Here is an 83,950-nt window from a genome sequence, read left to right on the forward strand (position 1 = left end):
TCTTGGCGAGATTGGCGGACTCTGCAACCTCCCTGGCCTGCCGCAGTTCGCTTTCAAGCCGCTTCTGCTCCGTGATGTCATGCTTGATTGCGACGTAATTGGCAATTTCGCCGAATTCGTCCTTGATCGGCGCCACTGTGGCGTACTCGTAATAGATGCTGCCATCCTTGCGGCGATTGACGAACTCACCCTCCCAGCTTTCTCCGGCTGCCAAGGATGCCCACAAGGCAACGAAGGTCTCGTTCGGCGTGAGCTTCGATTGCAATATCCGCGGGTTTTGCCCAATGACCTCCTCGGGCAGGAAGCCCGTGGCGGTGGTGAAGTGCGAATTGACATAGACGATGGCGGGTTCCAGCGTTGTGATGACGATGCTGCTGGGACTTTGCTCGACCGCCATCGACAGTTGGCGAATGGTGCGCTCACGGTCGCGCAACGCCGTGGTATCTTCGAAGACACCGACATAGTTGGACACGCTTCCAGCGGCATCGCGAATGCTCGATATCGTGAGCCACTCCATCAATTCGCTGCCATCCTTGCGCCGGTTAATAACTTCCCCCTGCCAAACGCCGGTCGAGTCGATCTTCCGCCACATGTCGGCAAAGAAATCCCCCGAATGTCGCCCCGAGGACAGAAAGCGCGGCGTTTCGCCGAGGATATCCGCCTCGGCGTAACCCGTAATGGCGGTGAATGAAGGATTAACGGCAAGAGTCCGCTTTCTCGCGTCGGTCACCAGAATGCCGTCATGACTATGGGCGAAGACGCTTGCCGCCAGGCGTTGCGCCTCCAGCAAGCCGGCTTCGCGAACGAAGTGCGCGCGCAGACGGAAGGTGAGCAGGCCGGTGATCAGCAACGTGGCCACGAGCGCGAATCCCACCAACAGAAGGCGTGCAGCCGCCTCCTGCTTCCATTGAACCAGGGCCGTCTCGCGATCGACATGCGCCACCACGAGGAATGGATGGCTACGCAAAGCCCGATAGACGGTCAGGGCAGGCCTGCCACGAACATCATCATCCGGAATTTCGCCGATCTCCAGATCGCGCGCCTGATTGAGCAACTTTTCATCGTCGATCCGGCTGCCCACATGCTGACCATCCAAAGTCGACAGCGTCAAAACGCCTTGATAGTCGAAGAGCATGAAATGCCGCAGGCCGGAATCGACGTGTCGGCCAATGTGATTCAGGAAATAGTCCGGATTGATGGCCGCGATGGCCATCAATCCGGGGGAACCGGGCAGATGCCGCACCGCCGGCAGAAAATAACTGGCGCGCGCGCCGACTGGTTTCGCCGGAGAGGTCACCCTGCTGGAAGAAAAATCCCGCCCTTCGCGCGGGACCCCAAAGCGCGTCACGCCCCTTCCCTCGTCGGCAACCAGCGGCAGATAGGCAGACAAATCCACCTGCACCCCGACATTTCCGGCCGACGAACTTGCCAATATGCGGCCATCGGCGCCGGCGATGGAAAGGGAGCGCAAAGCGGGCATCTGGCGCTGGATGCTTTGCAGAAGGCCGCCGTGATTCTTCGCGTTGCCGAGTCGTGGGTCGGCGAGCAATTCCGGCAGGTTGGTCAACATCAGATCGACCAGGAAAAGATTTTGCGACACATGATCCTCGAAACCGCGTACTTGCAGGGATGCCTGCCGCAGATGCCCTTTCAGCACCTCTTCGCGCATGTCACGCAGCCCCGACAGGGTGCCGGCCACCACGACTACGGCCAGCAACGCCTGCAGGATGAACAGCAAGGAGAGATAGCGCTGGCGTGCCGGTTGAATCACATCGCGCGCCGCCAAGGAGGACATCGTGGACCGTCGGCTAGTCGAGAACGACTATCGGATCGAGCTTGTGGCGTTTCGCCGCGGCCAGCAGGCGGCCATCCTTTTTTGTATCCGCCACGAACCGCTCCATGCGGGCGTGCCATGTGTCGTCACCCCGTTGCATGGCGTAGGCGTAAGGCGTGACGTGGTAAGTGCTGTTGGGCGCGATCAGCCGCGCCCAATCCGTGGTTTCGAGCATGCGCCGGCTGAACGGATAATCCGTCATGAAAGCATCCGCTCGCCCGGATTGCACCTCCTGCTCGCGTGCATGGGGGGTCTCGACCACGAGCAATTCGGCCGCTTTGAGTTTCTGCCGCATCACGGGTTCATGCAGGGTTCCTTTCGCCACGACCACGAGGCTGCCCGGCTGGTCTATATCGTTCCAGGACTGGATGCGACGGTTGCTGCGCGTCGTTATCGCATAGATGTCGCTAGCCAGATGCGGCCGCGTGAAACGAAGTTTTTCGAGCCGCTGCGGATTGATCCCGATGGCAAACATGGCGACGTCACATTTGTCGCCGGTCAGGTCCTCGATCAGCCGCGCAAAGGAGCTATCGATAAATCGCACCGCCACGCCCAGATCGCTGGCGAGTGCCTCGGCCATGTCGATATCGATGCCTGACAGCGTTTGTGTTTTCGGATTCCGAAATGAAATCCCGTAGTAGTCGGGCCAAACGCATACCCTCAGTTGCTTCGCGGCAAGAATACGGCCGAGCCGTCGCTCATCGGCATATCCCTGAGTAGATAACACCGCCAACAGCGCCGCAAACAACCATGCCCTTGTCACAACATTCCTCCCATTGTTTTATAGCCAACGCACGCGAACTAACTTCACCCGCCAGCCTTGAACCGCGATTATATGGGCAGGACCCGCGATGCGGCCGCGCACCAGCACCTGCTCGCGAGGCGCACCGCGACACGATGAACCGGCAAGGCGGGCTTCGGGTGGCAAGCTCGCCGTATGACCAGCGCCGACTCTTACCCGGCGAGCTCCGTCCGACCCCGAAAATAATCCAGCGCCTCGGCATTGGCCAGCGCCTCAACGTTCTTCACCGGCAGCCCGTGTACGACGTTGCGCACGGCGAGTTCGACGATCTTGCCGCTTTTGGTGCGCGGGATGTCGGCGACCTGGAGGATTTTCGCCGGCACGTGGCGCGGCGTGGCGTTGTCGCGGATCACCTGTTTGATGCGCTTTTCCAGCACCTCGTCAAGGTTCAGTTCCTCGCGCAGCTTGACGAACAGCACCACGCGCACGTCGCCGGCATTGCCTGGCGGCCAGTCCTGGCCGATGACGATGGACTCGACCACCTCGGCCAGCTTCTCCACCTGGCGATAGATCTCGGCGGTTCCGATGCGCACGCCGCCGGGGTTCAAGGTGGCGTCCGAACGACCGTGGATGATGAAGCCGCCGTGCGCAGTGATCTCGGCGAAGTCACCGTGGCACCAGACCCGGTCAAACCGGTCGAAGTAGGCGGCCCGGTACTTGGCGCCATCGTCGTCATTCCAGAAGCCGATGGGCATCACCGGGAAGCTTCGGGTACACACCAGTTCGCCCTTTTCGCCACGCACCGGCCTCCCCGCGTCGTCGAAGACATCCACCGCCATGCCCAGTCCGGCGCACTGAATCTCGCCGCGATACACGGGGCCGATCGGGTTGCCGCCGACAAAGCAGGAAATGATGTCCGTGCCGCCGGAAATCGAAGCCAGTTGGAGATCCGCCTTGACATTGGCGTACACATAATCGAAGCCTTCGGGCACCAGCGGACTGCCCGTCGAGAACATCGTCCGCAGCGCGGAAAGGTCGTGCGTGCGGCGGGGTTGCAAGTCGATCTTGGCGATGGCGTCGATGAACTTGGCGGAGGTGCCGAAGTGGGTCATGCCTTCGGCATCGGCGTAATCGAAGAGGATGCCGCCGCGTCCGAGGAAGGGCGACCCGTCGTACAGCAGCAGGGTGGCGCCGGAAGCAAGGCCCGTCGCCAGCCAGTTCCACATCATCCAGCCGCAGGTGGTGAAATAGAACAGCCGGTCGCCCGGCTTCACGTCGCCTTGCAACTGGTGCTCCTTGAGGTGCTGCAACAGCGCCCCGCCCGCGCAATGCACGATGCATTTTGGCACGCCGGTGGTGCCCGAGGAATACATGATGTAAAGCGGGTGGTCAAAGGGCAGGCGCTCGAATTTCACCTTGTGCTGCGCAAGGAAGGGCGCGAGAAACGCCGCGAGCGTCACGCCCTTGCGGATACCGGCCATACCCTCGCCATCCCCGGTGCCCCCGGCATAGGGCACCACCACGACGCGCTCGAGCGAGGGCAGGCGCGCCGCGATTTCGCGCAGCTTGCCGAGGCAATCGATCAGCTTGCCGTTGTACCAGTAGCCATCACAGGCGACGAGCAGCTTGGGTTCGATCTGGCCAAAGCGGTCGACCACGCCCTGAACGCCGAAATCCGGCGATGCCGAGGAAAAGATGGCACCGATCGAGGCCGCCGCCAGCATGAAGACCACGGTTGCCGGAATGTTGGGCAGATAGGCGGCGACCCGGTCGCCCTTGACCACGCCCATGGCGCGCAGAGCTGCGGCGGTCTGAGCCACGGCCCGATGAAGTTCGGCGCGACTGACCCGGCCCTTAACCTTGTCCTCGCCCCAGAACACCATTGCCTCGGCATTGCCCGGCCGGCACAGCAGATTCTCGGCAAAATTCAGCCGGGCCTGGGGAAACCACCTGGCACCGGGCATCTTCTCGCCATCGACAAGCACCGCGTTGCCCATGTCGCCAATCACATCGCCGAACTCCCAGACCGATGTCCACAATTCCTCCGGATGGACTATCGACCAGGCATGCAGGGTGGCATAGTCGGCGCTGGCGAGACGGCGATTCCAGCGCTTTTCGGCCGCCTTGGCGAATGCGGTGAGTCGGCTGGCGGCGACGCGCTGTTTCGAGGGCTGCCAAAGCGGCATGGTGACATTGGTCATGGCGACGTTTCCGGAAAGGTTACAGGCAGCTGGCCCGCATGGCGTCGGGCAGCGGGATGGACTTGCCGCTGGCGGGATTGATCCACACCAGCTTGGCCGCGCCTTCGGCATAAATCTTCTCCTCGCCGACCAGGCGCATCTCGTAATAGGTCGGCACGCTGCTGCGTCCGGGATGGCCGACGAACATGCGGCAGTCGATGATGCCGGGATAGGTGAAGGGAACCACGAAGGTGCAACTGGCATTGACGATTACCGGGCCTTCGGTCTGCGTCACAGCGGTATCGAAGCCGAAGCTCTCCAGCCATTCGATGCGGGTCTGTTCCATGTAACGGAAATAGACGGTGTTGTTCACATGCCCCATGGCGTCCTGGTCGCCCCAGCGTATCGGCATCCGGTTGCTGTAGGCGAGCTTGCGATGGTGCTCCATGAGCGGCAAGTCCTGAGTGTTATAGAAGAGTTCAAGATTATAATCGTGCGATCAAATCAATCGATCGAGGTCAGCATGCAGCGCGAATCCATGGAGTTCGATGTCGTCGTCGTCGGTGGCGGTCCCGCCGGACTCTCTGCCGCGATACGGCTCAAGCAAATCGATCCCGGAATCAACGTCTGCCTGATCGAGAAGGGTTCCGAAATCGGCGCCCACATCCTGTCGGGCGCCGTCATGGACCCGCGCGCGATCACGGAGCTGATTCCCGACTGGCAGGCGCAGGGCGCGCCACTCGACACGGCGGTGACCCGCGACCGCTTCGCCTTCCTTACCCGGCACGGCTTCGTCGATCTGCCGGTGATGCTCCTGCCCGGCTGCTTTGCGAACCACGGCAACTACATCATCAGCCTGGGCCAGCTCTGCCGCTGGCTCGGCGCCCAGGCCGAGGCGCTAGGCGTCGAGGTCTATCCCGGCTTTGCCGGCGCGGAAGTGCTTTACGACGACCAGGGCGCCGTACGAGGCGTCGCCACCGGCGACATGGGCCTCACCCGCGAGGGAGAGCCCGGCCCCAACCACCAGCCCGGCATGGAACTCCTGGCCAAGTACACCCTGTTCGCCGAAGGCTGCCGCGGGCATCTGGGCAAGCAGGTCGAGGCGAAGTTCAATCTGCGCGCCGATTCCGATCCGCAAACCTATGCCCTGGGCGTCAAGGAACTCTGGGAAGTCGATCCCGAGCACTTCGAAAAGGGCCTGGTGATGCACACCTTCGGCTGGCCGATGAAGTCCGACACCTATGGTGGCGGCTTCATCTACCACTACGGCGAGAACCTGGTCTCGGTCGGCCTGGTAACCGGCCTCGGCTACAAGAACCCGCATCTGTCGCCCTTCGAGGAAATGCAGCGCGTGAAGACCCACCCGCAGATCGCCCCGCTGTTCAAGGGCGGCAAGCGGCTGGCCTACGGCGCCCGTGCGCTTGCCGCCGGCGGCCTGCAGTCCCTGCCCAAGCTCGACTTCCCCGGCGGCGCCCTGATCGGCGACGATGCCGGCATGCTGGTCGCCTCGCGCATCAAGGGTAGCCATGCCGCGATCAAGAGCGGCATGCTGGCCGCAGAAGCCGCCGCCGCGGCACTTGCCGGCGGTCGTGCCAACGATACGCTGGCCGAATATCCGGAAGCCTTCCGTGCCTCCTGGCTCTACGAAGAACTCCATACCGCGAGGAACTTCAAGCCCTGGATGGCCAAGGGCCTGTGGACCGGCACGCTGATGTTCGGCATCGACCAGGTGCTCTTGCGCGGCAAGGCGCCGTGGACCCTGCACAACACGGCCGACCACCTGAAGCTGAAACCCGCCGCCGAATGCGAGCCAATTGCCTACGACAAACCCGACGGGGTGCTGACCTTCGACCGGCTCTCCTCGGTCTTCCTGTCGAACACCAACCACGAGGAAGACCAGCCCTGCCACTTGCAGTTGAAGGACGGGGCGGTGCCGATCGCCACCAATCTGGCGCTCTATGACGCGCCCGAGCAGCGCTACTGCCCGGCGGGCGTTTATGAGATCGTGCGCGCCGAGGATGGCAGCAACCCTCGCCTGCAGATCAATGCCCAGAATTGTGTGCACTGCAAAACCTGCGACATCAAGGATCCGACGCAGAACATCAACTGGGTGGTGCCGCAGGGCGGCGAAGGTCCGATCTACACGCAGATGTAGTCACCGCGAAAAGTCGGCGCTGGCGGGACGGCGAATCAGGGTGTCGCCAGGCCTTTCGGCAGCATTTTTCGCAGACTTTCGACCAGCGCCGAAACCCGCGACCGCTGTTCAGATTCCAGCCGCACCACCGCCGGTCCCCTCACCGCCTCGACCAGTACCACCCCTGCGCACGGCAGGCGATAGCTATCGCCTGCCACGAGGAACAGGTCAGCCGCGGCGCCGGATGTGATCCAGACGATGCCGGCTTCGACATGCAGTTCCCATTGCCGCACGGCATGGAGTCGTAGCGGCCGGTCGGGTTGCAGCAGCAGGGTTTCGCGGGTGGGCATGGCGTTCTCCGTGGCGGATGTGGCCATGCTAGGCAGTGCCAGGCATCCGGTACAGATGCACGACAATGAATTTGTAACCGTGACAGTTCCGGTTCTCTGCCACTGTACTGATCGATAATGCGCGCTACTGTGCGGGTCATCCCGCCGCTGCCGGCGTCACAATCCCGCCACGATGCTTTACGAAAACCTCGCCAACGAATTCGCCACCCTGATCGGCAACGGCCAGATCCGGCCGGGCGACCGCCTGCCCTCCGTGCGCCATCTGGCAAAGCAGCGCTCGCTGTCGATCTCGACCGTGGTGCAGGCGTTGCGCACGCTGGAAAGTCGCGGCATGGTCGAGGCGCGGCCGCAGTCAGGCTATTACGTGCGCCGACGGCCGGCGCGCATTGCCGATGCGACGACGCTGGCCGGAGCGCCAGCGCCTGCGCCGGTGGAGGTTGGAGTCAGCCGTCGCCTGGTGCAGGTGCTGCGCGCCAACGATGCGCCGGGAATGGTGCGCCTCGGGTCGGCCCTGCCGGCGCCCGAGTTGCTGCTGGCGCCGCGCCTAAGCCGACTCTACGCCAGCATTGCCCGCCGCCAGCCGCAACTGCTGGCGAGCAGCAGCCACAGCGGCCTTTCCGAAGCGCCCCTGCTGCGTTCGATCACGCGGCGCGCGCTGGAATGGGGCTGCCCGCTCGCGGACGAAGAACTGGTGGCGACCAACTCCTGCACCGAAGCAATGATGCTCTGCCTGCGCGCCGTGACCAAACCCGGCGACACGGTGGCGGTGGAATCGCCGACCTATTACGTGATGCTGCAGTTGCTGGAAGCCATGGGCCTGCGCGCGCTGGAGATTCCCACCCACCCGGTAACGGGTGTCTCGGTGGAGGCCCTTGAACTGGCGACGCGGAAGCCCGCGGCAGAAGACGGTGTCAGTGCCTGCCTGCTGATCCCCAACGGCGGCAACCCGCTGGGCAGCGTGATGCCGGATGCGGCCAAGCAGCAGCTGGCGACGCTGCTGGCGGCGCGCAACGTCGCGCTGATCGAGGACGACATCTACGGCGACATCTGCTTCACCGGCGCGCGACCGCGGCCGATCCACGCCTTCGACACGAGCGGCAACACCATGCTGTGCACCTCGTTCTCGAAGACCGTCAGCCCAGGCCTGCGCGTCGGCTTCGTCGCCGCCGGGCGGCGCGCGGCGGACATCGTGCTGCAGAAGACCTTGACCTCCGGCAAGACCAATGCGCTGACCCAGCACGTGATCGCCGGACTGATGGATTCGCGCGGCTTCGACGTGCATCTGCGCACGCTGCGGCGGCGCTTCGCCGAGCAGGTCGCACGCACGCGCGACGCGGTGGCGCGCCACTTCCCGGCGGAAACCCGGATCAGCGATCCGCAGGGCGGCTTCGTCCTGTGGCTGGAACTGCCGCCCGGGGTGGATTGCACGGCGCTGCACGCCCACGCCGCGAAGGAAGGCATCGCCTTCGTGCCGGGCGAGATGTTTTCCGCCGGCGGCCTATACCGCAACTGCCTGCGCCTGGCTTGCGGCCAGCCCTGGAGCGGAACGCTGGAGGACGGGATAAGGCGGCTGGGGCGGCTGGCGGCGGGATAGCATAAATACGAAGGCTCGGTGGAGGCTCGCCGGCTCTATCGACGTCAAGCGCAACGGCCGTAACCAAGAGTCGGCGCTGGCGAGACGGCAAAAAAAACGGGAAGCCGCCGCTTCCCGTTCCTTTTTTCGGCGGCAATGCTCAGAACATCGCCTCGTCCAGCGCCAGCGCGCTGGCGCCGCCCTGCACCACTTGCGAAGCGAGGCCGGCCGCCGCTGCCATCACGTGGTCCGCGTAGAAATGTGCCGTGGCAATCTTTGCCGGAAAGAACGGATCGGCGTCGCCGCCGGCGATCTTCGCCTGAGCCACGAGTGCGGCGCGGGCCATCATCCAGCCTCCGGAAACCACGCCCATCAGGCGCAGGAAGGGCACCGCCCCGGCCGCCACCGCACGCACGTCCTTGCCGTAGTTGGCGACGACGTAGTCCGCCGCCTGCGAGAGTGCCGCGATGCCGCGCTCCAGTGCAGTGCCGATCGCGACGAATTGCGCGCCCGGTTGCTGTGCCAGCAGGCCGCGCGTCTGTTGCATCATGCCGATCACCGCCTTGACGGTGGCACCGCCTTCGCGCGCGATCTTGCGTCCCATCAGGTCATTGGCCTGGATGCCGGTGGTGCCTTCGTAGATCGTGGTGATGCGGGCGTCGCGCATGAACTGGGCGGCGCCGGTCTCCTCGACGAAACCCATGCCGCCATGCACCTGCACGCCAAGATAGGAAAGTTCGTTGCCGCTCTCGGTACTCCAGCCCTTGACCACCGGAATCATCAGATCGACGTAGGCCTGGTTGTGCGCCCGCTCCGCGGCATCGGGATGGCGCGCGGCGGCGTCGTGGGCGGCAGCGACCGAGTAGGCCAGCGCGCGCATGGCTTCGGCATTCGAGCGCATCAGCATCAGCATGCGGCGGATGTCCGGGTGCTTGATGATGGCCACGCCACTCGCCGAGCCCTCGATGGCGCGGCCCTGCACCCGGTCGCGGGCATAGGCCACCGCGTGCTGGTAGGCGCGCTCGGTGATGGCGAGGCCTTCCAGGCCGACCGCGAAACGCGCCGCGTTCATCATGACGAACATGTACTTGAGGCCTTCGTTCTCCTTGCCCACCAGCGTGCCGACGGCGCCGCCGTTGTCGCCGTGGACCATGACGCAGGTCGGGCTGGCGTGGATGCCGAGCTTGTGTTCGATCGAAACGCAGTAGGCGTCATTGCGTGCACCCAGGGAGCCATCGGCATTCACCATGAACTTGGGCACCACGAACAGCGAAATGCCCTTGACGCCTTCCGGCGCGCCCGGCGTGCGGGCCAGCACCAGGTGGATGGTGTTCTCCGCCATGTCGTGGTCGCCGTAGGTGATGAAGATCTTGTTGCCGAAGATGCGGTACGTGCCGTCGCCCTGCGGCTCGGCGCGCGAGCGGATCGCGGCGAGGTCGGAGCCGGCCTGCGGCTCGGTGATGTTCATGGTGCCGGTCCACTTGCCCGAGATCATGTTGGGCAGGTACATGGCTTTCTGCGCATCCGTGCCGGCCAGTTCCAGCGCCTCGATGGCGCCAAGCGTCAACAGCGGGCACAGCGAGAAGGACATGTTGGATGACTTCCACATTTCCTGTACCGCTGCCGAGACCACCTTGGGCAGGCCCTGGCCGCCATGTTCGGGATTGCCGCCCAGCGCGTTCCAGCCGTTGTCGACGAACTGGGCATAGGCTTCCTTGAATCCCTTGGGCATGGTGACCGCCTTGTCGGCCCACTTCGCGCCCTCCTGGTCGCCGCTGTAGTTGAGCGGCGCCAGCACACCACCGGTGAACTTGGCCGATTCGTCGAGGATGGCTTCCACCACGTCGGTGGTGGCTTCCTCGTAACCTGGCAAGGCGGCGACCTTGTCCAGGCCGGCCAGTTCGGTCAGCACGAACATCATGTCCTTCAGCGGGGCGACGTAGGAACTCATGGGCTTGCTCCAGTATCAGTAAACTGCAATTGATCGCCAGCGCACCCTGTTTGGTTCGAGCGCAGCGAGCCGATTGATAGCCTCCCCGCGAGGGGAGGATGGGAGGGGCGGGCCCATTTGCCAGCTTGGAGCCCAGCGGTGGTGGGAAATTTCATCATGATGGATGACTTGCCGGAGCCGCCAGCATCAATGAGAAAGATAGTGGCGGTCGTCGAAGCTGCCGACCCAGTGCGGGGCATAGACCACCATCAGCGTGATCAGGGCGCCGTTGAGCCAGGCTTCGGCAAAGCCGAGCAGGAAATAGTAGGGCAGGTAATCGCCTAGCAAAGTCGGCGCCGGATACACGGCAGCGAGCCACAGCATTGCGCTGGCGAGCAGGCCGGTTGCCATCACGGTCGCCGCGGCGCCGAAAAAGGCCGTGACGAAGACGAACACGAAGAAATTGCCGGGCAGCCAGCGCCGGACTCCGCGCCGGATCGCATCGGCCAGCAGCACCGGGAACACCGCCAGTACCAGCGCATTCAGGCCGTAGGCCAGCCAGCCTGCGCGCCCCAGCAGTTCGCCGTTGAGTGTGACGCCCGCCAGCACCAGCGAGAGGCCGATGATGGCCAGCTGGCGGCCGAACATCAGCGTGAACATCGTCGCGCCCAGCAGGTGCAGGTTGAGGCCCGGCTGGACGCCGGCCTTCATGCTCCAGGCCAGGACCAGCAACACCACGGTGCCGAGCCAGACATTGAGCTGGCCCGAATCGGCCAGACGGCGCCAGGGCGCGGTGGCGATGCACCACAGCCAAACGACCACCAGCGGAAACCAGGCCCCGAGCGCCCAGGCTTGCGGAAACAGGGCGTCGGGGAAGTTCATGCGACTGACACCTCAGAGCGCAGCGACCAGTTCCGGCACCACGGTGAACAAGTCGGCGACCAGGCCGTAATCCGCCACCTGGAAGATCGGCGCGTCCGCATCCTTGTTGATCGCCACGATCACCTTGGAATCCTTCATGCCGGCCAGGTGCTGGATCGCGCCCGAAATGCCGATGGCGATGTAGAGCTGCGGCGCGACGATCTTGCCGGTCTGGCCGACCTGGTAGTCGTTGGGCACGAAGCCGGCATCCACCGCCGCGCGCGATGCGCCCATCGCCGCGCCGAGCTTGTCCGCCAGCGGCTCCAGCACCTTGTGGTAGTTCTCGCCGCTGCCCATGCCGCGCCCGCCCGAGACGATGATCTTGGCCGCGCCGAGCTCGGGTCGCGCCGACTTGGTCAGTTCGCGGCCCAGCAGTTTCGACTGGCCCAGATCGGCGCCAGCTGGCAGCGCCTCGACTGTGGCACTTCCGCCCGAATTCGCCGCGGCATCGAAACCCGTGGTGCGCACCGTGATGACCTTGGTCGCATCACTCGACTTCACGGTGGCCAGCGCGTTGCCGGCATAGATCGGACGGACAAAGGTATCGGCGTCGACCACGCTGATGATTTCGGAGATCTGCGCCACGTCGAGCAAGGCCGCCACGCGCGGCAGGGTGTTCTTGCCGTTGCTGGTGGCCGGCGCCAGGATGTGGCTGTAGCCGGACGCATTGGCAACGATCAGCGCGGCGAGGTTCTCCGCGGTCTGGTCGCCATAGTGGGCGGCATCGGCGACGCGCACCTTGGCGACGCCGGCGACTTTCGCCGCCTGCTCGGCCGCGGCGCCGCAGCCATTGCCGGCAACGAGGATGTGAATCTCGCCACCGATCTTGGCGGCGGCGGTGACGGCATTGAGGGTGGCGCCCTTGAGGCTGGCGTTGTCGTGTTCTGCTATGACGAGGAGGCTCATGCGATCACCTTGGCTTCGTTCTTGAGTTTGTCGACCAGTTGCGCGATGTCGGCAACCTTGATGCCGGCACTGCGCTTGGGAGGCTCCGTGACGGTCACGGTGGCCAGCCGCGGCGCGACGTCCACACCGAGGTCGGCCGGCTTGACCACTTCCAGCGGCTTTTTCTTCGCCTTCATGATGTTCGGCAGCGTCGCGTAGCGCGGCTCGTTGAGGCGCAGGTCGGTCGTGACGATGGCCGGCAGGCTGATCGCTATGGTTTCCAGGCCGCCATCGACTTCGCGCGTCACGGTGGCCTTATCACCATCGATCACCACCTTGGAAGCGAAGGTGGCCTGCGACCAGCCCAGCAGCGCGGCCAGCATCTGGCCGGTCTGGTTGGCGTCGTCGTCGATCGCCTGCTTGCCGAGGATGATCAGTTGTGGCGCTTCCTTCCTGGCCACCGCCGCCAGCAGCTTGGCGACCGCCAAGGGCTGCAGTTCGACGTCGGTCTCTACCAGGATCGAGCGGTCGGCGCCGATGGCCATCGCGGTGCGCAGGGTTTCCTGGCAGGCGGTGACGCCGCAGGAGACGGCGATGACCTCGGTCGCCTTGCCGGCTTCCTTGAGCCGCATCGCCTCTTCCACGGCGATTTCGTCGAAGGGATTCATCGACATTTTCACATTCGCCAGATCGACACCAGTGCCGTCTGCCTTGACGCGAACCTTGACGTTGTAGTCAATCACGCGCTTGACCGGGACGAGGATTTTCAAGCGGGTCTCCTTATCTATGTCTGATTCAAAAATGCATTGTAGCGGCTATTCGCCGGGCGATTTCCCATACGCTACGGTATGGAATATGAGATACTACCGCAGAGCAAATCAAATTTCAATACCCTACCGTATGGAAAACAAGCCGGCCAAGACCCCGCGCACCGCGCTGGACCGCGACGCCTGGATCAAGGGCGCAATCGCCATTCTCGCCGAGCACGGCCCCGAGCGCCTGCGCGTGGAAGTCCTGGCCAAGCGCCTGGGCGTGACCAAGGGCAGCTTCTACTGGCATTTCAAGGACCGCCGCGACCTGCAGGATGCCGTGCTCGACCTGTGGAAGGACGGCCGCATCCGCGACATCCGCAAGCAGACCCAGGCCCAGCCCGGCGGCGAGGCCGCCGCCCTGCTCCATACCATCGAGGTCTACGCCTCGGCGCGCAACCGCAAGGGCATCGCCATCGAAGCCGCCGTGCGCGACTGGGCGCGACGCGATCCGCAGGCCGCGGCCGTCGTCGAAGAAGTCGACGCGGAACGCCTGGCCTGCGCCTGCCGGCTGTTCCTCGCCCGCGGCATCAAGGAAGAAGAAGCCCGGGCGCGCAGCCTGATGCTCTATGCCTACGTCTTCGGCGTCAGCCTGATGCGCTGCGGCGGATTCACCAACGACATCGAATCGTTGAAAGCCTGGATCGCGGAGCGGATTGCGCGCTGAGTGCGGCACGCGTGGCTCAATTGTCGGCGCTGACGGGACGGCCCACAAAATTCACCCATAGATCGCATGGACTCTTTTCGGGGGGGATTGGGATCGGAATGTCCTAACCGGCCCACATATATGGACTCCCCCGAAAAGCAAGCAGATTGATCGATAGTGGTGGCCAAGCGGAAGCGCATGCAGTCGTGTATCCGGCATCTGGAGTGGACTCGGAATGGTCCGTGCCGACATGGAATCTGCGCACGTGGTGCCAATCGCTACAAGCGGCAGGCGTAAAGCTGCCGGCAGGGTTATCGGCCTGATGACGTGAGGGTGCGACCCGTATAGCCATGATGGGCGATCAATCTCAAAGCAAGCGCGGGAAGGGAACTGCCAGGGCAGACTTGTCCACGGCGGCGGCCGCGCAGCCCCTTCTATGGCGGAGCGGACGACGCGGTGGGCAAGTCGGGTTCATCGTGCGGGCCTTATGCGGCGATGGCGAATTCGGACCGGTTCAAGGTGTGCGCCAGGCGCTTGGACGAGGCATAGGGCTCCCCATCGCGCAAGGTCGCATAGCAAATGCGCGCCAGCTTGTTCGCCACCGCGCAGGCCGCCTTGTTGTGGTTCGCCCGGGCCTGCACCGCCAGCCCCCAGGAACGCAAGCCATCCAGGGTTTTGCCCGCTTGGCGCGCCACGCTAGCCGCGCGCAGCACCGCACGCGCCCCGTGGGTGAGCAGCATGCGCAAATAGCGATCGCCCTTCTTCGAGATCCGACCCAGGACCCGGCTGCCGCCGGAACTGAACTCGCGCGGCGTCAGGCCGAACCAGCTGGCGAAATGCCGGGCATCCTTGAAGTGGCTGACCGATCCCCCCGTGGCAGCCACCATCGCCGTGGCCGTCAAGAGGCCGATGCCGGGAATCGACAACAGGGTCGTGCAGGCCGGGCTGTGTTTTGCCAGTTCGGCCAGCTCGCGTTCCAGTTGGGTAATCCGCAATTCCAGCAGGCGGATTTCCTCCACCAGGAAATTCATGGCACGGTGGATCATGGCCGGAATCGGGGTCTGCGGATCGGCCAGGGTGCGGCTGATCGCCTCGATGCCGGTGCGCGCGCCTTGTGGTATCGCCAGACCGAATTCACGACAGAAGCCGCTCAGAGCATTGATGCGCGAGGTACGCGCCCCCATCCACAGCGAGCGGGTCCGGTGCAATCCCTGCATGGCTTGCTGTTCGACCGACTTGACGCGCACGGGAATGATCTCGGCACAACGGGCGGCTTCGAGCAGTGCCATCGCATCGGCGGCATCGGTCTTGTTGCGCTTCACGTAGGCGCGCACGTAGCTGGCTGGCAGCAGCTTGACCTGGATGCCCAGGCCATTGAGCAAGCGGCCCCAGTGATGGGCGGACCCGCAGGCCTCCATGATGACCAGCGTGACATCGCGATTCTGGAACCAGCGCTCGAACTGGCTGCGGGTCAGGCGGTGCGATTCGATCACGCGCCATTCGCCGTCCGCGACGGCCAACTGGAAAACGCTTTTTGCAAGATCCACGGCAACGGTAGTAGCATTCATTTTGGATTCCTCCTTGGAGTTGCACGGTGCTGACACCCACGACCAATGAGCTTCAGCCGCGCATACAGTGCGCCAACAAAAGGGGGGAGTCCATCCCATCACCAAAGCGGAACTAGATTCAGCCTCCAGTTTAGAATAATTTATTAACTTGACTAAATTTATACACTGCACTAAATTAATACTATCCACTTCATGGCACTAAATTCATGTCTGATCTTGCAAATGCACCGCCCCCGAATCCGTTCCGACCAGGCAATGGCCAAAAGCCTGTTTATCTGGCAGGCCGCGACAAGGAACAACAGCAGTTCGAATCGATGGTGCTCGATTCGACCGTCGCACAAAACCTGATCGTCACCGGTCTTCGAGGCGTAGGCAAGACCGTACTACTGGAGGAGTTGAAGCCAATCGCACAAAGGCGCGACTGGCTGTGGACTGGAAATGACCTGTCGGAATCGGCGAGCCTCACTGAGGATCGAATCGCTCGGCGCATCGTTGTCGACCTTTCAACGTTGGTTGCTCCGATGTTTGTGAGGAAAAACACAATTCACAAGCCAGGTTTTACGGCAACGGGCGAAGTGACAGAGACAAATGTCGGCTTTGACGATTTTTGGAACCTGTACGAAAAGACTCCCGGGCTTGTTGATGACAAATTGAAGGCAGTACTGACGGAGGCAAGGCGACTGCTTGAACAAACCAATGTACGAGGCGTGATATTTGCGTACGACGAAGCACAGAATCTCTCAGATCATGCGGTTGCCAAGGAGTATCCGCTGTCAATACTCCTTGACGTCTTCGCGTATTTTCAGCGCCATCGCTCCAAGTGCAACTTCATGCTAGTGCTTACGGGCCTCCCAACGCTTTACCCGAAACTTAATGAAGCCAGAACCTACTCGGAGCGAATGTTCCACACGATGTACCTGAATCGGCTCGATCAAGACGACGCGCGCGCCGCAATCGTTAAGCCGATTGAGCTCACCAAGAGCACTCTGCGCTTCTCCAAGGAAACAATCGAGAGAATTCTCAAGAACTCGAACGGGTATCCGTATTTCATACAATTCATCTGCAAAGAGGTTTTCGATGCATGGATTGCGAAGATGACCTACGGTGAAGTTCCTTCGGTGAACATGCAGTCGATCGTAGCCAAGCTCGACCAAGACTTTTTTTCTCCGCGTTGGTCAAGAGCCACCGATCGTCAGCAGGACTTCATGAAGGTCGTGGCTACGCTCGAAAACAGCGACGAAGAGTTCTCTGTTCAGGAAATCGTCGGGGTGTCAAGGGTTCTGCTGAAAAAAGGCTTCACACCTAGTCACGCCACTCAGATTCTTCAGGCTCTGGCGGAAAAGGGCTTGATGTACAAAAGCAGACGCGGAGGCTACTGCTTTGCGGTTCCTCTTCTAAGCCGCTTTATTAAGCGCCAAGTCTGGAACCCAGAAGCGTTGAAAAACCAAAATTCCGATGGTGACGACGCCCTTTAATGCCTATGCCTGCTTGTTCCGGCTGGGTCGCCTATGCCACATCGACGACAGCTGACACCCGTAACTGCCAAGACACGGGTAGCCGATCACGAGTAACAGACACTTTGCCGACTTCGCCGCGCAGGGATTCACGTAGCTGGGTCGGCCAATAATCCGCCGTCACTCCCGCGCCAGCGCTTGCAATCGGGCGCCCAAAAAATGAAAACGGCTGCCGCGCCGAACCCGGCGCGGCAGCCGCTTGTCGGCGTCACATCCGCTCGAAGATCCCCGCCGCGCCCATGCCGGTGCCGACGCACATGGTGACCATGCCGTACTTCAGATTGCGCCGGCGCAGCGCGTGCACCGTGGTCGCGGCGCGGATCGCGCCGGTGGCGCCGAGCGGATGGCCCAAAGCGATGGCGCCGCCCAGCGGATTGACCTTGGCCGGATCGAGGCCCAGGTCGCCTATCACCGCCAACGCCTGCGCGGCGAAGGCCTCGTTGAGTTCGATCCAGTCGAGCTGGTCCTGGGTGATGCCGGCTGCCTTGCAGGCCACCGGGATTGCTTCCTTGGGGCCGATGCCCATGATTTCGGGCGGCACGCCGCGCACGGCGAAGGACACGAAGCGCGCCAGCGGCGTCAGGTTGAACTGCTTGAGGATTTTCTCGCTGACCAGAATCAGCGCACCGGCGCCGTCGGAGGTCTGCGAACTGTTGCCGGCCGTGACCGAACCCTTGGCGGCGAACACCGGCTTCAGCTTGGCCAGCGCGGCGAGGTTGGAATCCGCACGCGCGCCTTCGTCGCGATTGACGCTGCGCTTCTTAAGCTCGACCTCGCCCGAGGACAGGTTCGGCACGCGTTCGACGATCTCAACTGCGGTCGTCTCAGCATCGAACTCGCCCGCCTGTTGGCCGGCAATGGCCTTCTGGTGGGATGCGAGCGCGAACTCGTCCTGCGCTTCGCGCGTCACCTTCCACTGGCTGGCGACCTTCTCGGCGGTGAGGCCCATGCCGTAGGCCATGCCGACATTCTCGTCGGCAAACACGTTCATGTTGATCGAGGGATGGAAGCCGCCCATCGGCACCATGGACATCGATTCGGCGCCACCGGCGATCATGACGTCGGCCTGGCCGACGCGGATGCGGTCGGCGGCCATCGCCACGGCGGTGATGCCCGAGGCGCAAAAGCGATTGACGGTGACGCCGCCCACGGTATTGGGCAGGCCGGCCAGCAGCACGGCATTACGTGCCATGTTGAGGCCGGATTCGCCCTCGGGGAAGGAGCAGCCGACAATGGCGTCCTCGATCAGCTTCGGATCGAGGCCCGGAACCTGGTTCATGGCCGAGCGGATCGCCGCGACCAGCAGGTCGTCGGGGCGGACGTTGCGGAACATGCCGCGCGGCGCCTTGCCGATCGGGGTACGGGTGGCGGCAACGATGTAGGCGTCTTGAAGTTGCTTTGTCATTTCGATTCTCCTCAGTTCCGAACCGGCTTGCCGGTCTGCATCATGCCCATGATGCGTTCCTGGGTCTTGGGATGGTTCAGAAGTTCCATGAAGGCCTTGCGCTCGAGGTCGAGCAGCCACTGCTCGCTGACCAGGCTGCCCGGATCGACGTCGCCGCCGGACACAATGCTGGCGATCATCTGCCCCAGCTTGAAGTCGTGGGCGGAGATGAAGCCGCCGTCGCGCATGTTGACCAGTTGCATCATGATGGTGCCGATGGCATAGCGGCCGGCGACGGGAACCAGTTTTTGCAGCGGCGGACGGTAGCCGGCATCGAACATCGCCCGCGCTTCCACCTTGGCCACATGCAGCAGCTCGTAGGGGTTGAAGACGATCACGTCATCGGGTTTCAGGTACCCCATCTGCCGTGCCTCCAGCGCCGACTTTGATACCGAGGCCATGGCGGCATTGGTGAAGTAGGTCTTGAGGAACTGCAGCAGGTCGTTGCCCCTGGCGTCGGCCGCCGCGCGCAATGCCGCTTCCTTGAGTCCGCCGCCGGCCGGGATCAGGCCGACGCCGACTTCCACGAGGCCAATGTAGGACTCGATCGAGGCGACGCGTCGCGCAGCGTGCAGCGCCAGTTCGCAGCCGCCGCCCAGCGCCAGGCCGGCCACCGCGGCGACCACCGGCACATTGGCGTGCTTCATGCGCTGGAAGCAGGCCTGCAACTTGGCGACTTCCGGCTCGATGGCCTTGACGCCGCCCGACATGAACAGCGGCAGCATGGCCTGCAGGTCGGCGCCAGCGGAGAAGGCACCGCCTTCGGCGGCATCCGCGCCCCAGATCACCAGGCCCTTGTAGTTGGCTTCGGCCTCGGCGATGGCCTTCGACAGGCCGTCGATGACGCCGGCGCCGATGGCATGCATCTTGGTCTTGATCGAGAAGACCAGCACCTCATCACCCTGGTGCCAGATGCGCACCGACTCGTCCTCGAACACCGTGGTGCCGGCCTTGCTGCCGTCGGCCGCGCCCTCGCCTTCGACCTTCGCGCGAAAAGGCTGGCGGGCATAGACCGCGAGCGCGGAACGCGGCACATTGGCCCGGCGGACCGGAGACCAGGAGCCGTCGGCGGCGTGCACTCCGGTACGACCGTCGAACACCCAGGCGGGCAACGGTGCGGCACAGAGCGCCTTGCCGGCATCGATGTCGTCCTTGACCCAGGTCGCGACCTGCTGCCAGCCCGCGGCTTGCCAGGTTTCGAAGGGGCCCAGCTTCTGGCCGAAGCCCCAGCGCATGGCGAAATCGATGTCGCGCGCGTTGTCGGCAATGGCTTCCAGATGCACGGCGATGTAGTGGAAGGCGTCGCGGAAGATGGCCCAGAGGAATTGCGCCTGCGGGTGGGTCGAGTCGCGCAGGGCCTTCATGCGCTTGGCCGGGTCCTTTTCCTTGAGGATGCGCACCACCAGGTCGTCGGCCTTGCCGCCGCCGGCCACGTACTGGCCCGTGGCGAAATCCAGGCGCTGTACTTCGCGGCCAACCTTCTTGTAGAAGCCGGCGCCGGATTTCTGCCCCAGCGCTCCGGCCGTGACCAGTTTGGTAAGGACTTCAGGCGTCTGGTAGATGGCGGCGAAAGGATCATCGGGCAGCGTGTCCTGCATGGTCTTGATGACGTGACCCATGGTGTCGAGACCCACCACGTCGGCAGTGCGGAAGGTGCCGGACTTGGCGCGGCCGAGCTTGGCGCCGGTGAGGTCGTCGACCACATCGCACGACAGGCCATATTTCTGCGCCTCGTGCATGGTCGCCATCATGCTGAAGACGCCGACGCGGTTGGCGATGAAGTTGGGCGTGTCCTTGGCCCGCACCACGCCCTTGCCCAGCGTGGTGACGAGGAAGCCTTCGAGCTGGTTCAGGATCTCGGGCTTGGTCGTTGCGGTCGGGATCAGTTCGACCAGATGCATGTAGCGCGGCGGGTTGAAGAAATGCACGCCGCAGAAACGTGCTTTGAGTTCCGCATCGAAGCCATCGGACAGCGCGGTGATCGACAGTCCCGAGGTGTTCGAGGCGAAGATCGCACCCGGCGCGATGAAGGGGGCAACCTTCTTGTAGAGGTCGTGCTTCCAGTCCATGCGTTCGGCGATCGCCTCGATGATCAGGTCGCAGCCCTTGAGCAGTTCGAGGTTGTCGTCGTAGTTGGCGACCTCGATGCAGGACGCGTCGTCCTTGTTGCCCAGCGGCGCCGGGCTGAGTTTTTTGAGGCCTTCGATGGCTTTCAACACGATGCCGTTCTTGGGACCTTCCTTAGCCGGCAGGTCGAACAGCACCACGGGGACTTTGGCATTGACGCAGTGGGCCGCAATCTGCGCACCCATCACGCCGGCGCCGAGGACGGCGACTTTCCTGACGATAAAATTGCTCATGTTGGTCCTTTGTTATTGAGTCGGCAACACTCTACTTGAACGTTCGCCCTGAGCTTGTCTTTCCGATCGTCCTGAGCCCGTCGAAGGAAGGGCAAGCGGGGCTTCGACAAGCTCAGCCCGAACGGGCTTAAGGCTAACTCATGCCTGATCACTAAAACAGTTCGGCTTCGAGATCGAGCAGCGGCTTGGCGCCGGAACGCGCCTGGCGGATCAGCATGGCAGTCTCGGGCAGCAGACGGGCAAAGTAGAAACGCGCGGTGGCGAGCTTGGCCTTGTAGAACCCATCACCGGAATCCAGCTTCTCCAGCGCGATCTTCGCCATGCGGGCAAAGAAGTAACTGTAAACCAGATGGCCGACCACGCGCAGGTAGGGCACGGCAGCGGCGCCGACTTCGTCCTGGTTCTGCATCGCCTTCATGCCGATTTCCATGGTCAGCTTGGTCACCTTGTCGCCCAGGTCGGCCAGCGGCGTGACGAACTCGTTCATCGCCTCGTCGGTACCGTTTTCCTCGACGAAGGCCTGCACCAGGGCGCCGAACTTCTTCAGCCTGGTGCCGTTGTCCATCAGGATCTTGCGCCCCAGCAGATCGAGCGACTGGATGGTGTTGGTGCCTTCGTAGATCATGTTGATGCGGGCATCGCGCACGTATTGCTCGACGCCGGTGCCGGTGATGAAGCCGGAGCCGCCATGCACCTGCATGGCTTCCGAGGTGGCGATCCAGCCGTTGTCGGTCATGAAGGCCTTGACGATAGGGGTCAGCAGCGTCACCAGGTCGGCCGCATCCTTGCGCACCGACTCGTCGGGATGGCTCAGTTCGCGGTCGATCATCATTGCGATGAAGGACGAAAACGCACGCCCGCCCTCGGCATAGGCCCTGGCGGTGAGCAGCATGCGACGCACGTCCGGATGCACGATGATCGGGTCGGCCGCCTGCTCGGGCGCCTTGGGGCCGGAGAGGCTGCGCATCTGCAGCCTTTCCCTGGCATAGACCAGGGCGTTCTGGTAGGCCACTTCGGTCAGCCCCAGGCCCTGCATGCCGACGCCGAGCCGCGCTGCGTTCATCATGACGAACATGGCGTTGAGGCCCTTGTTCGGCTGGCCGATGATCCAACCGGTAGCGCCATCCAGGTTCATCTGGCAGGTGGAACTGCCGTGGATGCCCATTTTATCTTCGAGCGCGCCGCAGGTGATCGCGTTGCGCGCACCGAGGCTGCCGTCGGCATTCGGGATGAATTTCGGCACCACGAAGAGCGATATGCCCTTGGTACCGGCCGGCGCGTCGGGCAGGCGGGCCAGCACCAGGTGGATGATGTTTTCCGCCATGTCATGCTCACCCGCGGAAATGAAGATCTTGCCGCCTGTGATCTTGTAGCTGCCATCGGCCTGGGGCAGGGCCCTTGAGCGCAACAGGCCAAGGTCGGTGCCGCAGTGCGGCTCGGTCAGGCACATGGTGCCGGTCCATTGCCCGGAAACGAGTTTGGGCAGGTATAGCGTCTTCTGCTCCGGCGTGCCGTGCTCGTGCAGACACTCGTAGGCGCCGTGCGACAGGCCCGGATACATGTACCAGGCCTGATTCGACGAGTTGAGCATCTCCGACAAGGAGTTGTAGACCACGATCGGCAGGCCCTGTCCGCCATACTCCGGATCGCAGGTCAGTGACGGCCAACCCGCCTCGACGAACTGGCGATAGGCTTCCTTGAAGCCGGCCGGCGTGGTGACGGTGTGGGTTGCCGTATCGAGCCGGCAGCCTTCGCGATCGCCGACGGCATTCAGCGGGAACAGCACCTTGGAGCTGAACCTGGCGCCCTCTTCCAGGATGTGGTTGATGGTGTCGGTATCGACCTCGGCGTGTGCCGGAAGAGCCTTGAGTTCGCTGGAGACATCGAGCAGTTCGTGCAAAACGAAGTGCATGTCGCGCAAGGGCGCGTTGTATTGACCCATGGGGTCCTCCTTTATCTTGTTGACCAGCCGCGGCCGCCCCTAGCGAACAGCCGTTTCAAACAAACGTTTTAATAATAACGCGGTTTGCCTGATGGGAGTAGTTGCCCGGCTCTAAATTCAGCGCAGGAAGTTGCGGCTGATCTCGCGGAACAGGTCGGAATCGGCCTTGCGCAGCCATTCGAAGGCCACCATCTCGCGGCTGACGATGCTTGCTCCGGCCTGGCGCATGCGCGCCAGTGCCAGCGCCTTGTCCGAATCGTGGCGCGAACCGACGGCTTCCTCGACGACAAAGACCTGGCGCCCGCTCGCCAGCAGTTCCATGACGGTCTGCAGGACGCAGACATGGGTTTCCATGCCGCAGACGACCAGTTGCGGATGCTTGCCGGCGGCAGAGAATCCGTGGCAACCGCCGGCCACCGCCGAGAAATGCAGCTTGCCGGCGATGCAGGCTTCGGGAAGTTCGGCTGCGACCAGAGGATGGGTCGGACCCAGGCCTTGCGGGTATTGCTCGCAGGCCAGCACCGGGATCTCCATGCGACGCGCGACACGGATCAGCCAGACCACCTGGTCGAGCAGCGCCTGCCAGCCGGAAATCGCCGGTACCAGTCGGCCCTGGACATCCACCACCAAGAGCGCGGATTGCTTCGCATCGATCAGCATGACTCCTCCCAGGCGGTGATGAACTCTTTCCAATGCGGCAGCCCCGTCGCGGCCAGTGACGACTTGACCAGAGCGAGTTCGGCCTCGTGCTCCGCCTTGCTGAGCAGGCCGCGCATCATCTGGAAACGCAGGAATACCAGGAAGGTATTGACCACGTCGGTCTCGCAGTAGTCGCGAATCTCGGCGACGCGCCCCTCCAGCCAGGCGCCCCAGACCGCCGAACCGTCCATGCCGAGCTTGCCCGGCAGGCCCATCAGGCGCGCCAGTTGGTCGAGGGGAGCGCTGCCGCGCGGCTGGTACATCGCCAGCAGGTCCATCAGGTCGGTATGCCGCATGTGGTAGCGGCTGATGTAATTGTTCCACTTGAAATCGCGCGAGTCGCGATAGTCGCCCTCGCCCATGTCCCAGTACCGTGGCGCGGTGACGCCGTGGATCAGCCCGCGGTAATGCAGCACCGGCAGGTCGAAGCCGCCGCCATTCCAGGACACCAGTTGCGGGGTGAACTTCTCCACGCCGTCGAAGAAGCGCTGGATGATTTCGCCCTCGCCCGACTTCGGCTCGGCCAGCGACCAGACGCGAAAACCGTCATCACTGCGCAAGGCGCAGGAGATGACGACCACCCGCTGCAGGTGCAGGGGCAGGAAGTCGCTGCCATTCTTTGCCCGCTGGCGCTGGAAGGCGAACTCGGCCACCTCGGCATCGGAAAGCGCCGCCGGCAGTTCGTGCAGCCTACGCAGGCCGGCGATGTCCGGAATGGTCTCGATGTCGAAGACGAGAACGGGGGTCATGGGCTGGGTTCCGCGGAAAGTCGGCGCTGGCGATACGGCAATTCTATAATCGCGCCCATGTCAGGTGAGGAAAAAGACGAGGACAGCCGCCAGGGCATCCAGTCGATCGAGGTTGGCGTACCCCTGTTGCGGGTGCTGGCCGACCATGGCGCGCCGATGATGCTGCGTGACCTCGCCATCGCCGCCGGCATGCCCGCCGCCAAGGCGCACCGCTACCTGGTGAGCCTGGTGCGCACCGGGCTGGTGATACAGGACAGCCTCTCTGGTCGCTACGACCTCGGCCACTTCGCGCTGGAACTTGGCCTGGCCTGCATTGCGCGGCTCGATCCGGTGCGCATGGCGAACCCGGTGCTCGACGCACTGGGCGAGGAAATCGGCGAAACCGTGGCGTTGGCGGTGTGGGGCAACATGGGCCCGACCATCGTGCGCTGGGTCGATTCGCGGCGCCCGGTTTCCGTCAACCTGCGTACCGGCGCGGTGATGCCGCTGCTGCATTCGGCGATCGGCCTCTGCTTCGTCAGCTTCTTCGATTCGCCGCTGCTGTCGCGCCGGATCGACGAGGAACTCCAGATCAACGCCCGCGGCGACGATCCCCGCGCGCCGATCACGCGCGCCGAACTCGACGCGCTGGTCGCCGAATGCCGCCAGCATGGCCTGTCGCGCGCGGTCGGTTCGGTGATACCGGGCATCAACGCCTTCTGCGCCCCGGTGTTCGACCACGAGGGCAAGATGGTGCTGGCCATCACCGGCCTCGGCCCGGCCGGCATCTTCCCGCCCGGCTGGAGCAGCCCGATGGCCAGGGCGATCCGCAAGGCCGCGCAAGCCATCTCGCGCCAGCTTGGCTGGCGCGGCGATCAGGCGGGAGCCGCTATCCGCCGCATGCAATCGCGCAACGGTCCGCCATCGGCGTTGAAGTAGCGGTCGCGGCAGGCGGAATACGGCGCGTTCCGCTCCAGCGCGGCAAAATCCAGACGGTAGCCGGCAGCGGCGGCCAGAGCCGTGCAGAAGTACCGCAGGCTGCGGCTGTTGCCGTCGCGAAAGGCATGTACCGCGTACATGCGATAGTAATAATCGGCGAGGCGGTCGGCGAAGGCTTCGATTCCCAGCCCACGCAGGAACGCCTCGCCTTCCAGGTCGGCATGTATCCGCCGAACCGCATCGGAGATCTCCGCCGCCGGCGCGAAATCCTGGCCCTGCTTCTCGGTATCGACCGTGCGCACCTGCCCCGCCCAGGCGAAAATGTCCTGGAACAGAACGCGATGAATCGCGCACAGGTGGCCCAGGTCGAAACTGCCGGCAGGCGTCCCGGGCGCCAGTTGCTCCCCGCGCAGGCCGGCCACGACCTCGACCACGCGATCGAGCACGGCCATGCTGCGTATGCCGAAAAGATTGATCAGGACCGGCGTGCCGGGATAGACGTAGGGCCTGGCCGGATCGGGAGCTGGATAGTCGATGATGGCCTCAGCGCTTGCCTGCCGGTACGGTGGTCAAGCCGAGGCTCTTCCACACCTGCATGCCGCCGCGATACCACTTGAGCTTGTGCGCCGGGTAGCCCAGCGCCAGCAACTGCCTGATATTGGTCGGCGACTGGCCGCACCATGGCCCGTTGCAGTAGAACACCAGCGTCCTGGCATTCTCGAAGTTCCACAGCAGGCCGGTGCGACCGGCGCCGAACTGCAGGGTCAGGATTTCGGCGATCGACTCGGCATCCGCCTGCGCCGGATGCAGGCGCGTCCACGGCAAATGGATCGCGCCGGGAATGATGCCGGAGCGCAGCAGCCAGTCGGCGTCGCGCGAATCGACCACCAGGACGCGGTCATCACGTCGCGTGATGCGTCGCAGGTATTCCAACAGTTCGAGCTCGCCGATGGTCTCCACCCCCGGCGCCAGGTGCATCGGCTGCACGCAGTAGGGTGGACAGGGCCGCGAGGTCATGGCGAAATCGGGGTCGATCTGGTTGAGATTGTCAGGCTCGCGCCGAATGCGCACGAGGCGCCCTTCGTGCATCACGTCGAGCCAGGGCTGCTCGGCCGTGATGCCAACCGGCTGGTCGGCCCGAACCCCACCGGCTAGCAGCAGGAACGCCGCGACAGCGGCGGCAAGCGAGCTGGCCAGGCGCGCCCGGTTTCCACGCGCTGGCATCGCAACAGCCTGGCAATCGATACGCCGCATTCCTGCCCTCCGGTGGACAATCCATCGGCCAGCCATCCGGGGCGAGGGGCCATGCCCGTGCGCCAGATGGCAAACCGCATCTTCTGCCAGCTTAGCGGCCAAAAATCCCCTTCAGCAGTTCCAGCGGCTTTTCCAGTTTCAACTCGCCCGACGATTCGTCCGAAGTCTGGCGCCGTTGGCCGTGAGCCTCCCCCTGTTCCCTGGCGCTGCCGGAACGACCTGGCCGGCCCTCCTCGGACATGCCGAGGATGCCATTGGTGACCGACTTGACGCGCAACTTTACCGCCCACACCGGTTCCCATTTGGCCTTCGGATCCTTGGGGCGCGGCGGATGGGCCAGGTTCAGTTCGTCGCCGTAGGCGATCACGCGCAGCATGCCGCCGTTTTCGCCAAAAATTCCCTTGGGTACCGCGCAAGTCGTCGTCTGTGGCGTCAGCAGTACCTTCTCCTTCAGCCAGCGATCCACCGCGGCATTGGTCTGGTAGTCCATGAGGCCGAAACCCGTATCCGCCAGTTCGCTGGACGTCCACATCACCATGTCTTCCTTTTCATTGCTGCCCATCGCCGAGACGAAGTAGGCGCGCGCGGTGGCGATCGCATTCCACTTCAGCTCCGTCGCGCCGTCCCTCGCCGCCTGATCCAGCTTGATCGGCGGCATCAGATCCTGGGCCGCGGGGATATTGAAGCGAAACGCCGCGGGGATGCCCTTGCCGGAAAACGCGTGCTCGCCCTGCAGCGAAGCCGTCTCCGGCACCATGCGGCTGTCGTCGGGATTCGGCCATGACGGGCGTCCGATCGCGCTGTGCGCGCCACGCTGCGTGGCGCTGCGGGCGACGAAGAACTTGCCGAAATCGGCTGGCGCCGCGGTCGCCATGTCGAGCACCCTTGGCTGTCCGGCACGCACCGACGGTCCGCAACCCCAGTACAATAGCATGCGCCCCTTGGGCCGCTCGGGGTCTTCCTGCTTGATATCTTCGTCGTCGCGCACCGGCGCCGGAGGGGCATTCTTCGGCGTGCGGAGCTCCAGTCCCGGTCTCAGAAACCCTTCCGGCACCGCCTGCTGCGCGGTATCCAGGTTCGGGTTGGCCCGAGCGCGCACGGTGACATCGACCCAGCGGCCGGCGCTCATGGCGCGGGTGTTGCCGAAGCTGTTGCCGCCTCCGGCTCCCTTCCCCCCGAACATGCCGCCCAGCCCTCCCATGGCGGACATGCCGCCCATCGGCATGCCCATTCCGGAAAAGGTGGCAACATCGATCCAGGCTTGGGCTTCGGGTGGCGCCACCTGCTGGGCAGCGGCGGCTGTCGGGACGGCGAGCAGCAGCGGAAGAAACGTGGTGGCGATGGCGGTTGATCTGCTGCGCGTTGGACTCAAGATAATCCCTCCTTATGTCGGCGGGATGATACTCCTCCATCCCGGGGAGCGCCCGGTCCAAATGTGCCGCGGTACCCCTTGGGAATGTTACCCTTGACCAAGTTCAAGGATCCAGCCATGCGCCGCACCACGCCATTGTTGCTGTTGCTATTCCTCCTCGGCCTGCTGCAGGGCTGCAGCGCGGTGCGCTTCGGCTACGGCCACGCCGACAGCCTGGCGCGCTGGTGGATCGACCAGTATGTCGACCTGTCGCCGGAACAGGACAGCCTGGTGCAGGAACGCCTGCCCCGCTTTTTTGCCTGGCATCGCAAGACGCAATTGCCGGACTATGTCGCGGTGCTTCGCCAGGGGCAACAGTTCATCGCCGGCCAGCCGACGCTGGCCGATGCACGCGCCCTCGACGAAAGCATCGTGCGCCGGGTTCGCACGGCAGCGGACCAGGCCATACCGGACGTCGCGGATCTGCTGGCAAGCCTCGGACCTTCCCAGATCGATCGGATCGCCGCACGCTACGCGGAAAAGAACCTCGAATATGCGAAAGAAGCCGGGTTGTCCGACGGCGAGGCGGCGCAGCGCAAGGCGCGCCAGAAGCGGATACTGGAACGGGCCGAATACTGGTTCGGTGACGTGAACGGCGATCAGCGCGCGTCATTGCAGCGGATGATCGACGCCCAGGAAAGCGGCGCCCAGTTCCGCTACGAGGAAAGGCTGCGGCGCCAGCGTGAATTGCTCGACCTGGCGCGCCAGGTGCAGCGCGAAAAACCCACTCGCGAGCGCGTGATCCAGTTGCTGCGCGACTATGCGGCGCGTTTCGACCTGCCGCCCGATGCGGCTCGTCGTACGCGGGCGCTGGCCCTGCGCCGCGCGGCGGCCGAACTGACCGTTGCCGTCCTTGCCATGACCACGCCGGCGCAGCGCGCCCATGCCCGGCAGAAGCTGGATGACCTGATCGGCGACTTCACGCAACTGTCGCAGGAAGCTTCCTAGCCGCAGCGGCGCCGGGCGAGGCCGGAAGGTACTACTACTTCGCCGGCGTGATGCTGGCTTCTTCGATCAGCAACGGGTAGGAATAGCCGGAGCCAAAGTCGCGATTCACCACCACGACGCCGGAAACCGCGACCTGGTCGCCGACATTGGCGGTCTGCTTGCTGGTGACGACCAGGTTGTTGGTACCCTTGGCGGCATCCCCCGTACCGTCCTGGACGTGCACGAAGTTGCGACCCATGATGCCGTTGTTGACCTTGACCACCTTGCCCTGTGCACTGATGGTCTTGCCGGCAAGTCCAGCCTTGTTCTGGTTCAGCGCGGCAACAGTCTCGGCGACGGCATTGAACGACACCAGACCCAGGCTGCCGACCAGGGCAGCGACCACGACGGAAAAAATCCTCATCAAAAGCTCCTGAATAGGGTTGCTGGCCGGCAGGAACCGGCCAGCCGCCAGCATACCCGCTGCGTGGCGCTCCGGTGCGATCGTAAGGCCTGGGTCGGCCTGGACGTCCGCCTTCTGCCTTGCCGGTGTTCGCCGACATGGCCCGCGCCACGGACCGGCAAAAAGGCCTCATCAACCATCCTGATCGCCCCATCAATCTCCGTGTCATGACTGCCATCAATGACCGGGACGACCAGTATCATTGCAGGGAGCCGGAATGGTTCGGTCGGACCAGGCCTGGTCCAGCCATGACGACCGCATGGCTTGCATGCCGCGGGCACTCGGACCAGACAGGATTCCGGTTGCCTGAAACTGACGGAATTGCCGCGATTTCACTGCCGGAGGAAAAGACAAGAATGCCAAACGAACACGCGCGCCTGCATCTGCCGAACCAGGCCATGGCACTGGTTCTTGCGGGAGGGCGCGGCAGCCGGCTCATGCAATTGACGGACAGGCGTTCCAAGCCTGCGGTCTATTTCGGCGGCAAGTTCCGCATCGTCGATTTTGCGCTGTCGAACTGCCTCAACTCGGGCATCCGCCGCATCGGCGTGGTCACCCAGTACGAGTCGCACAGCCTGCTGCGCCACATCCAGCGCGGCTGGAGCTTCCTCAAATCGGAAATGAACGAGTTCATCGAGTTGATGCCCGCGCAACAGCGCATCGCCGGCGAGTCGTGGTACCGCGGTACCGCCGATGCGGTGTTCCAGAACATCCACATCCTGCAGGGGCACGACCCGGAGTATGTTGTTGTCCTTGCCGGCGACCATGTCTACAAGATGGACTACGCAAGCATGCTGTCCCATCACGTCGAAAGCGGAGCCGGTTGCACCGTGGCTTGCATCGAGGTTCCGGTAGCCGACGCGCGCGGTTTCGGCGTCATGGAAGTCGATGAAGCGGGCCGCATCGTTGCCTTCGTCGAGAAGCCGGCCGTGCCGCCGACGCTGCCCGGCCGGCCGGAGCGCTCACTCGCCAGCATGGGAATCTACGTCTTCGACGCGGCCTACCTCTACGAACAACTGCGACTGGACATGGCCGACCCGGACTCCAGCCACGATTTCGGCAAGGACATCATCCCCAGGGTCGTGCAGCAGGGCAACGCCGTGGCGCAAGCGTTCGACGACAGTTGCGTCGGTTCCCGCCCAGGCAGGGAACCCTACTGGCGCGACGTCGGCACGCTCGATGCCTACTGGGCAGCCAACATCGACCTCACCGCCGTCGATCCCGAACTCAACCTCTACGATACTGCCTGGCCGGTGTGGACCTACCAGCAGCAATTGCCGCCCGCGAAATTCGTGCACAACGAACCCGGTCGCCGTGGTGGCGCCACCGAGTCGACCGTTTCGGGAGGTTGCCTTATCTCGGGCGAACTCAACCGTACGCTGCTGTTCTCGAACTGCCGCGTGCACTCTTACGCGAAGGTGGAGTGGTCGGTGCTGCTGCCCGATGTCGAGGTCGGGCCCCATGCGCGCCTCACCCGCGCCGTCGTCGATCACGGCTGCAAGATTCCTGCCGGACTGGTCGTCGGCGAGGACGCTGAAGATGATGCGCGGCGCTTCCACCGCAGCGACAGCGGCATCACGCTGGTCACCAGCGAGATGATCGCGCGCCTGCCCCACGCCTGACGCCAGGCTTGCCACGGGATCTGCCGCCGATTCCCGCGCCGCGCCCATGACCCCACAAACCACCAATCTGTCGCGGCCGCCGCGGTTCGTTCATTCTCGGCTTTGTGCCGCACGGGAAACTGTTGATCGAGGGCTTTCATGGACCAAACCCATCACTTTGCCAACCGCCTCAAGCCGCTGAAGACCGGCCGACTGTCCGGCGAACTCTTCGAACTGCCGCCGCTGGGCATGGACCAGGGAGCACTCGCCGACGACATCCGCCGCTACTTCGGCAACTTCCTCGGCCGCGACAAGTACTGCCGCTCCACGCATTACCCCTACCAGGCGCTGGTCCTGGCGCTGCGCGAACGACTCATGGAGCGCTGGAAGCGCACCCGCCACGCCTATGAGGAAGCCGGGGCCCGACATGCCTATTATTTGTCGCTGGAGTTCCTGATGGGACGCACGCTCAACAACGCGCTGCTCAACCTTGGCCTGGAAGACACCGCCGCCGCGGTGCTGCAGCGGCTGGGCCTGCACCTGGAAGAAATGCTCGACAACGAGAACGACGCAGGCCTGGGCAATGGCGGCCTCGGCCGGCTGGCCGCCTGCTTTCTCGATAGCTGCGCCACCTTGCAACTGCCGGTGATGGGTTACGGCATTCGCTACGAGTACGGCATGTTCCGCCAGCGCATCGAGAACTGTCGCCAGGCCGAGGAGCCCGACCATTGGCTGCGCGACGGCAATCCCTGGGAACTGGAGCGGCCCGAGCACACGCGCCGCGTCCAGTACTACGGGCGCACCGAGTTCTTCCGCGATGCCGGGGGTTTGCTGCGTGCGCGCTGGGTCGACAGCCACGACGTGCTGGCCGTGCCCTTCGATACGCCGATTCCCGGCTACCGCAACGACACCGTTAACACGCTCCGGCTCTGGAGCGCGGCGGCCACGGACGAGTTCGACCTTGGCGAATTCAACGCCGGCTCCTACCCCGAGTCGGTGTCTGCCAAGAACGCCGCCGAAAACATCACCATGGTGCTCTACCCCAACGACGCCAGCGAGAACGGCAAGGAGCTGCGACTGCGGCAGCAGTATTTCCTCGCCTCGGCCAGCCTGCAGGATGTGCTCGATCGCTGGGAAATGCACCACGGGCTCGACTTCAGCCAGTTTGCGGCGAAGAACTGCTTCCAGCTCAACGACACCCACCCGAGCTGCGCGGTACCCGAACTGATGCGCCTGCTGATCGACGAGTATGGCCTGGGCTGGGACCCGGCCTGGGAGATCACCCGCAATACCATGGCCTACACCAACCACACGCTATTGCCGGAGGCACTGGAAAAATGGCCGGTGCGCCTGTTCGCCCAACTCTTGCCGCGGCTGATGGACATCATCCACGAGATCAACGCCGGCTTTCTCGCCGAGGTTTCGCGACGCTGGCCCGGCGACAACGCGCGCCTGGCGCGCATGTCCCTGATCGAGGAAGGCGCCGAACCGCAAATCCGCATGGCCTACCTGGCGATCGTCGGCAGCTTCTCGGTCAACGGTGTCGCCGCCCTGCATTCGCAATTGCTGCAGACAGGCCTGTTCCGCGACTTCAGCGAGTTGTGGCCGCAGAAGTTCAACAACAAGACCAACGGCGTCACCCAGCGCCGCTGGCTGGCCGCCGCGAACCCGGCGCTGGCGAAATTGCTCGACCAGACCATAGGCGGGGGATGGATCACCCGACTCGACGAGCTCAGGGGCCTGATGGCGCACGTCGACGATCCCGGGTTCCGCCGCCGCTGGCAGGATGTCAAGCGCGCCAACAAGAAGCGCCTCGCGGACCTGGTACGACGCGACTGCGGCATCAGCTTCGACGAGGACGCCCTGTTCGACGTACAGGTCAAGCGCATCCACGAATACAAGCGCCAACTGCTCAATATCCTGCACGTCATACACCTCTACGCCCGTCTCAAGAGCGGCGACGATCGGGACTGGACGCCGCGCTGCGTGCTGATCGGCGGCAAGGCGGCGCCGGGCTACTTCATGGCGAAGCGGATCATCACCCTGGCCTGCATGGTGGCGGAAACGGTCAATAGCGACGACCACATCGGCGGCCGCCTCAAGGTGGCATTCCTGCCGAATTACCGCGTCTCGGCAATGGAACTGATCGCGCCGGGCACCGACCTGTCTGAACAGATCTCCACCGCCGGCAAGGAGGCCTCCGGCACCGGCAACATGAAATTCATGATGAACGGGGCGATCACCATCGGCACCCTGGACGGCGCGAACATCGAGATTCGCGAAGAAGTCGGCGACGACGGCTTCTTCCTCTTCGGCATGACGGCCGAGGAAGTGGAGCATCGCCGCCGCGACTATGACCCCGCTGCCGAAATCGCCGCCGATGCCGACCTGGCACGGGTGATGGCACTGCTCGAATCCGGCCATTTCAACCGCTTCGAGCCGGGACTGTTCGATCCGATCATCGACGCCATCCGCAGTCCCGCCGATCCATGGCTGGTGGCAGCGGACTTTCGCTCCTTCGTCGCCGCGCAGGAGCGGGTCGCCGCCGCCTACCGCGACAGCGAACGATGGACCCGCATGAGCATCCTGAACACCGCCGCCAGCGGCAAGTTTTCCACAGATCGCACCATGGCCCAGTACAACGAACATATCTGGCGGCTGACCGCGGTGGCGCCGAAACAGCCGGTCGCGCGGGCGACAGGCAGCGTTCACACCGACAAGCCATCGGCCGAGGAAGACCACGCATGAATGCACTGGAAAAACTGAATCGCCGTTTCGGCATCGCCGACCAACTGGGATTCGAGGAACTGCCGGGCGGCCTGCTGGCGGCGCGCATCGATACCGCCTTCGCCAGCGCGAGCATCGCGCTGCAGGGCGCCCATGTAATCAGCTATCAGGCCAAGTGCCACGCGCCCCTGATCTGGTTGAGCCCGCAGGCCAAGTTCGCGCCGGGCAAGTCGATCCGCGGCGGCGTGCCCGTCTGCTGGCCCTGGTTCGGGGCGCACGCCACCGATGCCCGGTTTCCCGGCCATGGTTTCGCGCGCACCGCGCCCTGGCAGTTGCTGGATGCCCGCGTACTGCCCGACGGGCGCCTGCGCCTGGAATTCGAACTGATCCAGAGCGACGCGACGCGCGCGCAATGGCCCTGCGCGTCGACGGTACGCAATAGCGTCACCGTCGGCCAGGAACTGGAAGTGGAACTCGCGACGACCAATACCGGATCGACCTCCTTCCAGCTCGGCCAGGCCCTGCACACCTACCTGGTCGTGGGCGACATCCGCCGCATCGACATCGCGGGCCTCGACGGCTGCGAGTTCATCGACAAGGTCGGTGGGGCCGCTCGCAGGTGGCAGCAGGGGCCGGTAGGCTTCACCCAGGAGACTGATCGGATCTACCTGGCGACCCGCGGCTGCTGCGCCATCAGGGATCCGGCGCTGGAACGCTCGATCCTGATCACCAGCACCGGCAGTCGTTCGACCGTGGTCTGGAACCCATGGATCGAGAAGGCCGAGAAGTTGGGCGACTTCGGGCCGGACGGTTACCTGGGCATGGTCTGCGTCGAAACCGCCAATGCGGCCGAGGACGTCATCACCCTGGCGCCGGGCGCAACCCACCGCATGACGGCACAGTACCGTTCGCTCACGACGGGGTGATTCGGGGATCGCCGCGACCATGGCGAAACAACGGCGGGTAGCCGAAACCCTGCGGCATCCCGAAGCCGGTCAAGCCGGAACCTGACGCGCAAGATCCCGAGTGCCACCCGCGGTAAAAGAAACACGCGGCGGCCTCTGTGTGCCTGCAACTCAGGGGATGCCAACGCGCCCGCGTGAGGCTTTCAACTTGCCGCGCGCGGTCTTGCTGTCGACCCGGCGCTTCTGCGAATTCCACGTCGGGCGGGTGGCACGGCGGACAGGTGGAAGGAATGCCGCCGCCGCGATCAGCTCGCGCAAGCGTTCCATGGCGGCGAAGCTGTTGCGCTCCAGGCTGCGGAATTGCTGGGCCTTGATCACCACCACGCCCTCGGCGCTGATGCGCTGGTCCTTCGCCTGAAGCAGGCGTGCCTTGATGTCTTCCGGGAGCGAGGAAGCATGGATGTCGAAGCGCAGGTGAACCGCATTCGAAACCTTGTTGACGTTCTGCCCGCCCGCACCCTGGGCGCGGATCGCGCTGATCTCGACCTCGTCCTCGCGCAGCAGGATGTCGCTCTTGTCGGCACCCATTTCCCGGTTCAGGCCTTCGGCTTGGCCGCGGGACCGACACCCAGCGCCTGCCAGCCCTCAAGACCCAGCGCACGCATGGTTTCGATGTTGCGCAGGTAGATCCCGGACGCGTCCGGAAACGCCGCCGTGGCGCGCGCCAGGCTGGCTTCGCGGATCAGGTGCAGGGTCGGATAGGGCGCGCGGTTGGTGTGGTTGGCGATGTCGTCCGCGTCGGCATCGGCGAACACGTAGTCGGGATGGAAGCTGGCCACCTGCAGGATGCCGACCAGGCCGTGGCTGCGCAGCACGACTTCGACCAGGTCGAGGAAATCGATGAAGTCGTCGAAATCGGTGAGGGCTGACGGCGTCATGAGCAGGGTCATGTCGACCTCGTCGGGCGCCACATCGACCAGGAACTTCAACTCGCTTTCCAGCGCATCGAGCAGTTCGTCCGTGGTCTGCGCCGGGCTGACCACGAAGCGCACCAGTTCCTTGACGTGCACGCTCTTGGCGAAGGGGCACAGGTTGAGGCCGATCACGGCCCGCTCCAGCCACTTGCGGGTCACGGCAATGATCCCGGCGTCGCTGGCAACCGACATCGCGTTCATGGGCGGCGGAATTCCAGAAGTCGGCGCTGGTGACACGGCGTTCAGCCGCCGCGGTCGGACAGCAGATGCACCTTCACCTTCTTGCCCTTGACGGTACCGGCCGAGAGCCTGCGCAGGGCGTCCTGCCCGATGTTGCGCGCGACCGCCACGTAGGTGGTCGTGTCGGTGACCTTGATCTTGCCGATCTGTTCCTTGGCAAACCCGGCCTCGCCGGTCAGCGCCCCCAGCACGTCGCCGGGGCGGAGCTTTTCCTTGCGCCCGCCGAGGATCAGCAGCGTGACCATGGGTGGCAGCAGGCGCGCGTTCGACGCCTCCTGCAATTCGCTCATGGCATGCCATTCGACCTCCTGGCCCAGCGTCGTCACGATGTTGCGCACGCGCGCCATCTGGTTGCCACTGACCAGGCTGAAGGCCCAGCCTTCCTGGTCGACGCGCCCGGTGCGGCCGATGCGATGCACATGCACTTCGCTGTCCGGCGTGACATCGACGTTGATCACCGCTTCAAGTTGGTCGATGTCCAGGCCGCGCGCCGCGACGTCGGTCGCGACCAGCACCGAGCAGCTGCGATTGGCGAACTGGATCAGCACCTGGTCGCGCTCGCGCTGTTCCATCTCGCCATGCAGGGCCAGCGCGACGAAGCCTTCGGCACGCAGGACCTGCAGCAGGTCGCGACACTGCTGGCGCGTGTTGCAGAAGGCCAGGGTGCTGACCGGCCGGTAGTGCCGCAGCAACACGCCGACTGCCGCGAGGCGCTGTTCGGGCTCGACTTCATAGAAGCGTTGGCGGATCTTGCCTGCCTCGTGCTGCTCGGCGAGCGTGATCTGCAGCGGATCGCGCAGGAAGGCGCGACTCAGGCTGGCGATGCCTTCGGGATAGGTCGCGGAAAACAGCAGGGTCTGGCGTTCCTTGGGACAGGCCTTGGTGACAAAGGCGATGTCGTCGTAGAAACCCATGTCCAGCATGCGGTCGGCCTCGTCCAGCACCAGCGTGTCGAGCGCGGCGAGGTCCAGGCTTTCGCGCTGCAGGTGGTCCATGATGCGCCCCGGCGTGCCGACCACGACATGGGCGCCGTGTTCCAGGCTGGAGATCTGTGGCCGCATCTGGCTCCCGCCGCACAGGGTGAGAACCTTGATGTTCTCGGCACCGCGCGCCAGGCGGCGGATTTCCTGGCTCACCTGGTCGGCCAGTTCGCGTGTCGGGCACAGCACCAGAGCCTGCACCGCGAAGCGGCGCGGATTGAGCCGGGTCAGCAGCGTCAGCGCAAAGGCCGCCGTCTTGCCGCTGCCGGTCTTGGCCTGGGCGATCAAGTCCTTGCCGGCCAGCGCCGGCGGCAGGCTGGCCGCCTGGATCGGCGTCATCTGCCGGTAGCCGAGTTGTTCGAGGTTGGCGAGCGTTGCAGGGGCCAGCGGCAAGGAAGCGAAGGACGGGGCGGCGGGAACCGCAGGGGCGGGATTCATGCGCAATTGTAAGCGACCATCCGGACCCGCAGGCCGCGGCCTGCCGCAAGCCGCGTCAGCGTTCGTCGAAGGAAAGCACCACGCGCTCGGTCAGGGGATGGGCCTGACAGGCCAGGACGAAGCCGTTGGCGACCTCGGCCTTGTCCAGCGCGAAATTACGTTCCATGCGCACTTCGCCCTCGATCACCTTGCAGCGGCAGGTGCCGCAGACGCCCGAGGTGCAGGAGAACGGCACTTCCATTCCGGCGGCGGACGCCGCGTCGAGGATGCTGGGCTGGTCCTTGCGGAAGTCGATCTCGCGCCGCATGCCGTCGCGGATGATGACCACCTTCGCCTGTTCGGCGTCGCCCGGCTGGGCCTCGTGCACCACCGCACCGACCGGCGCGCCGGCCGGCAGCGCGACGCCGAAGCGTTCGATATGGATCGCCGCTTCCGGCACACCGGCCGCCAGCAGCGCGGCTTCGGCCTCGTCGTTCATCTGGAAGGGACCGCAGACATAGACATGGTCAAGAGTCGGCGCCGGCACCACGGCGGCAAGGAACTCGCCGATCTTGTCGCGGTTCATGATGCCCATGTTGAGCGGCGAATCGGTCGGCTCGTCGGAAAACACGTGCTGCAGCGACAGCCGCGACATGTAGCGGTTCTTCAGGTCTTCGAGTTCTTCCTTGAACATGGTCGAGCGCAGCATGCGGTTGCCATAGATCAGGGTGAAGCGGCTCATCGGTTCGCGCGCCAGCACCGTCTTCATGATCGAGAGTATCGGCGTGATGCCGCTGCCGCCGGCGATGCCGAGGTGGTGGCGCTTCGCCGCCGGCTCGATGGGGACGAAGAAGCGCCCCTGCGGCGCCATGACGCTGATCGTATCGCCGGGGCGCACGCGCTCGTTGATCCAGTTGGAAAAGGCGCCGCCCTTGACCCGGCGCACGCCGACGCGCAGTTCGCCATCATCGACACCGGCGCAGATCGAATACGAGCGGCGCAGGTCCTGGCCGTCGATGTTGGCGCGCAGCGTCAGGTACTGGCCCTGGGTGAAGCCGAAGGTCTCGCGCAGCCCGGGTGGCACGTCGAAACTCAGGATGCTGGCCTCGGCGGTGTCGGGTTCGATGGATTTGACCCGCAGGTCGTGAAAAAGAGTGCTCATATCGGCTTGAAATGTTCGAAGGGCTCGCGGCAGTCAAGGCAGCGGTGCAGGGATTTGCAGGCCGTGGAACCGAAGGCGGAAAGACGTTCGGTGCGCGCGCTGCCGCAACGTGGACAGGGCACGGCGGCAGCGCGGCGGCCGACGATGCGGATGGGCACGGCGCCGTCGGCGGCCACCGGGCCGGGCGGCGCGATGCCGTAGTCGAGCAGCTTGCGACGGCCCTCGGCGCTGATCCAGTCGCTGCTCCAGGCGGGCGCCCGGCGCATGCTCACGCGCGCCGGGCCGAGGCCGGCGGCGGCGATGGCATCGAGCACGCTCTGTTCGATGACCTCGGTGGCCGGGCAACCGCTGTAGGTCGGCGTCAGCACGATCTCCAGGCCGTCTTCATGTTCGATGACTTCGCGCACCAGGCCAAGGTCGACCACCGACAGTGCCGGCACCTCGGGGTCGAGCACCTCGTTCAGCGCCGCCCAGGCGCTGTCGGCACGGGAAGCGGAGGCGACCGTCACCACGCGCCTCCGGGGTAGGCGCGCTGCAAATACTGCATCTCGGCCAGCAGGTAGCCCATGTGCTCGCTGTGCAGGCCGCGCTTGCCGCTGCTGCGGAAAGTCGGCGCTGGCGGCACGGCGAGTTTGGCCTCGCCGAGGACTTCGCCGATCTCTGCCAGCCAGGGCTCCTGCAGTTGCGACCAGGCCGGGCCAAGGCCGGCGGCCGTCGCGGCCGCATCCACCGCATCGTCCTCGAACAGCTCCGGGATGTAGAGCCAGACCTGGGCCAGGGCGGCTTCGCAGCGACGATGTGATTCGTCGGTGCCATCGCCCAGGCGCACCGCCCAGTCGGCGGCATGCTGCTGGTGGTAGCGCGCTTCCTTTAGCGCCTTGCCGGCGATGGCGGCCAGCTCGGCGTCGCTCGAATCGCGCAGCCGCTCCCACATCAGCTTGAGCCAGGTGGACAACACCAGGTTGCGCAGAATCGTGAAGGCGAAATCGCCGCGCGGCAGCTCGGCCAGCGTCGGATTGCGGTAGTCGATCTCGTCGCGCAGGAAGGCGAGCTGGTCTTCGTCGAAACTCTCGCCACTGCGCTGCCCGGCCAACGTCAGCAGGGCGCGCGACTGGCCGATCAGGTCAAGCGCCATGTTGGACAAGGCGATGTCCTCTTCGAGGATGGGCCCGTGGCCGCACCACTCGCCCAGGCGCTGCCCGGAAATCAAGCAGGTGTCGGCCAGGCGCAGCAGATAGCTCAGTTCCGGCGCGGCAGGAATCTTGATCGAGGAAATCATCGGCAGCGCCTCACATGTGGTCTACCGAATCCGGCAGCTTGTAGAAAGTGGGATGGCGATAGACCTTGTCCTCGGCGGGATCGAACAGCATGTCCTTGTCGGACGGATCGCTGGCGACGATCTGGTCGGAGCGCACCACCCAGACGCTGCTGCCTTCCTGGCGCCGCGTATAGACGTCGCGCGCCATCTGCAGCGCCATCTTCGGATCGGCGGCGTGCAGGCTGCCGCAGTGCTTGTGGTCGAGGCCTGCCTTGGTACGGACGAAAACCTCCCACAGCGGCCATTCGTTTTCTGTGCTCATGCTGCCTCCTTCAAATCGAATTTCCGCGCATGGGCCAGCGCCGCCTCGCGCACCCACTCGCCTTCCTCCCAGGCCCTGACCCGCGCCGCCAGTCGTTCGCGATTGCAGGGGCCTTCGCCGCCGACCACGCGCCAGAACTCGGACCAGTCGATGGCGCCGTAGTCCCAGTGCCCGGTTGCCTCGTTCCAGCGCAGGTCCGGGTCGGGGAATGTGACGCCCAATACCTCGGCCTGCTGCATGGCGGCATCGACGAACTTCTGCCGCAGCGTGTCGTTGCTGACGCGCTTGATGCCCCAGCGCATGCCCTGCACCGAATTCGGGCTCTGGTCGTCGGGTGGGCCGAACATCATGAGACAGGGCCACCACCAGCGATTCACCGCCTCCTGCACCATCGCGCGCTGCGCCTCGGTGCCCTCTTTCATCATCACCAGCAGGCTGTCATAGCCCTGGCGCTGGTGAAAACTTTCCTCGCGGCAGATGCGCACCATGGCGCGGGCATACGGCGCAAAAGAGCAGCGGCAGATCGGCACCTGGTTCATGATCGCCGCGCCGTCGACCAGCCAGCCGATGGCGCCGACGTCGGCCCAGGTCAGCGTCGGGTAGTTGAAGATCGAGCTGTACTTGGCCTTGCCCGAATGCAGGGCATCGAGCATCTGGTCGCGGCTGGTGCCCAGGGTCTCGGCCGCGGCGTAAAGATAGAGGCCGTGTCCTCCCTCGTCCTGCACCTTGGCCAGCAGAATGGCCTTGCGCTTGAGCGTCGGCGCGCGGGTGATCCAGTTGCCCTCGGGCAGCATGCCGACGATCTCGGAATGGGCGTGCTGGCTGATCTGGCGCAGCAGGGTCTTGCGGTAGTTCTCGGGCATCCAGTCCTTGGCTTCGATGAACTCGCCGGCATCGATGCGATTGTCGAAGCGTTGCTGCAATTGCGCTTCCTCGGCCGTGCGCAAGGCCGGTTTGTCGCCGCCCTCCTCGCGCAGGGTGTCCATGGCTTGGGTGTACATGGTCCGCTTCCTTTTTTCCGCTGGGTCAATCGGGGATTTAGTGATACATTTTTTAATATATCGTCAAATGATATTGTATCATTTAATACTTGTCAATTCAAGTTTCAACCATTTCGACCGGTCGCAGGATCTTCCTGCCACGGCCAGGTAGTTTCAGGCGAGACACTTCGCGAATATCCGCAAAAAATTCCCACCGACGAATGCTGCGATGTCTTCCTGCCGCAAGCCTGCCTCGCGTATCGCCGCAATCAGCGCCGGCAGCGAAGCGATCGACTCCCATCCATCGACCACCCGCGGCAATCCACCACCGCCGTCGGTCCCGAGTCCGCAATGTTCGATCCCGAAACGCGCCTTCATCAGCACGATTTCCTCGGCCCAGTGCCGCAGCGTGGTCCGCCTGGACTGCTTGCCGGCGTAGGCCAGCGGCCAGGTGCAAATCAGCCCTCCGGTCCTGACGATCATTTCCATCTCCTGCCAGGTCCTCAAGCGGCGGGAAACCGCGCCATCCTCTCCGGGCAGGACCGGACTGGTGTGCGAATCGATGAGGGGCGTGTCACTTGCCGAGACGATGCCCTTCAGCGTAGCCGTCCCGGCGTGCGCGACGTCAATCAACATTCCGAGCTTGTTCATGCGTTCCACGACCGCCAACCCGAACGGCGTCAACGCACCGTCCGCGCCGGAACGCTGATTGAAACCGAGCTCGTTGTCGCGCTCGTGCAACAGCGTCATGAGGCGCACACCGTGCGCGTAAAAAACGTCGAGGTTTTCGAGGCGACCTTCCAGCGCATCTCCGCCTTCGACGGCCATCAGGGCGCATGGCATGCGCCGTTGAACGCCTTGTCGCGGAAGATCGGACGCCTTGCGCACCACGGCGACCCGTCCTTCGCTTTCCAGACGCCGCAGAACCTCCAGCTGGTTCCGCGTATCTCCAAAGGGCATCCCGGTCCGCCCGCGCATGAAGGTCATGTCCCCGACCGCGGAAAACGAACTCAATGCCATGTTCAGGCGCTGCAAGGTCTCGATTGTCGGCGTGGTGCGATCGAAGGATCGGGCGCCGTGCAACTGGTAGGGATGCGCATGCGGATCGGCTATCAGCAGCCCCGCTACGCTGTCGTCGGGAGCGGCGGCAGCCTCCTCTGGCGACATCCCGAAGCACTGCTTGCCGAATGTCGCAGCCATTCCGGCCACGGCGCAACAATCCAGAAATCGCCTGCGTTCCATGCCGCCTCCGCACTGATCCAAGACCCCGCCACCGTATCGCCAGCGCCGACTTTCGGGACTTCGCCAAGCGCAAGGCAAACTCGGCCGGTCACGACCCGCAGGGCACGAACCATGGTAGCCGGAAAACGCAAACCCGGCGTGTCGCCGGGCACTGCCGGCGGCAAACGCCAGCGGATCAGGCGGCAGGCGAGGTGGTCCGTGGCGGCAGGGACGCCACCCGCTCATGGTAGCGCGCACGGTAAAGCAGGCGGCGCTTTTGCGGCGTCTCGGTGAAGCCGGAGCGGTCGTGCAGCACATTGTTGCAGGCCAGGCCCATGCCGGGTTCCAGGCGTCCGTGCAGGGTCCACGGCGTGGGTGTCGCCAGCAGTTTGGCGAGCGCCGCGACGGCAGCCTGCGTCGCCGCGTCGGCGCGCCATTCGATGCTGATGCTGCGCGCCGTGTAGCGCATGTGCAGGAAGCCCTGGGCGTCAACCGAGAACACCGGCCCCGGCTGCGCGGCGCGGGCGACACCAGTGTCATCCATGCGCGGCGGGATGGTCATGGCATCGTCCTGCGACAGGGCGCGGATGAAGTCCGGGTTCTCGTCGCGCAGCAGGATGTAGGCGATCTCGTGGTCGAGCAGCTGATTCTCGCCGCCGCTGGCGGCGCTTTCCACGCAATGCAGGACCATGCCGCGCACGGTGCGCTCGGGGAGGTTGTAGTAGCCGTCGGTGTGCCATTTGATCGGCTTGTCGGTATAGGGAATGAATTCCTTGCGCTCGCCGCGTTCCTCGGCGCCGCGCACCGAAATCGGCGAAATCGCGTCGTCGTCGGTCAGCCAGTGGCTGTCGAGATGGACCAGCCCGAGCTGCCGGCCCAGCCGGCGCGGGATTTCCTTGTCGGCATTGCCGGCGGTAGTGCTGGTGTAGATCGCCATGTTGGCGGTGGCGCAACGTTCCAGCAGCGCGGCGCGCTCGTCCCTCGTCAGCACGCGCGGATCACCGAGCGCGACGACGATGTCCTCGATGCGGCGCGGCGCCGTATCGAGCTTGCGTTCACGCCAGGCGGCATAGGCCGCCGCATCGGCCAGGTCGAAGGGATGGCCCACCCTAGTCGCCCGTCACGCCGTGCCGCGAGCGCCGACTTTTCACGGACTCGGGGTGGAACAAGCCGGCCAGGGTCTTCTGCAGCATGCGGACGGATTCGGGCGATTCGATTTCCATGACTTGGTCCACCGCCCAGAGCCTGTCCTTCTCGGGCAGGGTTTCCTTGACACAGGCGGCAAAGCAACGGCGAAAACCGAAATCCGGGCCGCCCGCATCGAAACCGAAATCGGCGTACTCGTCGCTGCGCCGGTTGTAGGTTTCGAAAAAGCCCTGACCGGCTTGGCCCGGCGGCAGGTCCGGCAGCAGGGCCTCGCGGGCTTCCTCCACCATCTCGGCAAGGCGCCGCACCAGGGCGACGGTGAATTCCGTCCGCTGTTCCGGCGCGAGGTCGTCATGGGCGATGCGGTCGGCGGCCAGCGCAAGAAAGACCAGGTACTCGCAGACGAAGTCGAACCAGCCGCGACCGACCTCGATGTCGTAGTCGGCCTGGCGCATGCGCGCGATGGCCTCCTGCGTCAGCTTCCAGGCCAGCATGGCGACCACGCTGGCGTGTTCGGCCGCGCCGCGCGGCCGGCCGGAGTGGAAGCTGTTGCGGAGGCGTAGCGCCATCGGTTTCCCTGTTCGAGCGTAGCGAGCTAACTTAGCCCCCCCGCCCTGGGAAGGGGGCGAAGGCGGGGTTTCGCGGAGCACTGCTCCGCGCCGCCGTAGCCTGCCGGCTGTGCAAAGCCGGCCGTGGAACGGGGGGTGGGGGCCATCTTTGCTCCCTGAGGGAGGCTATTAGCCCCGCTCCGCGGGGCTAATAGCCTCCCTTGCCGAACGGCTTGGTCAACCCTGCCACCTTCACGCCCTGCTTGGCCGCACCGCCGTCGGGAAACAGTTCGAACATGCGCGCGCTGGAAACGTCGGCGATGACCTCTTCCTCTTCCAGCATCTTCATCATGTTGCGCAGGTTGGGCGTATGGCCGTCTTCCTGGTACTTTCGGCGCAGGAAATTGACAATGGCCCAATGGTCGTCGGTCATCGCGACGCCCTGCTCGGCGGCGATGGCATTTACCGCCTCCTCGCTGAAATCCGGTTCCAGCAGGTAGCCGTCGTCGTCGGTTTCCTTTTCCACTCCGTTGATCACGTATCCCACAAAGATTCTCCTCTGACTAGTCGCCCCTTCCCTCAGAGAAGGAGTCGGGGTATGGGTTGTTGAATGATGCGGTTCTACTTGCGACGCAAGTAGAACTCGTGAATTCCCTTGCCCGTTTCGTGGCTGAACAGCAATTCCGCAGCCCCGGCCCTGGCCCAGGACGCGATGTCGTCGGCCGAACCGGGGCAATCGCTGACCAGTTGCAGTACCTCGCCGGCCTTCATGCCTTCCAGCAGCTTTTTCGCCTGGACAATGGGTCCTGGGCAGGAGACGCCGCGCATGTCCAGCGTGACATGGGGAATCGGCGTTGCTGCCGCGCTGCCCGCACGCTGGATCAGGTAGGCGGTCTTGCCGTCGGCCAGTTTTTTCGATTCGAGGACCTGGTTGCCGGTGTATCTGGCCCAGGCGAAAAGGTCGTCGGCGGTGCCCTGGCAGTCGGATATCAGCTTCAGGACCTGACCCGGCTGCAGGTCGTCGACCAGTTTCTTGGCGCCGAGCAGCGGTGCCGGGCAGGGAAGTCCGCTGGTATCCAGCGTGACGGTGGCGTTGTCGGTCATTGGTGTGTTTTCCTAGGGTTGGCGTGCAACAACTCGCTCGAAGCGACAGGCGATAGCCGAGCAAAGCGAGCTGACCAGTAGCCCCCCGTGAGGGGGGATGGGGTGGGGGGCCTTCAATTTGCTTTTTGTACTTTTCATCTTCTGCGGATGCTGTCCTGCGTCATGAGCATCAGTCTATTCGCCGACGGCGGCGATGGATTTGTGCGGTATGAAGATGCCGCAGCCAAGCAGGCGATGCAGGCCCAGGCCGCTTTCCTGGATCGCCACCGATTCTGCCCGCTTGAGGCTGTGCAGCATCAGGGTGAAGCCATGCACCGGACCGGCGCCGGTATTCAGGTGCCGGGCACGACCGGTCACCGGCGTGCCGCCGATGCCTTGTTCGGCCAGCGCGGCGCGGCACGCGGCGAGGAATTCGATCTCGTCCGCGGTGCCAAAGCTGACGAAATGCGAATACACGACTTCGGTGATGGGCAGCAAGGGGCGCAGGCTGCAACGACCGATACCCAGCGGCACGCCGTCAAGGTCCAGCGTGGTGCCGCAGAGAAGGTCGGCGCTGGCGCGACGGCCATGCGGCAGGCGGATCGCCAGGCGGCTGCGGCGACCGACGAAATGCCGGCCGTCGCCGCGGCCGAGGCCCGACAAGGGCAGGATGCCGGCTCGCGGCTCATCCGCGAGCCAAGGCAAGGCGCGGCGCAAGGCGTCGGCAAGGGCTTCGGCATGGTCGTCGGCCAGTGTCCCGGCATCGAGTTCGAAGACCACGTCGACCATGCTTTGCGAGGCTTCCTCGGGCCAAACGCTCACTCCGCGCCTCCGGTCTTGCCATCCATGCCCGGCTGGACCGCTGCCCAGTCGGATAGTGCCTTGCCCCACTGCGCGGCGGTCACGGGGTCGATGTCGAAGATGGTGAAGCGGCTGCCCTCGCGAATGCGCGTGCGCAGCATCGGCATGCCACCGCCCTGGAAGACGAATTCCTGGAGTTCGATCGCCTGATTGCCGATCGGCACCCGAAATTTGGTAAGTGTTTTGATGTTTTCCACGGTTTTCCTCGGTTCGGGACTATGGCATTCGACGCAGCGGGCAACCATTCCCGGATGGGAGTGCAAGCATATAACCCTTTTGGGTAGGTACGATTACCTGCCGGGAGTATGGTTTGTGCACCGCACACAACCCTATGATTCCACTATCGCGATACCCCCGACAACGAGGAGAGACAGACAATGGCCAAGCCCATGCACCCCACCCCGAACCTGGATCAACTGGAAACCGGGCCCTGGCCCAGTTTCGTCACCGGCCTCAAGCGCCTGGCCAAGGACAAGGATTATGTAGTCGATGTCCTCGGTCACCTCGAGCGCTCCTACCAGACCCGCAAGGGCTACTGGAAGGGCGGCACGGTCGGCGTACGCGGCTATGGTGGCGGCGTCATCCCCCGCTTCACCGAGATCAAGGATGAAGCAGGCCAGCCGGTGTTCAAGGACGCCGCCGAGTTTCACACCCTGCGCATCATGCCGCCCCCCGGCATGCATTACGACACCGCCACGCTGCGCCAGCTTTGCGACATCTGGGACAAGTACGGTTCCGGCCTGATCGCGCTGCACGGCCAGTCGGGCGACATCATGATGCAGGGCTGCACCACCGAGAACGTGCAGAAGGCCTGGGACGAGATCAATGAAATGGGCTTCGACCTCGGCGGCGCCGGCCCGGCCGTGCGCACCTCGATGTCCTGCGTCGGCGCCGCGCGCTGCGAGCAGTCATGCTACGACGAAGCCAAGGCGCACAAGGCCGTCATCAACAGCTTCCTCGACGACATCCATCGCCCCGCCCTGCCCTACAAGTTCAAGTTCAAGTTCTCCGGCTGCGGCAACGACTGCATGAACGCCATCCAGCGTTCCGACATGGCCGTGATCGGCACCTGGCGCGACAACATCCGCACCGATGACGACCTGGGCAGGAAGTGGTTCGCCAAGCATGGCATGAACGAACTGATCAACGACGTCGTCTCGCGCTGCCCGACCAAGGCGCTGCAGATCAAGGACGCCGGCGCCGTGCGCAAGGACGCCCACATCTCGGCCGTCGCGCTCGACGGCAAGCAGTGCCTGGAAATCGACAACAAGGACTGCGTGCGCTGCATGCACTGCATCAACGTCATGACCGGCGCCCTGGCTCCGGGCAAGGACAAGGGCGCCTCGATCCTGGTCGGCGGCAAGAGCCACCTCAAGATCGGCGGCCTGCTGGGCACGCTGGTGGTGCCCTTCATCAAGCTCGACACCGAGGAAGACCGCGAGAAGCTGGTCGAACTGGCGCAGTCCATCATCGACTTCTTCGCCGAGAACGCCCTCGAGCACGAGCGCACCGGCGAGATGATCGAGCGCATCGGCCTGGTGAACTTCCTTGAAGGCATCGGCCTCGATGTCGATCCGCACATGATCAACACGCCGCGCACCAACCCCTATGTCCGTACCGACGGCTGGGACGAGGAAGTGGCGAAGATCGAAGCCAAGAAAAAGGCCGCTGCCTAAGCACCGTCGCAGGCTCCCCCCGGTAATCCCGGCGGGAGCCCGGACGCGTTCAAAACCCTACTAGATATATCGACTTTTCCGGAGACAACTATGGCTGAAGCTCAAGCTCTGCGTAAGGCAGTCGAGTGCGGCGTACCCGACAACGACAAATACATGCACCCGACGCTGCTGAAGAACCGCGGCAACTGGAAGTATCACGATCGTCCCCGTCCCGGCGTGCTGCACCATGTCGCCCATTCCGGCGACCAGGTATGGTCGGTGCGCGCCGGCACCCAGCGCCAGATGGATACCCACACCATCCGCAAGCTGTGCGACATCGCCGAGCAGTTCGGCGAAGGCCACGTGCGCTTCACCATCCGCTCCAACATCGAGTACATCGTCGCCGACCAGGCGAAGGTCGATCCGCTGATCGCCAAGCTGGAAGGCGAAGGCTTCCCCGTCGGCGGCACCGGCAATTCCGTCTCCATGGTCGCGCACACCCAGGGCTGGCTGCACTGCGACATCCCCGGCACCGACGCCTCCGGCGTGGTCAAGTCGATGATGGACGCGCTCTACGACGAGTTCAAGAACGAACAGATGCCCAACCGCGTGCATCTCTCCACCTCCTGCTGCGAGATCAACTGCGGTGGCCAGGCCGACCTCGCCGTGATCGTGCAGCACACCAAGCCGCCCACCATCAACCACGACCTCGTCGCCAACGTCTGCGAGCGCCCCACCGTGGTCGCCCGTTGCCCGGTCGCCGCGATCCGTCCGGCGCTGGTCAATGGCAAGCCCTCGCTGGAAGTCGACGAGAAGAAGTGCATCTGCTGCGGCGCCTGCTATCCCCCCTGCCCGCCCATGCAGATCAACGACCCCGAGCATTCCAAGCTGGCGATCTGGGTCGGCGGCAAGAATTCCAATGCCCGCGGCAAGCCGACGTTCATGAAGATGGTCGCGTCCGGACTGCCCAACAATGCACCCCGCTGGCCCGAAGTCAATGCCGTGGTCGGCAACATCCTGCGCACCTACAAGGCCGACGCCCGTCCCTGGGAGCGCCTCGCCGACTGGATCGACCGCATCGGCTGGCCGCGCTTCTTCGAAAAGACCGGACTGCCCTTCACCAAGTACCTGATTGACGACTGGCGCGGTTCGCGGGCCACCCTCAATTCGTCGAACCACGTCCGTTTCTGACGTTTTCCGGGAAAGTACGCCGATGAAATTCGCTGTTTCCATCAATGAAGGGCCCTACCAGCACCAGGCCAGCGATTCCGCTTACCTGTTCTGCAAGGCCGCCCTGGAGAAGGGCCACGAGATCCGCCGCGTGTTCTTCTACAACGACGGCGTGAACAACGCCTCGTCGCTGACCGAGCCGCCGCAGGACGACCGCAACATCGTCGCCCGCTGGTCCAAGCTCGCCGAGGAACACAAGCTCGACCTCGTGGTCTGTGTCGCCGCCGCCCTGCGCCGCGGCATCCGCGACGAGAACCTGGCGCCGGGCTTCCGCATCTCCGGTCTCGGCCAGTTGGTCGAAGCCGGCATCGAAGCCGATCGCCTCGTGACCTTTGGAGACTGACATGAGCGAAGGAGCCATCAAGAAGTTCATGTTCGTCAATCGCAAGGCGCCCTACGGCACCATCTACGCGCTCGAATCGCTGGAGGTGGTGCTGATCACGGCGGCCTTCGACCAGGACGTCAGCCTCGTCTTCATGGACGACGGCGTATTCCAGTTGAAGAAGGGCCAGCAGACCAAGGGCATCGAGAACAAGAACTTCTCGCCCACCTACCGCGCCCTCGACGGTTACGACATCGAGAAGCTCTACGTCGAAGCCGAAGCCCTGGCCGCCCGCGGCCTCACCGAAGACGACCTGCTGGTCGACGTCACCGTCATGTCGCGCGCCGAACTGGGCAAGCTGATGGACGAGATGGACGTCGTCCTCAGCTTCTAAGGGAGAGATAAAGAATGCTTCACATCGTCAATAAATCGTCCCTCGAACGCAACACGCTGGAATCCTGCCTGCGCGTGGCCAATGGCGGCGCCATCCTGTTGATCGAGGATGCCGTGTATGCCGCGACCCGCGGCAACGAGGCCGAAGGCAAGCTGCGCGACGCCCTGGCTCGCTTCAAGGTCTACGTCCTGGGGCCGGACCTCGACGCGCGCGGCATGGGCGACCGCCTCATGGAAGGCGTATCCACCGTGGATTACGGCGGCTTCGTCGACCTCGTTGCAGAGCACAAGAACTGCCAGTCCTGGCTATAACCGCCAATTTTCCATTACCCCGCAACACACCAAGGAGACACTCATGTCCAGCATCGAAGTCAACGGCAAGTCCTACGAAACCGACGAAGAAGGCTACCTGGTCAACCTCGCCGAATGGAACGAGGACGTCGGCAATTACCTCGCGCAAACCGAGAACGTCGCCATGACCGACCAGCACTGGGAAGTCATCAACTTCCTGCGCGACTATTACAACGAATTCCAGATCGCTCCCGCGGTACGCGTGCTGACCAAGGCCATCGGCAAGAAGCTCGGCCCGGAGAAGGGCACCAGCCAGTACCTGTACGACCTCTTCCCCTACGGCCCCGCCAAGCAGGCTTGCAAGATCGCCGGCCTGCCCAAGCCCACCGGCTGCGTATAAGGAAACCGCGAACGCAATGCGATCGATTGGGGTAGGCGCCGGGTGCGAGTCCTCCTTGCGACTCGGGCGCCGATTTTTCCCCGTCGGCCCCATGCCCGCAAACTTTCGCACATCCACTGACCGATGAATCTTCTCTTCGCAATCCTGTTCTACGCCGCCACGGTGATCCTTGTCGGCGGCATCGCGTACAGGATCTACGAGTACCTGGGCACGCCGGCGCCGCTGAAGATCCCCACCACGCCGGCCCCGACCACCACCGGCGGCGTGGCCTTCCGCATGTTCCGCGAAGTGGTGTTCTTCGAAAGCCTGTTCAAGTCCAACCTGTGGATCTGGGCGCTGGGCTGGCTGTTCCACGTCGGCCTCGCCCTGGTGCTGCTGCGCCACCTGCGCTACTTCACCGAGCCGGTTAACTTCATCATCGCCTTCATCCAACCCTTCGGCATGTATGCCGGCTTCGCCATGGCCGCCGGCCTCGCCGGGCTCTGGGCGCGCCGCTTCCTGGTGGAGCGCATCCGCTACATCTCGACGCCATCCGACCACCTGATGCTGGCCCTGTTGCTCGGGATCGCCGTCACCGGCCTGCTGATGAAATTCGTCATGCATACCGACATCGTCGCCGTGAAGGCCTTCTTTCTCGGCCTGATGGTGTTCGAAATCAATCCGCTGCCGGCGCATCCGGGCCTCTACCTGCACTTGGGCATGGTCGTCCTGCTGATGATCGTGTTCCCGGTCAGCAAGCTGCTGCATGCCCCCGGCGTGTTCTTCTCGCCGACCCGCAACCAGGTCGACAACCCGCGCGAAACCCGCCACCTGGCGCCCTGGGCGGCCAAGTTCGAGGCGAAAAACTGATCATGGCCGACGAAACCACACCCGTCGCCGTAGCGCCAGCGCCGACTCCCGCGCCCGCCAAACCGGCCGAAAAGGCCAAGGTCGTCGCCCCGGCCTATCGCGACTACCCGAACATCCCGGCGCTCAAGATCGACTCGATGGCCGACTCGAATCCCTACGTCGCCGCCGCCGTGCACAACGAATCGGTCGGCTTCCCCGGCACTCTGGTCGAGGGCTGGGAGCAGAAGGCCGTCGCCAAGATGGGCGAACTGCTGGGCAAGTACCGCTCGCTGCGCGTGTACATGGACGCCTGCGTGCATTGCGGCGCCTGCACCGACAAGTGCCACTACTTCATCGGCACCGGCGATCCGAAAAACATGCCGGTGGCGCGCCAGGACCTGATGCGATCGGTGTATCGCCGCTACTACACCCTGCCCGGCAAGCTGTTCCCCAAGCTGGTCGGCGCGCGCGACATGACGAAGGACGTGCTCGACGACTGGTTCCGCTACTACAACCAGTGTTCCGAGTGCCGCCGCTGCTCGGTGTTCTGTCCCTACGGCATCGACACCGCCGAAGTGACGATGGCGGCCAAGGAAATCATGCACAGCGTCGGTCTCGGTCACAAGTATGTGAACGAGATCATCGGCAAGGTACACAAGATCGGCAACAATCTCGGCCTGCCCGGCCCGGCACTGGAAAACACGCTGGAAGGCCTGGAAGAGGACGTGCTCGAAGACACCGGCGCCGCCGTCAAGTATCCCCTCGACCAGAAGGGCGCCGAAGTGCTGCTGGTCACGCCCTCGGCCGACTTCTTCGCCGAACCGCACGTCGACAGCCTGATCGGCTACGGCAAGGTGTTCCACGCCGCCGGCATTTCCTGGACGCTGTCCTCCAAGGCATCGGAGGCCGGCAACTTCGGCATGTTCATCGGCAACTACGAGCAGATGAAGAAGATCGCCATGCGCGTGCGCGAAGCCGCGCTGGAACTCGGCGTCAAGCGCATCGTGGTCGGCGAGTGCGGCCACGCCTGGCGCGTCGCCTATGCCTTCTGGAACACGCTGACCGGCATCGGTGCCGGCGCCGACGATCCGTTTGCGATCCAGCTGCAGAAGCAGCTCGACCCGAACTACAAGCAGCCCTCCCACATCTGCGAAGTCACCTGGGACCTGATCCAGGCCGGGCGGCTCAAATTCAACAAGGAAGCCAACGACCACCGCATCATCACCTTCCACGACTCCTGCAACGTCGCGCGCGGCTCGCGCATGGGCGATTACGCCGGCGGCCAGTTCGACATCCCGCGCAACATCATCCGCGCCGTCGCCAACCACTATGTCGACATGTCGGAAGCCACCACCCGCGAAAAGACCTTCTGCTGCGGTGGCGGCGGCGGCCTGCTGACCGACGAACTGCTCGACCTCCGCGTCAAGGGCGCCCTGCCGCGCATGGAAGCCCTGAACCGCATCGTGCAGGACAACGGCGTCAATTTCATGGCCACCATCTGCGCCATCTGCAAGGCCCAGTTCACCAAGGTTCTGCCCTACTACGGCTTCAAGATGAGCATGGTCGGCGGCGTGCACCAACTGGTCAGTACCGCGATCGTGCTTGACAACGAACAATGACGAACAAGATTTATACGGAGACCCCCTATGTCCGCCACGCCTGACACCACGACCGAAAAACTGAATTTCCGCCGCTACAAGGAAGGCGATACAACGTTCAAGCGCTGGCAGGAACAGATTTTCCAGGCCAGCTACTCCTACAAGTGCCCGACCTATGTCCAGTCGACGCCGCCCTGCCAGGGGTCCTGCCCGTCGGGCGAGGACATTCGCGGCTACCTGAACATCGTGCGCGGAATCGAGAAGCCGCCCGTCGGCGCCGATGGCAAGCCGACCATGACCTGGCAGGAATACGCCTGGCGCCGCCTGACCGAAGCCAACCCGCTGCCGGCCGTGATGGGCCGCGTCTGCCCGGCGCCCTGCGAAACCGGCTGCAACCGCAACCAGGTCGAGGACCATGTCGGCATCAACTCGGTCGAGCATTACCTGGGCGACTGGGCGATCGCCAATAATCTCAAGTTCAAGGCGCCGGAAAAGAAGACCGGCAAGAAAGTCGCCATCATCGGCGGCGGCCCCGCCGGCCTCTCGGCCGCCTACCATCTGTCGCTCAAGGGCCACAGCTGCACCATCTTCGACGAGCACGAATTCCTCGGCGGCATGATGCGCTACGGCATTCCCGGCTACCGCACGCCGCGCGACACGCTCGACGCCGAAATCCAGCGCATCCTCGACCTCGGGGTCGAAGTGCACCTCAAGACCCGCATCGGCACCGATGTAACCCTCGAACAACTGCGTGTCAGCTACGACGCGATCTTCCTCGGCCTCGGCGCCCAAGCCGGCCGTGCCCTGCCGCTGCCCGGCGATCCGGCCGACCACGCCGCGCCGAACGTGGTGACCGCGACCTCCTTCCTCAAGGCCTTCAACGACGGCCGCCTGAAGACCGTAGGCCATCGCGTGGTGGTCGTCGGCGGCGGCGACACATCGATGGACGTCGCCACCGTGGCGCGGCGCCTTGGCCACATCGAGAAGGTCAATCCGACGGACTTCGAAGGCGCCATCGCCGGCCACATGGCCCAGGACGTGGCCGACATTTCCCTGCGCCAGGGAGCCGAGGTGACGCTGACCTCGGTCTACATGACCGCCAGCAAGCCCGAAATCGAGCATGCCCAGGCCGAAGGCATCGCCATCATGGGCGGCTGGATGCCGATCGGCGTGGTCAAGGGACCCGACGGCCGCGCCACCGCGTTGCGCGTCATGCAATGCGAAGCCAAGATGGTCTCCGGCCGCCTCGACATCAAGAAGATCGAAGGCACCGAGAAGGAACTGCCGGCGGACCTGATCGTTTCCGCCATCGGCCAGGCCGTCGATTTCACCGGCATCGAAGAGTTCAACTCGGGCAAGGGCATGGTCGCGGCGGACAAGAACTACCAGGTTTCCGGCAAGCCCGGCGTCTTTGCCGGCGGCGACGTGATCCGCCCGCACCTGCTGACCACCGCCGTGGGCCATGGCGCGATCGCCGCCGACGGCATCGACCAGTTTCTCGCCGGCCAGGAAATGGTGCGCCGGCCCAAGATCGACGTGCATGCCTTCGACCTGATGCGCAAGTACGTCGAGAAGGGCATCCAGTTCGGCGAAGTCAAGGGCGCCGCTCACGGCACCGACAAGAGCAAGGAAGTGGTGCACAACTACGAGAACCGCTCCGAGCGCTACGTGATACCGCATGACCAGTTGTTCCTCGGCCACTTCCAATATACGGCGCGCAACAAGCGCCACATCACGCACCTGAACAAGGACTCGGCGCTGGGCAACTTCGACGAGCGGCTCGACGCGCTGTCCGAGGCCGCGGTAATCGCCGAGGCCAAGCGTTGCATGAGTTGCGGCCAGTGCTTCGAGTGCGACAACTGCGTCGTGTATTGCCCGCAGACCGCCGTGTACAAGGTCAAGAAGACGGAGAGCCTGACCGGCCGCTATGTCGCCACCGACTACGACAAATGCATCGGCTGCCACATTTGCGCCGACGTGTGTCCGACGGGCTACATCCAGATGGGCCTGGGCGAGTGACAGGGATCGGGAATCAGGGATCAGGGATCAGATGATGCGCATTCTCGCCGCCATGGTGCTTGCCATGATCGCCGTGTCGCCGGCGCCGACTTTTGCCGGCGAGGGCGAACGCACGCCCAAGCCGGTGGTAACGATCGAGAATCCCGGCAAGTGCGTGGCACCGGCCGAAGAAATGCGCCGCAACCACATGGAGATGCTCAAGCACCAGCGCGACCGTACCTTGCGCGCCGGCATCCGCGGCGAGCCCGCCTCGCTCAATGCCTGCATCGAATGCCATGCCAGCAAGGCCACCGGCTCGGTGCTGGGCACCGCGGAAGGCGGCAAGGGCCGCAACTTCTGCGAGAGCTGCCACAGCTATGTCGCGGTCAAGCTCGACTGCTTCGAGTGCCACCAGCCCAAAGCCAAATTCAAGGCCGCAGGAGTGAAACCATGACGGCCCCGCAAACCCCAGACCGCAATCCGCGTCGCGCCTTCATCGCCGCTGCCGGCGCCGGCGTTGCCGGCCTCGGCTTCGCCGCCATCGCTCCCGGCCTGCACCTGATGGCCGTCGGCGAAGCCAATGCCGCAACCGAGGCGCGCAAGGCCGGCACGGCTGCCTCGCCTGCCGTGCGCTGGGGCCTGCTGATCGACGCCGGGAAGTGCGCGCCCGGCTGCACCAAGTGCATCGATGCCTGCCACACCGAGAATGGCGTCACCGAAAAGCTGCCCGACCCGCGCCAGAACTCGCAGTGGATCCGCAAGATCGAACTGGTCGACCGGCGCGACGGCCGCAAGACCGAGTTGCCGATGATGTGCCAGCACTGCGCCAACCCGCCCTGCGTTGACGTCTGCCCCACCGGCGCCTCGATGAAGCGTGCCGACGGCATCGTGCTGGTCGACCGCCACACCTGCATCGGCTGCCGCTACTGCATGATGGCCTGCCCCTACAAGGCGCGCTCGCTGGTCCATGTCCCGCTCACCGAGCAGAACCCCGAAGTGCCGCGCGGCCAGGGCTGCGTCGAATCCTGCACGCTTTGCGTGCATCGCGTGGACAAGGGCCAGACCCCGGCCTGCGTCGAATCCTGCCCCGAGGGCGCGATGCTGTTCGGCGACCTCAACGATCCTTCGAGCGCCATCGCCAAACGCATCGCCAGCGTGCCGACCACCCAGGTGCGGGCGGACCTGCGCCTGAACCACGGCGTGCGTTACCAAGGGCTTTGATCATGACTCTCAATCCCCGCCACGAAGAAGGCCTCTTCTATCTGCTGGCCGCCATCGGTGGCCTGGTCTCCGCCATCGGCATCGGCGCCGCGCTCTACATGGAGCACTCGGGCCATGTCGTGACCGGCATGAACAACCAGGTCGTCTGGGGCCTGCCGCACGTCGTCGCGATTTTCCTGATCGTTGCCGCCTCGGGCGTGCTCAACGTCGCCTCGATGGGCTCGGTCTTCGGCCGCAAGCTCTACAAGCCGCGCGCGCCGCTCTCCGGCCTGCTGGCGCTGGCCATGATCAGCGGCGGCCTCGCCGTGATCATGCTCGACCTCGGCCGCGCCGACCGCATCATCGTCGCCGCGACGCACTTCAACCCGACTTCGGTATTCGGCTGGAACGTAATCCTCTACCCCGTTTTCTACGGCGTCGTTGCGGTCTATCTGTGGACCATGATGGAGCGGCGCATGTATCCCTGGATGAAAGTCGCCGGCTACGCAACGTTCATCTGGCGCATCGTGCTGACCACCGGCACCGGCTCCATTTTCGCCTTCCTCGTCGCGCGCCAGGCCTACGGCACCGCGCTGCTGGCGCCAATGTTCATCATCATGTCCTTCTGCTGGGGGCTGGCCGTGTTCCTCGTGGTGCAATCGACCATGTACGCCTGGAACGGCCTGACCCTGCCGCCGCTGGTCCTGCAGCGCATGAAGAACCTGCTCGCCACCTTCGTCGCCGCCGTGCTCTACTTCACCATCGTGCTGCACCTGGTCAATGCCTATTTCGCGAAGAACATTGCCTTCGAATACTTCATCCTGTTCGACAGCGAATTCGCCGGCATGTTCTGGGTCGGCCAGATCCTGCTCGGCACGCTCCTGCCGCTGGCCCTGCTGTTCAATCCAGCCACCGCGTCAAAGGCGCTCTGGGTCAACGTCGCCGCCCTGCTGGTGGTAGTCGGCGCCTGCTTCCACCTCTATGTCTTCATCATCGGCGGCCAGGCCTTCCCGCTCGACATGTTCCCGGGTTACGACGTCAAGAGCAGTTTCATGGACGGCGCGGTGGACCACTACCGCGCCAGCCTGCCGGAACTGCTGCTGTCCCTCGGCGGTCTCGGCATCGCTTTCACCATGACCACCATCGGCGTGCGCATCCTGCATTTCCTGCCGCAGGACGACCTCGCGGAGCTTGAAGCCGCCACCCGCGCGACTGACTGAGTTCGCGCCGGCGCGGCATGCATCGCTTCCTGATTTCGGCCGCCCACAAGTCCTCGGGCAAGACCACCGTCAGCATCGGCCTCGCCGCCGCGCTGAGTTCCGGACGCCACGGCCTGCGGCCGCACTCGGTGCAGCCGTTCAAGAAAGGGCCGGACTACATCGACCCGCTGTGGCTTTCCGTCGCCGCCGGACGTCCCTGCTACAACCTCGATTTTTTCCTTTCCCCTGACGAGGAACTCAAGGCCCAGTTCGCCCGCCACGGCCACGATGCCGAGGTCTGCCTGGTCGAAGGCAACAAGGGGCTCTACGACGGCCTGGACCTGCAGGGCTCGAACAGCAACGCCGCGCTGGCGCGCCTGCTCGACCTGCCGGTGGTGCTGGTGCTCGACGCACGCGGCATGACGCGCGGCATCGCGCCGCTGATCCTCGGCTACCAGGCCTTCGACCGCAACATCCGCATCGCCGGGGTGATCCTCAACCGCCTCGGCGGCCGCCGCCACGAAGCCAAGCTGCGCGCCGTGATCGAGCACTACACCGACGTGCCGGTGATCGGCGCGGTGCAGGAAGACGCCGAGCTGGCCCTGGTCGAGCGCCACCTGGGCCTGATGCCGGTGAACGAAACCGCCGAGGCCGGGCGCCACATCGCCGCCATCGGCGAACGCATCGCCGCCCAGGTCGATCTTTCCCGCCTGCTCGACCTCAGCCGCGGCGAATGGGACCCGGTCCCGCCGCCGGCGACGCCACCGAGTCGCGAACAACCGGTGCGCATCGCCGTCGCGCGCGATGCCGCCTTCGGCTTCTACTATGCCGACGACCTGGAAGCGCTGGCCGCCGCCGGTGCCGAAACCGTGTTCTTCAACACCCTGACCGATGCCCGGCTGCCGCCCTGCGACGGCCTGTTGATCGGCGGCGGCTTTCCGGAGTGCTTCCTCGATCAACTTGAAGCCAACGCCCCGCTGCGCCGGGACATTCGGCGCGCCATCGAAGCCGGGCTGCCGACCTATGCCGAATGCGGCGGCCTGATGTACCTGTCGCGCAGCATCGAATGGAAGGGCAGGCAGGCCGCCATGGTCGGCGCGATCCCGGGCGACATCCAGATGCACCCCAAGCCCGTCGGTCGCGGCTACGTGATCCTCGAAGCCAACGCCAGCCACCCCTGGCGTGACCAGGCCGCGACCCCAGGCCAGGACCCGCCGCCCCTGCACGCCCACGAATTCCACTATTCCAGCATCACCGGCCTGCCGTCCGATACCCGCTATGCCTACACGATGCGGCGCGGCCACGGCGTCGACGGCAGGCATGACGGCATCCTGCTGCACCGCCTGCTCGCCTCCTACACGCACCTGCGTGCCACCAGCGGCTGCGATTGGCCGGCCAAGTTCGTCCAGCACGTCCGCAGTTGCCTCGCCACCGACCGCAAGGAACCCACCCCATGTTCGCCCTGACCCCGCCCGCCGCCGAGCAAATCGTCCGCGCCGCCGCCGACCAACCCGACCCCCAGCCCATGTTGCGGGTGGCCGCCAAACTCGACGAAAGCGATGGCGAACTGGTCTATGGCATGGGATTCGACGAGCAGCGCGAGAACGACCTGGTGGTCGACTGCGGCGGCGTCACCATCCTCATCTCGCCCCCCAGCCAGCCCCTGCTGGCGAACACCACGCTCGACTTCGCCGAGGTCCAGCCCGGCGAGTTCCAGTTCATCTTTCGCGGTGGCTGCGACAATCCCGCGCCGCAGCGCGGTTGCGGAGGTTGCGACGGCGGTTGTTCGTAACGCTCATGGCACCGAGCACCGCCCGCGGAAGATGAAACAGGCAAAAGCCAAAATGAAGGCCCGCCCCTCCCATCCGCTTCGCGGCCCACGGCTGGCTTTGCACAGCCAACCGGCTGCGGCGGCACACCGCATGCGGTGCGAGACCCCGCCTCGCCCCCTCACGGGGAGGCTACTGATTTGTTCGCTGCGCTCGAATATCCGGAGCTCTGTCGGGTATATTTCGCGTCCATGAAACCGACACCCGCACAACCCGGCTGGGTATACCTGGTCGGCGCCGGCCCCGGCGATCCCGAACTGCTGACCCTCAAGGCCGCGCGCCTGATCGGCGAAGCTGACGTCCTGGTCTATGACAACCTTGTCTCAAAGGAAGTTTTGGCGCTGGCACGACCCGATGCGGAACTGATGTACGCCGGCAAGGAACGCGGCAACCACTCGCTGCCGCAGGAACAGATCAACCAGTTGCTGGTACGCCTGGCGAAGACCGGCAAGTGCGTGGTGCGCCTCAAGGGCGGCGATCCGTACATCTTCGGCCGCGGTGGCGAGGAAGTCGAAACCCTGCACGCGGACGGCGTCAATTTCGAAGTGGTACCCGGCATCACGGCGGCGGCCGGTGTCGCCACCTACGCCGGGATTCCACTGACCCATCGCAACCATGCCCAGGCCTGCGTGTTCGTCACCGGCCACCTCAAGGATGGCAGCATGAACCTGGACTGGCCGGGGCTGGCGCGCCGGCGCCAGACCGTGGTCATCTACATGGGCCTCTCGGGGCTTTCGCATCTTTGCGACAAGCTCATGGAGCATGGGCTGCCTGCCGACTGGCCCGCCGCCATCGTCCAGCAGGGCACTCGCCCCAGCCAGCGTACCGTCACCGGCACGCTGGGCTCGCTGCCGCGGCTCGCGGAAACCGCCACCCTGCGTGCGCCGACCTTGATCATCGTCGGCGAGGTCGTCACCCTGCGCGACAAGTTGCGCTGGTTCGAATAGCACCCGCGTCGACTCGCGGCCCGAGCGGCATCCAAGTCCGGCTGCTGATGTAAAATCCCTATTGGCGTCAAGCCTTCCTGTCGCAGCCCGGAGCGGAGCTTGGGGAGTCAATGAAATACACCGATGGCGCCGAAAAGAGCGCTGAATACCTGAGGCAGGCCCTGGCCCTGATGGCGAAGCAGGATGCGGCAATGCATCCGGTCAGCTATGCGGTCTGGTACGACCACGTCGCCGGCCGCAATGCAGCTCTGAGCGCCCGTCTCGACGAGTATTTGAAGGCCGGCAAGGCGCTTGACGAAAAGGCCACGTACGACCTCTATTCCGAGCATGTTGCCGAGATCGACGTGGATCTGGCGCGGCAGATCAGTGCCGGCGTCCAGAAAGTCATGGCCGACGTCACATCGTCGGCCGAGCAGGCGGGCGACCGGGCAGGTCGGTTCGGCGATGCCCTGGGCAAGTGGTGCGATGAGCTGGCACCCGCGGCGGCAGGCCGGAGCCCGGGCGTCAATGCCATTCTCGAACTCACCCGCGACATGCAGGGTTCCATCACCCTGCTGAAGGCGCGCCTCGACGACAGCAGGAGCGAGATCGAGCAATTGCGGCAGGAAGTCATCAAGGTGCGCACCGAAGCACTCACCGACGGCCTCACCGGACTTGCGAACCGGCGCGGCTTCGACATCGAACTGGCCACCTCCCTGGCCGAGGCCGAAACGGGTAGTTCCGGGCCCAGCCTGCTGATCGCCGACATCGACCTGTTCAAACGTATCAACGACAGCTACGGCCACCTGTTCGGCGACAAGGTGCTGAAGGCGGTGGCGCAGATCCTCCGCGACAACGTCAAGGGCAAGGATACGGCGGCGCGTTACGGCGGCGAGGAATTCGTCGTCCTGCTGCCGGACACGCCGCCCGAAGGCGCCCGACGCCTGGCTGAAAGCATCCGCGCCATCGTCGAGCGCTGCCGCATCAAGCGCGCTACCGACAACGGCGCCGTGGCGAACATAACGATATCCATCGGCGTCGCGGGTTTCCGGCCTGGCGAGGCCGCGCACGATCTCGTCGCGCGCGCCGACTCGGCCCTGTACGCGGCGAAATCGGGGGGCCGCAATCGTGTCGCCGTGTCGGCCTCCTAACCGGCGCCCGGAGGACGACCCGACGCGGCGCTGGTGCGCGACAAGCTGAAGTGGTTCCACGAAGAGCACCGAGATCGAAATGCCGAGCGCGCGACCAAGGGCATCCCTGCGTTGCAAGGGTGGCGCCGGCGGGCGATTCATGCTCCGCCAGGAGACTCGCCGCCATCAATCCATGGACTGAAGAAAGTCCCTGGCCTTGTTCAAGATGCCCGCAGGCAATAACTCCCGCCGACTGCCCGGCATCTTGCAGCCGATGATCCGTTCCTCCGGTCACTTGCCCCCCACACCTGCCGTCGATCCGGCTGCAACGCTATCGTCGACGCCGTCTCCGGCCCTGATCAGGTTCGCCGCGCTAATCCTGTTCCTGGGTGGCATGGCGTCGGTCGCGACCACGCTGACCCTTGGCCAGATGCAGCCAGTACGCCTGGCGCTGCAGGCGATGCTCGCCGGTACGGGCCTGCTGGCGATTCTCTGCCTCCACTGGGGCTGGTTGGTCGCCGGCACCTACGCCCTTGTAGTCGGCTGCTGGCTGGTGGTTACCGGACTCGCGACGATTACCGGCGGCGCCACTGCCGCCGCGATCCACGCCTACCCGGCCATCATCATTTTCATAGGCTGGCTGATCGACTGGCGCGCCGCCGTGATCAGTGCGCTCATCACGGCTGTGACGATCTTCGCCTTCGCCGCGGCCGAGAATCTGCACTACCTGCCCCCGGCCTTGCCAACGAGCCCGACCCAGCGAGCGACGATGACGGTGATCATTCTCGCCGTCGCCACCGCCGTGGTCGTTGCCTTGGTTCGGGCTTACCAGCAGCGGGGCGTCGAGAACCTGCGGATCAGCCGTGATCTGGCGCACCGCAGCCATGAACTGGAGCGCAGCCAGACCGAACTGAACAAAGCCCAGTCGGTCGCCAAGGTGGGCAGCTGGATCGCCGACTTCGGCGCGGAGACGATCCAGTTATCGACCGAGGCGCAACGCATTATCGGTTCCGACGCGGACGCGCTGCGCGGCGTGAGGGACTACCTTGCCAGGCTTCATCCCGCGGACAGGGACGCCGCAAAGCTGGCCTGGCAGGCCGCAATGGATGGCGGAGCACTGGACCATGAACATCGCATCGTGGTCGGCGACGAACTGCGCTGGGTGAGACAGAAGGCCGATTTCGAGCGCAACTCCGAAGGCAAGCCCGGTCGCGCCGTCGGCATCATCCAGGACATCACCGACAGGCACGCCGCCGAGTCATCCCTGCGCCTGTCCGAAGAGCGATTTTCCGTGGCTTTTCGTTCCAGCCCGCTGGCCGCCTCGATCGCCCGCGTTGCCGATGGCTGCTTCGTCGAAGCCAACCGCAACTACGAACGCTATTTCGGCTGGAAACGCGAGGAACTGCTGGGCCGCAGCTCGCTGGACGTAGGGCTCTGGGCGAGCAAGGAAGCGCGCAGCGAGTGGCTTGCGATCCTGCTGCGCGACGGCCGCGTGGTTGATTTTGAGACCGTCTGGAGGCACAAGAACGGGGAGCTTCGGCACGTCAGCGTTTCCGCGGAACTTGCCGAAATGGGCAACGAACAGTGCGTTTTGGCCCACGTCAGCGACATCACGGAACGCAGGCGTGCACAGGCCGAACTGGAACAACACCGCCACCATCTCGAGGAACTGGTGTTCTCGCGCACCGCCGAACTCGCCACCGCGCGCGATGCCGCCGAAGCCGCCAACCGCGCCAAGAGCGTGTTCCTGGCCAACATGAGCCACGAACTGCGCACGCCGATGAACGCCATCATGGGCATGACCGATCTCGCGCTGCGCCGTGCGAGCGATCCGCAACAAGCCGACTGGCTGGCGAAGAGCATGGACGCGTCGCGCCACCTGCTCGGCGTGATCAACGACATCCTCGATATCTCGCGCATCGAGGCCGAGCGCATGACGCTCGAAGAAAAGGATTTTTCGCTTTCCGAGGTGATCGCCGAAGCCCTGAGCATTCAGGACGAGGCGGCGCGCGCCAAGGGGCTGCAGCTGGTCAGCGAAATCGCCGCGGAAATTCCACCCAGGCTGTGCGGCGACGCCATGCGCCTGCGCCAGATACTGCTCAACTACCTCGGCAACGCCGTGAAATTCTCCGAGTCCGGCGAGATCGCGGTGCGAGCCCATGTCGTCGAAGGCGACAGCCTCAGCCTGTTGCTGCGCATCGAGGTCGAGGACCGCGGCATCGGCATCAGCGACGAGCAGCAGCTCCGCTTGTTCCACGCCTTCACCCAGGCCGACGACTCGATGACGCGCAAATATGGCGGGACCGGACTCGGCCTGATCATCTCGCGACGCATCGCCCGCCTGATGGGCGGCGATACCGGGGTCGCCAGCCGCGAAGGACGGGGCAGCACCTTCTGGGCGACGATTCGCCTGCGTCAGGCATCCGCGCAAGCGGTGACGGCAGCACCGGCGGACCTCGAGTGCCCACGCGAACGCCTGGCCGCCAATTTTTCGGGCCGCCGGGTGCTGGTCGTGGAGGACGAGCCGGTGAATCGCGAAGTCGCCGTGTATCTGCTGGGGGATGCCGGACTGCAGGCCGAGGTGGCGACCAATGGCCTCGAAGCCGTGGCCATGGCGGGCAGTGGCGCCTACGATCTGATCCTGATGGACATGCAGATGCCGATCATGAACGGACTCGAGGCCACCCGTGCGATCCGGGCTTTGCCCGGCATGCCACCCATCCCCATCATTGCCATGACCGCCAACGCCTTCGACGATGACCGCGAAGCCTGCCTTGCCGCCGGCATGAATGCCCACATCGGCAAGCCCTTCCTGCCGGACGCGTTCTACGCGGAATTGCTGCGTTGGCTGCAGTCCGGCGCCGCCGATACCCCGTAGGGTGTCCTTGCCGCGACTGCGTCGGCACGACCTATCGAATAGCCGTTTCGTCTGCCTTGATTCCGCCACGGTGCGCCGCCCCATGCATGAGGCCACGCGGCAGGAGCTGCAGCTGTGCCGCCTGGGCGTCCTTGACGATGCTTTTTTTCCGAATTTTCCGCGGCAACAAGACTGCGCTGGATAAGCGGTACGCAGCGCGAACCTGCCGAACCCTGGCGGTCAGTAGAGCACCTCGCTCCAGCGTCCGCTCGATTTCAGCGCATTTTCGACGCGCAGCCAGTTGCTGCCCGAACCCGCCAGTTTGATCATCGATTGTTCGATCGCCGGCAACATATTTGACGTGCCGGCGACGAAGACCTTCGTATTCGGCCGCTGCAGGATTTCCCAGACCTCCGCCGCATTCTGTTCCAGGGCCTGACCCATGGCCACCGGCGCATCCAGCGCCGGGCGCGGACTCACCGCCTGGAAGGCCTTGAAGGTGGGTTGGTCGAAGTAATTCGCCAGGTCGCTGTTCTCTTCGTTCATGTAGAGCATTTCCAGCGGACTCTTTGCGCCGTAGAACAGCCGTATCTGGCCCTGCCAGCCGCCGATCTTTTCGTAGATCTGGCGGATCAGGGTGCGGAAGGGCGCGATGCCGGTGCCCATGCCCAGCATCAGTATGTCGGCGGTCTTGTCTTCGGGAATCACGAACGGATAGCCGACCGGGCCGGCGAAGACGATCGCGTCGTCGGGACGCAGGTCGCACAGGTAGTTCGAGGCGATGCCCTTGTATTCCTCGCCGTTGAACTCGTCGATGTAGGAGCAACGGCGCACGCAGATGGCGAACTCGGTGGCATCCTGGCGCTTTTCGAGGTCCATGATCCCGTACAGCCGCGCGTGGCTGCCAGCGCCGAACTGGCCGGGCGCCAGCACGCGGACCAGGTTGCCCAGCGAGGGATCGAAGCCCAGGTCGGTGGTGCGGAACACCATGTGGCGCACCTCCTCGCGCGAGGCCGGCGGCGTGATGCGGCGCGACTCCTTGAGGGTCGCGGAATAGGTCCGTGCAGGAGGCGCGGCGGGGGGCGTTAGTGGCTGCATGAGATGGACTCCTCGATAAGTCAGCGATGTTTCATAGCGGATGCGGCAGGTTCGGCGTCACAGGCGCTGGCGCAGCCGCTGCCGGCGGAACAGCAGCCGCATTTTCCGGGGTCGCGGAAAGGTCCGAGCAGCGGATTGCGCGCGGCGAAGCGGCGGTAGGCGCGGTCGATCAGGATCCCGCCCAGGGCGAGGCTGAAAATGACGGCGATGGCGGTCAGGTAGGTCGTCATCATCCGCCCAGCCCGGCAAAGCCCATGAAGGACAGCGAAAGGATGCCGGCCAGCATCAGCGACAGGGCCGTGCCCTGCGCCAGGTCGGGCACGTTGGACAGCGTCAGGCGCTCGCGCACGCTGGCCATCAGCACCAGCGCCAGGGTGAAGCCTGCGCCGCCGCCGACGGCGAACACCACGGACTGCACAAAGCTGTAGTCGCGGGCCGTCTGGAACAGCGCGACGCCGAGCACGGCGCAGTTGGTGGTGATCAGCGGCAGGTAGATGCCCAGCGCGCGGAACAGCGCCGGGCTGTACTTCTTCAGCACCATCTCGACCAGCTGCACCGCCGAGGCGATGATCACGATGTAGGAAATCAGGCGCAGGAACTCGAGGTGGAAGGCGGTCAGCAGCAGGTTGAGGCCGTAGGCGCAGAGCGAAGCCACCAGCATCACGAAGGTGGTCGCCACGCCCATCGGGAAGGCCGTGTCGAGCTTGCCCGAAACGCCGAGGAAGGGGCACAGGCCGAGGAACATCGCCAGCACGAAGTTATTGGCCAGCAGCGCATTGACGAAGATCTGGAAGGCGGATTCAGACATGCTGGCCGGCCTCCGTCGTGGGTGCCGCGCGACGCAGCTTGCGTCGCTCCAGCCAGGCGAAGAACAGCAGCCAGGCGCCGAGCACGAAGAAGCCGCCGGGCGGCAGCACCATGATCACCCAGGGCTGGAAGCTAGCGCCGAACAGCGTGATGCCGAACAGCGTGCCGGCGCCGAGGATCTCGCGCACCGCGCCCAGCGCGAACAGGCCGACGGCGAAGCCGATGCCCATGCCGGCGGCGTTGAGCATCGCCGGCAGCGGCGGATTCTTCGAGGCGTGCGCCTCGGCGCGGCCGAGGATGATGCAGTTCACCACGATCAGCTGGATGAAGGCGCCCAGCGCATCGTAGAGCGCCAGGCTGATGGCCTGGATCGCGTAATCCACCGCGGTGACGAAGGTGGCGATGATCACGATGTACACCGCGATCCTCACCTCCTTGGGCACCATGCGCCGCAACAGCGACACCAGGCCGCAGGAGCAGACCAGCACGAACATCGTCGCCAGGCCCATCGACAGGGCATTGACGGCCGATACCGATACGGCCAGCACCGGGCACATGCCCAGCACCATGACGAACACCGGGTTCTGGCGCCAGATGCCCTCGGTGAATTCGTCCCAGGTCTTGTATTGAGCGGTATTCATGATTTCGTCGCCAGGGTATCGAGTTTGGGAACCAGGCGCGGCAGCAGCGCCTGCGCCGAATCATTGATGGCCTTGCCCACGGCGCGCGAGGTGATCGTCGCGCCGGCGATGGCATCGATCTGCCAGGGGTCGGTCTTGCTGCCGCGCTTGACGACCTTGACCTCGTTGGCCAGCGCGGAGAGGTCGGCCTTGAGCTTGACGTCGAGCGCCGTGAAGTTGGCGAGGAATTCCCTGTCGGTGATGATCTTGTCGCCGATGCCCGGCGTCTCGCGCATGGCCACCACGCCGATGCCGACCACGCACTGGCAGTCCGGCTGGTAGCCGAACATGATGCGCACGTTGTCGGCATAACCCTTGCCCACGCCCTCGGCGGCAATGCCGGCGAGCTTGCCGGCATCGTCGTAGGCGGCGAAGAACTTCACGGCGCCGGCCGCAATCGCCGTATCCCCAGCGCCGACTCTTGCGATTCCACCCCCGGCCTGGGCGACGAACTCTTCGATCGACTTCGCCTTGGGCAACACCTTGAACACCGCGCGTTCGGTGGCGATGCGTTTGTTGGCCGCCACCGCGTCGTAGGTGCCCTGGTAGGCGCCGACGATGATCAGGCCGCAGATGGCCGAGACCAGGCCGAGGGTACGGATCATTGCGCCGGTCGGTGATTCCGGCACGGCGGCCTCGCCGGCCGCGACCGCGATCGGGATCACCTTCTTGTCGCTGGAGGGTTGATCACTCATTTTTTCGGCTTGTTCGGCAGGAAGCGCTTCTTCGGCGTCACCGCGCTGGCTTCTTCGCGCGAGATGTAGCCGGGGTTCAGCGGATAGGTGGCGCGCTTCTTGACGCGATCGAGCACACCGCGGCCGAAGGGCACCGGCTGGGTGATTTTCTCGATCAGCGGCGAGGCGGCATTGGCGATCAGGATGGCGTACATCACACCTTCCGGCAGGCCGCTGTAGTAACGGATCACCACCGTCAACAAGCCGATCAGCGCGCCATAGACCCACATGCCCTTGGGCGTCACCGGCGAGGTCGCCATGTCGGTCGCCATGTACACCGCGCCGAGGATCAGGCCACCGGAGAAAAGCATGAAGAAGGGATTCGGATAGCGCGCCGGATCGAAGGCGAACAACAGCCAGGCCGTCAGCGCCGCGCTGCCCAGCACCGCCAGCGGGATGCGCCAGTCCATGTAGCGGCGCGAGGCGAGGTAGGCGCCGCAGAGCAGGATCAGCAGCGGCGACGGGCCGACCGCCATGTTGCCGGAGAGTGAAGTCAGCAACTCGTCGGCATTGACCAGTACGCCGTCGAACTTCCATTTCGCCAGCGGCGTCGCTCCGGCCAGCGCGTCGAGGTTCTTGGCCTTGAGCCAGGCAGTGGCGTCGGCCGGGATCATCAGCGGCCAGGCCAGCGTCGACGGGATGAACTCGGTGAAGCGTCCGGGCAGGAAGGATGGCGTGTAAGTCGCTATCGCCGTCGGGAAGGCCGCCTGGACGAAGGCGCGGCCGATCAGCGCCGGATTGAAAACATTGAAGCCGATGCCGCCGAACAGGGCCTTGCCCAGGGCGATGGCGACGATGCCGGCCACCGCGCCCATCCACAGCGGAAAGCCCGGCGGCAATGTCAGCGCCAGCAACAGCCCGGTGATGACTGCCGAGTAGTCGGACAAACGCCCGGCCTGGGTGCCGGTGCGCACGAAAAAGCGCTCGGTAAGCAGGCAGGCGCCGGTCACCACAGCGATCGAGGCCAGCGCCGAGATACCGTACTGGAAGACGTAGAAGGCGCAGATCGGCAGCAGCGAGTAGACCACGTTGCGCATGATGGTCTCGACCGTCTTGGCCGATTGCACGTGCGGCGCGGAGCGGATTTCGATCGGCGCGGAGGTCATTGGCCCACCCCCCAGCCCCCGCCCCACGGGCGGGGGTGACGGCGGTTCGCCGCTGCGCGGCTCCATATCCTTGGCTGCGCCGCCCTTGGGGCGGCCCTGCGGACGGCGCTCATGCCGCTTTCTCCCTGAGGATCTGCTTGGCGACGCGGAACTGCTGTACCAGCGGGATGTTGGACGGGCAGACATAGGTGCAGCAGCCGCACTCGAAGCAGTCACCGAGGTAATACTGCTCGCCCATCAGGTCGTACTCACGCTTGGCGGCGAGCATGCCGAGGGTCGAGGGATTGAGGCCCATCGGGCAGGATTCGACGCATTCGCCGCACTTGATGCAGGGATAGGTCTGGCGCGACTCGCGCGCCAGCATGTCCTCGCGGCGGAATACCAGCACGCCCGACACGCCCTTGGTGATCGGCACGTCGAGCGAAGCGATGGCCTGGCCCATCATCGGCCCGCCGAGGATCACCTGGCGCGCATCCATGGCATCCACCGCCGGCGCGCCGGCATAGTCGAGCACGAACTTGAGCGGCGTGCCGAGGATCACGCGGTAGTCGCCGGGCTTGGCCACGCCGGGCCCGGTCACCGTCACCACGCGCTCGGTGAGCCCCTGCCCGAGCGGCAGCAGCTTGCCCAGCGCCGCCAGCGTGCCCACGTTGCTGACCACCATGCCCAGCGCGATGGGCAGGCCGCCGGCCGGCATCTCGGCGCCGAACAGCGCCATGATCAGCATCTTTTCCGAGCCCTGCGGATACTTGGTCGGCACCGCCTCGACATGGATTTCTTCCGTCACACCGGCGGCGTGCGCGTCGGCGATGGCCTGGCGCAGCACCAGCACCGCATCCGGCTTGTTGTCCTCGACGCCGATGATGCTGCGCACCGCGCCGGTGGCGCGCATGGCGTAGCGGATGCCGGTGATCAGGTCGGCGGCATGCTCGATCATGACGCGATGGTCGCAAGTGAGATAGGGCTCGCACTCGCAGCCATTCACCACCAGGGTATGCACCTTGGCCTGCTTCGGCACCGAGAGCTTGGCGTGGGTGGGAAAGGCCGCGCCGCCAAGGCCGACCATACCGGTATCCCAGATCGCCTGCAGGATGTCCTGCCCGGTGGCCTGCGACAAGTCGCGCGGCCGGCCCCAGAGATCTTCCTGGGTCGCGCCGGCATGCGCGCGAATGACGATGGACTCGACCCAGGGGCCGCGCATGCCGGGACGCAGGCCGATGAATTCGACCACACCGGAAAGCGGCGCATGGTGCGGCACCGACAGCCACTCGTCGCTACGCGCGATCGGCTGGCCGCGCACCACTTCCTGGCCGACGCGGACGATCGCCCGCGGCACCTTGCCGATGTGCTGCGACAGCGGCACCGTGACCCGGTCGGGGAAGGGCAGCCGGCGGATCCTGCGCTCCGCCGTCAGCTTGCAGCTCGGCGGATGCACGCCGCGCTGGAAGGCTTCGCCGCGAAAGTAGGAGACGAGTTTCATTGGCTTAGTTGAATTTGGCCGCCCTTGCCATCAGCTTCTCGATACCCGGCTCGTTCATGTTCCACGGTGTACCGGGATGGATGCAGCCGGCCGTGCATTTCTCGGCGGACTTGACGATGTCGGCGAACTTCGAGCCCTTCGGGTTGATCACCACGGCCAGCTTTTGCTCGTTGTAGGCGAAGGTCTTCGGCGCCAGGGTGGTGCACTCGTCGCAGGCCGTGCACTCGGGCGACTCGATCCAGACCGGCTCGTAATCGCCGCCACCGGCGCTCGCAATCGCCGTGTCGCCAGCGCCGACTCTTGCGTCGCCGGCCGCCGCGGGCAAGGCCGCACCAGCCCCCTGTCCCAGTACCGCGCTGATCTTCGCCAGCAGGTCCTCGCGCACCCGCGACTCGACCTGCTCGACGTCCGCCCCTTGCGCGCCGATGCCGACGAGACCGCGCAACTGGCGCCAGAAGGCCAGCCGCTCCTCGACCGACTTGATCAGTTCCTTGGTCACCAGAAGGCGCATCAGGCGGTTCTTCTTGTCCACCGCCCAGATGAAGGGGAATTTGCCTTCGCGCTCGTCAAGATCGAGTTCGAGGAACTCGGCCACCGGCACCATGGACTCGTTCCAGGTCTCGGGCGGCGCCTTGCGGAAATGCTTGAGGAAGCGCGCCTCGGTCGCCGCGAAGTCGGCGAAGGTCATCGGCAGCGTCATGCTCTGCTGGGCGCCCGCCTCATCGACATACTTCAGGTTGTAGGTCGGCCAGTCCGTGTCGAGCGAGGGATTGCCCTCCAGGCTCACGCATTCGGCAAACGTGGTGCCGGCATCCGGATCGAAGCGGAACAGCGGATAGGCGCGCCCTTCGACCGCCAGCTTGCTCTGGTCCACGCTCTTGTCATCGCCGACGCCATGCTCGGGCGGACAGACCGCGTAGATGTTGAACAGCGCCGGACGGCGGCTGTTGAGGCCGTCGATGTAGCTTTCGATCAGGTGGTTGACGTGGGCGATGGTGCCCGACATCACGTAGGAGGTGCGGTGCGCCATGCCGATCAGGCTGATTTCCTTGCGCACTTCCTGCTTGCCGCGCTGGGCATCGCCCCAGGGCGCCATGTCCGAAACCTGGCTGATGAAGCCCGAGGTGCAGGCCTGGCCGCCGGTGTTCGAATACACCTGGGTATCGACGACGAGGACCTTGATCGGCATGCCCGACATCAGCGCGCGCGACAGGTTCTGGAAGCCGATGTCATACATCGCGCCGTCGCCGCCGATCGACACCACCGGCGGGCAAAGCTGCCACTCGTCGGCGGAGAACTGCTGCCAGGTGAAGCGGCGGAAGAAATCCTCGTCGCGGTCCGGCAGGTAGTCGCCGGCCAGCTCCTTTTCGGCCATGCGCACGGCCTTGAAACCGTCGGCCATTTTCGCCATGTGGCCCTCGAAGATGCCCATCGCCACCGAGGGCGAATCCTGGAACAAATGCGAGGTCCACGGGAAGGGATAGGGGTGGAAGGGGTAGGTCGAGCCCCACACCGAGGTACAGCCCGTCGAGTTGATGATGCCCATCTCGGCGCGGCCGCGCTGGCTCGGGCCCTCGACGTAACGCCACTTGAGGTCCTTCAGTTTCTCCAGCAACTGCGCGGTGTTCTTCACCCAGGCCGGGTCGAGCAGTTGCGAGGGTTTGTCGGCATTCAGCTTGTTGGCCAGGTTCGACAAGGTCAGGTCGTGCTGGCCCGTCGATTCGACGGCGCGAATCACGGCATTGGCGTCGGTCAGGTCCACCGCCGAGGCCAGCTTGACGCGCATGTGCTGTTCCAGGCGCTGGATCAGGTCGTCGATCTTCTCGACGAAGGCCGCGACGCGCGGCTGCATCAGCGCCGTCACCGTCGCGGTGAACAAGTGGATCGCGGTCTTCTCGCCGCAGCCGAGGCAGGCGCCGTCACCGCAGTTCATCGAGCCGTAGTTGCGCTTGTCCAGCAGCAGGGTTTCCAGCGCGCCGATCTTCTCGTCGAGGCTGTCGATGCGGCTGTAGTCCTTCGGCGTGGTCGGCAGTTCCAGCCAGGTGTTCCAGTCGCGACGCAGGCGCTCGACCGAATCCTCGGTCTGCGTCACCATCTTCAGCGCGTTGTCCTCGCAGACCGTCACGCACAGCGCGCAGCCCTTGCAGGTGTACGGATTGACGGTGATCGAGAACAGGCCGCCGCTGCCCTTCTGCTTCTTCTCACGGTTGCCCCAGTAGGGCTTGGTGGCGGAATACTGGAAGCCGCCAAGGTGGATCTGCAACTGCGTGAATTCGGCGGCGAGGCCGGAACGCTCGGCTTCCGGCGTCTCGGCCAGCACGGCATCCATGGCGCGGTCGAACAGCGGGCGGACGTAGCCGCCTTCATTGTCGACCAGGGTGCGCAACTTTTTCTCGATGGACCGCGCGGCGCGGCGCAGGTAGCGCGTCGGCGTGCCGCCGGTCTCGATGCGGTTGATCGCCGTGTTGAGCACGTCGCCGATCGAGCTGACCAGGCCGGGGATGGCCGAGTCCGGGCATTCGACATAGCAGTTGCCGCAGGCCGTGCAGTTCTCGGCGATCCATTCCGGATGCTCGAAGCGGATGCCGGTCATGTCGCGGAACACGCCGGTGGCGGCCGGCACCAGCGAGGCGCCGATGAAGGGATCGACAATGTTGTCGTTGCCCTTGCCGGTCAGGTAGAAGTGGCCGGTCTGTTCCCAGAAGCGGTGGATGTCGCCGATCTTGCCCGACTGGGCCTCACCGACCGCCGGCAGTTGTTGCAGCATGACCGGCAGGCCGGCTTCCTTCTTGACGAAGCCCTTGCGCGTCGCGCCGACTTCCTTCTCGGTGATCTCCGTCAGCTCGGTGAAGCCGCGGCGCACCACGCGCAGGTTGTCGGCCACCACGCGCGCGCCCTTGCCGCCGAACTTGGATTGCAACTGGGCCTCGATCGCGGTGAACAGCGCATCCTCGGTGAGGCCGGCGTTGGCCATGGTCGGGCTGGCGGCGAAGAAGGCGCCCTGGAAGGCGATGCCCTGCATGCGCAGTTGCAGGTCGGCCGAACCGGCCTCCTCGCGTGCGATCTGGAAGGCGTCGAGGTGGAACACGCGGATCTCGTTATCGACGATGAACTTCTGCGCCCAGAGCGGGAAGGCGGCCCAGGTTTCCTTGCCGAGGTTGGACTGGATGATGAAGAAGCCGCCCTTCTTCAAACCCGAAAGCGGGTTGCTGTGGCCGAATACCGCCGGGTCGGGCGAGAGCACGACATCGACATAGACGTATTCGCAGTTGATGCGGATCGGCTCCGGCGCCGCCGAGAGGTAGTAGGTGGTCGGCTGGCCCTTCTTCTCCGAACCGTACTTGGGATTGGCCTTGATGTCCCAGCCGAGCAGCTCGAACAGGGTCATCGCCAGGTTCTTGCCGGTGGTGATCGCGCCCCAGCCGCCCACCGAGTGCATGCGCACGGTGATCGCGCCCTTGGGCAACAGGTTGGGGTTTTCCGAACCGCGCACGCCCAGCGCGCGGATCTGCGGATACTTGTCGGCGAGGTCCTGCTGGTGTACTTCGTCCTTGGGGTTCAGCGGATCGCGGGCGAAGTCGATCGAGAGGTAGAAGAACTTGCGTTGCGCCGCGTCGGGCAGCATGTTCTCGACGGTGCCGATCAGCGCTTCGGGTTGCAGGTCGCGGCTGCCCAGGCCATAGCAGCCGGAATACAGGCGCGGCATCTCGGCGGCGGCATACACCGCGTAGCCGGCATAGGGGGCGTCCTTCTGACCCTGCGCCGCGGCCATGCCGTTTTCCACGCACTTCATCAGCGTCGCCCGCACTTCGCGCATCAGCGGCAGGTCTTCCGCCATCGGCTGGTCGGTGCGCTCCAGCACCACCACACCCTTCTTGCCGCGCAGCACGCGGCCCAGCAGATCGCCGGGGAAGGGACGGAACATGGTCAGATTGACCACGCCGACTTTCAGCTTGCGCGTCTCGCGCAGGTAGTCGGCGACGGCCTCGGCCTGGACGATCATGCTTCCCATGCCGAGGATGACGTAATCGGCATCCTCGGTCTTGAAGCCCGACACGCGCCGGTAGCCGCGCCCGGTGAGGCCGGCGTACTCCTCCATGCAGGCATCCGCCAGCGCCTCGACGTGATCGAAGAAATAGGGGCGCTGGCCGGCCGTGGCCTGCATGTAGGCATCCTGGTTCTGCACCGATCCGGACAGGAGCGGCAGGTCGACGTCCCAGATCGCCGGCACGCGGCGCCGCTTCGGCCCGTAGAGCATCTCCTGCGCCGGGGTCGGCGAGGCGATCATGTCGTCGGGCTTGCCGCAATACTCGGCCACCAGTTCGCGTTCGGGCAGCACGCAGGACTCGATCAGGTGGCTGGTGAGAAAGCCGTCCTGGCCGATGATGGCCGGCGTCAGCGACAGTTCGGCCAGCTTGCGCCCGATCAGATTGAGGTCGGCCGCCTCGGTGGCGTTCTTCGCCATCATCTGGATGAAGCCCGTGTCATCGACGCAGTGGTAATCATCGTGGCCGGCATGGACGTTGAGTGAGGCCTTGGTGATGGCCCGGCAGCCCATGTTGAGCACATAGGGCAGGCGCTTGCCGACCGCGGCGTAGAGCGACTCGTGCATGAAGGCGACGCCCTGCGCCGAGGAGAAGTTGCTGGCGCGCAGCCCGGTCATCGCCATGCCGGCGGTAACCCCGGCGGCGGCATGTTCCGATTCCGGCTCGATGAAGATCAGCGGCTTGTTCGAGATGTTGAGGTGGCCCTTGGCGACCTCCTCCGCCCAGTACTCGCCCATCTGCGTCGAGGGCGTGATCGGGTAGGCGCCGGCCGCATCGGATGACTCGCGCTCGACGTGAATGACGGCGGTATTGCCATCCACGGCGTCACGCACTCCGGGGTACTTGACCTTGCCGGTAGCCACTCCCGCGCCGGTTTGCGGCAGCAGGCCGGTGGAGATTATCTTCTTGATGATCGACAGGCTCATGGCAGCTTCCTCGAAAACAGAATCAGACGTGCAACGGCAGGGGCTCGTTGCGCAGGATCTTCTTGGCCGCCGCGCCCTTCACGGCGCGGTCGGGGGTCTCGAACCAGACGATGGCGCCGGTGGGGCAGCGCTCGATCGGTTCGCGCGTGGCCTGGTCGTTCCAGTCGTAATTGACCACGGCCAGGTTGCCGGCGAGTTGCATCAGCTTCAGCGGCGCGTCGGCAACGCACTTGCCGCAGGCGGTGCAGGCCACCTCGCAGGAGGCCTCGGCGGTGTCGCCGTCCGCCTGGTTCTTGCAGGCCACCCAGAGGCGGTGGCTGACGGATTCGAGGCTGAACAGGCCCTTGGGGCAGACCTCGACGCAATCGTTGCAGGCCGTGCATTTTTCGCTGTCCACCACCGGCAGGCCGTGCAGGTCCATGTGGATGGCATCGAAGGTGCAGACGTTGGCGCAATCGGCAAGGCCCAGACAGCCCCAGGCGCATTCCTTGCCGCCGCCCGAGACCACGGCCGCCGCGCGGCAGGTCTTGAGGCCCTCGTAGCGGGCGCGCAGGAAGGCGACGTGGCGACCGCCGCCGCAGGCCAGGCGCGCCACCTGCTTGTCCACCGTGCCGGCGGCGACGCCGAGCAGGTCGGCGATGCCCTGGCGCTGCTGCGGCGAACTCACCGTGCATTTCGCCGGGATGGTTTCGCCGCCCACCACTTTCTCGGCGAAATCGCGACAGCCGGCCTGGCCGCAGGCGCCGCAGTTCGACTTGGGCAGCAGATCCTCGACCGCGCCGATGCGCGGGTCTTCGAAGACGTAGAGTTTCTTGTTGGCGATGGCGAGCAGCAGCGCGAGCAGTACGCCCAGACCCGCCATGAATCCCCCTGCCACCGCCAAGTTCGACAACGATTCCAATCCTTCCCGCTCCCTTTTCAACGCGATCCACAGATTGTTTAGATCTGAAATAACAACCATGTAAATGCCATGGTTTTGTTGCTACAGTTGCACAATGCCCCCTTGCGCGGCGGTCCGGGTTGACGTGGAGCAACGGATGGGCTTGCAGTGCAGCAGCGCCACTTTGAATCCAGCCGTCCGCATCCTTGGGGGGGCGAACGGCCGATTCCATCACGGCGCAGTCGGGAGTTGCTCCCGATCCGCTGGGGAAGCCGACGTTTTGGCGCCGACTCGGGAAAACACGCGAAGCAGGGTTTTGCCTCGCGTGCTTGTGACCGGTCAACTATAAGACCGGCGACCCTTCACACTTGATGGATATTTTTGATTTCCGTATTCGCCGAGTTCATTCGGCGCCGCCGCTTCCGGCATGGGCCCGCACCCAGTCCAGCAATTCGGTAGCCACGGATTCGCGGTCGAGGTCGTTCAGGGTTTCGTGGCGGCTCCCCGGCCACAGGCGCAGGGCCTTGTCGGCGCCGCCCCAGGCGGCATGGATCTCGCGGCTGCCCTGCGGATCGGTAAGGCGATCGGAGTCGCCATGAAACAGATATAGGGGCAGATTGAACCCCGCTGCCGCCGCACGATTGGCTTCCATTGCCGCCAGCAGCTCGGCGCCGGTGCGCGCCGGCGGCGCCTTGAGGCTGACCAGCGGATCATTCACGTAGGCCGCCACCTGCGCCGGATCGCGGCTGATCAGCGACGGATCGAGCCTCGTGCCGCGCATGTGCGGCAGCCAGCGCGAAAGCAGCGGCGCCAGGGCGACCAGCAGGCGCGGCACGTCGCCGCCGATCTTCAACGCCGCCGAGGAGAGGATCAGCCCGGCCATGGACTGCCGCCTCTGCGCCGCCCAACGCAAGGCGATAGCCCCGCCCATGCTGTGGCCCATGAGGAACAACGGCCTGCCCGCCGCGAGTTCCCCTGCCTTCACCCACAAGGCATCGACGTCGAGCAGGTAGTCGTCGAAGCCTTCGACATACGAGCGCTCGCCCGGCGAGCGGCCGTGGCCGCGCAAATCCACGGTGGCCACCCCGATGCCCCGGGCATTGGCCCGTGCCGCCAGCCAGGCATAGCGACCGCCGTGCTCGGCGATGCCATGGACGACGGCCATCACGCCGCAGGCCTGCTCCGGTATCCAGCCTTGCCCGTGCAGGCGCAAACCATCGGCCGCGGTCAGCCCAAATTCGATCACGGCAGCCATCGTCAGCGCCGGTCGCGCACCACGAAAGGTTCGATCAGGGCGTCCTGCACCGATTCGCCACGATTCAAGGCCTTTTCGAAGTTGGCATTCCAGACATCGGCATTCGCCAGGTCGGCGCCCGCCATGTCGGCGCGCGCAAACACCGCCTGGCGCAGCACCGCGCCGGCCAGCCGCGTGCCGCGCAACGAAGCGCCGGTGAAGTCAGACTGCTCCATCGAGGCGCCTGTAAGGTCGGCACCCGAAAGGTCGGAACCGACCAGCCGCGCGCCGACAAACACGGCGCGAAACGCATAGCAGTTGCGGATCGACCCACCCGACAGGTCGATGCCTTCCATCAGTATGTCCTTCAGATAGGCACCCGAAAAATCGGCGCGCACCGCCTTGGTGTTGATCAGATTGGCGCCGAACAGGTAGGCCCCCTGCAATTTCGCCCCGCCGAGGTCCGCATCGTCGAAGGTGGCGTGGAACAGGTCGGCATCGCGCAGGTCCGCGCCGGTCAGGTTCGCCCCGGTGAAATTTGCCCATTTGCCGTTGCTGCCGCGCAAATCCGCACCGGACAAATTGGATTTCCTGAGATCGGTGTTCTCCAGCTTGGCGCCGGCCAGCTTTGCGCCGCGCAAGTCCATGCCCGCCAGTTTCTTGCGCGAGAAATCGCACCGCGAAAGATCGGTCGCTGCCTTCGGAGCGACGCAGTCGCCGGGAGGCAAGTCGGCGGCGGCAGCCATGGCCGACGCCAGGGACAGCAAACCAACTCCAGCGCGCATTTTTTTCATGTCGTGGTCTCCATGCTCAGATCCCGGCCGGATTTTCCGGATGCCGATAGACGTGGAACGGTCCGCCGGCGAACTCGATTTCGCGTTCCAGCGTGGCTCCAATGGCCAGCGCGAGACGGATCGACGGCTCGTTGCGGCTGTCGATCAAGCTGATCAACGCCAGTTCTGGCAGATGCTCGCGGGCCATGACCTGCACCGCGCGCGCCGCCTCGCTGGCGTAACCCTTGCCCCAGAAGCGGCGCGAGAGTGCCCACTTGATTTCCGGCTCCGGCCATTCGAGCGGATACCAGGGCCCCACCGTGCCGATCACGGCGCCGCTGGATTTTTCCACCGCGGCGTAGGGGCCGTAGCCGCGCAGCAGCCAGTGGCCGGCCATGCTCGCCATGGCGCGCCAGGTGGCGGCCTCGGTCAGCGCACGGCGGAAAGTGTAGAGCGTGCATTCCGGGTCGGAGAAATGCTCGTGCAGCCCTCGCCAATCGGCATCGATGAAGGTCCGCAGCAGCAGGCGCTCCGTCTCCAGTCGGAGCGGGATGCGAACGGGCACAGCCGCGCCGTTACCGGTATCGGCAGTCATTTGTTGATGGTCCCCCTGGCGATCTCGTAGCAAGCATCGATGTGCGAATTGCCGAGGTAGAGCATCGCCGTCACGCTGAGCGCGGCGGCGGCGGCCTGCCCGGCAAAAGGAATGTACTTCAATACCTGCTTCGTCGCCAGCCGCGCGCTGACCTTCTTCAGTGCCAGCAGCACCAGCTTCTTGGTGATGGCGCGCCCGGCGAGGTCGCTGCCGACCTTCTTCAGCATGCTGTAGATCAGCACCTGGCGGCGGCTGTCGAGTTCCTCGATCTGTTCCGGCGTCAGGCCGAATTTGCGGTTGATGGCCGGTATCAGTTCCAGCAAGAGCGCGACGTCGCCGGCGATGTCGATTCCCGGCAGCGGCACCAGCGACATGCCGCCGGAGGTGGCCGCGCGGCGCCGCACCATCGACTTGCAGGCGGCGCGAACACGATCCAGGTCCGCGAGCGTCGCCGGCAGCATGTCCTGCTGGCGGCTCACCGGACGACCCTCCACCCGGCCCCGGTCCACGGCCGACTTTGCACAGCCGGCCGGCTCCGGCGGCGCGAAGCGGTGCTTCGCGAAACCCCGCCTTTGCCCACGCGGGAAGGGGTGACGCCGGCTCGCGGCGGTGCGGCTCGGTGTGCTGGCCGGCGCGCTTTCGGGCGGCCGCGCAGCGCGCTCACGGCTTGCGTCGGGCGTAGCGCGGATGCCCGTCGCCGAGCTCCCACCACGGCGCCTTGGAGTCGGTGAAGATGTGGAAGATGTCGGTGCACACGAAAGGCGTATCCACCGTGCCCAGGCGCAGGCGCAGCACGCCGGGCATATCGTCCTTGGCGCTGTAAATCGGACTGCCGCAGACCTTGCAGAAGGCGCGGACCTTGTCCGGCGAGGAGCGGTATTCGCTGATCAGTTCGGCACCCGAGAGAAACTGGAAGCGATCCTTGGCCACCGGGGCCACCGCGGCGAAGGCCGAGCCCTGCGCCTTGCGGCACTGCGAGCAATGGCAGACCGAAATGTGCTCGATCCCGCCCTGATACCGGTAGCGGATTCCGCCGCACAGGCAACCGCCTTCGATCATGCCTCGTTCCTTTCCATCTCCCGCTTGAGGGCATTCAAGCCCTGCTCGAACTGCGCGCCGACCATCCTGTCCATGTTGAAGACCACGCCCATCAGCTTCGACATGAAGTTGTTCGGGCCATGCATGGCCCAGGTGAACTCGGTTTCGCCGGCGCGCTCGGCCAGCAGGTATTCGGCCATGTTGTGGGCCTCGAAGGGCTTGAGGAAATCCAGCCTGATCAGCACGCGCTCGGGCGATACGGCCTCGACGATCTCCATCCGGCCGTGACCGACCTTCTTGTTGCCCTCCCACTCATAGCCCGCGCCGACACCGCTGGCGGCGCCGGAATGCGTCTTGCGCATCGTCGGATCGAGCGCCGACCACGGCGACCAGGCATCGAAATTGTGCAGGTCCGCTACATAGGAGAACAGCTTCTCGCGCGGCGCGGCGATGCGTATCGAGCGTTCGATGCGGAATCGGTCGGGTCGCCGCGCCACGACGAACAACAATCCCGCGGCTCCCAGCATGACGACGACGAATACGAGTTTCAGCATGGCGTGCTCCCCGGTTGTTGCGAAATGCGTTGCTCAGACCTCGCCCGTGTATTCGCCGCGCGCCGGGTAATCCTTGGCGATGGCGAAGTCGATCGCGCCCAGCAGGTCCTGGAAGGACGGGCGGGCGAAGGGCATGGTCTGCACCGCGCCATAGTAGAGCGTGCCGTCGGGCCGCACCAGGAACACGCCCGGCTCGGAAAACAGCGCCGGCTCCTCGATGCCGATCGAGGTCTTGCCGCGCGAGCTGCTGATGTAAAGCCCCCACTGCCGCGCGCTTTTCAGGCTCAGGCCGTAGCCGAAGCGCAGGGCCCTGGCCTGGACCTTCTCCGCCATGTGCCGCGCCCGCTCCTCCTCGTCGCTGCTGACGGCGAGAATGCCGACCCCGCGCTGGGCGAACTCCGGCGCCAGGCGTTCGAGTTCCGTCAGGTATCTGGCGCAGATCGGGCAATGCATCCCGCGATAGAAGACCACCAGGTCGAAGCGCTCGCCGGGCGCGGCACCCAGCACATGGCGGCCGCCGCCGACCAGCGCGACATTCAGGGCGGGAACGGGATGGCGCGGCAACAGGGCATGCATGGCGATTCCTTAGTGTGGGTGCTGCTCCGCGAAAGCGCCGCGGCGCGTGTTTTTATTCAGGGGCCGGCGCCCGGCCTCCTCGGCGGCAGCGTGGCGACGAAGGCGGAGCAGGCCGTGATCCAGTTCTCCAGCGCGGAGTCGTCCTCCATGCCTGGCGGATCGACATAAACATAGCCCTTCATCGGCTTGCCGGTGAAATCCATCGGCCGCACATGCGGTAGCGCCAGCGCATCGGCGTAGCGCGCCGGCCCGACACGGGCCATCAAGGTCCCGCCGACGATGCCGACCGCCATGTGGCCGCCAAGCATGAAGGCAACGCCGCCGAACATCTTGCGTTCGCCCACGTCCCGGCGCCCGCGCAGCGCATCGCGTATCCGTTCCGCCAGGCCTTCGTCATATGCCATGATTTCCCTCCCGGATCGCCGTACTACCAGCGCCGACTCTTACACTACACCGGCCGCCGCGCCAGCAAAGCCCAGACGCCCGCCCCCGCCAGCAGCGAGCCCCCGCCGATGTTGAAGCCGCGGCGCGCCCGCGCCGAGGCCAGGAAATGATGCGCCGCCGCCGCGAAGCGCGCATACAGCGCGGCATTGAGGATCGCCATCACCACGAAGGTGATGGCGAGGATCCACATCTGCGGCGCCACCGCGCTGCCCGGCGTGATGAACTGCGGCAGGAAGGCGACGAAGAAGACGATGCCCTTGGGATTGAGCGCGGTCACCAGCCAGGTGTTGGCGAACAGCCGCCAGAGCGAATCCGGCGCCGCCGGCAGCGCCACCTCGGCCGGTCCGACCCCCGCGCGCAGCATGCGCCAGCCGAGCCAGACCAGGTACAACCCACCCACCGTCTTGACCGCCGTGAACCACCACGCCGAGGTCGCCAGCAGGGCGCCCAGGCCCACCAAGGAGAGCGCCAGCGCCGTCGAATCGCCCAGCGCCACGCCGGCGACCAGCGCCACGTTGGCGCGCCGTCCGTGCGCCAGCGAATAGCCGATCACGGTGAGTATGGTCGGGCCGGGAATCACCAGCAGCACCGCCACTGTCAGGACATAGGCCAGCCAGATTTCGAGGGGCATTTCGCGCTTCCATCACAGGTTCATCGTGACCAGCGCCGTGTCGCCGGCGCCGACTTTTCATTCCGCTTCATTCTAATCGCGGCGGGATGGCCCCGTCCTAATGCGCCACCGCGCCGACATCCCGCGCCGTACCCTGTGCCTTGCGAAAGAAGTCATGGCGGGCCGGAACCGCCACGCCGCCGCCGATGGCGTAGCTGCCCGCGCCGGGCCGGAAGTCCGACGGCTTCGAGAAGTTGCGGCTGGCATTGGCGAACAAGGGATCGACGTTCTTCGCCTGCGCGTCCGACGAATTGCCCAATGTGCCGCTGGCGCCGATCGTCCCGATACCGAGGGCGGCATCGACCACGGTCGCCTGCCTGGCCGATGGCGCGTATAGCAGGTTGTTGCGTATCTCGGTATCCAGCGCGCCTTTGAACATGCGAACGCCGCGCACGTGCCCGGGCTTCGACTGGTTGGCGTAGATGGTGTTGTTGTAAATCGCATTGCGGCTCGCCGACTGCGTATCGTTGTTGTTGGTCGCCTCGATCCCATGGCCGCCCGCGCCAGCGCTCAGGTCGATGATGTTGTTGCGCACCGCCGAGAAGCTCGAGTTCAGGCTCATTGCGGTCACCGTGCCGACCTGCCCGGTCCACCAGTTGCGCTCGACAACCAGGTAGCGGGTCCTGCTTTCGTGCGTCGAGTCGATCGAGGTATTCACGGGAACCTCCACGCCCGGCGCGCCGACGAACTGGTTGTCCGAGACGACCCCGTGCTGCGAATGGATTCCCGGCGGCAGGGGGCCGAACTGTTTGTACCAGGTCGGTCCGCGCAGCGTCAGGTTGGCCTTCCTGGCATTCGGATTGCGGAAGGTATTGCTCGAAACGACGAGCCCGCGCCAGTACATGGAGCGGAAATTGTGTTCGCCGACCGACTTGTTGTCGAACAGATTGCCGAGGATCGCCGTGCGAGATGAAAACAGGAACATGCCGTTGCCGCCGGGACCGCCCTGCGTCGGCCTGATCTCGGAGTCGGCGACGGTGAACTGGTCCCAGGGCGCCGCCAGGTTGGGCTTGGAGGCCGATTGCACGAAACCCGAGTTGGTGCGTTCGATATCGACGCGCAGGAACGTGACCTGGTCGAATCCGCCGGAAAAATCAACGGCCACGACCCAGGGCGAATCCGGGTTGGTGCCATCGAGCATCAGGTCCATGACCCGGGCATCGCGGTTGGCGTTCGGCCCGTTGCGCCCGACGACCAGGATCGCCCTGCCGCCGCTCCAGCGCACCACCGGCTTGGCGCCGCTGCCATAGGCGCCGAGGGTCCACGGGCCATTGACGTTGAGGATCGCGGGGCCCGACGTATGCCAGGTCTCCCCGCGATTGAACAGCAGCCGCCTGCCCTGCCGCAGGTCGCGGGCTATCGTCGCGGCGAAATCGCCGGCGGCATCCGTCACCCGCTCGGCACCGGCGGGACAGCCATCGAAGCGCGCCTCGCGCGAAAGGCAGCGCGTGCTTGCCCCCGCATAGGCCGCATCGGGATCCTCGACCACGATCGGCGCCAGCATTGTCACCGGACCGCCCTTGCCGCCTTCGCTGCAGGTGACCGACGGCGTGTAGCTACCCGGGGTCTCGTAGACATGCGCGGCGACCGGTCCGAAGGCGCGGTTCTTCCGGTGGTTGACACCCGTGCCATGCCGCCAGGCCGCCTTGTCGTCGTCGCCGAAGTTCCAGCTGCAATCCATTTCCATGAACGAACGCTCGGTCGCCGGCGACTTGATTCCGGTGGCGTCGAAGAACACCGCCAGCGGCGCGACGCCCGAGTCCGCCTTCGAGACCACGATGCTGGCCATGTCGAGCGGCGCGGCAACCGCCGCCACCGCGGTGGCGCCGGCGATGGCCGCAAGACAGGCGAGCCGCGCCCGGAATCCGGAGGGTCGGCTCATTGCATCGAATGCAGGCCGAACATGTTGCCTTCGCTGTCGGTGGCGAGCGCGATGAAGCCGTACTGCCCGATGGAAAACTTCTCCTTCTGCAGGCTGCCGCCGGCCGCCGCCACCCGCGCCGCCTCGACCGCGCAATCCTCGCTGGCGAAATAGACCAGCACGCTGTTGCCCCCCGACGGGAAGCCCGGCATTCTCACCAGCGCGCCGGTGGCCCCGTACTGCTCCATCTGCTCCGGGAACGTCCACATTTCCATGTCCGGACCTTCCAGCCGCGACAACTGGACGCCGAGCACGGCCTCGTAAAAAGCCCTGGCCCGCGCCATGTCCTGCACGTAGATTTCGAACCACCGCACCGGATTTCCGTTCATGTCCCCGCCTCCTTGACAGCACATCGCGCCGCCGCGACGCCCTGCCCCGAATCCTGCCGTGAACCCCGCGCGACCACAAGCCACCTGGCGGCGCCCCAACGCCGTATCGTAGGCGCTGTCCGCAAGGCATACCGTCTCCGGTTTCGCCGGAGACATAACTCCTGCAGCCTCAGTCCGGCGCCTGCCCGCCCAGCCGCCGTGCCACGCGCTCGCGCTGTTCCGCCGTCATGTGCAGGCCGCACTTGCTGCGCCAGGGAGCATGACGACACCCCTGCATTTCGTTGACCTCTTTTCGGGGTGCGGCGGGTTTTCGCTCGGCCTCGAATTGGCTGGGCTCAAGTGCCTTGCAGCGATAGATTTCAACGTTTCGGCGATCGAGACCTTTCGGGTGAACCACCCGCACGTACCGCATGCGCTGGTCAAGGATCTGACCAAGTTCAGCCCCAAGGATCTGGACAAGCTCCTTGGATCGCAGACCGTGGACGTGCTGGTTGGTGGGCCGCCCTGCCAAGGCTTCTCGAAGGC

General features: G+C 64.9%; 80 protein-coding genes and 1 pseudogene (1 of these 81 cut by a window edge). 27 read left to right on the top strand and 54 right to left on the bottom strand.

Translation table 11 applies throughout. From position 1 onward, the window contains the following. The 4 genes from J0M27_RS05550 to J0M27_RS05565 all read right to left on the bottom strand — a co-directional run. Positions 1-1,786, bottom strand: partial view of a PAS domain S-box protein gene (locus J0M27_RS05550; protein ID WP_294988266.1) — the 5' portion only. Its footprint begins 1,139 nt before the window's first position; the window shows 1,786 of its 2,925 coding nt (coding positions 1-1,786); it begins with the start codon at positions 1,784-1,786; its stop codon lies beyond the left edge, outside the window. A 22-nt stretch (positions 1,787-1,808) separates the two neighbouring features. Then, positions 1,809-2,582, bottom strand: coding sequence for an ABC transporter substrate-binding protein (locus J0M27_RS05555; protein ID WP_294988268.1), 774 nt, complete (start codon positions 2,580-2,582; stop codon positions 1,809-1,811). 206 nt (positions 2,583-2,788) lie between these two features. Beyond that, positions 2,789-4,777 (bottom strand): acetoacetate--CoA ligase, encoded by a 1,989-nt coding sequence (locus tag J0M27_RS05560; protein ID WP_294988269.1) that lies wholly within the window; start codon positions 4,775-4,777, stop codon positions 2,789-2,791. Between the two features lie 19 nt (positions 4,778-4,796). Beyond that, positions 4,797-5,204 carry a thioesterase family protein gene (locus J0M27_RS05565; protein ID WP_294988271.1) on the bottom strand — a complete coding sequence of 136 codons (408 nt, stop codon included), beginning with the start codon at positions 5,202-5,204 and terminating at the stop codon, positions 4,797-4,799. A gap of 75 nt (positions 5,205-5,279) precedes the next feature. Here J0M27_RS05565 and J0M27_RS05570 point away from each other — a divergent pair, with 75 nt between their 5' ends. Further along, positions 5,280-6,911 carry an electron transfer flavoprotein-ubiquinone oxidoreductase gene (locus J0M27_RS05570; protein WP_294988273.1) on the top strand — a complete coding sequence of 544 codons (1,632 nt, stop codon included), beginning with the start codon at positions 5,280-5,282 and terminating at the stop codon, positions 6,909-6,911. Positions 6,912-6,946: 35 nt separating this feature from the next. On the opposite strand, the gene J0M27_RS05575 is transcribed toward J0M27_RS05570, so the two are convergent. Further along, positions 6,947-7,240, bottom strand: a complete 294-nt coding sequence (locus J0M27_RS05575; RefSeq protein ID WP_294988275.1) for a DUF2917 domain-containing protein — start codon at positions 7,238-7,240, stop codon at positions 6,947-6,949. 172 nt (positions 7,241-7,412) lie between these two features. On the opposite strand from J0M27_RS05575, the gene J0M27_RS05580 reads away from it, so the two are divergent. Next, positions 7,413-8,834 (top strand): PLP-dependent aminotransferase family protein, encoded by a 1,422-nt coding sequence (locus J0M27_RS05580; RefSeq protein ID WP_294988278.1) that lies wholly within the window; start codon positions 7,413-7,415, stop codon positions 8,832-8,834. Between the two features lie 139 nt (positions 8,835-8,973). On the opposite strand, the gene J0M27_RS05585 is transcribed toward J0M27_RS05580, so the two are convergent. The 4 genes from J0M27_RS05585 to J0M27_RS05600 all read right to left on the bottom strand — a co-directional run bounded on the left by J0M27_RS05585 (position 8,974) and on the right by J0M27_RS05600 (position 13,319). Continuing rightward, complete coding sequence (locus J0M27_RS05585; RefSeq protein ID WP_294988281.1) at positions 8,974-10,764, bottom strand: acyl-CoA dehydrogenase; 1,791 nt, start codon at positions 10,762-10,764, stop codon at positions 8,974-8,976. Positions 10,765-10,950: 186 nt separating this feature from the next. Beyond that, on the bottom strand, positions 10,951-11,625 hold the full coding sequence (locus J0M27_RS05590; RefSeq protein ID WP_294988285.1) for an energy-coupling factor ABC transporter permease: 675 nt from the start codon (positions 11,623-11,625) through the stop codon (positions 10,951-10,953). A 12-nt stretch (positions 11,626-11,637) separates the two neighbouring features. Beyond that, positions 11,638-12,570, bottom strand: coding sequence for an FAD-binding protein (locus tag J0M27_RS05595; RefSeq protein WP_294988288.1), 933 nt, complete (start codon positions 12,568-12,570; stop codon positions 11,638-11,640). Continuing rightward, on the bottom strand, positions 12,567-13,319 hold the full coding sequence (locus J0M27_RS05600) for an electron transfer flavoprotein subunit beta/FixA family protein (protein WP_294988291.1): 753 nt from the start codon (positions 13,317-13,319) through the stop codon (positions 12,567-12,569). Before J0M27_RS05600 ends, J0M27_RS05595 begins: the two co-directional genes overlap by 4 nt. A 130-nt stretch (positions 13,320-13,449) precedes the next feature. Here J0M27_RS05600 and J0M27_RS05605 point away from each other — a divergent pair, with 130 nt between their 5' ends. Further along, positions 13,450-14,025, top strand: coding sequence for a TetR/AcrR family transcriptional regulator (locus J0M27_RS05605; RefSeq protein WP_294988293.1), 576 nt, complete (start codon positions 13,450-13,452; stop codon positions 14,023-14,025). Positions 14,026-14,489: 464 nt separating this feature from the next. Here J0M27_RS05605 and J0M27_RS05610 read toward each other — a convergent pair whose 3' ends face one another. Further along, positions 14,490-15,572, bottom strand: coding sequence for an IS110 family transposase (locus tag J0M27_RS05610; protein WP_294988296.1), 1,083 nt, complete (start codon positions 15,570-15,572; stop codon positions 14,490-14,492). Positions 15,573-15,778: 206 nt separating this feature from the next. Between J0M27_RS05610 and J0M27_RS05615 the strand changes: the two genes are divergently transcribed. Continuing rightward, on the top strand, positions 15,779-17,047 hold the full coding sequence (locus J0M27_RS05615; protein ID WP_294988299.1) for an ATP-binding protein: 1,269 nt from the start codon (positions 15,779-15,781) through the stop codon (positions 17,045-17,047). 247 nt (positions 17,048-17,294) lie between these two features. Here the strand turns inward: J0M27_RS05615 and J0M27_RS05620 are convergent, their stop codons facing one another. The 5 genes from J0M27_RS05620 to J0M27_RS05640 form a co-directional block, all read right to left on the bottom strand. Beyond that, positions 17,295-18,491, bottom strand: coding sequence for an acetyl-CoA C-acyltransferase (locus J0M27_RS05620; protein WP_294988302.1), 1,197 nt, complete (start codon positions 18,489-18,491; stop codon positions 17,295-17,297). Positions 18,492-18,502: 11 nt separating this feature from the next. Next, positions 18,503-20,890: a 3-hydroxyacyl-CoA dehydrogenase NAD-binding domain-containing protein gene (locus J0M27_RS05625; RefSeq protein WP_294988305.1), complete on the bottom strand. Its 2,388-nt coding sequence runs from the start codon at positions 20,888-20,890 to the stop codon at positions 18,503-18,505. A 151-nt stretch (positions 20,891-21,041) separates the two neighbouring features. Continuing rightward, on the bottom strand, positions 21,042-22,832 hold the full coding sequence (locus tag J0M27_RS05630; protein WP_294988308.1) for an acyl-CoA dehydrogenase C-terminal domain-containing protein: 1,791 nt from the start codon (positions 22,830-22,832) through the stop codon (positions 21,042-21,044). 117 nt (positions 22,833-22,949) lie between these two features. After that, positions 22,950-23,492: an isochorismatase family protein gene (locus J0M27_RS05635; protein WP_294988311.1), complete on the bottom strand. Its 543-nt coding sequence runs from the start codon at positions 23,490-23,492 to the stop codon at positions 22,950-22,952. Then, complete coding sequence (locus tag J0M27_RS05640; protein WP_294988314.1) at positions 23,486-24,280, bottom strand: 3'-5' exonuclease; 795 nt, start codon at positions 24,278-24,280, stop codon at positions 23,486-23,488. Before J0M27_RS05640 ends, J0M27_RS05635 begins: the two co-directional genes overlap by 7 nt. Positions 24,281-24,337: 57 nt before the next feature. Here J0M27_RS05640 and J0M27_RS05645 point away from each other — a divergent pair, with 57 nt between their 5' ends. Beyond that, positions 24,338-25,198 (top strand): IclR family transcriptional regulator, encoded by an 861-nt coding sequence (locus J0M27_RS05645; RefSeq protein WP_294988317.1) that lies wholly within the window; start codon positions 24,338-24,340, stop codon positions 25,196-25,198. Here the strand turns inward: J0M27_RS05645 and J0M27_RS05650 are convergent. From J0M27_RS05650 to J0M27_RS05660, 3 genes are all read right to left on the bottom strand, one after another. Continuing rightward, positions 25,135-25,650 (bottom strand): Fic family protein, encoded by a 516-nt coding sequence (locus J0M27_RS05650; RefSeq protein ID WP_294988320.1) that lies wholly within the window; start codon positions 25,648-25,650, stop codon positions 25,135-25,137. The two genes, J0M27_RS05645 and J0M27_RS05650, sit on opposite strands and share 64 nt — an antisense overlap. A gap of 91 nt (positions 25,651-25,741) precedes the next feature. Beyond that, positions 25,742-26,422 carry a rhodanese-like domain-containing protein gene (locus tag J0M27_RS05655; protein WP_294988323.1) on the bottom strand — a complete coding sequence of 227 codons (681 nt, stop codon included), beginning with the start codon at positions 26,420-26,422 and terminating at the stop codon, positions 25,742-25,744. A 121-nt stretch (positions 26,423-26,543) separates the two neighbouring features. Continuing rightward, complete coding sequence (locus tag J0M27_RS05660; protein ID WP_294988325.1) at positions 26,544-27,824, bottom strand: hypothetical protein; 1,281 nt, start codon at positions 27,822-27,824, stop codon at positions 26,544-26,546. Positions 27,825-27,917: 93 nt separating this feature from the next. Between J0M27_RS05660 and J0M27_RS05665 the strand changes: the two genes are divergently transcribed. After that, complete coding sequence (locus J0M27_RS05665; protein WP_294988328.1) at positions 27,918-28,811, top strand: DUF6279 family lipoprotein; 894 nt, start codon at positions 27,918-27,920, stop codon at positions 28,809-28,811. A 34-nt stretch (positions 28,812-28,845) separates the two neighbouring features. Here the strand turns inward: J0M27_RS05665 and J0M27_RS05670 are convergent, their stop codons facing one another. Then, positions 28,846-29,214: a hypothetical protein gene (locus tag J0M27_RS05670; protein WP_294988330.1), complete on the bottom strand. Its 369-nt coding sequence runs from the start codon at positions 29,212-29,214 to the stop codon at positions 28,846-28,848. A 395-nt stretch (positions 29,215-29,609) separates the two neighbouring features. On the opposite strand from J0M27_RS05670, the gene glgC reads away from it, so the two are divergent. From glgC to J0M27_RS05685, 3 genes are all read left to right on the top strand, one after another. After that, positions 29,610-30,875: a glucose-1-phosphate adenylyltransferase gene (gene glgC / locus J0M27_RS05675; RefSeq protein WP_294988333.1), complete on the top strand. Its 1,266-nt coding sequence runs from the start codon at positions 29,610-29,612 to the stop codon at positions 30,873-30,875. Between the two features lie 138 nt (positions 30,876-31,013). After that, positions 31,014-33,602 (top strand): glycogen/starch/alpha-glucan phosphorylase, encoded by a 2,589-nt coding sequence (locus J0M27_RS05680; protein ID WP_294988336.1) that lies wholly within the window; start codon positions 31,014-31,016, stop codon positions 33,600-33,602. Further along, the gene (locus J0M27_RS05685) at positions 33,599-34,507 is read left to right on the top strand and encodes a D-hexose-6-phosphate mutarotase (RefSeq protein WP_294988339.1); all 909 of its coding nucleotides are present in this window, start codon (positions 33,599-33,601) and stop codon (positions 34,505-34,507) included. Before J0M27_RS05680 ends, J0M27_RS05685 begins: the two co-directional genes overlap by 4 nt. A gap of 150 nt (positions 34,508-34,657) precedes the next feature. On the opposite strand, the gene arfB is transcribed toward J0M27_RS05685, so the two are convergent. The 15 genes from arfB to J0M27_RS05760 all read right to left on the bottom strand — a co-directional run bounded on the left by arfB (position 34,658) and on the right by J0M27_RS05760 (position 45,875). Beyond that, the gene (arfB, locus tag J0M27_RS05690; RefSeq protein WP_294988342.1) at positions 34,658-35,074 is read right to left on the bottom strand and encodes an alternative ribosome rescue aminoacyl-tRNA hydrolase ArfB; all 417 of its coding nucleotides are present in this window, start codon (positions 35,072-35,074) and stop codon (positions 34,658-34,660) included. A gap of 8 nt (positions 35,075-35,082) precedes the next feature. Then, a complete protein-coding gene (locus J0M27_RS05695) occupies positions 35,083-35,661 on the bottom strand; it encodes a DUF1415 domain-containing protein (protein WP_365962236.1) in 579 nt (192 codons plus the stop codon). 41 nt (positions 35,662-35,702) lie between these two features. Further along, positions 35,703-37,118, bottom strand: a complete 1,416-nt coding sequence (gene dbpA / locus J0M27_RS05700; protein ID WP_294988346.1) for an ATP-dependent RNA helicase DbpA — start codon at positions 37,116-37,118, stop codon at positions 35,703-35,705. 55 nt (positions 37,119-37,173) lie between these two features. After that, complete coding sequence (gene paaE / locus J0M27_RS05705; protein ID WP_294988349.1) at positions 37,174-38,259, bottom strand: 1,2-phenylacetyl-CoA epoxidase subunit PaaE; 1,086 nt, start codon at positions 38,257-38,259, stop codon at positions 37,174-37,176. Then, positions 38,256-38,768, bottom strand: coding sequence for a 1,2-phenylacetyl-CoA epoxidase subunit PaaD (paaD, locus tag J0M27_RS05710; protein WP_294988352.1), 513 nt, complete (start codon positions 38,766-38,768; stop codon positions 38,256-38,258). The genes paaE and paaD overlap by 4 nt, the downstream gene beginning before the upstream one ends. After that, on the bottom strand, positions 38,765-39,538 hold the full coding sequence (gene paaC, locus J0M27_RS05715; protein ID WP_294988355.1) for a 1,2-phenylacetyl-CoA epoxidase subunit PaaC: 774 nt from the start codon (positions 39,536-39,538) through the stop codon (positions 38,765-38,767). Before paaC ends, paaD begins: the two co-directional genes overlap by 4 nt. 10 nt (positions 39,539-39,548) lie before the next feature. Further along, a complete protein-coding gene (gene paaB, locus J0M27_RS05720) occupies positions 39,549-39,839 on the bottom strand; it encodes a 1,2-phenylacetyl-CoA epoxidase subunit PaaB (RefSeq protein WP_294988357.1) in 291 nt (96 codons plus the stop codon). Beyond that, positions 39,836-40,840, bottom strand: a complete 1,005-nt coding sequence (gene paaA / locus J0M27_RS05725) for a 1,2-phenylacetyl-CoA epoxidase subunit PaaA (protein ID WP_294988359.1) — start codon at positions 40,838-40,840, stop codon at positions 39,836-39,838. The genes paaB and paaA overlap by 4 nt, the downstream gene beginning before the upstream one ends. A gap of 153 nt (positions 40,841-40,993) precedes the next feature. Next, positions 40,994-42,019, bottom strand: coding sequence for a membrane dipeptidase (locus J0M27_RS05730; protein WP_294988362.1), 1,026 nt, complete (start codon positions 42,017-42,019; stop codon positions 40,994-40,996). Between the two features lie 217 nt (positions 42,020-42,236). Beyond that, entirely contained in the window at positions 42,237-43,148 is a 912-nt protein-coding gene (locus J0M27_RS05735; RefSeq protein ID WP_294988364.1) for a TauD/TfdA family dioxygenase, read from the bottom strand. Between the two features lies 1 nt (position 43,149). Further along, positions 43,150-43,755, bottom strand: coding sequence for a hypothetical protein (locus J0M27_RS05740; protein WP_294988366.1), 606 nt, complete (start codon positions 43,753-43,755; stop codon positions 43,150-43,152). A gap of 187 nt (positions 43,756-43,942) precedes the next feature. Continuing rightward, positions 43,943-44,281, bottom strand: coding sequence for a TusE/DsrC/DsvC family sulfur relay protein (locus tag J0M27_RS05745; RefSeq protein ID WP_294988368.1), 339 nt, complete (start codon positions 44,279-44,281; stop codon positions 43,943-43,945). Positions 44,282-44,355: 74 nt separating this feature from the next. Beyond that, positions 44,356-44,838: a sulfurtransferase TusA family protein gene (locus J0M27_RS05750; protein ID WP_294988370.1), complete on the bottom strand. Its 483-nt coding sequence runs from the start codon at positions 44,836-44,838 to the stop codon at positions 44,356-44,358. A gap of 174 nt (positions 44,839-45,012) precedes the next feature. Beyond that, positions 45,013-45,639, bottom strand: a complete 627-nt coding sequence (gene cas6, locus J0M27_RS05755; protein WP_294988372.1) for a type I-MYXAN CRISPR-associated protein Cas6/Cmx6 — start codon at positions 45,637-45,639, stop codon at positions 45,013-45,015. Beyond that, positions 45,636-45,875 (bottom strand): hypothetical protein, encoded by a 240-nt coding sequence (locus J0M27_RS05760; protein ID WP_294988374.1) that lies wholly within the window; start codon positions 45,873-45,875, stop codon positions 45,636-45,638. Before J0M27_RS05760 ends, cas6 begins: the two co-directional genes overlap by 4 nt. 180 nt (positions 45,876-46,055) lie before the next feature. Here J0M27_RS05760 and dsrA point away from each other — a divergent pair, with 180 nt between their 5' ends. From dsrA to J0M27_RS05845, 17 genes and pseudogenes are all read left to right on the top strand, one after another. After that, on the top strand, positions 46,056-47,354 hold the full coding sequence (dsrA, locus tag J0M27_RS05765; protein WP_294988376.1) for a dissimilatory-type sulfite reductase subunit alpha: 1,299 nt from the start codon (positions 46,056-46,058) through the stop codon (positions 47,352-47,354). Positions 47,355-47,444: 90 nt separating this feature from the next. Further along, positions 47,445-48,524, top strand: coding sequence for a dissimilatory-type sulfite reductase subunit beta (gene dsrB / locus J0M27_RS05770; protein WP_294988378.1), 1,080 nt, complete (start codon positions 47,445-47,447; stop codon positions 48,522-48,524). A gap of 22 nt (positions 48,525-48,546) precedes the next feature. Continuing rightward, on the top strand, positions 48,547-48,906 hold the full coding sequence (gene tusD / locus J0M27_RS05775) for a sulfurtransferase complex subunit TusD (RefSeq protein ID WP_294988380.1): 360 nt from the start codon (positions 48,547-48,549) through the stop codon (positions 48,904-48,906). 1 nt (position 48,907) lies between these two features. Beyond that, positions 48,908-49,279: a sulfurtransferase complex subunit TusC gene (gene tusC, locus J0M27_RS05780; protein WP_294988382.1), complete on the top strand. Its 372-nt coding sequence runs from the start codon at positions 48,908-48,910 to the stop codon at positions 49,277-49,279. 14 nt (positions 49,280-49,293) lie between these two features. Then, positions 49,294-49,590 (top strand): sulfurtransferase complex subunit TusB, encoded by a 297-nt coding sequence (tusB, locus tag J0M27_RS05785; protein ID WP_294988385.1) that lies wholly within the window; start codon positions 49,294-49,296, stop codon positions 49,588-49,590. A 43-nt stretch (positions 49,591-49,633) separates the two neighbouring features. Next, positions 49,634-49,969 (top strand): TusE/DsrC/DsvC family sulfur relay protein, encoded by a 336-nt coding sequence (locus J0M27_RS05790; protein WP_294988388.1) that lies wholly within the window; start codon positions 49,634-49,636, stop codon positions 49,967-49,969. Positions 49,970-50,092: 123 nt separating this feature from the next. Further along, positions 50,093-50,818, top strand: coding sequence for a respiratory nitrate reductase subunit gamma (locus J0M27_RS05795; protein ID WP_294988391.1), 726 nt, complete (start codon positions 50,093-50,095; stop codon positions 50,816-50,818). 2 nt (positions 50,819-50,820) lie between these two features. After that, on the top strand, positions 50,821-52,416 hold the full coding sequence (gene dsrK / locus J0M27_RS05800; RefSeq protein WP_294988394.1) for a sulfate reduction electron transfer complex DsrMKJOP subunit DsrK: 1,596 nt from the start codon (positions 50,821-50,823) through the stop codon (positions 52,414-52,416). Positions 52,417-52,443: 27 nt separating this feature from the next. Further along, the gene (locus tag J0M27_RS05805; protein ID WP_294988397.1) at positions 52,444-54,414 is read left to right on the top strand and encodes an NAD(P)-binding protein; all 1,971 of its coding nucleotides are present in this window, start codon (positions 52,444-52,446) and stop codon (positions 54,412-54,414) included. A 34-nt stretch (positions 54,415-54,448) separates the two neighbouring features. Next, positions 54,449-54,847: a hypothetical protein gene (locus J0M27_RS05810; RefSeq protein ID WP_294988400.1), complete on the top strand. Its 399-nt coding sequence runs from the start codon at positions 54,449-54,451 to the stop codon at positions 54,845-54,847. Next, complete coding sequence (gene dsrO, locus J0M27_RS05815; protein WP_294988403.1) at positions 54,844-55,614, top strand: sulfate reduction electron transfer complex DsrMKJOP subunit DsrO; 771 nt, start codon at positions 54,844-54,846, stop codon at positions 55,612-55,614. The genes J0M27_RS05810 and dsrO overlap by 4 nt, the downstream gene beginning before the upstream one ends. Before the next feature lie 2 nt (positions 55,615-55,616). Further along, positions 55,617-56,813 carry an NrfD/PsrC family molybdoenzyme membrane anchor subunit gene (gene nrfD, locus J0M27_RS05820; RefSeq protein WP_294988406.1) on the top strand — a complete coding sequence of 399 codons (1,197 nt, stop codon included), beginning with the start codon at positions 55,617-55,619 and terminating at the stop codon, positions 56,811-56,813. Positions 56,814-56,830: 17 nt separating this feature from the next. Next, positions 56,831-58,258, top strand: a complete 1,428-nt coding sequence (locus J0M27_RS05825) for a cobyrinate a,c-diamide synthase (RefSeq protein ID WP_294988409.1) — start codon at positions 56,831-56,833, stop codon at positions 58,256-58,258. Beyond that, the gene (locus J0M27_RS05830) at positions 58,246-58,584 is read left to right on the top strand and encodes an iron-sulfur cluster assembly accessory protein (protein WP_294988412.1); all 339 of its coding nucleotides are present in this window, start codon (positions 58,246-58,248) and stop codon (positions 58,582-58,584) included. The genes J0M27_RS05825 and J0M27_RS05830 overlap by 13 nt, the downstream gene beginning before the upstream one ends. Positions 58,585-58,836: 252 nt before the next feature. After that, positions 58,837-59,568: pseudogene (gene cobA / locus J0M27_RS05835) on the top strand (uroporphyrinogen-III C-methyltransferase); the annotation flags it as partial. 110 nt (positions 59,569-59,678) lie between these two features. Continuing rightward, entirely contained in the window at positions 59,679-60,698 is a 1,020-nt protein-coding gene (locus J0M27_RS05840) for a GGDEF domain-containing protein (protein ID WP_294988415.1), read from the top strand. Between the two features lie 253 nt (positions 60,699-60,951). Beyond that, positions 60,952-63,555: an ATP-binding protein gene (locus J0M27_RS05845; protein WP_294988418.1), complete on the top strand. Its 2,604-nt coding sequence runs from the start codon at positions 60,952-60,954 to the stop codon at positions 63,553-63,555. Positions 63,556-63,774: 219 nt separating this feature from the next. Here the strand turns inward: J0M27_RS05845 and J0M27_RS05850 are convergent, their stop codons facing one another. From J0M27_RS05850 to J0M27_RS05945, 20 genes are all read right to left on the bottom strand, one after another. Beyond that, positions 63,775-64,632 carry an oxidoreductase gene (locus tag J0M27_RS05850; protein WP_294988421.1) on the bottom strand — a complete coding sequence of 286 codons (858 nt, stop codon included), beginning with the start codon at positions 64,630-64,632 and terminating at the stop codon, positions 63,775-63,777. A 20-nt stretch (positions 64,633-64,652) separates the two neighbouring features. After that, entirely contained in the window at positions 64,653-64,865 is a 213-nt protein-coding gene (locus J0M27_RS05855; protein ID WP_294988424.1) for a hypothetical protein, read from the bottom strand. Continuing rightward, on the bottom strand, positions 64,862-65,440 hold the full coding sequence (locus tag J0M27_RS05860) for an RnfABCDGE type electron transport complex subunit A (protein WP_294988427.1): 579 nt from the start codon (positions 65,438-65,440) through the stop codon (positions 64,862-64,864). The genes J0M27_RS05855 and J0M27_RS05860 overlap by 4 nt, the downstream gene beginning before the upstream one ends. Beyond that, positions 65,433-66,080 (bottom strand): electron transport complex subunit E, encoded by a 648-nt coding sequence (locus tag J0M27_RS05865; protein WP_294988430.1) that lies wholly within the window; start codon positions 66,078-66,080, stop codon positions 65,433-65,435. Before J0M27_RS05865 ends, J0M27_RS05860 begins: the two co-directional genes overlap by 8 nt. Further along, positions 66,077-66,814, bottom strand: a complete 738-nt coding sequence (locus J0M27_RS05870) for an FMN-binding protein (RefSeq protein WP_294988432.1) — start codon at positions 66,812-66,814, stop codon at positions 66,077-66,079. The genes J0M27_RS05865 and J0M27_RS05870 overlap by 4 nt, the downstream gene beginning before the upstream one ends. Further along, on the bottom strand, positions 66,811-67,959 hold the full coding sequence (locus J0M27_RS05875; RefSeq protein WP_294988435.1) for an RnfABCDGE type electron transport complex subunit D: 1,149 nt from the start codon (positions 67,957-67,959) through the stop codon (positions 66,811-66,813). Before J0M27_RS05875 ends, J0M27_RS05870 begins: the two co-directional genes overlap by 4 nt. 109 nt (positions 67,960-68,068) lie before the next feature. Then, a complete protein-coding gene (gene rsxC, locus J0M27_RS05880) occupies positions 68,069-69,439 on the bottom strand; it encodes an electron transport complex subunit RsxC (RefSeq protein WP_294988438.1) in 1,371 nt (456 codons plus the stop codon). Between the two features lie 4 nt (positions 69,440-69,443). Next, positions 69,444-74,411 carry a 2-oxoacid:acceptor oxidoreductase family protein gene (locus J0M27_RS05885; protein WP_294988441.1) on the bottom strand — a complete coding sequence of 1,656 codons (4,968 nt, stop codon included), beginning with the start codon at positions 74,409-74,411 and terminating at the stop codon, positions 69,444-69,446. A 22-nt stretch (positions 74,412-74,433) separates the two neighbouring features. Next, on the bottom strand, positions 74,434-75,303 hold the full coding sequence (locus J0M27_RS05890) for a (Fe-S)-binding protein (protein WP_294988444.1): 870 nt from the start codon (positions 75,301-75,303) through the stop codon (positions 74,434-74,436). A gap of 391 nt (positions 75,304-75,694) precedes the next feature. After that, positions 75,695-76,546 carry an alpha/beta hydrolase gene (locus J0M27_RS05895; RefSeq protein WP_294988447.1) on the bottom strand — a complete coding sequence of 284 codons (852 nt, stop codon included), beginning with the start codon at positions 76,544-76,546 and terminating at the stop codon, positions 75,695-75,697. 2 nt (positions 76,547-76,548) lie between these two features. Continuing rightward, positions 76,549-77,319 carry a pentapeptide repeat-containing protein gene (locus J0M27_RS05900; protein WP_294988450.1) on the bottom strand — a complete coding sequence of 257 codons (771 nt, stop codon included), beginning with the start codon at positions 77,317-77,319 and terminating at the stop codon, positions 76,549-76,551. Between the two features lie 16 nt (positions 77,320-77,335). Beyond that, positions 77,336-77,893 carry a GNAT family N-acetyltransferase gene (locus J0M27_RS05905; protein ID WP_294988453.1) on the bottom strand — a complete coding sequence of 186 codons (558 nt, stop codon included), beginning with the start codon at positions 77,891-77,893 and terminating at the stop codon, positions 77,336-77,338. Beyond that, entirely contained in the window at positions 77,890-78,372 is a 483-nt protein-coding gene (locus J0M27_RS05910) for a hypothetical protein (protein ID WP_294988456.1), read from the bottom strand. Before J0M27_RS05910 ends, J0M27_RS05905 begins: the two co-directional genes overlap by 4 nt. Positions 78,373-78,553: 181 nt before the next feature. Further along, on the bottom strand, positions 78,554-78,952 hold the full coding sequence (locus J0M27_RS05915; RefSeq protein WP_294988459.1) for a GFA family protein: 399 nt from the start codon (positions 78,950-78,952) through the stop codon (positions 78,554-78,556). Beyond that, positions 78,949-79,485: an SRPBCC family protein gene (locus J0M27_RS05920; protein ID WP_294988461.1), complete on the bottom strand. Its 537-nt coding sequence runs from the start codon at positions 79,483-79,485 to the stop codon at positions 78,949-78,951. The genes J0M27_RS05915 and J0M27_RS05920 overlap by 4 nt, the downstream gene beginning before the upstream one ends. Positions 79,486-79,518: 33 nt before the next feature. Next, positions 79,519-80,061 carry a peroxiredoxin-like family protein gene (locus J0M27_RS05925; RefSeq protein ID WP_294988464.1) on the bottom strand — a complete coding sequence of 181 codons (543 nt, stop codon included), beginning with the start codon at positions 80,059-80,061 and terminating at the stop codon, positions 79,519-79,521. A gap of 56 nt (positions 80,062-80,117) precedes the next feature. Then, positions 80,118-80,465: a TfoX/Sxy family protein gene (locus tag J0M27_RS05930; RefSeq protein ID WP_294988467.1), complete on the bottom strand. Its 348-nt coding sequence runs from the start codon at positions 80,463-80,465 to the stop codon at positions 80,118-80,120. A gap of 44 nt (positions 80,466-80,509) precedes the next feature. After that, positions 80,510-81,136: a LysE family translocator gene (locus J0M27_RS05935; protein WP_294988470.1), complete on the bottom strand. Its 627-nt coding sequence runs from the start codon at positions 81,134-81,136 to the stop codon at positions 80,510-80,512. 97 nt (positions 81,137-81,233) lie between these two features. After that, positions 81,234-83,057, bottom strand: coding sequence for a hypothetical protein (locus J0M27_RS05940; protein WP_294988473.1), 1,824 nt, complete (start codon positions 83,055-83,057; stop codon positions 81,234-81,236). Beyond that, a complete protein-coding gene (locus J0M27_RS05945; RefSeq protein WP_294988476.1) occupies positions 83,054-83,425 on the bottom strand; it encodes a VOC family protein in 372 nt (123 codons plus the stop codon). The genes J0M27_RS05940 and J0M27_RS05945 overlap by 4 nt, the downstream gene beginning before the upstream one ends. Positions 83,426-83,684: 259 nt before the next feature. On the opposite strand from J0M27_RS05945, the gene J0M27_RS05950 reads away from it, so the two are divergent. Continuing rightward, positions 83,685-83,950: DNA cytosine methyltransferase (locus J0M27_RS05950; protein ID WP_294988479.1), on the top strand; the 266-nt coding region annotated here is incomplete at its 3' end.

The sequence above is a fragment of the Sulfuritalea sp. genome, assembly GCF_017302275.1.
In the GTDB taxonomy this organism is placed as follows: Bacteria; Pseudomonadota; Gammaproteobacteria; order Burkholderiales; family Rhodocyclaceae; genus Sulfuritalea.

What these genes read in the sequence shown, in the direction of transcription:
- J0M27_RS05560 (WP_294988269.1), bottom strand. Translation starts at nt 4,777, where the DNA reads ATGACCAATGTCACCATGCCGCTTTGGCAGCCCTCGAAACAGCGCGTC.
- J0M27_RS05565 (WP_294988271.1), bottom strand. Translation starts at nt 5,204, where the DNA reads ATGGAGCACCATCGCAAGCTCGCCTACAGCAACCGGATGCCGATACGC.
- J0M27_RS05570 (WP_294988273.1), top strand. Translation starts at nt 5,280, where the DNA reads ATGCAGCGCGAATCCATGGAGTTCGATGTCGTCGTCGTCGGTGGCGGT.
- J0M27_RS05575 (WP_294988275.1), bottom strand. Translation starts at nt 7,240, where the DNA reads ATGCCCACCCGCGAAACCCTGCTGCTGCAACCCGACCGGCCGCTACGA.
- J0M27_RS05580 (WP_294988278.1), top strand. Translation starts at nt 7,413, where the DNA reads ATGCTTTACGAAAACCTCGCCAACGAATTCGCCACCCTGATCGGCAAC.
- J0M27_RS05585 (WP_294988281.1), bottom strand. Translation starts at nt 10,764, where the DNA reads ATGAGTTCCTACGTCGCCCCGCTGAAGGACATGATGTTCGTGCTGACC.
- J0M27_RS05590 (WP_294988285.1), bottom strand. Translation starts at nt 11,625, where the DNA reads ATGAACTTCCCCGACGCCCTGTTTCCGCAAGCCTGGGCGCTCGGGGCC.
- J0M27_RS05595 (WP_294988288.1), bottom strand. Translation starts at nt 12,570, where the DNA reads ATGAGCCTCCTCGTCATAGCAGAACACGACAACGCCAGCCTCAAGGGC.
- J0M27_RS05605 (WP_294988293.1), top strand. Translation starts at nt 13,450, where the DNA reads ATGGAAAACAAGCCGGCCAAGACCCCGCGCACCGCGCTGGACCGCGAC.
- J0M27_RS05610 (WP_294988296.1), bottom strand. Translation starts at nt 15,572, where the DNA reads ATGAATGCTACTACCGTTGCCGTGGATCTTGCAAAAAGCGTTTTCCAG.
- J0M27_RS05615 (WP_294988299.1), top strand. Translation starts at nt 15,779, where the DNA reads ATGTCTGATCTTGCAAATGCACCGCCCCCGAATCCGTTCCGACCAGGC.
- J0M27_RS05620 (WP_294988302.1), bottom strand. Translation starts at nt 18,491, where the DNA reads ATGACAAAGCAACTTCAAGACGCCTACATCGTTGCCGCCACCCGTACC.
- J0M27_RS05625 (WP_294988305.1), bottom strand. Translation starts at nt 20,890, where the DNA reads ATGAGCAATTTTATCGTCAGGAAAGTCGCCGTCCTCGGCGCCGGCGTG.
- J0M27_RS05630 (WP_294988308.1), bottom strand. Translation starts at nt 22,832, where the DNA reads ATGGGTCAATACAACGCGCCCTTGCGCGACATGCACTTCGTTTTGCAC.
- J0M27_RS05635 (WP_294988311.1), bottom strand. Translation starts at nt 23,492, where the DNA reads ATGCTGATCGATGCGAAGCAATCCGCGCTCTTGGTGGTGGATGTCCAG.
- J0M27_RS05640 (WP_294988314.1), bottom strand. Translation starts at nt 24,280, where the DNA reads ATGACCCCCGTTCTCGTCTTCGACATCGAGACCATTCCGGACATCGCC.
- J0M27_RS05645 (WP_294988317.1), top strand. Translation starts at nt 24,338, where the DNA reads ATGTCAGGTGAGGAAAAAGACGAGGACAGCCGCCAGGGCATCCAGTCG.
- J0M27_RS05650 (WP_294988320.1), bottom strand. Translation starts at nt 25,650, where the DNA reads ATGGCCGTGCTCGATCGCGTGGTCGAGGTCGTGGCCGGCCTGCGCGGG.
- J0M27_RS05655 (WP_294988323.1), bottom strand. Translation starts at nt 26,422, where the DNA reads ATGCCAGCGCGTGGAAACCGGGCGCGCCTGGCCAGCTCGCTTGCCGCC.
- J0M27_RS05670 (WP_294988330.1), bottom strand. Translation starts at nt 29,214, where the DNA reads ATGAGGATTTTTTCCGTCGTGGTCGCTGCCCTGGTCGGCAGCCTGGGT.
- glgC (WP_294988333.1), top strand. Translation starts at nt 29,610, where the DNA reads ATGCCAAACGAACACGCGCGCCTGCATCTGCCGAACCAGGCCATGGCA.
- J0M27_RS05680 (WP_294988336.1), top strand. Translation starts at nt 31,014, where the DNA reads ATGGACCAAACCCATCACTTTGCCAACCGCCTCAAGCCGCTGAAGACC.
- J0M27_RS05685 (WP_294988339.1), top strand. Translation starts at nt 33,599, where the DNA reads ATGAATGCACTGGAAAAACTGAATCGCCGTTTCGGCATCGCCGACCAA.
- arfB (WP_294988342.1), bottom strand. Translation starts at nt 35,074, where the DNA reads ATGGGTGCCGACAAGAGCGACATCCTGCTGCGCGAGGACGAGGTCGAG.
- J0M27_RS05695 (WP_365962236.1), bottom strand. Translation starts at nt 35,661, where the DNA reads ATGAACGCGATGTCGGTTGCCAGCGACGCCGGGATCATTGCCGTGACC.
- dbpA (WP_294988346.1), bottom strand. Translation starts at nt 37,118, where the DNA reads ATGAATCCCGCCCCTGCGGTTCCCGCCGCCCCGTCCTTCGCTTCCTTG.
- paaE (WP_294988349.1), bottom strand. Translation starts at nt 38,259, where the DNA reads ATGAGCACTCTTTTTCACGACCTGCGGGTCAAATCCATCGAACCCGAC.
- paaC (WP_294988355.1), bottom strand. Translation starts at nt 39,538, where the DNA reads ATGATTTCCTCGATCAAGATTCCTGCCGCGCCGGAACTGAGCTATCTG.
- paaB (WP_294988357.1), bottom strand. Translation starts at nt 39,839, where the DNA reads ATGAGCACAGAAAACGAATGGCCGCTGTGGGAGGTTTTCGTCCGTACC.
- paaA (WP_294988359.1), bottom strand. Translation starts at nt 40,840, where the DNA reads ATGTACACCCAAGCCATGGACACCCTGCGCGAGGAGGGCGGCGACAAA.
- J0M27_RS05730 (WP_294988362.1), bottom strand. Translation starts at nt 42,019, where the DNA reads ATGGCTGCGACATTCGGCAAGCAGTGCTTCGGGATGTCGCCAGAGGAG.
- J0M27_RS05740 (WP_294988366.1), bottom strand. Translation starts at nt 43,755, where the DNA reads ATGGCGCTACGCCTCCGCAACAGCTTCCACTCCGGCCGGCCGCGCGGC.
- J0M27_RS05750 (WP_294988370.1), bottom strand. Translation starts at nt 44,838, where the DNA reads ATGACCGACAACGCCACCGTCACGCTGGATACCAGCGGACTTCCCTGC.
- dsrA (WP_294988376.1), top strand. Translation starts at nt 46,056, where the DNA reads ATGGCCAAGCCCATGCACCCCACCCCGAACCTGGATCAACTGGAAACC.
- dsrB (WP_294988378.1), top strand. Translation starts at nt 47,445, where the DNA reads ATGGCTGAAGCTCAAGCTCTGCGTAAGGCAGTCGAGTGCGGCGTACCC.
- tusD (WP_294988380.1), top strand. Translation starts at nt 48,547, where the DNA reads ATGAAATTCGCTGTTTCCATCAATGAAGGGCCCTACCAGCACCAGGCC.
- tusC (WP_294988382.1), top strand. Translation starts at nt 48,908, where the DNA reads ATGAGCGAAGGAGCCATCAAGAAGTTCATGTTCGTCAATCGCAAGGCG.
- tusB (WP_294988385.1), top strand. Translation starts at nt 49,294, where the DNA reads ATGCTTCACATCGTCAATAAATCGTCCCTCGAACGCAACACGCTGGAA.
- J0M27_RS05790 (WP_294988388.1), top strand. Translation starts at nt 49,634, where the DNA reads ATGTCCAGCATCGAAGTCAACGGCAAGTCCTACGAAACCGACGAAGAA.
- J0M27_RS05795 (WP_294988391.1), top strand. Translation starts at nt 50,093, where the DNA reads ATGAATCTTCTCTTCGCAATCCTGTTCTACGCCGCCACGGTGATCCTT.
- dsrK (WP_294988394.1), top strand. Translation starts at nt 50,821, where the DNA reads ATGGCCGACGAAACCACACCCGTCGCCGTAGCGCCAGCGCCGACTCCC.
- J0M27_RS05805 (WP_294988397.1), top strand. Translation starts at nt 52,444, where the DNA reads ATGTCCGCCACGCCTGACACCACGACCGAAAAACTGAATTTCCGCCGC.
- J0M27_RS05810 (WP_294988400.1), top strand. Translation starts at nt 54,449, where the DNA reads ATGCGCATTCTCGCCGCCATGGTGCTTGCCATGATCGCCGTGTCGCCG.
- dsrO (WP_294988403.1), top strand. Translation starts at nt 54,844, where the DNA reads ATGACGGCCCCGCAAACCCCAGACCGCAATCCGCGTCGCGCCTTCATC.
- nrfD (WP_294988406.1), top strand. Translation starts at nt 55,617, where the DNA reads ATGACTCTCAATCCCCGCCACGAAGAAGGCCTCTTCTATCTGCTGGCC.
- J0M27_RS05825 (WP_294988409.1), top strand. Translation starts at nt 56,831, where the DNA reads ATGCATCGCTTCCTGATTTCGGCCGCCCACAAGTCCTCGGGCAAGACC.
- J0M27_RS05830 (WP_294988412.1), top strand. Translation starts at nt 58,246, where the DNA reads ATGTTCGCCCTGACCCCGCCCGCCGCCGAGCAAATCGTCCGCGCCGCC.
- J0M27_RS05840 (WP_294988415.1), top strand. Translation starts at nt 59,679, where the DNA reads ATGAAATACACCGATGGCGCCGAAAAGAGCGCTGAATACCTGAGGCAG.
- J0M27_RS05845 (WP_294988418.1), top strand. Translation starts at nt 60,952, where the DNA reads ATGATCCGTTCCTCCGGTCACTTGCCCCCCACACCTGCCGTCGATCCG.
- J0M27_RS05850 (WP_294988421.1), bottom strand. Translation starts at nt 64,632, where the DNA reads ATGCAGCCACTAACGCCCCCCGCCGCGCCTCCTGCACGGACCTATTCC.
- J0M27_RS05855 (WP_294988424.1), bottom strand. Translation starts at nt 64,865, where the DNA reads ATGATGACGACCTACCTGACCGCCATCGCCGTCATTTTCAGCCTCGCC.
- J0M27_RS05860 (WP_294988427.1), bottom strand. Translation starts at nt 65,440, where the DNA reads ATGTCTGAATCCGCCTTCCAGATCTTCGTCAATGCGCTGCTGGCCAAT.
- J0M27_RS05865 (WP_294988430.1), bottom strand. Translation starts at nt 66,080, where the DNA reads ATGAATACCGCTCAATACAAGACCTGGGACGAATTCACCGAGGGCATC.
- J0M27_RS05870 (WP_294988432.1), bottom strand. Translation starts at nt 66,814, where the DNA reads ATGAGTGATCAACCCTCCAGCGACAAGAAGGTGATCCCGATCGCGGTC.
- J0M27_RS05875 (WP_294988435.1), bottom strand. Translation starts at nt 67,959, where the DNA reads ATGACCTCCGCGCCGATCGAAATCCGCTCCGCGCCGCACGTGCAATCG.
- rsxC (WP_294988438.1), bottom strand. Translation starts at nt 69,439, where the DNA reads ATGAAACTCGTCTCCTACTTTCGCGGCGAAGCCTTCCAGCGCGGCGTG.
- J0M27_RS05885 (WP_294988441.1), bottom strand. Translation starts at nt 74,411, where the DNA reads ATGAGCCTGTCGATCATCAAGAAGATAATCTCCACCGGCCTGCTGCCG.
- J0M27_RS05895 (WP_294988447.1), bottom strand. Translation starts at nt 76,546, where the DNA reads ATGGCTGCCGTGATCGAATTTGGGCTGACCGCGGCCGATGGTTTGCGC.
- J0M27_RS05900 (WP_294988450.1), bottom strand. Translation starts at nt 77,319, where the DNA reads ATGAAAAAAATGCGCGCTGGAGTTGGTTTGCTGTCCCTGGCGTCGGCC.
- J0M27_RS05905 (WP_294988453.1), bottom strand. Translation starts at nt 77,893, where the DNA reads ATGACTGCCGATACCGGTAACGGCGCGGCTGTGCCCGTTCGCATCCCG.
- J0M27_RS05915 (WP_294988459.1), bottom strand. Translation starts at nt 78,952, where the DNA reads ATGATCGAAGGCGGTTGCCTGTGCGGCGGAATCCGCTACCGGTATCAG.
- J0M27_RS05920 (WP_294988461.1), bottom strand. Translation starts at nt 79,485, where the DNA reads ATGCTGAAACTCGTATTCGTCGTCGTCATGCTGGGAGCCGCGGGATTG.
- J0M27_RS05925 (WP_294988464.1), bottom strand. Translation starts at nt 80,061, where the DNA reads ATGCATGCCCTGTTGCCGCGCCATCCCGTTCCCGCCCTGAATGTCGCG.
- J0M27_RS05930 (WP_294988467.1), bottom strand. Translation starts at nt 80,465, where the DNA reads ATGGCATATGACGAAGGCCTGGCGGAACGGATACGCGATGCGCTGCGC.
- J0M27_RS05935 (WP_294988470.1), bottom strand. Translation starts at nt 81,136, where the DNA reads ATGCCCCTCGAAATCTGGCTGGCCTATGTCCTGACAGTGGCGGTGCTG.
- J0M27_RS05940 (WP_294988473.1), bottom strand. Translation starts at nt 83,057, where the DNA reads ATGAGCCGACCCTCCGGATTCCGGGCGCGGCTCGCCTGTCTTGCGGCC.
- J0M27_RS05945 (WP_294988476.1), bottom strand. Translation starts at nt 83,425, where the DNA reads ATGAACGGAAATCCGGTGCGGTGGTTCGAAATCTACGTGCAGGACATG.